Annotated in this window: 98 protein-coding genes, 2 tRNA genes, 2 rRNA genes, 1 pseudogene and 1 riboswitch (2 of these 104 only partly in view); of the genes and pseudogenes, 52 read left to right on the top strand and 51 right to left on the bottom strand. The window is 65.8% G+C overall.

The window, feature by feature from the left end; genetic code table 11:
* Positions 1-153: the end of a disulfide bond formation protein B gene (locus QX128_RS07865; RefSeq protein ID WP_315804559.1), read on the top strand. Its footprint begins 381 nt before the window's first position; 153 of the gene's 534 nt are visible here — the last part of the coding sequence; its start codon lies beyond the left edge, outside the window; its stop codon occupies positions 151-153.
* Here QX128_RS07865 and QX128_RS07860 read toward each other — a convergent pair.
* On the bottom strand, positions 150-1,235 hold the full coding sequence (locus QX128_RS07860) for an AbrB family transcriptional regulator (protein WP_316237132.1): 1,086 nt from the start codon (positions 1,233-1,235) through the stop codon (positions 150-152). The two genes, QX128_RS07865 and QX128_RS07860, sit on opposite strands and share 4 nt — an antisense overlap.
* Positions 1,236-1,318: 83 nt before the next feature.
* Positions 1,319-1,630 (bottom strand): PsiF family protein, encoded by a 312-nt coding sequence (locus tag QX128_RS07855; RefSeq protein ID WP_316237131.1) that lies wholly within the window; start codon positions 1,628-1,630, stop codon positions 1,319-1,321.
* Between the two features lie 190 nt (positions 1,631-1,820).
* On the opposite strand from QX128_RS07855, the gene QX128_RS07850 reads away from it, so the two are divergent.
* From QX128_RS07850 to QX128_RS07840, 3 genes are all read left to right on the top strand, one after another.
* Positions 1,821-2,315 (top strand): hypothetical protein, encoded by a 495-nt coding sequence (locus QX128_RS07850; protein ID WP_315804556.1) that lies wholly within the window; start codon positions 1,821-1,823, stop codon positions 2,313-2,315.
* Positions 2,316-2,516: 201 nt separating this feature from the next.
* Positions 2,517-3,302: a sulfite exporter TauE/SafE family protein gene (locus QX128_RS07845; protein WP_316218004.1), complete on the top strand. Its 786-nt coding sequence runs from the start codon at positions 2,517-2,519 to the stop codon at positions 3,300-3,302.
* Between the two features lie 5 nt (positions 3,303-3,307).
* Positions 3,308-3,970: a DsbA family protein gene (locus QX128_RS07840; protein ID WP_316237130.1), complete on the top strand. Its 663-nt coding sequence runs from the start codon at positions 3,308-3,310 to the stop codon at positions 3,968-3,970.
* A gap of 75 nt (positions 3,971-4,045) precedes the next feature.
* On the opposite strand, the gene QX128_RS07835 is transcribed toward QX128_RS07840, so the two are convergent.
* The 4 genes from QX128_RS07835 to QX128_RS07820 form a co-directional block, all read right to left on the bottom strand.
* Positions 4,046-4,252: a hypothetical protein gene (locus QX128_RS07835; protein WP_315804553.1), complete on the bottom strand. Its 207-nt coding sequence runs from the start codon at positions 4,250-4,252 to the stop codon at positions 4,046-4,048.
* Positions 4,253-4,343: 91 nt separating this feature from the next.
* Positions 4,344-5,165 (bottom strand): hypothetical protein, encoded by an 822-nt coding sequence (locus QX128_RS07830; RefSeq protein ID WP_316237129.1) that lies wholly within the window; start codon positions 5,163-5,165, stop codon positions 4,344-4,346.
* 4 nt (positions 5,166-5,169) lie between these two features.
* Entirely contained in the window at positions 5,170-6,534 is a 1,365-nt protein-coding gene (locus tag QX128_RS07825) for a hypothetical protein (RefSeq protein WP_410053133.1), read from the bottom strand.
* A gap of 138 nt (positions 6,535-6,672) precedes the next feature.
* Positions 6,673-7,740: a phospholipase gene (locus QX128_RS07820; protein ID WP_316237128.1), complete on the bottom strand. Its 1,068-nt coding sequence runs from the start codon at positions 7,738-7,740 to the stop codon at positions 6,673-6,675.
* A 352-nt stretch (positions 7,741-8,092) separates the two neighbouring features.
* Between QX128_RS07820 and QX128_RS07815 the strand changes: the two genes are divergently transcribed.
* Complete coding sequence (locus QX128_RS07815) at positions 8,093-10,024, top strand: calcium-binding protein (protein WP_316237127.1); 1,932 nt, start codon at positions 8,093-8,095, stop codon at positions 10,022-10,024.
* Between the two features lie 19 nt (positions 10,025-10,043).
* Here the strand turns inward: QX128_RS07815 and QX128_RS07810 are convergent, their stop codons facing one another.
* From QX128_RS07810 to QX128_RS07775, 8 genes are all read right to left on the bottom strand, one after another.
* Complete coding sequence (locus tag QX128_RS07810) at positions 10,044-11,015, bottom strand: S1C family serine protease (RefSeq protein WP_315804549.1); 972 nt, start codon at positions 11,013-11,015, stop codon at positions 10,044-10,046.
* 158 nt (positions 11,016-11,173) lie between these two features.
* Positions 11,174-11,479, bottom strand: a complete 306-nt coding sequence (locus QX128_RS07805) for a hypothetical protein (protein WP_315804548.1) — start codon at positions 11,477-11,479, stop codon at positions 11,174-11,176.
* On the bottom strand, positions 11,463-12,566 hold the full coding sequence (locus tag QX128_RS07800; RefSeq protein ID WP_316181214.1) for a hypothetical protein: 1,104 nt from the start codon (positions 12,564-12,566) through the stop codon (positions 11,463-11,465). The genes QX128_RS07805 and QX128_RS07800 overlap by 17 nt, the downstream gene beginning before the upstream one ends.
* Positions 12,563-13,006 carry a DUF4383 domain-containing protein gene (locus tag QX128_RS07795; RefSeq protein ID WP_316237126.1) on the bottom strand — a complete coding sequence of 148 codons (444 nt, stop codon included), beginning with the start codon at positions 13,004-13,006 and terminating at the stop codon, positions 12,563-12,565. Before QX128_RS07795 ends, QX128_RS07800 begins: the two co-directional genes overlap by 4 nt.
* Complete coding sequence (locus QX128_RS07790) at positions 13,003-14,448, bottom strand: FAD-binding oxidoreductase (protein ID WP_316237125.1); 1,446 nt, start codon at positions 14,446-14,448, stop codon at positions 13,003-13,005. Before QX128_RS07790 ends, QX128_RS07795 begins: the two co-directional genes overlap by 4 nt.
* Positions 14,449-14,517: 69 nt before the next feature.
* Positions 14,518-16,035: an AMP-binding protein gene (locus QX128_RS07785; protein WP_316237124.1), complete on the bottom strand. Its 1,518-nt coding sequence runs from the start codon at positions 16,033-16,035 to the stop codon at positions 14,518-14,520.
* A gap of 448 nt (positions 16,036-16,483) precedes the next feature.
* Entirely contained in the window at positions 16,484-16,654 is a 171-nt protein-coding gene (locus tag QX128_RS07780; RefSeq protein WP_315736183.1) for a Flp family type IVb pilin, read from the bottom strand.
* 160 nt (positions 16,655-16,814) lie between these two features.
* The gene (locus QX128_RS07775) at positions 16,815-18,362 is read right to left on the bottom strand and encodes a winged helix-turn-helix domain-containing protein (RefSeq protein ID WP_316237123.1); all 1,548 of its coding nucleotides are present in this window, start codon (positions 18,360-18,362) and stop codon (positions 16,815-16,817) included.
* Positions 18,363-18,508: 146 nt separating this feature from the next.
* Between QX128_RS07775 and QX128_RS07770 the strand changes: the two genes are divergently transcribed.
* Positions 18,509-19,558, top strand: coding sequence for an alpha/beta hydrolase (locus QX128_RS07770; RefSeq protein ID WP_316237122.1), 1,050 nt, complete (start codon positions 18,509-18,511; stop codon positions 19,556-19,558).
* Positions 19,559-19,569: 11 nt separating this feature from the next.
* Here the strand turns inward: QX128_RS07770 and QX128_RS07765 are convergent.
* Positions 19,570-20,141 (bottom strand): annotated as a pseudogene (locus QX128_RS07765) (GNAT family N-acetyltransferase).
* Between the two features lie 325 nt (positions 20,142-20,466).
* On the opposite strand from QX128_RS07765, the gene QX128_RS07760 reads away from it, so the two are divergent.
* Both QX128_RS07760 and QX128_RS07755 read left to right on the top strand, forming a co-directional pair.
* Positions 20,467-21,981, top strand: a complete 1,515-nt coding sequence (locus tag QX128_RS07760) for a hypothetical protein (protein ID WP_316237121.1) — start codon at positions 20,467-20,469, stop codon at positions 21,979-21,981.
* Positions 21,982-22,227: 246 nt separating this feature from the next.
* Positions 22,228-23,793, top strand: coding sequence for a hypothetical protein (locus QX128_RS07755; protein WP_316237120.1), 1,566 nt, complete (start codon positions 22,228-22,230; stop codon positions 23,791-23,793).
* A gap of 19 nt (positions 23,794-23,812) precedes the next feature.
* On the opposite strand, the gene QX128_RS07750 is transcribed toward QX128_RS07755, so the two are convergent.
* The 4 genes from QX128_RS07750 to QX128_RS07735 form a co-directional block, all read right to left on the bottom strand.
* Positions 23,813-25,072, bottom strand: coding sequence for an Hsp70 family protein (locus QX128_RS07750; RefSeq protein ID WP_316237119.1), 1,260 nt, complete (start codon positions 25,070-25,072; stop codon positions 23,813-23,815).
* Positions 25,073-25,243: 171 nt separating this feature from the next.
* Entirely contained in the window at positions 25,244-25,867 is a 624-nt protein-coding gene (gene prfH, locus QX128_RS07745) for a peptide chain release factor H (protein ID WP_316237118.1), read from the bottom strand.
* Positions 25,864-27,003 (bottom strand): RNA ligase RtcB family protein, encoded by a 1,140-nt coding sequence (locus QX128_RS07740; protein ID WP_316237117.1) that lies wholly within the window; start codon positions 27,001-27,003, stop codon positions 25,864-25,866. The genes prfH and QX128_RS07740 overlap by 4 nt, the downstream gene beginning before the upstream one ends.
* A 441-nt stretch (positions 27,004-27,444) precedes the next feature.
* Complete coding sequence (locus QX128_RS07735) at positions 27,445-28,464, bottom strand: phosphotransferase enzyme family protein (RefSeq protein WP_316237116.1); 1,020 nt, start codon at positions 28,462-28,464, stop codon at positions 27,445-27,447.
* Positions 28,465-29,310: 846 nt separating this feature from the next.
* On the opposite strand from QX128_RS07735, the gene QX128_RS07730 reads away from it, so the two are divergent.
* Both QX128_RS07730 and QX128_RS07725 read left to right on the top strand, forming a co-directional pair.
* Entirely contained in the window at positions 29,311-30,540 is a 1,230-nt protein-coding gene (locus QX128_RS07730; RefSeq protein ID WP_316237115.1) for an APC family permease, read from the top strand.
* Between the two features lie 25 nt (positions 30,541-30,565).
* Entirely contained in the window at positions 30,566-31,843 is a 1,278-nt protein-coding gene (locus QX128_RS07725) for an MgtC/SapB family protein (RefSeq protein WP_410053132.1), read from the top strand.
* 14 nt (positions 31,844-31,857) lie between these two features.
* Here QX128_RS07725 and QX128_RS07720 read toward each other — a convergent pair whose 3' ends face one another.
* From QX128_RS07720 to QX128_RS07700, 5 genes are all read right to left on the bottom strand, one after another.
* Positions 31,858-33,819 carry a putative bifunctional diguanylate cyclase/phosphodiesterase gene (locus QX128_RS07720; protein WP_316237113.1) on the bottom strand — a complete coding sequence of 654 codons (1,962 nt, stop codon included), beginning with the start codon at positions 33,817-33,819 and terminating at the stop codon, positions 31,858-31,860.
* A gap of 240 nt (positions 33,820-34,059) precedes the next feature.
* Complete coding sequence (locus QX128_RS07715) at positions 34,060-34,617, bottom strand: HNH endonuclease (RefSeq protein WP_042340571.1); 558 nt, start codon at positions 34,615-34,617, stop codon at positions 34,060-34,062.
* A 232-nt stretch (positions 34,618-34,849) separates the two neighbouring features.
* The gene (locus QX128_RS07710; protein WP_316237112.1) at positions 34,850-35,824 is read right to left on the bottom strand and encodes a peptidyl-alpha-hydroxyglycine alpha-amidating lyase family protein; all 975 of its coding nucleotides are present in this window, start codon (positions 35,822-35,824) and stop codon (positions 34,850-34,852) included.
* Between the two features lie 75 nt (positions 35,825-35,899).
* Entirely contained in the window at positions 35,900-36,991 is a 1,092-nt protein-coding gene (locus tag QX128_RS07705) for a DUF2855 family protein (protein WP_316237111.1), read from the bottom strand.
* Between the two features lie 108 nt (positions 36,992-37,099).
* Entirely contained in the window at positions 37,100-37,753 is a 654-nt protein-coding gene (locus QX128_RS07700; protein WP_316237110.1) for a DNA-3-methyladenine glycosylase 2 family protein, read from the bottom strand.
* Positions 37,754-37,874: 121 nt separating this feature from the next.
* Here QX128_RS07700 and gluQRS point away from each other — a divergent pair, with 121 nt between their 5' ends.
* Both gluQRS and QX128_RS07690 read left to right on the top strand, forming a co-directional pair.
* Positions 37,875-38,744 (top strand): tRNA glutamyl-Q(34) synthetase GluQRS, encoded by an 870-nt coding sequence (gluQRS, locus tag QX128_RS07695; RefSeq protein ID WP_316237109.1) that lies wholly within the window; start codon positions 37,875-37,877, stop codon positions 38,742-38,744.
* A gap of 572 nt (positions 38,745-39,316) precedes the next feature.
* On the top strand, positions 39,317-40,459 hold the full coding sequence (locus QX128_RS07690; protein WP_409998000.1) for an ATP-binding protein: 1,143 nt from the start codon (positions 39,317-39,319) through the stop codon (positions 40,457-40,459).
* Here the strand turns inward: QX128_RS07690 and QX128_RS07685 are convergent.
* Positions 40,386-41,279, bottom strand: coding sequence for a YihY/virulence factor BrkB family protein (locus QX128_RS07685; protein ID WP_316217986.1), 894 nt, complete (start codon positions 41,277-41,279; stop codon positions 40,386-40,388). The genes QX128_RS07690 and QX128_RS07685 overlap by 74 nt on opposite strands.
* A 130-nt stretch (positions 41,280-41,409) precedes the next feature.
* Here QX128_RS07685 and QX128_RS07680 point away from each other — a divergent pair, with 130 nt between their 5' ends.
* The 6 genes from QX128_RS07680 to QX128_RS07655 all read left to right on the top strand — a co-directional run bounded on the left by QX128_RS07680 (position 41,410) and on the right by QX128_RS07655 (position 45,289).
* The gene (locus QX128_RS07680; protein ID WP_015664263.1) at positions 41,410-41,604 is read left to right on the top strand and encodes a twin transmembrane helix small protein; all 195 of its coding nucleotides are present in this window, start codon (positions 41,410-41,412) and stop codon (positions 41,602-41,604) included.
* Between the two features lie 45 nt (positions 41,605-41,649).
* Complete coding sequence (locus QX128_RS07675) at positions 41,650-42,222, top strand: cob(I)yrinic acid a,c-diamide adenosyltransferase (RefSeq protein WP_315805679.1); 573 nt, start codon at positions 41,650-41,652, stop codon at positions 42,220-42,222.
* Positions 42,223-42,339: 117 nt separating this feature from the next.
* Entirely contained in the window at positions 42,340-43,089 is a 750-nt protein-coding gene (locus tag QX128_RS07670) for an electron transfer flavoprotein subunit beta/FixA family protein (RefSeq protein WP_316237108.1), read from the top strand.
* Complete coding sequence (locus QX128_RS07665; protein ID WP_316237107.1) at positions 43,089-44,033, top strand: electron transfer flavoprotein subunit alpha/FixB family protein; 945 nt, start codon at positions 43,089-43,091, stop codon at positions 44,031-44,033. Before QX128_RS07670 ends, QX128_RS07665 begins: the two co-directional genes overlap by 1 nt.
* Before the next feature lie 99 nt (positions 44,034-44,132).
* Complete coding sequence (locus tag QX128_RS07660; RefSeq protein ID WP_315718147.1) at positions 44,133-45,011, top strand: 3-hydroxybutyryl-CoA dehydrogenase; 879 nt, start codon at positions 44,133-44,135, stop codon at positions 45,009-45,011.
* An 80-nt stretch (positions 45,012-45,091) separates the two neighbouring features.
* Positions 45,092-45,289 carry a putative motility protein gene (locus QX128_RS07655; protein WP_315805682.1) on the top strand — a complete coding sequence of 66 codons (198 nt, stop codon included), beginning with the start codon at positions 45,092-45,094 and terminating at the stop codon, positions 45,287-45,289.
* Between the two features lie 189 nt (positions 45,290-45,478).
* Here the strand turns inward: QX128_RS07655 and tlpA are convergent, their stop codons facing one another.
* Positions 45,479-46,168 carry a thiol:disulfide interchange protein TlpA gene (gene tlpA, locus QX128_RS07650; RefSeq protein WP_316237106.1) on the bottom strand — a complete coding sequence of 230 codons (690 nt, stop codon included), beginning with the start codon at positions 46,166-46,168 and terminating at the stop codon, positions 45,479-45,481.
* Positions 46,169-46,266: 98 nt separating this feature from the next.
* Between tlpA and argH the strand changes: the two genes are divergently transcribed.
* The 4 genes from argH (at position 46,267) to lysA (ending at position 50,897) form a co-directional block, all read left to right on the top strand.
* Positions 46,267-47,658: an argininosuccinate lyase gene (gene argH, locus QX128_RS07645; protein WP_316237105.1), complete on the top strand. Its 1,392-nt coding sequence runs from the start codon at positions 46,267-46,269 to the stop codon at positions 47,656-47,658.
* A 96-nt stretch (positions 47,659-47,754) separates the two neighbouring features.
* On the top strand, positions 47,755-48,048 hold the full coding sequence (gene lptM, locus QX128_RS07640) for an LPS translocon maturation chaperone LptM (protein WP_316181243.1): 294 nt from the start codon (positions 47,755-47,757) through the stop codon (positions 48,046-48,048).
* Between the two features lie 239 nt (positions 48,049-48,287).
* On the top strand, positions 48,288-49,442 hold the full coding sequence (locus QX128_RS07635; RefSeq protein WP_315800429.1) for an IS4 family transposase: 1,155 nt from the start codon (positions 48,288-48,290) through the stop codon (positions 49,440-49,442).
* 189 nt (positions 49,443-49,631) lie between these two features.
* Positions 49,632-50,897, top strand: a complete 1,266-nt coding sequence (gene lysA / locus QX128_RS07630; protein ID WP_316237104.1) for a diaminopimelate decarboxylase — start codon at positions 49,632-49,634, stop codon at positions 50,895-50,897.
* Between the two features lie 253 nt (positions 50,898-51,150).
* Here lysA and QX128_RS07625 read toward each other — a convergent pair whose 3' ends face one another.
* Positions 51,151-51,360, bottom strand: coding sequence for a hypothetical protein (locus QX128_RS07625; RefSeq protein ID WP_316237103.1), 210 nt, complete (start codon positions 51,358-51,360; stop codon positions 51,151-51,153).
* A 152-nt stretch (positions 51,361-51,512) separates the two neighbouring features.
* Here QX128_RS07625 and QX128_RS07620 point away from each other — a divergent pair, with 152 nt between their 5' ends.
* From QX128_RS07620 to QX128_RS07610, 3 genes are all read left to right on the top strand, one after another.
* Entirely contained in the window at positions 51,513-51,782 is a 270-nt protein-coding gene (locus tag QX128_RS07620; protein ID WP_316237102.1) for a hypothetical protein, read from the top strand.
* Between the two features lie 107 nt (positions 51,783-51,889).
* Positions 51,890-52,864 (top strand): N-acetyl-gamma-glutamyl-phosphate reductase, encoded by a 975-nt coding sequence (argC, locus tag QX128_RS07615; protein WP_316237101.1) that lies wholly within the window; start codon positions 51,890-51,892, stop codon positions 52,862-52,864.
* A gap of 568 nt (positions 52,865-53,432) precedes the next feature.
* Positions 53,433-54,095: a hypothetical protein gene (locus QX128_RS07610; RefSeq protein WP_316237100.1), complete on the top strand. Its 663-nt coding sequence runs from the start codon at positions 53,433-53,435 to the stop codon at positions 54,093-54,095.
* A 370-nt stretch (positions 54,096-54,465) separates the two neighbouring features.
* On the opposite strand, the gene QX128_RS07605 is transcribed toward QX128_RS07610, so the two are convergent.
* Positions 54,466-55,890: a UvrD-helicase domain-containing protein gene (locus QX128_RS07605; protein WP_316237099.1), complete on the bottom strand. Its 1,425-nt coding sequence runs from the start codon at positions 55,888-55,890 to the stop codon at positions 54,466-54,468.
* Entirely contained in the window at positions 55,890-57,584 is a 1,695-nt protein-coding gene (locus tag QX128_RS07600; protein WP_316237098.1) for an ATP-dependent nuclease, read from the bottom strand. Before QX128_RS07600 ends, QX128_RS07605 begins: the two co-directional genes overlap by 1 nt.
* Positions 57,585-58,480: 896 nt before the next feature.
* Between QX128_RS07600 and QX128_RS07595 the strand changes: the two genes are divergently transcribed.
* Complete coding sequence (locus QX128_RS07595; RefSeq protein WP_316237097.1) at positions 58,481-61,102, top strand: TIGR02302 family protein; 2,622 nt, start codon at positions 58,481-58,483, stop codon at positions 61,100-61,102.
* Positions 61,103-61,121: 19 nt separating this feature from the next.
* Here the strand turns inward: QX128_RS07595 and QX128_RS07590 are convergent, their stop codons facing one another.
* On the bottom strand, positions 61,122-61,964 hold the full coding sequence (locus tag QX128_RS07590) for a MurR/RpiR family transcriptional regulator (RefSeq protein ID WP_316237096.1): 843 nt from the start codon (positions 61,962-61,964) through the stop codon (positions 61,122-61,124).
* A gap of 199 nt (positions 61,965-62,163) precedes the next feature.
* On the opposite strand from QX128_RS07590, the gene QX128_RS07585 reads away from it, so the two are divergent.
* Complete coding sequence (locus tag QX128_RS07585) at positions 62,164-64,512, top strand: phosphocholine-specific phospholipase C (RefSeq protein WP_316237095.1); 2,349 nt, start codon at positions 62,164-62,166, stop codon at positions 64,510-64,512.
* Between the two features lie 57 nt (positions 64,513-64,569).
* On the opposite strand, the gene QX128_RS07580 is transcribed toward QX128_RS07585, so the two are convergent.
* Positions 64,570-65,034 (bottom strand): metallophosphoesterase family protein, encoded by a 465-nt coding sequence (locus tag QX128_RS07580; protein WP_316237094.1) that lies wholly within the window; start codon positions 65,032-65,034, stop codon positions 64,570-64,572.
* 29 nt (positions 65,035-65,063) lie between these two features.
* Complete coding sequence (gene greA / locus QX128_RS07575) at positions 65,064-65,546, bottom strand: transcription elongation factor GreA (protein WP_316237093.1); 483 nt, start codon at positions 65,544-65,546, stop codon at positions 65,064-65,066.
* 219 nt (positions 65,547-65,765) lie between these two features.
* Here greA and QX128_RS07570 point away from each other — a divergent pair, with 219 nt between their 5' ends.
* The 7 genes from QX128_RS07570 (at position 65,766) to QX128_RS07540 (ending at position 72,282) form a co-directional block, all read left to right on the top strand.
* Entirely contained in the window at positions 65,766-66,581 is an 816-nt protein-coding gene (locus QX128_RS07570) for an IclR family transcriptional regulator (protein ID WP_315805698.1), read from the top strand.
* A 25-nt stretch (positions 66,582-66,606) separates the two neighbouring features.
* Positions 66,607-67,551 carry a dihydrodipicolinate synthase family protein gene (locus tag QX128_RS07565; protein ID WP_316237092.1) on the top strand — a complete coding sequence of 315 codons (945 nt, stop codon included), beginning with the start codon at positions 66,607-66,609 and terminating at the stop codon, positions 67,549-67,551.
* A 70-nt stretch (positions 67,552-67,621) separates the two neighbouring features.
* Positions 67,622-68,449 (top strand): ABC transporter ATP-binding protein, encoded by an 828-nt coding sequence (locus QX128_RS07560; protein ID WP_315805700.1) that lies wholly within the window; start codon positions 67,622-67,624, stop codon positions 68,447-68,449.
* Positions 68,442-69,281 (top strand): ABC transporter permease, encoded by an 840-nt coding sequence (locus QX128_RS07555; protein WP_316237091.1) that lies wholly within the window; start codon positions 68,442-68,444, stop codon positions 69,279-69,281. The genes QX128_RS07560 and QX128_RS07555 overlap by 8 nt, the downstream gene beginning before the upstream one ends.
* 22 nt (positions 69,282-69,303) lie before the next feature.
* Complete coding sequence (locus QX128_RS07550; protein ID WP_316237090.1) at positions 69,304-70,374, top strand: ABC transporter substrate-binding protein; 1,071 nt, start codon at positions 69,304-69,306, stop codon at positions 70,372-70,374.
* On the top strand, positions 70,371-71,078 hold the full coding sequence (locus QX128_RS07545) for an SDR family oxidoreductase (RefSeq protein WP_316237089.1): 708 nt from the start codon (positions 70,371-70,373) through the stop codon (positions 71,076-71,078). The genes QX128_RS07550 and QX128_RS07545 overlap by 4 nt, the downstream gene beginning before the upstream one ends.
* Before the next feature lie 34 nt (positions 71,079-71,112).
* On the top strand, positions 71,113-72,282 hold the full coding sequence (locus QX128_RS07540; protein WP_316237088.1) for a mandelate racemase/muconate lactonizing enzyme family protein: 1,170 nt from the start codon (positions 71,113-71,115) through the stop codon (positions 72,280-72,282).
* A 99-nt stretch (positions 72,283-72,381) separates the two neighbouring features.
* Here QX128_RS07540 and QX128_RS07535 read toward each other — a convergent pair whose 3' ends face one another.
* From QX128_RS07535 to QX128_RS07515, 5 genes are all read right to left on the bottom strand, one after another.
* Positions 72,382-73,719 (bottom strand): LLM class flavin-dependent oxidoreductase, encoded by a 1,338-nt coding sequence (locus QX128_RS07535; protein WP_316237087.1) that lies wholly within the window; start codon positions 73,717-73,719, stop codon positions 72,382-72,384.
* A gap of 61 nt (positions 73,720-73,780) precedes the next feature.
* The gene (locus QX128_RS07530) at positions 73,781-74,071 is read right to left on the bottom strand and encodes a hypothetical protein (protein WP_315805706.1); all 291 of its coding nucleotides are present in this window, start codon (positions 74,069-74,071) and stop codon (positions 73,781-73,783) included.
* Positions 74,072-74,132: 61 nt separating this feature from the next.
* Complete coding sequence (locus QX128_RS07525) at positions 74,133-75,623, bottom strand: sodium:solute symporter family transporter (protein WP_316181270.1); 1,491 nt, start codon at positions 75,621-75,623, stop codon at positions 74,133-74,135.
* 17 nt (positions 75,624-75,640) lie between these two features.
* Entirely contained in the window at positions 75,641-76,153 is a 513-nt protein-coding gene (locus QX128_RS07520; protein WP_315805708.1) for a flavin reductase family protein, read from the bottom strand.
* On the bottom strand, positions 76,150-77,226 hold the full coding sequence (locus QX128_RS07515) for an LLM class flavin-dependent oxidoreductase (RefSeq protein ID WP_315805709.1): 1,077 nt from the start codon (positions 77,224-77,226) through the stop codon (positions 76,150-76,152). The genes QX128_RS07520 and QX128_RS07515 overlap by 4 nt, the downstream gene beginning before the upstream one ends.
* A gap of 456 nt (positions 77,227-77,682) precedes the next feature.
* Here QX128_RS07515 and QX128_RS07510 point away from each other — a divergent pair, with 456 nt between their 5' ends.
* Positions 77,683-78,552, top strand: a complete 870-nt coding sequence (locus QX128_RS07510) for a LysR family transcriptional regulator (RefSeq protein ID WP_316237086.1) — start codon at positions 77,683-77,685, stop codon at positions 78,550-78,552.
* Positions 78,553-79,387: 835 nt separating this feature from the next.
* Here QX128_RS07510 and QX128_RS07505 read toward each other — a convergent pair.
* Both QX128_RS07505 and QX128_RS07500 read right to left on the bottom strand, forming a co-directional pair.
* Positions 79,388-79,768, bottom strand: a complete 381-nt coding sequence (locus QX128_RS07505) for a response regulator (RefSeq protein ID WP_315805711.1) — start codon at positions 79,766-79,768, stop codon at positions 79,388-79,390.
* Between the two features lie 54 nt (positions 79,769-79,822).
* On the bottom strand, positions 79,823-80,680 hold the full coding sequence (locus tag QX128_RS07500; RefSeq protein ID WP_316237085.1) for an MJ0042-type zinc finger domain-containing protein: 858 nt from the start codon (positions 80,678-80,680) through the stop codon (positions 79,823-79,825).
* 214 nt (positions 80,681-80,894) lie between these two features.
* Between QX128_RS07500 and ftsE the strand changes: the two genes are divergently transcribed.
* The 4 genes from ftsE to QX128_RS07480 all read left to right on the top strand — a co-directional run bounded on the left by ftsE (position 80,895) and on the right by QX128_RS07480 (position 84,264).
* Positions 80,895-81,554, top strand: coding sequence for a cell division ATP-binding protein FtsE (gene ftsE / locus QX128_RS07495; protein ID WP_315805713.1), 660 nt, complete (start codon positions 80,895-80,897; stop codon positions 81,552-81,554).
* Positions 81,547-82,515, top strand: a complete 969-nt coding sequence (locus QX128_RS07490) for an ABC transporter permease (protein WP_315805714.1) — start codon at positions 81,547-81,549, stop codon at positions 82,513-82,515. Before ftsE ends, QX128_RS07490 begins: the two co-directional genes overlap by 8 nt.
* Positions 82,516-82,770: 255 nt before the next feature.
* Complete coding sequence (locus QX128_RS07485; RefSeq protein ID WP_316237084.1) at positions 82,771-83,484, top strand: YdcF family protein; 714 nt, start codon at positions 82,771-82,773, stop codon at positions 83,482-83,484.
* A 12-nt stretch (positions 83,485-83,496) separates the two neighbouring features.
* On the top strand, positions 83,497-84,264 hold the full coding sequence (locus QX128_RS07480; protein ID WP_316237083.1) for a lysophospholipid acyltransferase family protein: 768 nt from the start codon (positions 83,497-83,499) through the stop codon (positions 84,262-84,264).
* Positions 84,265-84,267: 3 nt separating this feature from the next.
* On the opposite strand, the gene QX128_RS07475 is transcribed toward QX128_RS07480, so the two are convergent.
* Entirely contained in the window at positions 84,268-84,864 is a 597-nt protein-coding gene (locus QX128_RS07475) for a gamma-glutamylcyclotransferase (RefSeq protein ID WP_410052004.1), read from the bottom strand.
* Positions 84,865-84,963: 99 nt separating this feature from the next.
* Here QX128_RS07475 and QX128_RS07470 point away from each other — a divergent pair, with 99 nt between their 5' ends.
* Complete coding sequence (locus QX128_RS07470) at positions 84,964-86,148, top strand: DUF2125 domain-containing protein (RefSeq protein ID WP_316183687.1); 1,185 nt, start codon at positions 84,964-84,966, stop codon at positions 86,146-86,148.
* A 2-nt stretch (positions 86,149-86,150) separates the two neighbouring features.
* Here QX128_RS07470 and QX128_RS07465 read toward each other — a convergent pair whose 3' ends face one another.
* From QX128_RS07465 to QX128_RS07455, 3 genes are read right to left on the bottom strand one after another with little or no spacing between them, the layout of a single operon-like run.
* On the bottom strand, positions 86,151-87,086 hold the full coding sequence (locus QX128_RS07465; protein WP_316183686.1) for a prephenate/arogenate dehydrogenase family protein: 936 nt from the start codon (positions 87,084-87,086) through the stop codon (positions 86,151-86,153).
* Complete coding sequence (hisC, locus tag QX128_RS07460; protein WP_316237082.1) at positions 87,083-88,180, bottom strand: histidinol-phosphate transaminase; 1,098 nt, start codon at positions 88,178-88,180, stop codon at positions 87,083-87,085. Before hisC ends, QX128_RS07465 begins: the two co-directional genes overlap by 4 nt.
* Before the next feature lie 37 nt (positions 88,181-88,217).
* The gene (locus QX128_RS07455; protein ID WP_315805721.1) at positions 88,218-89,051 is read right to left on the bottom strand and encodes a chorismate mutase; all 834 of its coding nucleotides are present in this window, start codon (positions 89,049-89,051) and stop codon (positions 88,218-88,220) included.
* Positions 89,052-89,246: 195 nt separating this feature from the next.
* Positions 89,247-89,326: riboswitch (SAM riboswitch) on the top strand.
* Positions 89,327-89,408: 82 nt separating this feature from the next.
* Between QX128_RS07455 and QX128_RS07450 the strand changes: the two genes are divergently transcribed.
* The 4 genes from QX128_RS07450 (at position 89,409) to QX128_RS07435 (ending at position 93,783) form a co-directional block, all read left to right on the top strand.
* On the top strand, positions 89,409-90,662 hold the full coding sequence (locus tag QX128_RS07450) for a homoserine O-acetyltransferase (protein ID WP_316218865.1): 1,254 nt from the start codon (positions 89,409-89,411) through the stop codon (positions 90,660-90,662).
* Between the two features lie 3 nt (positions 90,663-90,665).
* The gene (metW, locus tag QX128_RS07445; RefSeq protein ID WP_316183684.1) at positions 90,666-91,328 is read left to right on the top strand and encodes a methionine biosynthesis protein MetW; all 663 of its coding nucleotides are present in this window, start codon (positions 90,666-90,668) and stop codon (positions 91,326-91,328) included.
* A gap of 104 nt (positions 91,329-91,432) precedes the next feature.
* Positions 91,433-91,723, top strand: coding sequence for a GIY-YIG nuclease family protein (locus QX128_RS07440; protein ID WP_316237081.1), 291 nt, complete (start codon positions 91,433-91,435; stop codon positions 91,721-91,723).
* Between the two features lie 854 nt (positions 91,724-92,577).
* Complete coding sequence (locus QX128_RS07435; protein WP_316237080.1) at positions 92,578-93,783, top strand: ATP-grasp domain-containing protein; 1,206 nt, start codon at positions 92,578-92,580, stop codon at positions 93,781-93,783.
* 190 nt (positions 93,784-93,973) lie between these two features.
* Here QX128_RS07435 and QX128_RS07430 read toward each other — a convergent pair whose 3' ends face one another.
* The 4 genes from QX128_RS07430 to QX128_RS07415 form a co-directional block, all read right to left on the bottom strand.
* Positions 93,974-96,016: a S8 family serine peptidase gene (locus QX128_RS07430; protein ID WP_316237079.1), complete on the bottom strand. Its 2,043-nt coding sequence runs from the start codon at positions 96,014-96,016 to the stop codon at positions 93,974-93,976.
* Positions 96,017-96,067: 51 nt separating this feature from the next.
* Positions 96,068-96,298 (bottom strand): hypothetical protein, encoded by a 231-nt coding sequence (locus QX128_RS07425; RefSeq protein ID WP_315802886.1) that lies wholly within the window; start codon positions 96,296-96,298, stop codon positions 96,068-96,070.
* Positions 96,299-96,412: 114 nt separating this feature from the next.
* Positions 96,413-97,543: a hypothetical protein gene (locus QX128_RS07420; RefSeq protein ID WP_316237078.1), complete on the bottom strand. Its 1,131-nt coding sequence runs from the start codon at positions 97,541-97,543 to the stop codon at positions 96,413-96,415.
* Between the two features lie 190 nt (positions 97,544-97,733).
* Complete coding sequence (locus tag QX128_RS07415) at positions 97,734-98,465, bottom strand: BTAD domain-containing putative transcriptional regulator (protein WP_316216126.1); 732 nt, start codon at positions 98,463-98,465, stop codon at positions 97,734-97,736.
* Between the two features lie 373 nt (positions 98,466-98,838).
* On the opposite strand from QX128_RS07415, the gene QX128_RS07410 reads away from it, so the two are divergent.
* Positions 98,839-99,258: a secondary thiamine-phosphate synthase enzyme YjbQ gene (locus QX128_RS07410; protein WP_316237077.1), complete on the top strand. Its 420-nt coding sequence runs from the start codon at positions 98,839-98,841 to the stop codon at positions 99,256-99,258.
* A 277-nt stretch (positions 99,259-99,535) separates the two neighbouring features.
* Here the strand turns inward: QX128_RS07410 and QX128_RS07405 are convergent, their stop codons facing one another.
* The gene (locus tag QX128_RS07405) at positions 99,536-100,423 is read right to left on the bottom strand and encodes an alpha/beta fold hydrolase (protein WP_316237076.1); all 888 of its coding nucleotides are present in this window, start codon (positions 100,421-100,423) and stop codon (positions 99,536-99,538) included.
* A gap of 126 nt (positions 100,424-100,549) precedes the next feature.
* On the opposite strand from QX128_RS07405, the gene QX128_RS07400 reads away from it, so the two are divergent.
* Positions 100,550-101,455 (top strand): LysR family transcriptional regulator, encoded by a 906-nt coding sequence (locus QX128_RS07400; protein WP_315802891.1) that lies wholly within the window; start codon positions 100,550-100,552, stop codon positions 101,453-101,455.
* A gap of 113 nt (positions 101,456-101,568) precedes the next feature.
* Here QX128_RS07400 and QX128_RS07395 read toward each other — a convergent pair whose 3' ends face one another.
* Positions 101,569-102,432 (bottom strand): alpha/beta hydrolase, encoded by an 864-nt coding sequence (locus QX128_RS07395; RefSeq protein ID WP_316237075.1) that lies wholly within the window; start codon positions 102,430-102,432, stop codon positions 101,569-101,571.
* A gap of 305 nt (positions 102,433-102,737) precedes the next feature.
* Between QX128_RS07395 and QX128_RS07390 the strand changes: the two genes are divergently transcribed.
* On the top strand, positions 102,738-103,346 hold the full coding sequence (locus QX128_RS07390; protein WP_316237074.1) for a TIGR02594 family protein: 609 nt from the start codon (positions 102,738-102,740) through the stop codon (positions 103,344-103,346).
* A gap of 205 nt (positions 103,347-103,551) precedes the next feature.
* Here the strand turns inward: QX128_RS07390 and QX128_RS07385 are convergent, their stop codons facing one another.
* Complete coding sequence (locus QX128_RS07385; RefSeq protein ID WP_316237073.1) at positions 103,552-104,337, bottom strand: MOSC domain-containing protein; 786 nt, start codon at positions 104,335-104,337, stop codon at positions 103,552-103,554.
* A 223-nt stretch (positions 104,338-104,560) separates the two neighbouring features.
* Between QX128_RS07385 and clpB the strand changes: the two genes are divergently transcribed.
* Positions 104,561-107,200: an ATP-dependent chaperone ClpB gene (gene clpB, locus QX128_RS07380; protein WP_316237072.1), complete on the top strand. Its 2,640-nt coding sequence runs from the start codon at positions 104,561-104,563 to the stop codon at positions 107,198-107,200.
* An 83-nt stretch (positions 107,201-107,283) separates the two neighbouring features.
* Here clpB and QX128_RS07375 read toward each other — a convergent pair whose 3' ends face one another.
* On the bottom strand, positions 107,284-109,347 hold the full coding sequence (locus tag QX128_RS07375) for a M23 family metallopeptidase (RefSeq protein WP_315802896.1): 2,064 nt from the start codon (positions 109,345-109,347) through the stop codon (positions 107,284-107,286).
* An 803-nt stretch (positions 109,348-110,150) separates the two neighbouring features.
* Between QX128_RS07375 and QX128_RS07370 the strand changes: the two genes are divergently transcribed.
* The 4 genes from QX128_RS07370 to QX128_RS07355 all read left to right on the top strand — a co-directional run.
* Positions 110,151-111,639, top strand: a 16S ribosomal RNA gene (locus QX128_RS07370).
* Between the two features lie 247 nt (positions 111,640-111,886).
* Positions 111,887-111,963: transfer RNA gene (locus QX128_RS07365), tRNA-Ile, on the top strand.
* 155 nt (positions 111,964-112,118) lie between these two features.
* Positions 112,119-112,194 (top strand) — tRNA-Ala (locus QX128_RS07360).
* Positions 112,195-112,679: 485 nt separating this feature from the next.
* Positions 112,680-113,667: ribosomal RNA gene (locus tag QX128_RS07355) — 23S ribosomal RNA — on the top strand (it continues 1,858 nt past the right edge of the window).
* The 16S and 23S rRNA genes sit together here with 2 tRNA genes alongside, the layout of an rRNA operon.

Here is a 113,667-nt window from a genome sequence, read left to right as displayed (position 1 = left end):
AGCCTCCTGGAGCGGCTCGACAGCGTCAAGGTCGTACGCTGCGACGAGGTGCAATTCCGCTTCCTCGGCCTGTCGCTTGCCGGCTACAGCGTGCTGATTTCGCTCGCCATCGCCGCCATCGCCGGCTGGGGCATCACCCGGAAGCGCGCCTAGTCGTCGACATCCTCCTGCGGCCGTCCGAACAGATGGACGATGCCGGGGGTGGCGATGGTGACGAACACGAAGCGCGACAGGTGATGCGCGCCGACGAAGATCGGGTCGATGTGCAAGGTCAGCGCCAGCGCCATCATCGCGTCCATGGCGCCGGGCGCGAACGCGACGATGGTGTCGGAGAAGCGCACATGCGTCACCAGCACGATCACGGTGACGAACAGCGCCGAGATCGCCACCGCGATCGCGAACGAGCCGAGCGCGGCCCTGATATGGCCGACCAGGGTCTTCACCCGCATCCGCGCGAAGCGGCTGCCGATCAGGGCGCCGATGCCGACCAGCGCCACGCCGCGCATCCATTCCGGCAGGCCGCCCTCGACCAGATCAGTGCCGTGCAGGACGCCGCTGGCGACCATCGCACCGAACAGCCAGCTCGCCGGAAACTTGATGAGCTGCATCAGCATCGCCGCGACCAGCGAGGCCACCAGCAGTGCGAGCAGGCCGAGCGGCGAGGCGACGCTCTGGCCGAGCGAGATCGGCGCGGCCGGTGCGACGCCGGCCACGGCCAGCACCAGCGGCAGCGCCGCCGTCAGGATGATCACCCGCAGCGTCTGCACCACGGCGATCGCCGGCAGGTCGGCGCCGCGCTCGACCGCGAGCATCGTGATCTGCGACAGCGCGCCGGGACTGCCGGCGAGCAGCGCCGAGGTGCGGTCCCAGCCATGGACGCGCTGCAGATAGAGGCTGGAGCCGAAGGTCGAGCAGAACGTCGCGAGCGCCAGCAGGCCGATGGTCACCGGATAGGCGCTGACATGGTTGATCAGCTCGCGCGAGACGACGGCGCCGATCGAGATGCCGAGCAGCAGCAGAACGGTTTGGGTCAGGATCGGCGGCATCGCCAGCGGGCGGCCGGCGATCGCGGCGATCGCGGTCGCGATCATCGCGCCGGAGATCAGCCCGCCGGGCAGATGGGCGACGAGGAAGATCAGGCCGCCGGCGGTGCCGAGCACGAGGGTCTCGATCGCGCTCAGGGTCTTGGCGCGGCTCGGCAGGTCGAAGGGGAGGGAGGAGATGATCTGGCGCACGCCGCCTTATGCCAAAAGCCGCCTGCGCGAACAATTCCCGCCGTTGCGCAGGCGCCATGCGCGCATGCGTCCGCGGGCGCCGGTCATTTCGGCTTGTCCGGCGTCGGCAAGGGAGCGGGCACGGGTGTCGTCGCGGCAGCCGCCGCCGCCTTGTCGCGCTTGCAGGCCGAGCGGAATTTGCCGCGTGCCTTGCCCTTCAGCCCCTGCTCGTCGGCCTCCTTGGAGCAGGCGATGGAAATCGTCCGGCGCGCAGCCTTGTCCAGGGTGGCGAACTTGTCGGTGGCGGCATCGGGCCGCGCCGGCAGCGTCAATCCGGGTTGCGCGCGGGCGGGGCCCGCGGCCGACAGGGTGGCCATTGCGATGGCCGCAATCGCCGCCCGGGCAGTTACTCTCATGCTGAAGTCCTCGAACGAAAGGCATGGTGCGATGTCCGGCGATGCTGAACCCGCAGTGAATGGAATGAGCCGGATCGCCGCGCGAGGCAAATTATATTTTCGCGCGGCCACGCTCCCGCCTGCTTTGTCGGTCGCAGGCGTCTCGCTAGAATTACCGTCCCATTCAACATGCTCCACAGGGAGATCTGGGATGAGTTTTCACGCAAAATCATTGGTTGCTTCATCACTCGCCACGCTGGCCGTGATCGGCCTCGCGACGTTCGCCGCGGCGCCGGCGCAGGCGCTCACCGCGCAGGAATGCAGCGCCAAGTACAAGCAGGCGAAGGAGGCCGGCACGCTGGGCGGCCAGAAGTGGAACGACTTCCGCAAGGCCCAGTGCGGCAGCGATGCCACCGCGGCCGCGGCACCGGCGGCTCCGGCCGCACCCGCGGCCGAGGCCAAGCCGGCCAAGGAGGCGAAATCCGACGCCAAGGAGGCCGCTCCCGCGCCGACCGGTCCCGCCGTGTTCCCCAACGCGGTGGACCCGAAATACGCCAAGGAGAAGCCCGGCAAGGCGCGGCTGCAGACCTGCGTCGATCAGTACAATGCCAACAAGGCGACCAACGCCAATGGCGGCCTGAAGTGGATCCAGAAGGGCGGCGGCTACTACAGCGAATGCACCAAGAAGCTGAAGGGCGCTGCCTGATCCGGATTGACGTGACGTTGCCGGCGGGCCGGGGGCATCATGCGGCCGGCCGCCGCTCTCGACGCCATGCATCGTCGCGAGACCGCCGGCCGGACCGGGCTCAACGCCGGTCGCGCGGCGGTCCTCGCCGGTGGCGGGGCATTGCTGCTCCGGTGATTTTGGGGCTTGCCTTCCGGTGCGGGAAATGACCCTGCTCTCGCCATGATCTCTGCTGTCCAAGGTATGCTCGGCCTGGTTTGCGGCGCGATGGTCGGGTTCTCGCTCGGCCTCGTCGGCGGCGGTGGCTCGGTGCTGGCGGTGCCGCTGATGGTCTATGTCGTCGGCGTGCCCGAGCCGCACATCGCGATCGGCTCGAGCGCGATCGCGGTCGCCACCAACGCGGCCATCAATCTCGCCAATCATGCGCGCGGCGGCACCGTGATCTGGCCGATCGCGGCGCTGTTCGCAACGGCGGGAATCGTCGGCGCCTTCACCGGCTCGCTGCTCGGCAAGATGGTCGACGGCCAGAAGCTGCTGGCGCTGTTCGCGCTGGTGATGATGGTCATCGCCATGCTGATGCTGAAGACGCGCGCCCGCATCGGCACCCCCGATGTGAAGATGAGCATGGCCAACATCCCGGCGATCGTCGGCTTCGGTCTCGCCACTGGCACGCTGTCCGGTTTCTTCGGCATCGGCGGCGGCTTCCTGATCGTGCCGGCGCTGATGGCTGCGACTGGCATGCCGATCATGAACGCGGTCAGCTCGTCGCTGGTCGCGGTGACGACCTTCGGGCTTACCACCGCGGCGAGCTATGCCTGGTCCGGGCTCGTCGCCTGGGATCTCGCCGGTCTGTTCATCGCCGGCGGGATCGCCGGAGGTCTTGCCGGCACGCGCCTGGCGCGCCATCTGTCCGAACGGCGCGGCGCATTGAACGTGGTGTTTTCGGTCGTGATCGCGGTGGTGGCGCTGTACATGCTGACACGCAGCCTGCTGCATATCTGGAGCTGACCTCAATGAAGCGCGTCCCCTCGACTGCGATCATCTCCGCCAGCAGCCGGCGTGACGTGTTGACGCTTCTTGGCGCAGCCGCGGCGCTGTCCTTGTGGCCCCGCGACAGTCGCGCCGAGGATGCCGATGAGCCCGACGAGGGCGCGGTGCTGCGCGATCCCGATGCGCCGGTGCTCGGCAATGCCGCGGGCGACATCACGATCGTCGAATGGTTCGACTACAATTGCCCGTATTGCCGCAAGCTCGATCCCGAACTGCAGCAGGTCATCCATGATGATGGCAAGGTGCGCTGGGTTCTCAAGGAGTGGCCGATCCTCGGGCCGACTTCGGTGGTTGCTGCGCGGATGGCGCTGGCCTGCAAATATCAGGACAAATACGCCAGGGCGCATGACGCGCTGATCGGCGTCAGTTCGAAGCTCACCGAGCCGCGCATCGACGAGCTGCTCGCTGAAGCCGGCGTTGATATCGACCGCGCCAAGCGCGACCTCGCAGCCAACGCGAAGGCCATCGACGCCATGCTGGCGCGCAACGACAAGCAGGCGCGGGGATTGCGTTTCCGCGGCACGCCGTCCTTCATCGTTGGCAAGTTCAGGGTGCCCGGCGTGCTGACCATGGCGCAGTTCGAGCAGGTCATCGCCGACGCGCGCAAGGCCAAGGCGGCCAACTAAGGCGGCCAACTAGCTGGCAAAGCAAAGGCGCCTCGACCGAAGCCGAGGCGCCCTGAAAACGAAGCGTCGTGCGCGTTACTTCGACGAGATGCGAACCCAGTCGTCATGCGCGCGGGTCTTGAGCGAATTCCAGCTGTCCGCCGCGACGTCCCAGTTCACGATGGTCCGGCGCGACTGCGCGCTCGGTCCGTTGGCGACCTCCGAGGTCTGCATCGAATCATGGATGTAGACGCCCAAACCCAGGATGAGGGCCCCCAGGATCATTCCCACGAATGTCCGCATGTCATGTTCTCCAGTGTGACGGCCAACAACGCCGCGGTCGAAACTTGGTTCCGCGCTCGCCGCGGTCCCGGTCCACCGCGATCAGAACATCCTAACTGCGCGATTTTTCAGGCCGCGATTCCGGCGGTGAGGTGACGAGATTGAGGGCTTTCATCTCGTCGGGCTTGAACGTGAACAGCTGGTCATGCGGCGTCTCCATCGCATGCACCCAGACCTTCAGATCGATGCCCATCGCGGCGAGGTGGCGCTGGCATCGCGCCGAGATGTTCTGCGCAAGGCTCATGTCGTCGCCGGACCTCACGGTGGTCCCGGACGTGGGGACTGCGGCGATCTGATGCACGCCGATGATTGCCCGCTCGCCGGCCCGGCGCTCGACACCGCAGGCGAACACCAGCGGGCACGACGACGCGCAATATTTTCCCGCCTCCACTTCGGTCGCGAATTTCCGCGCGCGGATCAGTCGCCCCATCGCCAGCGCGTCGGCGACGGAGCCGCCTGGCGAGTTCAGCACGACCGTCTTGATATATTCGCCGTGGCGTTCGACTGCGTCCGCGAAGCTGCGTGCGCTGCCGGGCGTGATCGTGCCGGTCGCGAACAGCCGGCCGCCGCTGCGCAGCTCGAACTGAACAGGCTGCTGCAAGGCACGATCCCCCTGGGGCAGCGGCATCAGCCGCTTCATCAGGGGCGCCAGCACCGATGGTGATTCGGCCGGCATGTCTGGCGCGTCGCGCCGAATGTCGAGCTGAGTCGGGGCTGCATCCGATGGCACCTGCGGAGCATTCAGCTCGAGCAGATCCGCCGCGAGAACTGCGGCGGTGACGACGAGGATGCTGCGGAAGACCCAACGCAGAATGCTCTCATCGGGATTGTCCGCGAGCCAGGCATGGACGCGTCGGTTCAGCGCCGAAGCCACGGGACTACTTTCCAAGCCGAGCCGACGACAGCGACGTCACGTTCTCATCCACCGCGGCCGGCGCCGGCTCGATGGCTAGCGCGGAAGGCTGCTCAGCAGGCGTTTCGGCAGGCCGTCGCTCGGCCGCCCGCCTGGCATCCTCGACCTCGCGCGCGATCTGCAATGCGGTGACCAGATCGCTGGCCGTCAGGCTGGAGGCGCTCACGGCGGGCAGGCCCTCACGGCGGATGGCGGCATGGACGACGCAGAGGATCAGCACCAGCACCGCCGGCATCAGGTCGATCGAGATCGCGCCCGCCCAGCTCGGGATGAAGTCGCCGGCGTAGCGCAGCACGGCTTCGGCGGGCGACAGCGTCTGGAACCGGGTCGGCTCGATCCGCGGCAGCGCCAGGATCTTGTCGGCGGCGTCGGCGAGCGAGGCGGCCTGCGTGGCGATCGCGCCCTCCACCTTGCCGACGACGGCGGTCTGGCGCTCGGCCAGGTCGCCGCTGCGTCCGCCCGGGGCAGGCGCGATGAATCCGGCCGACAGCGACGTCGCGGCGCGCTTCACCGCAGGGGCCACCGAGGTCTGCTGCAGATTGGCGATCACGCCCATCAGGTTGAGCGACTCCGTGGCGAAGGCATCGCTGCGCGTTGCGATCGGGCCGCGGTCGGAGATTAGCTCGCGCATCCTGGCGAGGCTCTTGCCGCCCTGCTCATAGAGAGCGGAGACGCGCTTGCCCGACTCCTGGACCTGCTGGCCCAGTCCGTCGAGCTGCGTCGACATCTGCGCGAGAAGCTGGACCACGGTGCCCGATCCGGAGGTGCCGGTGAGCGAGCCCGCGCGTTCGGCGTCCGCCAGCTTGGCGAAGCGGGAGGAGGCGAGCTGGATGTCCGGCAGCAGGCTTTGCGCAGCGATCGCCTGGCTGTTGGCCCGGTCGAGGTCGCGCGTGTAGTTCTGCACGGTGATCGCAAGATGCTGCTGGATTGCGGCGGCGCCGGCCAGCGCCGAGGCATTCAGCCAGGACGACATCGCGACGATCATCAGCGAGCCCAGCAACATGCAGCCGGCCATCATCAAGCGCCCGATCGTGCTGGTGACGTGCGGCATGAACTGCATCATGAACACCCAGAAGGCGTAGATGCCGACCGAGACCGCGACCGAGTAGATGACCGCCGCAAAGAACACCGTGGTCGGACTGCCGTTGAGCAATTCGCGGACGCCGAGATAGGTGTAGACGCCGGCGGCCAGCGCCAGGATCGCGGTCGTGAGCTTCAGCGTCACTTCGAGACGGCTGACGCCATTGGCGAGCACGACGGAGGTGGAGGAGCGGGCGGAGGAGACTTGCGCGACGGACGCAGGAGACGAGGGCATCAGCGGCGAGGGCATGAGCGGACCTTCGGCGGCCTCATGGCCGCCCGTATGCAGCGCCCCCGCTGTATGGCCGAGCAGAACCAGTGCGGACAAAATCCGCCGACATTGTGTCGGCGGCATTACCGATCAGCCATGTCGTCGGGAGACGCTGGCTCAGCGCATCAGCCAGCGCAGCAGCTCGACATTGGCCTCGCGCGGATAGCAATGGCTGAGATCATCGATCTCGCGATAGGCGACATCGGCGCCCGCCTTGGTCAGGGCGTCGGCGGTATGCCGCGCGATTTCGACCGGGAACATCCAGTCGAGCCGGCCGTGCACGATCTGGATCGGCAGCCCGCGCAGACGGTCGCGGTCGGCGATCTCAGCCATCAGCGGATGGAACGTCGCGGCCACCGGCGCAAGGTGCGTGAACGGCGAGCCTGCGGCCAGTCCGCTGACGTAGCAGAACGTGCCGCCGTCGCTCATCCCGGTCAGCAGCATGCGGGTGGAATCGATCGCGACGCGGCTGCGGACGAGGTCGAGAATGCGCAGCAGGTTCGGCGTATCGGCGTCTTCGCCCATCAGTGCCCAGGTCGGTCCGGCCGCGGTGGGGGCAACCAGGATGGCGCCGAGGCTGCGCGCGGCCCGCAGCCAGCTCCAGAGAAAGTCGCGGCCGTTGCCGCTGCCGCCATGCAGCGCCATGACCAGCGGCCAGGCCCGGTCCGCCGTGTAGTATTCCGGCACATACAGCGAAAAGCCGCCGCGATTGCCGATCTCGTTATGGTCGTGAAATACGGCGTCCTTGCCTGCAGAGGACGTGGCCAGCAACCGGCGCAGCCCGTCGTCGCCGTCGACGGCGGGATCGAGGAAGAATTCGCCCAGCGGCGGCAGCGTCGCGGCGAGCGGAAACAGCGCCTCGAGCGCGCGCGGCAATTGACGCAGGGCCCTGAACACGTCGACCAGGTCGCCCTCGCCGCGCTGAACGGCGCGCAGGCCGGCAAACGACATCAGCGCGGCGTCCGCTGCGGTGTCGAAGGCGATACGGATATGGGCGAAGTCCGCCGGCCACGACGTGAGATGAATCCGCGCCGTGTGCAGCGCCTGCTCCGGATCGCCGACATCAGCCATCACGCGATCGAAATCCGGCGGATTCAGGTAGCGCGCGACGTAGGACAGGGCTTCGAGCGTCTGCAGCAGTGGCGGCAACACGATGAGAATGTCATCCACCACGGCATCCGTCATGCAGGTCTCCTTGATACGCGAACCGCGGGTCTGGCCGTCTCGTCTGTTTGCCGGCGAGCGCTGTCATGCAACGCAAAATCGGCCGTCCGGGCAATGACCATTTTCCGAACGCGTGTTCGCTCCGCGAAGCCGCAATCTCGCGATGCGGCTCCCGCAAGTCAACATGGTGCGGACGTTGCCGTCGCGCGTGACAGGTGAGTCGCGCGCGAATACACGCGCAGACGATAGTTGATTGACAAAATTCGGGCGCGATGTCGCACTTGGTGAGAGCCGACGGCGCAGCGGAGGGTTCCTCATGGATCACCGCCCTGGGTCAAAACTGCCGATCGGTTGCCGAGGGGGGATTCGCATCATGACCAAGTCGCCGTCGGCCGCGTTGATCAACGCGGTGCTCGCCATGGACGTCTACAACAGAGGCGTCAACCCGACGCTCGTGGTCAATTTCAACCGTATCGGGAGCTATGAGCTGGTGGCGGCGAGCGTGACGTCGACCGCCGACAATTTCGAGGCCGCGACCTATCAGCTCGCGGGCGATCCATCGACACGGATCATTTCGTTTCGCGGCACCGACAGTCTCGCCGACGTGCCGTCGTGGCTCGGCGGCGCCGGTCTGGCTGGCTGGCCGACGCAGTTCCCGGATGCGGAGTCCTACTACAAGACATGGGCGACATCGAACGTCTCACTGACCGGACATTCGCTCGGTGGCGGACTTGCCGGCTACATCGCGGCGCTCAACGACAAGGTGGCCTATGCGTATGACGCGATGCCGTTCGAATTCGCGGCGGAAGTCCGCTACGACCAGTTGCACGGCTTCTGGGGCGCGCTGACGTCGCACCCGGTCGACCGCTATTCCGACATTCACATGGTCTCCCTTTCTGGCGAGATCCTGCAATATGTGCGGGCAGCGGCGCCGGTCCTGGAAGCGCCGCTGGCGCTGCTGCAGCTCGGACCGGTCGCCGGCGCGCTCGCCATCGCCCATGCTGCGATCGGCATCTCGTCCGAGCAGAAGACCGTGCTCGGCGCGGGCACAGATCTCGGTCTGGATCCGGTCAGCCTGCACTCGATCGCGCTGCTGACGATGATGCAGTGGGCGAGCGACAACGGTGCCCAGGATTGGAAGAAGGCGGCGGCTGTGCTGCTGGCGCCGCTGGAGAATGACGCGATTGCTTCGGCGGTCGGCATTCCCGCGGCCGGTGTGAGCGGCGAAGGCGCGCCGTCCGACAAGATGAAGGACATGATCGCCTATTCGACCGTCACCGATGCGAGCGGCTACGGCAACAGCGCCGTTCAGGCCCTGTTCAATGGCGGCGGCGTGCTCGGCAACAGCGTCAGCGCCGACACCGCGGCGACCTACCTGAAGAACGGCGGGGTCGAGAAGGCGCTGGCCGAGATCGTGGTGGAATATTCGGCGCTGCTGGCGCAGAACCACGACGAGGTCACGGCGACGCCCGGCGTGATCGGCCATGAGCACGGCATTTTCTATCAGGATACGGCCAACAACCTGCTGGTTGCGGATCTGTCGTCCGACCTGTGGTCGCACACCGACACCGGATCTACGGTGGACATCCTCGGCAAGCTCGCGCTGATCGATGCGGTTGCGAGCTTCGAGGGCGATGACGCCAACCTTATCGACATGGCGATCGGCGTGCTGTGGGGCGGCAAGACCGACAATCTCGACTGGCTCAGCGCGGCGCTGAGCGATGCCGCGACCTCGGTCGCGGTCGATCCGGTGCCCGGCGCGATCATTGCCGCCTCCGACGGTGCGCTGCTGATCGCCGGCGGCGGCAACGACACGCTGGCGGGTACCGCCAATGACGACCTGCTGATCGGCGGCGGCGGCAGCGACGTGCTCAAGGGCGGGGCCGGCGACAACATCCTGGTCGGCGGCGTCGGCGCCACCTACATCTATGCGCCAGGCGACGGCAATGACGTCATCATCAATGGTGTCGCCTCGCTGTCGAAGCCGACCGGCACGCTCGATTTCGGAACGGCCTACACGGCCGACAATTTCTGGTTCGTCAAATCGGGCAACGATCTCGAGATCGACATTCTCGGCACCCATCAGCAGGTCACCGTCGCCGACTGGTTCCTTGGCGGCTCCTATCAGCTGCAGGAGATCAAGGCCGGCGGTCTCGAGATCGATACCCAGGTGTCGCAGCTCGTGCAGGCGATGGCGACCTACGCCCAGGCGCATCCGGCCTTCGATCCCACGGTAGCATCACAGTTGCCGACGGATGCGCAACTGCACGACCAGATCGCCGCGGCCTGGCACGTCAACGCGTGAACGCAGGCCCGCGGCCGCCTCAGTGCAGCCGCGGCGCCTTGAGCAGCTTGGCGCGGTCGGTCGAGGCGATGGTGACGTCGAAGGTGACGCCCTCATGGTGCACCGTTAGCGGCACGTCGACTCCGGCTGCGCCGAGCGCCCAGAGCTTGCGATAGAACTCGCTCTGGCTCGTCACCTTGTCGCCGTTGATGCCGAGGATCACGTCGCCCGCCTTCAGCTCGGCGCGGGCGGCCGGGCCATTGTCGGAGACGCCGATCACGACGACGCGATCGTCGACCTCGGTCGCGTACATGCCGAGCCAGGGGCGTGCCGGCTTGTTGACGCGACCGAAGCGCCTGAGATCATCGATGATCGGCTTCAGCAGATCGATCGGCACGACCATGTTGACGTGCTCGTCCTTGCTGTCGCGCTCGCGCTCCAACTGGAGCGACCCGATGCCGATCAGCTCGCCCTTGGCCGAGAGCAGGCCGGTGCCGCCCCAATTCGGGTGGGCGGGGTGGGTGAAGATCGCCTCGTCCAGCAGATATTCCCAATAGCCGGCGAATTCCTGCTTGGCGATGATCTGGCTCGCGACCGATCGCGTCCGTCCGCCGGCGCCGCCGAGCACGACGTGATCGCCGACCTTGGTTGCCGCCGACGAGCCGAGCGGCAGCGCGGGCAGGTCGAGCGACCCGAGCGCCTGCACCAGGCCGAAGCCGGTGGTGAAGTCGAACCCGAGCACATGGCCCTCGACCACGCGTCCGTCATTGGGGTGCAGCCAGACGGATTCGGCCTCGGTGATTAGGTAGCCGATGGTCAGCACCAGCCCGTCGTCGATGACGACGGCATTGCCGGCACGCTCGGTCCCGAGCGTTTCCGCGCTGAAGGCGTCGGACGGAATGATGGCATGCAGGCCCACGATCGAGGACAGGGCTTGATCAAGATCGTATTGATAGTCTTCGGCGCGAGGCTGGAAGGCGGAGGGCACTTTCCATTCGGTCAAAGAAGGCATTTCGTTCTCCTGCTCTGTCGATACGCCCGGATGTATCGACCAAGCTTCTGCTTCGTGTCGCGTGACGGCCACAGCGTGAACGCGAGCTTAACATCTTTGGGCGGCTGCGCCAGTTCCGCGGGCCCCGCGCCGGCGCTGGGAGGAACTGCCCGTGCCGACTACCCGCGGCCGCAGCCCCTGCCGATCAGGGGCCAGACCAGCCACGCGCCGGCAGCATACAGGCTGCCGACAGTCGAGGCTCCGGTTCTGGCCGCGATGTGGAAACGTCCGGCATCGAGCAAGGCTCCATCGGAGGCGACGATCGCCGAGATCATACGGTCGGACGGGCCGAACACGACCACCGCATCCGGCTTGATCACCAGGGCCATGGCAGCCATGCCCGCAAACCAGGCGAGGGCAACGGCCAGCACGCCCTTCAAGGGAAGGGCGCGGGACGGGGGAGGCCGGTCAATAGTCGTAGGCATGCTCGAACGTATATCCCGCGGCTTCGAAACGGCCGATGTCCTGAACCAATGACCGCACCGGTACGTCGACGCCGATGCGGCGGGCACCGGGACGCGACTGGATCGGGACGCTGAATATAGGCAGCCCATCGAAAGCTGCCAGCCGTCCGTCGCCCGGCGGCACCATGATCGTGACCAGGATGCGATGGTTGCCCGCGACCTCGCCGAGCCCGGCGCCGTCATGACGGCCGAGCTCCTTGGCGAAAGCATCGAACTTGGCGTAGCGCTCGGTCTCCACCAGCACGCCCTTCATGCCCTTGGCGTCCGTGACCTCACGGATCACCTTCACGCCCGGCATGACTGCAAGCTCGGCGGCAGGCAGGCCGGTGACGACGCTCTGGATGGCCAGCACGGCCGGATCGTAGCCCGCCGCATAGCCGATGACGGCCGCATAGGCGGCGCGCCCGGCATATTGCAGGCTGAGCGAGACGCGCCGCTCCACGGCGCGGAACGACGGCACGAAGGGCGTCTCGCGCCAGAACTGATCGAGCTTGGCGACGAAGGGATAGCGATACCAGGGGGTCTGATACAGGAATGCCGCGTAATCCTTCAGCAGAGCGAGGTTGAAGACGTCCTCTGCCGTCTTGACGCCGTCCGTGGTCTCCCAGCTGATCGCCCCGATGCTCTTCTCGTAAGCGCCCTGCAACGCCATCTCGGCGGTGAAGCTGAAGCCGATGATGTAGTTCGTCAGCTTCTGCTCCGAGGTGGCGGGACCGGAGCCGGCCGCCTGGCGCGTGGCCCGGCACAGGCTGCGCCAGAAGCCGGAGACGCTCGATAGATAGTGGAAGTCGGACTCCGAGGCCTGCCCGGTCACCGCAGCGAGGTCGGCATAGGCGTGGACGATGTACCATTCAGGAAAGGTCAGGAAGCTGTCACCCTGCGACCTCGCATAGGCGGGATCGGTGATGCCGAAGTCGGAGTTCACCACCGGGGTCGGGACGTCGGCCACGCAGACCGTCTCGACGCTGATCACGGTGGTGGCAATGCCTATCGCCGTGGCTGCCAAGACGACGCCGAGAAGATACAGCGCTTTGCGACGCAGGCTCATGCGACGGCAGCCTGTCTACGCCACGGCGACCAGCCGACCGCGATGCCGATCGCGCCGAGCGCGAGATGCGGCAGGCTGGAGAGGACCTTCACCAGCCACGAGGTGTCGCGGATGCCGTCGATGACGATCGAGAGGTCGAGATAGCCCGAGCCGGTGAAGACGCCCATCACGCCGTCCAGGAAATACAGCGAGCCGAACACGCGCAGGAAGAACACCGCGCTGCGGCGGGTCAGCATCGCCGCCAGCGCCCACAGGCCGGAGACGACATGCAGCGCATCCTTGTAGATGTCGAGCTGGAACAGGCCGAACACGCGGCCCTGCGCATCGATGAGGGCAGGGATGTAGTCGGTCGCGGCCGCGAATAGCAGCGCCACGGCGAGCGCGAGCGCGGCGATGCGATAGCGGTCCAATGCGAAGCCGTCTGCTGCTGATGTATTCATGCGAAATAGGCGTCCCACATCGCGTTGCGGAACAGGAGGTTCGGATCATACTGCCGCTTGGCGGCGACGAAACGCGCGGCCGCCGGATAGGCCTTCTCGACCTGGTCGCGGCGGGCATGCAGACGATAGGGCAGATAGAACGCGCCGCCAATCGCGGTGATGCGGTCGATCAGCGCTTCGGTCGTCCGCAGCATGTCGATCTCGCCTTCGGGCGAGGTCGCCTGCGAGAACGACATGACGGCTGCGATCCGGCGCACCGGCGCGATCGTGAGCGCGGGTGTCTTGTCCTCGGCGACGTAGCGCAGGGTGACGTTGAGGAATTCGGCGCGCGCTTTGGGAATGATCTCGCGGCAGGCGGTGAGGAACTCGCCGAAGCGCTCCGGCGCCACGAAATATTCGTGCAGGATGTCGGTGCGGTGCATGTCCTTCTGCGCCAGATTGGCGACCGGCTCGGCCATCAGCGAGTTGCGGGTGTAGCGGCTGTCGGAAATGGCGGGGCCGAGCCGGGTCTCCATGAACCAGCGCAGGCCCTTGGCGACCTCCCATCCGGTCTGGGCGCGATAGATCGTGTTGGCGACGCCGGTGAGCTTGCCGGAGCTCACGGCCGCGGGCAGGGTTGCCGGAGCATCGGGGGCGGGGCGGAAGGTGACGAGCAGGGCGTCGTCGAAGAACGCCTTGCGCGACACTGACATCCGTCCATAGGCCATCTTCACATTGGCGTCGCCATCGATGTTGCGTGTGAACTGCTCGGCGAATTTCTCCGGCGCCATGCGCTCGAAGCGCGGCTCGAGCAGCAGGTTCGGCACCATCTCGACCTCGAGATCGACGATGAGGCCGAACAGGCCATAGCCGCCCATCGCGAGCCCGAACAGCTCGGCATTCTCCGTGCGCGAGCACTGCACCAAGGTGCCGTCGGCGAGCAGCATGCGGATCGATTTCACCGTCGAGCCGAACGGGCCGTACGGCACCGGCCAGCCATGGGCATTGACGCAGAACGTGCTGCCGACGCCGAAATCGCTGTTCGACTGCATCACGGCCGGCGAGAAGCCCTTGGGATCGAGCGCGGCGATCACGTCCCACCAGCGGTTGCCGGCCGCGGTCCGATAGGTCTTTGCCGCCGTGTCGAGCTCGATCGCGCCGCCGTCGAGCGTGATTGCCGTGCCGTCGCGCGGCAGGCTCTGGCCGCCCATCGAATGCCGGGCCACGGCCGCGGTCACCGGACGTTTCGCGGCCGCAGCCTCCTTCAGCTCGGCGCGCAGCCGCGCGATCAGATCGTCGGTGGCGGGCTTGCGGATCACCACATGCTTCGCAACCGGCGTCGGGTTGAGCCGGCTGGCGTCGGTGAGGATGGTGCGCAGCTCGGCCCGCGCCCGCGGCATCCGCGCCAGGGGCAGCGCCGCGGCCGTGGCTGCGGCGCCCAGAAACCGTCGTCTCGACATCATGGCGCGGACTCTCCTTCCCCTGACGGAGTCTACGCCGGCATCGTAAACGTTCGAAAAATTTCCGTGCGGTCAGTCTGCGGCCGGTCGTGCCCGGGTGGGTGCGAGACGGAAGTCGCGGCCATCCTTGATCCATTCCGCGCGCTCGTCGCGCAGCAGGGTGCGGCGCACCTTGCCGGAATCGTCGCGCAGCATGGTGTCGACCAGCTCGTAGCTCTCCGGGTGCTTGTAGCGGCTCAGCCGGTCGGCGAGGAACGCGCTCATGCCGTCGACAATAGCCTGTGCGTTCCTGGCCCGGTCGATCTCGACGATCGCATGCACGCGCTGGCCGAGTTCCCGGTCGGGCAGGCCGACCACGACGCAGGAGCGGATGTCGGGATGCGCCATCAGCGCCGCCTCGACCTCGGCCGGATAGATGTTGGCGCCGCCGCGCAGGATCATGTCGGCGAGGCGGTCGCCGAGATAGAGGTAGCCGTCGGCATCGAGCCGGCCGATGTCGCCGAGCGACTCCCAGCCGTCGGCGCGCCGCTTCGGCTCGGCGCCGAGGTAGTGATAGGTGCTGCCGGCGCCATCGGCCGGCAGGAAGTAGATCTCGCCGCTCTCGCCCGGCGGCACGTCGTTGCCTTGGGGATCGAGGATGCGCAGTTTGCAGGACTCGTCGATCTTGCCGACCGAGCCCTTGTGCTCAAGCCATTCGGTGCCGGAGATGACGGTGCGACCCTGGCGCTCGGTGCCGCCATAGAGCTCGTAGACGCGCTCCGGCCCGAGCCACTCGATCCATTTTTCCTTGAGCCATGGCGGCATCGGCGCGGCCATGTGGAACACCATCTTCAGGCTCGACATGTCGTAGCTGTTGCGGACCGCCTCCGGCAGCGCCCAGATCCGGTGCATCATCGTCGGCACGAAGTTGACCCACTGGATGCGCTGCGCCTGGATCAGCCGCAGCGTCTCCTCGGCATCGAACTTCACCATCCCGGTCAGGCTGCCGCCGGCGAACAGCGCGTAGTGCGACACGATGAACGGCGCGTTGTGATAGAGCGGACCGGGATTGAGCAGCGATGCGCCCCTGGGGATTCCGAGCGGCGGCTCGGCGGCGGTGTCGGTCACCGCCGGCTGGTGATCGAGGATCACCTTGGGACGTCCGGTCGAGCCGCCCGAGGTCATCGCCTTCCAGTAGCGCGACACCGGTGCGGTGAGCGGCGCGTCGGAAAAGCCCTCGGGCGTGAAATCGGCCGGCAGCGCGTTCGGCGCATTCCAGTCGGCCTCGCCGCCGACCACCAGTGACGGCCTGAGGATCTCGAGCACCGCGGCAGCCTCGCCGCGCGGCAGCCGCCACGACAGCGATGTCGGCGTCGCGCCGCATTTCCACACCGCGAAGCTGGTCTCGAACAGCGCATTGCCGTTGGGCAGGCCGATGGCGACGAAGTCGCCGGGCTTCACGCCCTTGGCCGCGAAGGCGCGCGCACGCGCATTGGCGCGGCGCTCGAGCTGCTCCCAGGTCAGCGTATCGGTGCCGTGCCGGACGGCGACGCTATCCCTGGGTTTGCGCTCCGCATACCAGCGCGGCACGTCGGCCATCGGAATCAGCATCCATTCCTCCACATCGTCGGCCGCCTCGCTCGGGCGCCCGTTCTTGGTCTGCGGCTCGGGCCGCCGACGTCAGTGACGAGAGGTGTTGTGCCTCAACCGAACCGGGTCGTCCATACGCGCGCGGCGCCAGGTTTCGGATGGCAGTTCTGCGAATGGTGGCCGTAAGTGCCGGGGATGACCGAAGTCGCAAATCCTCGATGCACGGCGAGGTGATAATTCCGTCACGCGGATCGTAGGACGATCGAGATCGCGCCGCGCGGCTGAACTTGAACGCCCAATCGGCGATGGATGCAGGCCGGAACGGGCCAGGCGTCAGCGCTTGTCGATACGTTGATGGCCGCGAAGTGGTCTTCGTCAAGAACAAAGGCCGGGCGCGAGGCCCGGCCAGTCCGACCATGGCGACCGGATTGCTCCGGTCCTGAGAACGCCATCGCAGACAATCGATCGGTCAGCCGCCGTTCAGCTTCGTGGTCAGGGTCGTGAAGATGCCTTCCAGGGTGAGTCCGAGCTTGTTGAGTATGGTGATGATCGCAAGGGCGATGCCGGCCGCAATCAGGCCGTACTCGATCGCGGTTGCGCCCGATTCATCCTCGTAAAATTTGAGAAGCAATTTCCTCATTAATTCCCTCCGCCGTCCAACGACAGGACCGCCGGACGATGTCCGCGAAACTACGGAATGGAACCTAAGGTAGTATGAACGAGGTCGAGCCAAGTTTCGCAGCTGTGCCGTTCATGTCGAAAATTCCAGTTGCAACATGGTCCACTGCACGCGAACGGGATCATGGCGGCACACCGGCTGCGCGCAGCGCCTCCGCATAGGTTGTGGCGAGCGTCCCGGCCGGAAATGGGATCCGTTCGAGGAACTCGGACACCGTGAGATGCGGTTCGAGGCTCAGAAGCTGACGGGCGACGTCGCCGGCGCGCGCCATCTCTCCGTTCCTGACCAGGGCGACGATCAGGACGCGAAGCGCGACGGCGAAACGCCGGTTCTGCGCCAGCGCGATCTCCGCCCATTGAATGGCGGCAGCGCGATCGTCCTCCGCCACCGCGCAGATCGCCAGCGCTCCGGCTGCGAACCATCCCCGCGGATCGCGCGGGTTCAGCCGCCGCGCCCGTTCGATCATCGCGCGTCCCGCAGCCGTGTGTCCGGCCATGATCTCGATCCAACCGCTCAAGGTCAGCGCCATCGCCGAGTTCGGGTTGATCACAAGCGAGCGGCGGAACAGCTCTCGTGCCGGGGCGATGTCCTCGGCCATGTTCCAGATCGCGAAGGCCGCCATCCACAGCACCTGCGCGTCACTGGGCGCATGCTCGCACGCCTGCCACGCCCGCGCCACGGCAGCCGTGCGATAGTTCTCGTCCGGCGCGCTCCAGCCCTGGAAGTGGCGCAGCGCCTGGCAATAGGCCCAAGCCGCCATCGCGGGTGCGCAGGCGGGATCGATCGCCAACGCCTGGTCCAGACAGACGATCGCCGCAGCGAGGCTGTCGGGCGTGAAGGCGTCACGCAGGCTGGCGGCGCGCAGCAGCAGGTCGTAGGCGTCGGGATGCAGCGGCGGCGTCGCCCGCCGCCGCTCGCCTTCCGCCAGTTCGAGCGTCGGTTCGATCGCGGCCACGATGCTTTCGGTGATGCGGTCCTGCAGCGCGAACACGTCGTCCAGCTGACCGTCGAAGCGCTCCGCCCATAGATGCGCGCCGGACGCCGCATCGATCAGCTGCCCGTTGATGCGCAGGCGGGACCCTGCGCGGCGCACGCTGCCTTCGAGAACGTAGCCGACGCCGAGCTCGCGTCCGACCGCCCGAATATCGACGGCCTTGCCCTTGTATATGAAGGAGGAGTTGCGGGCGATCACGGCGAGGCCGCTGCAGCGGGACAGCGCGGTGATGATGTCCTCGGCCATGCCATCGGCGAAATAGTCCTGCTCCGGATCGCCGCTCATGTTGGTGAACGGCAGCACGGCGATGGCGGGGCCGTCGAACGCGGGCGCGGCCGACACCGCCGGCGTCTGCACCGCTTCGGCCTGCTCACGGACCTCGCCGACGAAGCGGACACCCTTGCGAGGAATGGTGCGGATGAGGCTCTGCGCCTCGCCGCTGTCGCCGATCGCGCTGCGCGCCGCGCTGATGCGGCTCGCCAGCGTCGCCTCGGAGACGATGCGGCCGCCCCACACCTCGGCGAGGATGTCGTCTCGGCTGACAACGCGGTCCCGCGTCTTGATCAGGAACGCGAGCAGGTCGAACACCTGCGGTTCCATCGCGACCAGGCCGCCGCCGCGGCGCAGCTCGCGGCGGTCGGGATCGAGCACGAAATCGTCGAAGCAATATACCACATGCACCGTCCTGGCCGCCGGCTTCACCTTCGCGTCACGCGATCAGCAAAATCAAGCCGGCCTCAAGGAAAAATCAATGCCTCCTCCAAGCGCCGCGCGGGCGCAAGGCGCACAACAACGGCACATCGGAACCAGGAGCCTCTGCCATGCCGACCGTTCTTCGCCCCAGCCGCCGCTGCTTCCTCACCCTTGCCGGAACCGCCGTTGCGGCCCTTCAACTCGGCTCCAGCGCAGGGCAGGCGCAGGGCTTCAAGTCGGCGTCGAAGCTGCCGGAGATCCGCCCGGGGGCGGGGACGTCGCTCGGACCGATCAAGCAGGTCACGGCCGGCGAGGTCAGCATCGGCTATGTCGAGACAGGTCCAGCCGATGGGCCCGTAATCATCCTGCTGCACGGCTGGCCGTACGACATCCACAGCTTCGCCGACGTCGCGCCGGCGCTGGCCGCGTTCGGCCATCGCGTCATCATTCCGCATCTGCGCGGCTACGGCACGACGCGGCTGCTGTCGCCGTCCGCGTTGCGCAGCGGCCAGCCGGTCGCCGTCGCCGCCGACATCGTCGCGCTGATGGACGCGCTTGCGATCAGGATCGCAACCCTCGCCGGCTACGACTGGGGCGCGCGCACCGCCAACATCATCGCGGCGCTGTGGCCGGAGCGGTGCAAGGCGATGGTCTCGGTCAGCGGCTATCTGATCGGCAGCCAGCAGGCCGGCCGCATGCCGCTGCCGCCGGCCGCCGAGCTGCAATGGTGGTATCAGTTCTACTTCGCGACCGAGCGCGGCCGCGAGGGCTACGACAAGAACCGGCGCGACTTCGCCAGGCTGATCTGGCAGACGGCCTCGCCGAAATGGACGTTCGACGACGCCACGTTCGCGCGCAGCGCCGCCGCCTTCGATAATCCCGATCACGTCGACATCGTCGTGCACAATTATCGCTGGCGGCTCGGCCTCGCGCAGGGCGAGGCGAAATACGATGCGCTGGAGGCGAAGCTCGCGACCTTTCCTGACATCAGCGTCCCCACCATCACGATGGAGGGCGATGCCAACGGCGCGCCGCATCCGGCGCCAGAAGCCTATGCCAGGAAGTTCACCGGCCGCTACGAACACCGGCTGATCACTGGCGGCGTCGGCCACAACCTGCCGCAGGAGGCGCCGCAGGCGTTTGCGCAGGCGGTGCTTGACGTGACGGCGAGCGCGTAGCGCCGACGATCTCAGGCGGGAGCGCGTTGCTTTTCTTGGCGTTGCAGCCACGTCTCGCGCCGCACGATCCATGCTCGGAGCGGGTCTCGCCATTGTGGTGCGCGACCTCGATGAAGCCGACGAACTCGGCGCCCGTCTTCTGCTTGACCCGCCGTGACGCGATGTTGCTCGCGACATTGCAGACGGTGAACTGATCGAGGCCGAGCGGACCGAAGGCGAAGTCGTTCACGGCGGCGACCGCCTCGCTCATCAGCCCGCGATTCCAATAGGGCTCGGCGAGCCAGAAGCCGCGATGGCCCTTCGTCGAGTCCATGCGCGGCCGGAAGTGAATGTTGCCGATGGCCTCGCCGTCACCGTCGCGCAGCGCAAGCACCCATTGATACAGCTCCTCGCCGGCCGCGATCCTGTCGAGCTGCAGCCTCACGAAGGTCTCGGCGCCGTCGGGAGGATAGGGCCACGGAACGACGGCTGCGAGGTTGCGGATGACGTTCCAGTTGTTGAACCCACGCTGGATCGCTGGCGCATCGGCGAGCGACAGCGGCCGCAGGATCAGACGGGCGGTCTGCAACGTGGGCGTGAGCATGACGCCATGTTGTCGTTTACCAAGCTCGTCCGCAAGCCGGGGTTGCTCCGCCGCCCGACCCGCATGTCACTGATAATGCGCATCGGGCGTCGCCATTAAGGTTGCCAGGAACTTTCACGCCCGTGCTGGAGCCCGATACTTCCACAACGTTGCATTGCAGTGCATGAATTCGGGCACACGCAACCTGCGCGACTGCAGCGTGCGTACAACCGTCGCAGGAAACTGTGCCGGCTCGGGCTCAGGGTTGCGCCCGAACGTCAACCATTCGTCTGCCGCGAGATCATCACGCAGATCTTGGGCGGGCGCGATTCGGGGTGTCGTGGACATGAAGCGCAAAGCGGCGGATCGTCAGTTACGTCGTCTGCAGGCGGAGCAGAGCTTCGATCCACGCACATGGCGCGATCGGCAGCTCGGCCGTGCCGTTCCGTTCTACGGCTCGGAGCTGTTCCAGCTCGGCTGCCCGCCGCTGGCGTCGTTCATCGCCGCGTTCCTCGGCTGTCTGATGACCCTGCATCTGAGTGCAACCGGGCTGTCGCCGCTGATTGCCTCGGCGGCGGCGGCTTTGCTGCTGTGCGCCTCGCTGATCCTGACACGGACCGCGGATCTGGTGCCGAGCACGTTCTTCTCGTCGGCCTATGGCGGCAGCTTCGTCGGCATGACTCCGGTGGCGCTGTTGAACGCAAGCGTCATTCGCGCCGGCCTGCCGCTCGACGCCGCCTTCGTGCTGCTCTCGCTGTTCTGTGGACTGGTGTTCTGTCTGGGCTGTGCGCTCGACATGTGGCTGCGTGGCGGGCTCGCGCGCGGCTATGGCGGACGACTGGGCGCGCTGGCGGCGGTCGCTTCGTTCCTGTTCGTCGGTCTCGCGCCGCTGCTCGGCACCGAGGGCGAGCTGTTTCCGATCGCGCGCCGCGGCGTGCTGGAGCAGGGGCTCGGCAGCACCGCGCTCACCTTCGCGTTGTGCGCGGTCGGCATGCTGGCGACGATGGCCGCCTTGCGCTGGGCGCCCGTGGCAGGGGCGCGCCGCGCGGTACGCATCTTCGTCGCGGCGACGGTGGCCTTTGCCGGCCTCGTGGTGCTGCAGCTTCTGCCCAGCGGGGCCCCTGATCTCGACGCCTATTCTGCCGGCTGCTTCGTCGGCATGTCGTCGTCGCGGCGGCTGCGCAGCCTGCCGCAGGCGATGGCTGCGGCGGTGCTGCTGACGGGCCTGCTGATCCTCACCGGTCCCATCCTGCCGAGCGTCGGCGGCAGCCTCGGATACATCGCCTTCGTCTCGGTCATCTTCGTGGATGCCGCGGTTCGTCTGTTCGTCGAGGCAGGGGAATCGCCGTGGCAGACCGTCCTCGCCTGGACGCGGGGACTCGTCGCCACACTCGCCATCTTCGCGGTGCTGCTCGCCAGCGAGCTGATGTTTCAGCCGCCGGTGGCGGAGCCCAAGGGTCCCTTCGTGAACACGGACAAAGCCGCCGCGCCGGCGCGGACCGCGATGCCCTCGCGTGACGAGGATCGGCGCGATGGCGCGGCGTTTGGCGAGCCGGCCTCGGCCGCTGACACAGCGCCGGATCTGCCGCTTCAGATCCTGAATCCGGAGGGCGCCAATCCGCTCGCCCCGCGGCCCTCGAGTGAGCCGGCCCAGGAGGCCGCGTCGCCCGCGTCTGCAGAGCCGTCCCGGCGGATCGGTCGCGATGGTCGGGCGGCGGGCGTCCTGGCTGCGCGGCTGAAGCGCCAACAGACACGGGTGGTGCCGCACGCGACGACCCGACAGCGCATCATGGCCCGCCATGAGGTGCTGCAACCCGCGCCGGAGTGGCGACCTGATCCGTCGACGTTGGCAGGCCCCTGACGGACCGCGAGCATTTTTGCGGCCATAACCCGACTCGGCCATACCTCCGCACGCGTTTTGCCATGTTTTCACTGCATCGTGCACACAGCGGTGCTTAGCGGATGATGCAGGCCCCGTCCGGCTCTTGTCTTCTGCTCGTACGTCAGGACGCAAACGACGTGGGATCTTTCGCCCGCATCGCGGCTGTCGTTCGGCGTCGGGAGGAGGTGAGGGCCGAGCCGATCCACATTTGGGGGCGGTTCGCAGATGCAGCAGGCCCTTGATTGCGCGCCGTACCGGACGGGCCTGCCGGTCCTGTTCCAGCCGCGCCCTCAGCGGCGGCGTTCTGATCTCCCTGTTGCGCTTGTCGTGGCCTTCGCCGGCGCCTTTCTCGGTTGTCTCGCCACGCTGCATCTGAGCGCGCTGGGCCTGTCGCCCGCGCTCGCCTCGGCGGCGGTGACGGTCGTGCTGTGCGCAGGCCTGGTCGTCGCGTCGCCGGACAACCTCGCCGCGACCACGTTTTCGTCCTCGGTCTATGGCGGCAGCTTCAGCGGCATGACTCCGATCGCACAGCTCAGCGAAAGCGTCGCTCGTACGGGATTGCCACAGGAGGGATCGCTTTATCTGCTGTCGATATCCTGTGGCCTGCTGTTCTGCATCTTCACTGCGATCGAAACCCGGCGGCGCGTCGTGCTGTTGCAGGGCTATGGCGGTCGGCTCGGCCTGTTGGCCGCGATCGGATCGCTGCTGTTCGTCACGCTTGGGCCGTGGCTCGCCGGACAAGGCGGATCGCTCCGCCTGGGGCATCTGAATCAGTTCGACCAGGAGCTCGGTGGCTCGCTCGCAATCCTTGCGGCCTGTCTCGCCGGGACGTTCCTGACCATGGTCATGCAACGGCTTCCGCACGTTGCCGACGCGGGGCGGGCAGCCCGCACCTTCGTCTCGGCCACCCTGGCGTTTGCTGGAATGGCGACCATGCAGGCGGTGTGGCCCAACGAACGCTGTCTGGTGGATGCCTTTTATGCAGGATGCTTTCTCGGGATGTCTTCGCCGCAGCGGCTGTCCGGGCGACTGCAGCCGGTCGTGGCCGCGCTGGCCCTCACGGTGGTTCTGGTCCAGGCTTCGACGGTCCTGCCTCTGGTCGGAGGCAGTCTCGGTCTTGCAGCCTTCATTGCGGTGGCCGGCGTCGACCTGGCTTGGCGGACGGGTGGCGCGATGTCCGTTCCCCCATCCACGAAGCTCGCGCTTGGCCGAAGCCTGGCCGTCGCCGTGACGGCGGCGGGGTTTCTGCTGCCGAGCCATGTTTTTCACGGGCTGGCCGACGAGACGGCCGGCGTGGTCCTGTACGAGCCGGATCCGGCCGACACTCCTTCTGCTGCGGTCCAACCTGAAAGGCAGATCGTGGACGCCGTTCCGGACGCAGGCTCGCCGGCGCCGGTCGGGCCTGCCGTGGACCTCGATCCGGCCCCCGCCGCCGTCACCAAGGCCGAGGTCATTGCGATTGACGCCGCGCCCCTCGCAGTCGCTGCTCCCGCGGTCGGCGAGGCCCCGGCACCGCCGGTGCGCGCAGAACAGACTCGGACCCGGCGGACGAGTCGCACCGTGCCAGGCTATTCGCTGCCGCCTCGGGCGGATTCGGGACCCTGGGGCATCATCCGCAGCGGCGATCCCGGGCGGACCGGCGCGGCTGATGCCCGTCCGGTGCGCGCGAAACCCGCCGCTGTCCGTGCCGTCGTCCTGACATCGGCGGCGCCGCGCCCGGTGACGCGCGCTCCGCGTCAGAACGCGCCGAAGAAGCCGGCGCAGGCGGCCGCGACGGTCGCCCCCGAATGAGCCATTCCTGAAATGGGCGTCAGCCGAACTTGCGCCGCGCATCGAGCGCGAGCCCGATGCCGACGCTGCCGAGCAGGTCGGTCTCGGCGATGCGCGCTGCCGGAAACAGCGCCAGGACCGCCTGACGCAGCGCCGGCACCATGCTCGAGCCGCCGGTGAGGAAGATGGTGTTGATGGCAGCGGCCTCGACGCCGGCATCGTCGAGCAGCTTCGTCACCGTGCCGACGACGCGCTCGACGGAATCGGCGATGGCGCGGTCGAAATCCTTGCGCGTGAACTTGATGCGCGCCCAGTCGTCCTTCTCCGACAGCACCGAGGTCAGCGACTTCGCCGCCGTCAGCGCGATCTTGGCCTGCTCGACACCGATCGCGAGCGTATGGCCGCGATGCTCCTCCACCACCTTGATGAAGCGGTCGACCAGATCGCGCCGCTCGGCCTCGTAGCGGATCTGGCGCAGCTCGCCGATCACGCCTCTCTTGTAGAGCTGGTTGATGCGGTGCCAAGTGGCGAGCTCGTGGTAGTACAGCGTCGGCAAATTGCGCTTGCCGTCGGCGGTCAGGCTGCCATAGCCGAGATGCGGCATCACGCTCTTCAGACTGAGCAGCCGGTCGAAATCGGTGCCGCCGATATGGATGCCGCCATTGGCGAGGATGTCGTCCTCGCGATGCGCCTTGCTGCGCCGCTCAGGCGAGACGCGCACGATCGAGAAATCCGAGGTGCCGCCGCCGATGTCGACGATCAGCACCAGCTCTTCGTGCGCGACCTGCTGCTCGTAGTCGAGCGCGGCGGCGATCGGCTCATATTGGAACGCGATGTGCTTGAAGCCCTGGTCGCGCGCGATTCCCTCCAGCGCGCTCTGCGCTTCCGCGTCGGCCGCATCATCCTTGTCGACGAAGCGGACGGGACGGCCGAGCACGACCTGGTTGATCTCCCTGCCGAGCCTCTTCTCGATCTGCGTCTTCAGATGCGCGAAGAAGAAGCCGAGGATGCCGGCAAACGGCACCGCCTTCTGCCGGATATAGGTCTTCTCGTGAATCAGCGCGGTGCCGAGGATGCTCTTCAGCGCGCGCATGAAGCGGCCGTCGTGGCCGGTCAGATAGCGCTCGATCGCGTTGCGCCCGAACTGGATGCCGTGATCCTCGAAATCGAAGAACATCGCGCTCGGCAAGGTCCGCTGCTCGCCCTCCAGGGGGATGAGCTGGGCTGAGGCATGATCGCTGAGGCCGACGGTGGTGTTCGAAGTGCCGAAGTCGATGCCACAATGGGCCGCTGCCGCCATGCTCGTCTCGTTTCCGTCCGGGGGGCGGTCCGCTTAGCCGTTCGGCGGCGCGATGTCATCCGCCAATATGCGGAGCGGCGCGCATGGCGGTCGTCTGGCGGAGAGATGACTGTGCATCCCTGCCTGTCGAAGGTGCAGTCGGGGGCTCTCACGCCCCCGGCTGTCCGGTGATCATCCCGCCGGCCTGAACGCCGGTCCCTCGAAGCGCAGCCCGGCTGCGCCACGTTCGACGCTGTCATGCGCCGCGTGGATGAGGTGCGCCTCGCCGGCGTCCGCCAGGCGCGCGCGGCCGTCCAGCAGTGCAGCGAGACGCGCGAGCGCCAGCGCCTTGTTGCGATGCTGCGAGCGGCCGTCGCGCGCGATCGCGACCAGCCCCGTCGGCACGTGAACCGCGCGCACCGCGCTCTCGGTCTTGTTCTGGTGCTGGCCGCCGGGCCCGCCGGCACGAAAGCTTTCGAACCGGACGTCGGTGGCCGCCAACGCCGCCAGCCGCTCCGACAGGGGCAGATCGACGATGCCGACGAACCAGTTCTTGCGGCCGTGATGCGGCCGCAGCGGACTGCGGCACACCCAGAGCAGCGAGCCCTGCGTCCAGCGCCGCGCGAGGTCAGACGCCGTTGGCCCGTCCAGCACGACGATCGCGCTGGCCGGCCCATGCCGGTCGCTCTGCTCTCGCGCGATCGCGCATTCGCAGGCCGCCGCCTCGGCCTCGTCGGCGAGCCGCTGGAGCGCATGCGCCACCGCGAGCCGGCATTCGGCGGGACCGCGCCCGGCCGTGAGGAGCAGCCGTCTCATCGCCGGTCCTCCCTGCGCGGCCGCTCGACGGCGATCTTCTTCACCGTCACCAGCGGGCGGAAGCTGGCGACGACGCGCGCGAGCCCGAATGCTTCGAGATCGGCGATCACGCCGGCGATCGGCTTGTAGGCCTCCGGCGCCTCCTCGGTGAGCAGCGCGCGGTCTTCGCAGATCACGCGGCCGCCGAACGGATTGCGCGCGAGACGCTCGCGATCCGATCGCGTGGCGCCGACACGGCCGATCATCGATGACCGGTCGAACTTGCGACCGGCGCCATGGGCGATCGACCACAACGCCTCGTTTGGCGCTGACGCGAGCGGCGCGACCAGATAGGATAGCGCGCCGCGCGAGCCCGGCACGACGACGAGCCCCTGGTCGGACGGCGCCGCGCCTTTCCGGTGCAGCACGCCGTCTGCGCGGTGCTCGATGCAATTGTGCGAGCACGCGCAGACCGGATCGGCCTCACAGCGCAAGGCCGCTGCCGCCCGGCGAGCGATCACCTGGCGGTTCAACGACGCCCAGCGCAGCGCGTGGTCATGCGCGGCCAGATAGGCCTGACCGGCTTCGCTGTCGGGGGCGAGCGGCTTCAGCCCGTCCGCGACGTGCCGTTCGAGCAGCGCGTGGCCGAGGCCGCGCGAGCCCGAATGCACCAGCAGATGCGCGCGGTCGCGATCGATGCCGCAGGAGGGATCGAACACCTCCTCGACCGCCTGCAGCTCGCAGAAATGATTGCCGCCGCCGATCGTGCCGAGCGAGGCATCGAAGTCGGACGGTGCCAGCTCACATCTCGCGAGCTCGCTTGCGATGTCGCCGTCATAGGGTGTGGCGACGTCGCGCAGCCGGTCGGCCGCCTTGTCGACGCGGATGCGGCGCGACGCGAGGTCGAGCGCGAACAGCGCCATGCCGCAGCCCGCGTCGGAGCCGACGAAGGCCGGGTGGATATGGTCGGCGAGAATGGCGCAGCCGACCGGGCCGAACTTGCCGGGATGCAGGTCCGGCATGCCGGCGACGGCACGCACGCCGGAGATGGCAGCCACTGTTTCGAGCTGGCGCACGGCGGCGCCCTCGATCCAGGAGCTGGACGAGTAGTAACCGTGAATCGGCGCACGGCCGTCCACGCGATGGGAAATGCCCATGGGAGTACCTTGGAGACAGACAGGGAGATATGGTCAGGGATGATCAGCGCGCGCGAAGGCGCACGCAGGCCGCGCCACACCTCGCCTCACGCGAGGATCAGGCCCGGCGGCTCCTGGCGGAGCAACGGATGATCGCAGTCATCGTCTTTCTCCAATCGGCGGAGCGGAATGCTCGACGCCGGTGGCGTACTAATCACATCGTTCGTGGTTTGACAATGCGTCTGATGAGTTGATCTGCTGGCTGTGGCGGACGCGACACGGCAACCGCCGCAGCGATCAGAACAACGTCAGGAAATCGATGCGTCGATGATGACCTTGTCGAAGGACGGTGGCGGATCGATTACCGGGAGCACCCCATGCGACGGAAGCGCTGCGACCTAAGCGACATGTCCGCCACGCAGCCGATGATGCCGAGCCGGCGTACCCGAACGATCGTATCAGTCATGGTTCAAAGTCTCCCATGCTGCCGTCGGTCAAGCTCATAAGGCGTGCCCCCAGCTGCTGCGCCTCCCAGCCTTCAAGGAATTCACGCTGCTGCGTGATCCAGCGGACCGGCTCGCTGCCCCACTCGCGCGAGCGGCTGGCCTGTTCGCCCATCAGCCAGATGTGCCTGACGATCACGAAGGCATGCGCGGCCTCGAAATCCGCCGCCGAGATCGGGCGGACCGATCGATAGCCGTCGACGAAAGCATGCCACGCCGCGTGAAAGCGCCGACCGAACGACAGCTTGGCCCACAGGAACACAGCCAGGTCATAGGCCAGATAGCCGCGGCCGCTATCGTCGAAATCGAAGAAGACGGCCTCGCCAGCGGCGCCGATACGCGCATTGAAGCCATGGCAGTCGCCGTGACAATGCGTCCACGCCAGGCCTTGCATCGCCTCGATTCCGGCGGCTGTTCGCGCACAGACCTCCTGAAGAAAGCCGCCGTCGTCGGACCCGATGGTGCGACAGAGATTCTCAACGCGCGCGAGCGGCCGGTGCAACAGATGGTCGAGGTCCAGCCGGTAGAGCGGCGCTTCCGGCTGATAAGACATCGCCGCATCGTGGACTCTCGCAAGCGTGACGCCGTTGGCGTGAGCATCGGATTGCGAGGCGACGTCCGGCATTCGTCCATCGATTGCGGGAAACAGCACGCCTTCCCGTCGGCCTTCCGCCGCCTCGCCGCGCACGAACAGGTTGCCGTCGCGCGCCGGAACGGCCGCGGCTACGGGCACGCCGCAGCGCGCCAGATGCGCGAGAAAGTCGGTTTCGGTGCGGACATCGGCCGCGCCTCGGGCGCGGTGATGCGACAGCCGAAAGACGTAGCGGTCGCCGCTCGCGGTCGTGACAAGATAGACGTCGTTGAAACCGCGATTCACCATTCGGCACGCGAGCGGCTCTGATAGCACGTAGTGATGGGCCACGAAGCGTCCGATGCTCTCGGCGCTGGTTGTCGTGTAGAGCGGCTCGAATTCGGGCACAGTGCCTGTTCCGGAATGATGCGATGTTGTGGCATCCTAAGCCGCTGCGGCTCGCGGTGGAAGGCGGCGAACGCGCGTGTGATGGAGTCGCTCAGGCGTATTCAGGTCGTGCCGGGCTGCCCGCCGGCCAAATCAGTCAATGTTTCGCGCGCAATCGGCCGACATTGTCCAGAGCCTCGACGAATAAGATTCTTGTTTCTTGTTTTCGGAATTTGTGGTCATCTATCGCCATCCCGCCTCATGCAGAGGGGCGTACGCGTCGTCACGATACGCTGGGGTGGGGAGTGGTGGCCGTTGCGATGTCGGGCGCGTTCGCGCGCAGACGACTGACGCCGTGACGGACGGTCAAGCCGTGTGGTCCTGGCGCCCCGACGCTGGCGTCAAGTCTGCTGCGACATGACGTGTCGTGCGGACGACGGGGGCAAACAAGCCGGTCCCCGGGGAGAGCGCGGAGCAGCCGTGAAAACCATCGCGCGGGGAAGGCCGGGTCGATCCGGCTGTACCTGTGGTTCCTGCCCCGTGCATTTTCTCCGTACGGGGGCCACGGGCCTCAGCCGAGGCTCGGTCTTCCCTGCACCCTCTCGATTGCAGAGAGGGAGTTCTATCAACACGGCTCGGGCGGATTGCGCCGCGAGAGCGCAGACGCGTGTCTCGGCAGACGCATGTAGCACGAACGCGACTGGGCGCCGGTGCGTCGGCGACCCGCGTTGCGCTGACAGGCGGTCGAATGCCGCAGCCGAGCGGATCTTGCGCAGGTCCCGGTTGACCGAGATCAACAGGGCTCGCGCCTGCTCCCTTAAGCCCCTACAACTCGGTTGCTCGTCGTGATCAGGAATGGAATTCGTGGTGCCGCAAGATCCAATCGTGCCTGCGTCCGGCTTGCGGCGTCGGCTCGGACTGCCGTTGCTCGTGCTCTACGGCACGGGCGTGACCGTCGGAGCCGGCATCTACGTCCTGATCGGCGCGGTCGCCGGCCATGCCGGCATCCATTCCTCCTGGGCGTTTGCGCTGGCGGCGTTCGTGATGACGTTCACCGCCGCCTCCTATGCCGAGCTTGCGACCCGCTATCCCGTGAGCGCCGGCGAGGCCGCCTATGTCCGCGCGGCCTTCAAGTCGCGGCTGTTGTCGACCGCGGTCGGCACGCTGCGGCTCGCCACCGGCATCATTGCGGCGGCGGCGGTGACGCTCGGCGGCGCCGGCTACATCCGGCAGCTCATCGACCTGCCGACGCCGTTGATCGCGATGGCGATCGTGGTCGTGCTCGGCATGGTGGCGTCCTGGGGCATTCTCGAATCGGTGATGCTCGCCGGACTGCTGACCCTGATCGAGACCGGCGGCCTGCTGTGGATCATCGTCTCGGCCGTCCACTCCGGCGTCGCGTTCGGCCCGGCCTTGCTGATCCCGCCGCCGCTCGAGCTCGGCGTTCTCTCCGGCATTACCTTCGCCGGCCTGCTGGCGTTCTTCGCCTTCGTCGGCTTCGAGGACCTCGCCAACGTCGTGGAAGAGGCCAAGCGCCCGCAGCGCAACATTCCGTGGGCGATGGCGCTGACGCTGCTGATCACCTCCGCGCTCTATATGCTGATTGCCGCGATCGCGGTGACCGCGGTGCCGCCGGCCGTGCTGTCGGCCTCGCCGGCGCCGCTCAGCCTGGTGTTCAATGCCGTCGCCGGCATCAGTCCGGCGACGTTCAATGCGATCGCGATCGTGTCGACGCTCAACACCATTCTCGCCCAGATGACGATGACGGCCCGCGTCGTCTATGGCATGGCGGGGCAGGGCGACCTGCCGCGCATCGCCGGCCGGGTCGATCCCCGCACCGGAACGCCGCTGATCGCAACCGGCCTCGTCATGCTGGCGGTCGCGATCCTGGCGCTGGCCTTCCCGCTGGAGCGGCTGGCGGAAGGCACCTCGCTCGCGACGCTGACGATCTTTGCCATCGTCAATCTGTGCCTGCTCCGGATTCGCATCCGGCGCATCGGGTCGGATGCTCCGCATGTCAGGGTGCCGCTATGGATTCCCGCGCTTGGTCTCATCACATGTCTGTTGATGATCGTCAGCGCGTTCGTCGCGCCGTGAGCAGGTGTGATTCAGGACGATGGCGATGCCGGATGTCATGAGCCTCAGTCCCGAGATCGTCGCGATCGTGGTCGCACTCGGCATCGGATTGCTGATCGGTCTCGAGCGCGAGCGCCGCAAGGGCGAGGGACCCGCTCGCTCGCCCGCGGGGTTGCGCACCTTTGCGGTGGCGTCGCTGGCCGGCGCGATCGGCATGCTGATCGGCGGCAAGCTGCTCCTCGCCGTCGTCACCGCCGGAATCATGGTCCTCACCGCGATCGCCTACTGGCGCTCGCGCAGCGACGACCCGGGACTGACCTCGGAGACGGCGCTGATCCTGACCGTCCTGCTCGGCGGCCTCGCCACCGAGCAACCTGCTCTGGCGGCGGGCGTCGCCGTCGTGCTGGCGGTGCTGCTGGCGGCCCGGCCGATGCTGCACGACTTCGTCCGTTCCGTGCTCAGCGAGAGCGAGCTCAAGGACGGCCTGATCTTTGCCGCGGCGACGCTGGTGGTGCTGCCCCTGCTGCCCGACCAGCCGATCGGTCCGTTCGGGGCGCTCAACCTGCGCGGCATCTGGACGCTCGTGGTGCTGATGATGGCCATCGGCGCCGCCGGGCATATCTCGATGCGTCTGCTCGGCGCCCGCGGCGGGCTCGCGGTGTCCGGCTTCGCCTCGGGCTTCGTCTCCAGCACCGCTACGATCGGCGCGATGGGCGCGCGGGCGCGCAAGGCGCCGGAACTTGGCGGTGCCGCGGCCGCGGGCGCGGCGTTGTCGACGGTCGCGACCATCGCCCAGCTCGCCGCGGTGCTGGCCGTCACCAGCCTGCCGGCATTGCACGCGCTGCTGGTTCCGCTGCTCTGTGCCGGCGCGGCGGCGGCGATCTACGGTGGGATCTTCACGATCGTCGGGCTGCGCCAGAGCGGCGCCGCCGACCTGCCGACGGGGCGCGCCTTCAGCCTGCCGGGCGCGCTGCTGCTGGCGCTGACGATCTCGGCGGTGCTGGTGCTCTCGGCCGCGTTGCGCGAGGCGTTCGGCGAAGCCGGCCTGGTGGCGAGCGCCGCCGTCGCCGGTCTGGTCGACACCCATGCGCCGGCGGTGGCTGCGGCCACGCTTGCCGCGGCGGGCAAGATCGGCGCGGCCGATGCCGTGGCGCCGGTGCTGGCGGCGCTGTCGGCGAACACGATCAGCAAGATCGTGGTGGCGTGGACCAGCGGCGGATCGTCCTTCGCCCTTCGCCTCGTTCCCGGACTCATCCTCGTGATTGCCGCCGCGTGGGCCGGCGCCTTCGGTCCGGGCCTTGCGCAGATGCTGGTCCTTCCGTGAGACGAGCGCAGCGCCTACGCGCTGCGCGGCAAGGGCTCGACCGCGGCCGCAGCGCCGCTGCGATGCTGGACGAGCCACGCGATCGCGTCGTCCTCCTTCATCGGCTTGCCATACAGCCAGCCCTGTCCGTAGGAGCAGCCGAGCATGCGAAGGCACTCGGCATCCTGTTCGCTCTCGACGCCCTCGGCGATCATGCGGTGGCCGAGCGGCAGCGCCACCGCGGTGATCGCGGCGACGAGCTGCTGGTCCCGGCGGTTGCCGGCGATGCCGTGGATGAAGGAGCGGTCGATCTTGATGGTGTCGATCTCGACCGCCATCAGGTTGGCGATCGAGGAATGGCCGACGCCGAAATCGTCGATCGCAAGACCGAAGCCATATTGGTCGATCAGCTTCAATTCGTCGGCGCAGCGCCTGGGATCGAACATCGCCTCTTCGGTCACCTCGATCTCGATCCGGTGCGGATCGACGCCGTAGCGCTCGGAGACGGTCTTCAGGGTCTGCGCCGGCGAGTGAAGCGGGAATTCGCGCGGCGAGACGTTGATCGACACCCGGATGCCGTGCGCCTTCTTGCGGTCGAGCGCGCGCAGGAACGCGCAGACGCGCTCGCCCACGAACTCCGTGAGCTGGCCCGACAGGCGCAACCGGATCGCCGCGGACACGATGTCCGGCGGCGGGATCAATCCGGCGCTCGGATGCTTCCAGCGCAGCAGCGCCTCGAAGCCGATGACCTCCTGGGTCGCCATCGCCACCTGAGGCTGGAATTCGACGTGGAGCTCGCGGCGGGCCAGCGCCGCCGGCAGCTCGGCGTCGAGCCGGCGCTGCAGTGTCAGCTCGGACTGCATCTTGGCGTCGAACACGCGCATGCAGGCGCGGCCGTCGTCCTTGGCGCGGTAGAGCGCGACGTCGGCGCGGGCGGAGAGCTCTTCCAGATCGATCGGGCCTTCCGCATGCGTCGCGATGCCGATCGAGCAGCTGACGGGCAGCAACTGGCCCGCGATCGCGAGCGGCTGCGCGAGGGCGGCCATCAGCCATTCGGCAAGTGCGACGGATCGGCTCGCCACATCGTCGCCCTGCATGACGACGACGAACTCGTCGCCGCCCAGGCGGACCGGCAGATCCTCGCCGCGGCAGGCGGATTGCAGCAGCGCGGCGATGGCCTGAATGACCCGGTCGCCGGCATCGTGGCCGCGCGCGTCGTTGATGGTCTTGAAGTTGTCGACGTCGATCAGGAGGAATGCGACCCCGCGTCCGGAACGGCACGCCGCGGCGGCCACGGTGCGGAAGTGACTGCGATTGGCGAGCCCGGTGAGCGAGTCCGTGCGAACCAGACGCTCCAGGGCGTGATTGGCCTCGGCCACCGACTCCGCGAGAACCGTCGCCTCGATGGCGGTATTCTGGCTCGCGATGAAGTTGCGCTCGCCGAGCCGCGAGGCGCGGAACAGCATGAAGGTCAGGAACGCGACGTCGGCCGCGACGACGTAGTCGACGTCGCTGCCCGAGATCAGCATCCGCAGCACGGTCGCGCCCATCAGTGGCGCGCCGAAGGCGATCGCCATCGGCGAATAAGCGAGACTCTGGATGATGGCGCCGGTGGTGGTGCCGGCCATGATGAAGACGACGTCGTTGACGTTGTGCGCGCGGGAGAAGGCCGGCAGCGCGATCGGGACGATCGCCCACAGCACGCCGCTGGCGAAAGCCATGATGGTGAGATTGCGCAGCACGCGCTGGGCATCACGCTCGATCCGTCCGGATGCCTTCAGGTACGATACCCATCCGGCGCGGAATGCGGCGAAAACGATGGCGGCGCCCAGCCACCCGAAGATGAGGGTGCCGCCCTCCCTGAGATACAGCAGCAGCGCCAGCGAGGTTGCGATCGCCACGTTGGCAAACAGGGTCAGGGAAATGTTCTGCAGCGAGCTCGCCGCCTGGGCTTTCGCGAGCGCCGCCGCCTTGCACTCGGGGATTGCGGTCTGCATGCGCGGAACGGACAGCCTGCTCGAACAATGACGGAAGCGGGCAGCCATGATGGGGCCCACGCGGCAACGCGCGATCATGCTGAACAGGGGCCTAAGGCGGGGTTAATCCAGTCCATTATACCGCCGGACGGCCGCGCCATTCGGCCAGCGGATCGGGCGGCGGGGCATGCGCGGGCAACAGCCAAAGCGTCGCCGCGCCCAGGGCGACGTCCGCACCAGCTCCGACGACGTGCCGATCTGCTACGGATCGAGCTCGGTGTCCCAATAGAGATAGTCGAGCCAGCTATCATGCAGGTAGTTCGGCGGGAACAGCCGGCCGTTGCGATGGAGCTGGTGGACGGTCGGCGCATAGGGCGCCTGCTTGGGGAACATCTTGGCCTGCTGCGGCGTCAGATTGCCCTTGCGCAGATTGCAGGGCGAGCAGGCGGCGACGACGTTCTCCCAGGTGGTCTGGCCGCCCTTGCTGCGGGGAATGACGTGATCGAAGGTCAGGTCGTCGCCGGAGTGGCAGTACTGGCAGGCGAAACGGTCGCGGAGGAAGACGTTGAAGCGGGTGAAGGCCGGATGCGTCGACGGCTTCACGAAGGATTTCAGCGAAACCACGCTGGGCAGCTGGATCTCGAAGGATGGACTTCGGATCGCGCGGTCGTAGTACTCGACGATATTGACGCGATCGAGGAACACCGCCTTGATCGCGTCCTGCCACGACCAGAGAGACAGCGGGTAATAACTCAGCGGCCGGAAGTCCGCGTTCAGCACCAACACCGGCCAACCGCCTTGCGAGACATGTGCGTTCAAGTAACGCTCCTGGCCTCCATAACGGCTGCGAAGCAGCATGCCCTGACATACTACATGCAGCGTGACGGGATTGTGAAGCCCCAAGAATGGCTTGACACATGGTTTGACTTGGCTTCTCCCGCCTTTCGAGCTACGGTCAAAGCGCGTCAGAACCGTGGCAGAGCGCTCAGCCGCTGCACTGCAAATCAGTTGCATGTCCTCGGCCGGGGCCAGCATCCGCTGGTGGCCAAGGTCAGCCAGGGACGCGCTCCAGCTTCTGCAGACAGCGATGGATCCTGACCTCGTCCGGCATCGGCCGGTCCGGAAAGCTCGTGCTCCAATTGGTGACGCCGACCTCGCCGACATAGATGTCGCCGCGGCTGTCGATTGCGAGGCCATGCGGCGCCAGGAAACGGCCGGTTTCCAGCCCCGGGCCATGCTCGCCGCCGAGCCGCGCCAGTCGCTTGCCGCCGGCGTCCGTGATCGTGAGCCGGGGGCCGAGGTTGGGAACGTTGAGGTTGACCGGCATGCCCGGACCGAGCTCGCCGATGATGAAGGTCTTGCGCCCGGCGCCGCAGGCGCACAGCGCGCAGGGCCGATGCAGATTGTTCCACTGCGTCTCGTAGCGGCCGTCGCCGTCGAAGATCTGGATGCGGTGGTTCTCGCGGTCCGCGACATAGACGAAGCCGTCGGCATCGGTCGCAATGTTGTGAACGATGTTGAACTGGCCGGGATCGGAGCCGGGCTCGCCCCAACTGCGGATTAGCCGGCCGTCGGGTGTGTATTTGTGGACCCGTGCATTGCCGTAGCCGTCGGAGACGTAGATCTCGCCGGATGGCGAGAGCGCGGTGTGGGTGCAGCGGTTGAATGGTTCGCCGCTCATGAAGGGCGTCGGACGCTCCGGCAGGCCGATGGTCAGCAGCACCTTGCCCTCGGGCGTACATTTGCGCACGGTGTGATCACCATCGTCGGTGCAGTAGAGATTGTCGTCGGCGTCGATCGACAGGCCGTGGGCGCGGCTGAACAGCCCCTCGCCAAAACTCCTGATGAAATTGCCGTCGCGGTCGAACACGATCATCGGATGGGCGCCGCGATTGAAGGCGTAGACGCGGTCCTTGCTGTCGACGGCAACCGAGGCGACGTCGGTCAGCGCCCAGCCGTCGGGCAGCTTGGCCCAGCCCTTGACGACGCGATAGCTGTGCTCGCCGGAGCCGAGAGTGATGGACATGAAGCAGCCTCCGGGAATTCGCCTGATCTGAGCTGCCGCAAGGCTACACGCGACCGGCACCCGGCGGAAAGCGCCTCATGCCGTCATTGTCAGCATGTGCCCCTGATCCGGCGGAATGCGTCCTTGCAGCGTGTCGAGATAGACGCGCTGCACCGCGTCGGGACCGCGTCCATCCACGATCGTCAGCCAGCCGCCGAGCCGCGGGGAAAAGTCCTGCCACGCCGCGCCGAGCCGCTTTTCGATGCCGCCGGGTCCCCATTCCCTGGCGCGCTTCCTGATCTGGTCGGGCGCGAAGAACCAGGTGGGCCGGGCACCGGGAAGCGCGTCTGCGTCGTCGATGACGTCCTGATGCGTCAGGCCGATGCGGCCGGAATAGACCAGGTTGTCGCCGTAGCGTCGATGCAGCGCGGCGCGCAGACTGGCATTGCCGGCCATGTCGACGAAGGCCGCGCTCGTCCCCGCGTCGAGCCTGTCGATCGCATCGTAGGTCACCACCTCGTCATAGCAGCCGAGCGAGCGGACGAAGGTTGCATTCGATGGCGAGGTCAGCCCGATCACGCGGATGCCCTTGCGCTGCGTATGCAGGAGATGGGCGAGTCCGAACGCGGTCTTGCTCGAGGCCGAGGACAGGATCACGGTGGTGGCGCCGAAATGGGCATGTTCGGCGAGGAAGTCGTCGACCAGGAACGACAGCATGAACAGCGGGCGCAACAGCGCCTGGTAGTCGCCGTGCCGTCCGGCAAAGGCGGGATCGTCGCCCACCCGTGCATAGGCGTTGTAGACCGGCGCGACGCCCTGGCGGTGTGCGGCCGCGTCGCGCAGGCCGCGCTTGCCGACGTCGGCGGCCTCGATGACGAGATGCGTCGCCATCGGGAAGTAGCCGAACAGGCGCTCGCCTTCCGCCACGACAGGATGGCGAGAGGCGATCACGTCGCCGAAGCCCCACACGGGGATGATGCCGAAGCCGCCGGGCGCAGGAAACAGTTGCCAATATTTCAACTGCTCGCCGAGCAGGGCATAGGTGATGTTGTTGGCGGTGAAGGCGAAGCGGTCGACCTTGACCAGCAGCGCCTCGGCCGGAAGCGCGTCGCTGCCGGGAAGCTCGGTGACGATCGTCTGGCACTGCTGCAGATCGCTGCGTGCGACGATGAAATCGGACGATTGCATGATGAAGACCCCGGCCATGCGATGATGTGCGTCGTGGTGCGATCCTGGCCGACATCGATGACCGTTTTGCAACCCCAACTTTGTTTGAAACGGCGTTCGCCGAAGTTGTTAGTTCGCCGGCGTGATGACGCCCTCGCGTTTCTTGAGCACGCGGTAATAGCTCCACCACAGATGCGCGGCCGCGCCGCGCAGCGGCCGCCAGCCTTCTGCAAGCGGCATCATCTGCTTCGCTGTCGGCCGCGCCGCAAGGCCGAGCCCGACCTTGACGGCCTCCTGCACGGCGAGGTCGCCGGCCGGCCAGGCGTCGCCGTGACCCAGACAGAACAGCAGATAGACGTCCGCGGTCCACGGTCCGATGCCGGGCAGGGCCGTCAGCGTCGCGTGCGCGGCATCGGCATCCTCATTGGCCAGCACATCGAGGTTGAGCCGTTCCGCGGCAAGCTCGCGCGCGATGTGCTTCAGCGTCTTGATCTTGGCCGCTGAGAGCCCGAGCCGGCCCAGCCGGTCGGTACGGGCGCGGCGGATCGCGTCGGCATCGAACGGATCGAACGCCGCCTGCAGCCGGCCCCAGATCGCCGCCGCGCTCGCGGTCGACAATTGCTGGCCGCAGACGATGTGCGCGATCCCGGCAAAGCCCGGCTCCCGCCGCCGCAACGCCGGCATGCCGGTGGCGGCGAGGATCGGAGCGAGGCGGTTGTCCTGCTTCACCAGCTCGCGGACCGCGTCCTCGAGAATGTCCTGGCTGTCGAGATGGAGGGTCATGTGTCTAAAGCTTTCTGCGTCGTCATGCGCGGGCTTGACCCGCGCATCCATCTCGGATCGAACGTAATTGAAGGATGATTGTCGGATCGCGCCAGCTCAAGTCCGGCAATGACAAGATGTCATGCCACCCGTTTTCCGATTTGCCCCCAGTCCGAATGGCTATCTGCATCTCGGCCACGCTTATTCGGCGCTGTTGAACGTCCGATGCGCGCAGCAGAGCGGCGGCCGCTTGCTGCTGCGCATCGAGGACATTGACCCCACCCGGTGCCGGCCGGAGTTCGAGCAGGCGATCTATGAAGACCTCGCCTGGCTCGGCATCACCTGGGAGCAGCCGGTGCGGCGGCAATCGGAGCACCTTGCCGAGTACCGCGCTGCGCTGGAGCGGCTGCAGGGTATGGGGCTGGTCTATCCGAGCTTCGAGAGCCGGGCCGAGATCGCGCGGCTGGTCGCACAGCGGGATGCGGACGGAGCCTGGCCGCGCGACCCCGACGGGGCGCCGCTCTATCCGGGGACGGCGACCTCGCTTTCCGAAGCGCGACGTGCGGGGCTGATGGCCGGTGGCGTGCCCTATGCCTTGCGGCTGGACATGGCCGCGGCGATCGCGCGCGTGGGCCGGCTGGCCTGGGACGAGCACGGCGCCGGGCCTTCGGGCGAGAGCGGCAGGGTCGAAGCAAGGCCGGAGGCGTGGGGGGATGTGGTTCTGGCGCGCAAGGAGACGCCGACCAGCTATCACCTGTCCGTCGTGCTCGACGACGTCCTGCAGGGGGTGACCGAGGTGGTGCGCGGCCAGGACCTGTTTCATGCCACCAGCGTCCACCGGCTGCTGCAGGTCCTGCTCGGCCTGCCGGCGCCGGCCTATCGGCATCACCAACTGATTCGCGACGCACAGGGCCACAAGCTGTCCAAGTCCACCCAGGCGACGGGATTGCGCGCCTTGCGCGCGGAAGGCGTCTCGCCGGCGGAAATCCGACACAGGATCGGCATGGTCTAGCCGCGTCCTGCCGCAAGCCCGATGTCTTCCCACGTTTCCGGCGGGGACAACCTCCGGGGCATCGTGACACCCGGAAACGACCGTGCCATGCTGCTCGATGGCGCGGGTAATCGGGAGCTTCAATCGAAAGCGGCACGACGAGACATGACAGTAGAAGTGCCCCTTCGTTTTTCGGAGTTCATGTCACAGGGGCCATGATGAAGCGCGTTCGGAACATGAGTACGGGGCGCCGGGCCCGACCGGCCGAGCCGGCTGCGCCCAGGCCCGCCGCGGCGTCGAGGCCGGCCGGTGGAAAGACGCCCTCTGGAATGGCGCCGTCGAAGGTCTCGTCCAAAGCAGGGAAGCCGAAGACGCCCGCCGCGAAGGCGCCGCCGGTCAAGGAGCGCGCCAAGGCGCGACCGCTCAAGAAGCACGTTCCTCAGGTCACGGCGATGGCGGGGAGCCGGCGCAGCGCGGCCAAGGCCGGATCAGCAAAACCTGGATCAGCCAAGCCTGGATCAGCCAAGCCCGTCTCGGCGAAAGGGGCGGCGTTCGCGCCCGGCGGACCAGGTGCGGGAGTCGTCGAAGCCGCCTTGGCGGTGTTCGCCCACGAGGTCCGCACGCCGCTGACAGGCATTCTCGCCATCAGCGACCTGCTCGCCACATCCGAACTCGGCGAGCGCGAGCGGCGCTGGGTCGACACCATCAAGGCCGGCGCGGAGCATCTGTCGAGCCTGGCGACCCTGTTCGTCGATGCCGCCAAGCAGGAGACCGCGGGGACGCTGCTGCGCGAGGATCTGTTCGACCTGCGCGTGCTGGCGCGCGCCGCCGGGGACTCGCTGTCCGGCCGCGCCGCCGCCAAGGGGCTGGAGGCCAAGGTCCGTGTCTCCGACGATTTGCCGGGGCTCGTCGTCGGTGACCCCGTGCGGCTACGCGCCGCACTCGAAAATCTGATCGATAATGCGGTGAAGTTCACCGAGCAGGGGGGCGTGGCGCTGGACATCGCGCTGGCCGGCAAGGCCGGGCGCGGCAGGCCGATCAGGCGCGCCGCCAAGGGCAAGGTCGCGGTCGCCTTCCGTGTTTCCGATTCCGGCATCGGCCTGACCCTGCAGGAGATCAAGCGGCTGTTCCGCCCGTTCAGCCAGGCCAATGTCTCGATCGCCTCGCGCTTCGGGGGCGCCGGCCTCGGCCTGTCCTCGGTTCGGCAAATCGCGCGCGCCATGGGCGGCGACGTCGCGGTGGCGCCGCATGAAGGCGGCGGCACGACCTTCACGCTGACCGTGGCGCTGACCGTGGCGGCCGCGCCGCACACCACGGCGGGCGGCTCGGAAGATGGCGTCACCCTGGGGCCGACGCGGCCCTTGCGCATCCTCGGCGTCGAGGACAATCCGTTCGGCCGCGTGGTGCTCAACACGATCCTCAACGAGCTCGGCCACCAGGCGGAGTTCATCGGCCGCGGCGAGGCCGCACCGGAGCGGATCATGGCCGGCAGCTACGATGCGGTGCTGATGGACATGGTGCTGCCCGGCATCAATGGTGTCGAGGCGATTGCCCGTATCCGCAAGCTGGATGCGCCCCACGGCACGATCCCGATCATCGGCGTCTCCGGACGCGGCGAGGACGAGGCGGCCTCGCGCGCCGCCGGCGCCGACGCGTTCCTGCTCAAGCCCGTTTCGCCGCGGGCACTAGCGACTGCGCTTCTTGGAGCGACACGCCGCGCGGCAGCCGCGACTTGATGATCGAGGCGTTCAACTCGCCGCCATACACGAAGATCGCGGCGATGAAATACAGGAACACCAGCGCGATGATCACCGATGCGAGCCCCGCATACATCGTGACGTAGTTGTTGGCGAACCGCGCCAGATACTGGCCGAACACGATGCCCGACACCAGCGAGGCGACGAAGGTGAAGACGATGCCGGGCATGATCTGCATGAAGCTGCGCCGGCCCGCCGGCAGCCAGGCATGCAGGATGAACAGCGCCACGATCAGCGCGCTGATGGTGATGCCGTAGCGCGACAGGTTGACGAAGCGCTCGTTGGCTTCGACCGCAAGCGGCAGGTAGCGCCGGGCGGTGGCCAGCATCAGCGGCCCGAGCACGATCAGGAACGACATCGCCAGCGCCGTGATCGCGGCGACCAGGGTGTAGCCGATCGACTCCAGCCGCAGCCAGTACCAGCGGCGCTGCTCGATCACGCCATAGGCGCGGTTGAGCGCGACCCGCAGCGCCTCGACGCCGTTCGAGGCGAAATAGACCGCGAGCACGGCGCCGATGGTCAGCGCGTCGGTCCGGGTCGTGGTCAGCACGTCGTGGATCTCGCCGGTCAGCGCATCCGCGACCTGGGCCGGCCAGGTCTGCAGCATCAGGGTGGCAGCCTGGTCGGCCAGATCCTTGGAGCCGAGAAAGCCGGCGAGCGAGGTCAGGACGATCAGAAACGGAAACAGCGCCATCAGGGTTGACAGCGCGATATGGCTGGCGATCGCCCAGCCGTCGTCGGCGAGGAAGGTGTAGAACGCGTCCATGACGACGTGGAAGATGTAGCGAAGCGCCTTCACCTGTTCCTGCACTCCGCGAAACGATGTGATTTGTACAATCCGATATTACGGGCCCAAAAGCCAGAAGTTGCAGCCCCTGGCGGTCCGATCCGGCATGGCGCTCCTGCGTCTGCGGTGTTATCTAGCCCGAATGGCTTCACTTCTCGGTAAATTCATCCTTCCCATCGCCGTCGGCGCGGTCGCGCTGGTGCTGTTTCTCGGCCTCGTCAACATGACGCGGGGCGGCTCGCCCAACCTGTCGCAGAAGCTGATGCGCTGGCGGGTGATCCTGCAGTTCGTCGCGGTCGTCATTGCCATGGCGGCGATCTGGGCGATGGGGCGCTGAGACCGAGACGCCGAGGCGTCGAGAAACGGACGTTGAGAACGCAGCATGGTGGTCCTGAATCGCATCTACACGCGGACCGGTGACGACGGCACGACCGCGCTCGGCAATGGCGAGCGGCGTCCCAAATACGATCTGCGCGTCTCCGCCTATGGAACCGTGGACGAGACCAACGCCGCGATCGGCGTGGTCCGGCTGCATCTGGCTGATGCGCCCGAAATCGATGCGATGCTCGGCCTGATCCAGAACGATCTGTTCGACCTCGGCGCCGATCTCGCGGTGCCGCAGCGCGAGGGCAAGGCGGAGCGGCTGCGCGTGGTCGCGAGCCAGGTCGACCGTCTGGAGCGCGACATCGACACACTGAACGAGCGGCTCGCGCCATTGACCTCGTTCGTGCTGCCCGGAGGGACCGCGGCGGCGGCGCATCTGCATGTGGCGCGTACCATTTGCCGCAGGGCGGAACGGATCATGACGGAACTCGCCGGCAAGCCGGACGAGCCGGTCAGCGAGGCCGCCATTCGTTATATGAACCGGCTGTCGGATTTCCTGTTCGTCGCCAGCAGGGCGGCGAACCGGAACGGCGCCGGCGACGTGTTGTGGGTGCCGGGGCAAAACCGTTAACCCGGGGGCGTGCGGGCCTGCTTTTTTCGCCCGTCGCGCGTTGACCGGGGGGGATGGGCGCTTTAGGTTCCGCGCCCGAAAGGTCAACCCCGGACAATTTAGAGCGAAAGAGGATCGATGAAGGTTCTGGTGCCGGTCAAGCGGGTGGTCGATTACAACGTCAAGGTCCGCGTCAAGAGCGATGGATCGGGCGTTGAACTCGCCAACGTCAAGATGTCGATGAATCCGTTCGACGAGATCGCCGTCGAGGAAGCGCTGCGGCTGAAGGAAGCCGGCAAGGCGACCGAGGTGGTGGTGGTCTCGATCGGGCCCGCGCAGGCCTCGGAGACGATCCGCACCGCGCTCGCGATGGGCGCCGACCGCGGCATCCTGGTCAAGGCCGAAGGCAATGTCGAGCCGCTCGCAGTCGCCAAGATCCTCAAGGCCGTGGCGCAGGAAGAGCAGCCTGGCCTGATCATCCTCGGCAAGCAGGCGATCGACGACGATAGCAACCAGACTGGCCAGATGCTGGCGGCGCTGCTCGGCTGGGCGCAGGCGACCTTCGCCTCCAAGCTCGAGGTCGAAGGGTCCGACTTCAAGGTTACCCGCGAGGTCGATGGCGGCCTGCAGACCGTGAAGCTGAAGGGACCGGCGATCGTCACCACCGATCTCCGCCTCAACGAGCCGCGCTACGCGTCGCTGCCGAACATCATGAAGGCGAAGAAGAAGCCGATCGCCGAGAAGACCGCCGCCGACACCGGCGTCGATCTCACGCCGCGGCTCGAGGTGATCAAGACCGCTGAGCCCGCGGGCCGCAAGGCCGGCGTCAAGGTCAAGGACGTCGCCGAGCTCGTCAACAAACTCAAGACCGAGGCGGGGGTGCTCTGATGGCCACGCTGCTGATTGCCGAACACGACAATGCGTCCGTCAAGGACGCGACCAACAAGGCGCTGACGGCGGCTGCAGCCCTCGGCGCCGATGTCGACGTGCTGGTCGCGGGTCAGGGCGCCAAGGGCGCGGCCGACGCCGCCGCCAAGCTCGCCGGCGTCAAGAAGGTGCTGCTCGCCGACGATGCTGCCTATGCGCATGATCTCGCCGAGCCGCTCGCGGATCTCGTGGTCAAGCTCGCCGCGAACTACGACGCGATCGTCGCGCCGGCGACCTCGCGCTTCAAGAACGTGATGCCGCGCATCGCCGCTTTGCTCGACGTGATGCAGGTGTCGGAGATCATCAAGGTCGTGGCGCCCGACACGTTCGAGCGGCCGATCTATGCCGGCAACGCGATCCAGACCGTGAAGTCGAAGGACGCCAAGAAGGTCATCACCGTGCGCACCTCCACGTTCGCAGCCGCGGGCGAAGGTGGCAGCGCGTCGGTGGAGAGCGTGGCGGCCGCCGGTGATCCGGCGCTGTCGAGCTTCGTCGGCGAGGAGGTCGCCAAGAGCGACCGTCCCGAGCTGACCTCGGCCAAGATCATCGTCTCCGGCGGACGCGCGATGCAGAGCCGCGAGAACTTCGCCAAGTACATCGAGCCGCTCGCCGACAAGCTCGGCGCCGGTGTCGGCGCCTCGCGCGCCGCGGTCGATGCCGGCTATGCGCCGAACGACTGGCAGGTCGGCCAGACCGGCAAGGTCGTCGCGCCGGAACTGTATGTGGCGGTCGGCATTTCAGGCGCCATTCAGCATCTGGCCGGCATGAAGGACTCCAAGGTGATCGTCGCGATCAACAAGGACGAGGACGCGCCGATCTTCCAGGTGGCCGATTACGGCCTGGTGGCGGATCTCTACCAGGCGGTTCCCGAGCTGACCGACGCGCTCGCCAAGCTCGGCAAGTAACGCTCAAGACACCGGCCGCATGGGACCGCGGCGGCCGGTGTTCTCACTTCCAAGGGCATGGACGGGCGCAGCAGGCGTGCCGTTCGGGTGGATGACAACATGGCTCAGATCAACAAGCTCGGAGTGATCGGCGCAGGACAGATGGGCAACGGCATTGCGCACGTTGCCGCGCTGGCCGGGCTCGACGTGGTGCTCAACGACGTCACCGCCGATCGGTTGAAATCGGGCATGGCGACCATCAACGGCAATCTGACCCGCCAGGTCGCGAAGAAGGTGATCTCCGAGGACGCCCGCAACCAGGCGCTCGGCCATATCTCGATCAGCGAAACCCTCGATGGCCTCGCCGATTGCGATCTCGTCATCGAGACCGCGATCGAGAAGGAGGACGTCAAGCGCAAGATCTTCCACGATCTCTGCGCGGTGCTGAAGCCGGAGGCGATCATCGCCTCCAACACCTCGTCGATCTCCATCACCCGGCTCGCCGCCTGCACCGACCGGCCCGAGCGCTTCATCGGCATTCATTTCATGAATCCGGTGCCGCTGATGGAGCTGGTCGAGCTGATCCGCGGCATCGCCACCGACGACGCCACCTTCGAGGCGGCCAAGGAGTTCGTCGGCCGGCTCGGCAAGCAGGTCGCCGTCTCCGAGGATTTCCCGGCCTTCATCGTCAACCGCGTGCTGCTGCCGATGATCAACGAGGCGATCTACACGCTGTATGAGGGCGTGGGGAATGTCGAGGCGATCGACGCGGCGATGAAGCTCGGCGCGCACCACCCGATGGGCCCGCTGGAGCTGGCCGACTTCATCGGCCTCGATACCTGTCTGTCCATCATGCAGGTGCTGCACGAGGGGCTGGCGGATTCCAAATACCGGCCGTGCCCGCTGTTGGTGAAATATGTCGAGGCCGGCTGGCTCGGCCGCAAGACGCAGCGCGGCTTCTACGACTATCGCGGCCCCAAGCCGGTGCCGACCCGCTGATTTTACCGCCGCTGGGCGCCATCGATACGCTTCGTTAAGGGACACGGCTTAACCTCGCCGTAACGAGAGGTTGTACGCGTATGGACATGAGCTTGGTGGCTGCGGTCATGGCGCAGCAGGCGGGTGCGACACAGCAGCAGGTCGCCACGTCGGTGCTGAAGCAGAACCTGAATGCCCAGAAGGACGCGGTGCTGACGCTGCTCGGCGGCGCCCAGCAGACGCTGTCGCTCGCCAATGCCGGCCCCGGCGTCGGCGGCAATCTGAACATCGCCGCCTGAGCGGGACGGGCCGTCGGTCTGGTCCCCACCGGCCGGAAATGAAGGGCCCGCCTCCCGCCAATCGATCACTCGTCATGCCCGGGCTTGTCCCAGGCATCCACGCGGTTCTGCGCATGCCGGCCGACGTGGATGGCCGGGACAAGCCCGGCCATGACGGCCTGGAAATAGCCTCCTGCAAAACGCTGAGTGTCAGAGCCCCGCCGCTGTCTTCGTCGTCGCCGCCTGGATCAGCTTGACCGCGTCGGCGCTGTCCCACTCGGCAGGTCCCGCGATGGTCGCGATCTCGCAGCCCTGGGCATCGACCAGCACCGAGGTCGGCATGCCGAGCGCGCGGCCGACCGCCTTCAGATCCTGGAACACCTTGGCCTTCGGGTCGCTGAAATAGGCGAGCCGGGTCAGCTTGGCGTCGCTCAGGAACACCTTGGGCTTCTCCGGATCGCGGGTGTCGATGTTGACCGCGACCACCTGGAAGGCGTCGCTGCCGAGCTTGGCCTGCAGCCCGTCCAGCGCCGGCATCTCCTTGCGGCAGGGCACGCACCAGGTCGCCCACAGGTTCAATAGCACCGTCTTGCCGCGGAAATCCGACAGCTTCCTCGCTGCCCCCGTGCCGTCCTCGAAGGCGAGGTCCGGCAGTCGCAGCGGCACGGTGGCCGCCGTCAGCGCCGCCACCTCGCCCTTGATCAGCGGCGAGATCCGCTTGGCGGTGGCGACCGCCGCCTGACAGGCCTGGTCGCCCGCCGGCCGTCCCCTGAGCAATCCGCCAAAGGTCGCCGCGGCGATGCCGGCCACGGCGACCACCGCCACGGCACCGGCCGCGAGCAGCGTTCGCCGCGAGGAAGCGGGGCGGGCAGGGGACGTATCCGGCTTATCGTTTGTCATCTCGGGTCGGTTGCGGCTATCAGAGGCGCGAATGTCGGGAGTCCGGACGGTGTGTCCCATCCCGTGGCGATCAGCAAGGTCTTGGAAGCGGTTCAGGCATGAGCAACACGATGTGGGGCGGACGGTTCTCGGAGCGTCCCGACGAGATCATGGAGGACATCAACGTCTCGATCGACGTCGATCGCCACCTTTACGCGCAGGATATCGCCGCTTCCAAGGCGCACGCCGCCATGCTCGCCGCCCAGGGCATCATCACCGGGACTGATGCAAAAAACATCGGCAAGGGTCTAGACACGATTTTGTCAGAGATCACCGAGGGTTCGTTCGAGTTCAAGCGGGCGCTGGAAGACATTCACATGAATGTCGAGAGCCGGCTGTCCGAGCTGATCGGCCCCGCCGCCGGCCGGCTGCACACCGCGCGCTCGCGCAACGACCAGGTCGCGACCGACTTCCGCCTGTTCGTCCGCGACACGATCGACGACATCGACGCGGCGCTCGCCGCCTACCAGCACGCGCTCGCCTCCCGCGCGCTCGACCATGCCGGCACGGTGATGCCCGGCTTCACCCATCTGCAGACCGCCCAGCCGGTGACCTTCGGCCACCATCTGCTCGCCTATGTCGAGATGGCCGGGCGCGACCGCGGCCGCTTCCTCGACGCCCGCAAGCGCCTCAACGAATCCCCGCTGGGCGCTGCCGCGCTCGCCGGCACCTCGTTTCCGATCGACCGCCACGCCACGGCGGAAGCGCTCGGCTTCGAGCGCCCGATGGCCAATTCGCTCGACGCCGTCTCCGACCGCGACTTCGTGCTGGAGACCTTGTCGGCCGCCTCGATCTGCGCCGTGCACCTGTCGCGCTTCGCCGAGGAGATCGTGATCTGGACCTCGCCGCTGGTCGGCCTGATCAAGCTGTCGGACAAGTTCACCACCGGCTCCTCGATCATGCCGCAGAAGCGCAATCCGGACGCCGCCGAGCTCGTCCGCGCCAAGACCGGCCGCGTCATCGGCGCGCTGAACGCGCTCCTGATCGTCATGAAGGGCCTGCCGCTCGCCTATCAGAAGGACATGCAGGAGGATAAGCAGGGCGCGATGGAGGCGTTCGCCGCGCTGTCGCTCGCGATCCGCGCCATGACCGGCATGGCGCTCGACCTGGTGCCGGACGAGGCCCGCATGAAGGCCGCCGCCGGCGAGGGCTATGCGACGGCGACCGACCTCGCCGACTGGCTGGTGCGCACCCTGAAGATGCCGTTCCGCGAGGCCCATCACGTCACGGGGCGCATCGTCGCGCTCGCCGCCAGGCAGGGCGTGGCCCTGCACGAGCTGCCGCTGACGGCGATGCAGGAGGTCGAGCCCAAGATCACGGCCGACGTGCTCGGCGTGCTCTCGGTCGAGTCCTCGGTGAAGAGCCGCACCAGCTTCGGCGGCACCGCCCCGAAGAACGTGGCCTCCCAGGCCAAGGCCTGGCTGAAGCGGCTGGAAAAGCAGCGGAAGTAGGGCTCGGTCCGAAATTTGATCGCCGCAATTTGATCGTCCTGGCGTGGCACTCCCGCACTCGTCAGGCCGGTTCAATCTCTGTATGGTGCCGCCCGCATGGGGATTTCACACGTGAATCGCGCTCGCCGTCCAACCTCCGCCGCCCGGGTCGTCCTCGTCCTGGGCGCCACAGCCCTTCTGCTGGCCGCCTGCGGCCGCAAGGGCCCGTTGGACCTGCCGGCCAACTCCCCGCCGGCGCCGCAGATGTCCGCCGCGCCCACCGACACCGCGACGGACGCCGCCAACAAGCCCGGCCTGTTCAACTCCGGCTACGGCGCTGATGCCGCCCCCGCCGCCACCCGCGGCCAGAAAAAACCCTTCATTCTCGACCCGCTGCTCGACAGCAAATAGCGGCTGCGGCCTTCCTCAACTGACCAGCTGGGCATCCGAGATCGAGCCCGCCTAATTCCACCGTCATGGCCGGGCTTGACCCGGCCATCCACGTGGTGTGGCATCCTGGGACGGACGTGGATGCCCGGGTCAAGCCCACGGCTGTCCGGTTCAGACAGACTGGACATGGTGCATGGCGTGGATTCTTCTGCGGTCTTGAGCATCGCCAAATGTTCGAGACACACCAGGAAGGTCCCGCCATGCCGCATCAGAATACAGTATTCCGAGACATTCTGAAGTTGGTCCCCTGGCATCGCTTCGAGGCGCTTGTGGACGAGCATGGCACGGACGCGCGGATTCGACGGCTTTCCACCAAAGACCAATTTGTGGCGCTGCTGTACGGTCAGCTTTCGGGGGCTTCCAGTCTGCGTGAGATTGTCACCGGGCTGTCGAGCCACACCGCGCGGCTTTATCACCTGGGTGGGGGCCCTGTCCGCCGCTCGACTTTCGCGGACGCCAATATGAATCGGCCTGCGGAGATGTTTGCCGCCCTGTTGGCCATCATGATGAAGCAGGCCCATCGCCGGTTACGCCGCAAGCTTGCCGAGACGACGTATTTGATTGATTCGACCAGCGTACGGCTGACAGAAGCCAGCGCTGGCTGGGCACGGTTCTCTACCGGTGTCTGCGGTGCCAAGGTGCATGTGATCTATGATGCCGACGCCGACCGGCCGATTTATGCGGCAATCAGCGGAGCCAACGTCAACGACAATACTGCAGCGCATCAGATGCCCATCGAGCCGGGAGCAACCTACGTCTTCGATCTCGGCTATTATGAATATGCTTGGTGGGCTCAACTGGACGCCGCCGGTTGTCGAATCGTGACCCGGTTCAAATCCAATACGCCGCTGCGGGTCGTGGAGGAGTTGCCTGTCATCGCGGATGGCAACATCCTCTCCGACCGCATCGGCTTCCTTCCACAACGCCAAGCCTACAGCCGCCGCAATCCAATGCAGACTGCGGTGCGCGAAGTGCGCGTCACCTTGGAAACGGGAAAGATCCTGCGCATCCTGTCGAACGACCTCGATGCCAGCGCTCAAGAGATCGCCGACCTCTATCGTCGCCGCTGGGCCATCGAGTTGTTCTTTCGTTGGGTCAAGCAGACCCTCAAGATCACCAGGTTCCTCGGGACTTCTGAGAACGCCGTTCGTATCCAGATCGCCGTTGCCCTGATCGCCTTCCTCTTGCTTCGCCTCGCGCAAGACCTTCAGAAGGCAATCCAAAGCCCCTTGGTCTTTGCCAGATTGGTCCGCACCAACCTCATGCATCGCCGCCCCATCGATCAATTGCTCACGGGGCCACCCCAACTTGCCAAAAACCCACAACAGTTGAGCCTCGCAATATGCGGAAGCTGAACCGGACAGCCGTGGGTCAAGCCCGGGCATGACGCCGGAGAGATAGCCGGCCACAAGCGAACTCCGCGGGCGATCGCCCCTCCCCCTCCTCGAGGGGAGGGTGGCACCTCAATTGACAATCCCACCCATTTCCCGGCAATTCCCCGCCACAATCACCCCATCTCGCAGCCCCGCGCGCGGACCCGACCCATGAACCATTTCGACTACCGCGACGGCGTGCTGCACGCCGAGGACGTCAATCTCTCTGACCTCGCCGACCGCGTCGGCACGCCGTTCTACTGCTACTCCACCGCCACCCTGGAGCGGCACTACCGCGTGTTCGCCGACGCCTTTGCCGGCCAGGACGTGCTGATCTGCTACGCGATGAAGGCCAATTCCAACCAGTCGGTGCTGCGCACCCTCGCAAAGCTCGGCGCCGGCGCCGACGTCGTCTCCGGCGGCGAGCTGAAGCGCGCGCTTTCGGCCGGCATTCCCTCGCGCAAGATCGTGTTCTCCGGCGTCGGCAAGACCGAGGCCGAGCTGCGCGCCGCGCTCGCGGCCGACATCCACTGCCTCAACATCGAGTCCGAGCCCGAGCTCGACCTGCTGGCGCGTCTCGCCGTGGAGACCGGCCACACCGCCCGCATCTCCATCCGCGTCAACCCGGACGTCGATGCCGGCACGCATGCCAAGATCTCGACCGGCAAGTCGGAGAACAAGTTCGGCATTCCCTTGGACCACGCCCGCCGCGTCTACGCCCGCGCGGCCAAGATGCCGGGCATCAAGGTCACCGGCGTCGACGTCCATATCGGCAGCCAGATCACCGATCTCGGCCCGATGGAAACGGCGTTCCGCATCCTCACCGAGTTCGTGCAGACCCTGCGCGCCGACGGCCACGACATCTCCCATGTCGATTTCGGCGGCGGCCTCGGCATCCCCTATCACATGGACCGCGCCGTGCCGCCGGAGCCGGCCGCCTACGCCGCGATGGTCAAGCGCGTCAGCCACAATCTCGGCTGCACCCTGATGTTCGAGCCCGGCCGCATGATCGTCGGCAATGCCGGCATCCTCGTCGCCAAGGTAATCTACGTGAAGCACGGCGAGGCCAAGAACTTCGTCATCATCGACGCCGCGATGAACGATTTGATCCGCCCGACGCTCTACGAGGCGCATCACGACATCCTCCCGGTGCTTGAGCCCGCACCGAACGCGCCCGCCTTCGTGGCCGACGTCGTCGGCCCGGTCTGCGAAAGCGGCGACTACCTCGCGCTCGACCGCACGTTGCCCGAGCCCAAGCCGGGCGACCTCCTCGCCATCATGACCGCAGGCGCCTACGGCGCCGTGCAGGCCTGCACCTACAACACCCGCGCTTTGGTCCCCGAGGTGCTGGTCAGGGGCGACCAGTCCGCCGTGATCCGCCCGCGCATCGAGGTCGAGCAGCTGATCGCGATGGACACGCCGGCGCCGTGGCTGTGAGGGGGGGCCTGACGCGCACGCAGCTCGCGCGTCCACGCTCATCCGTCTCCACATCGTCATGGCCGGGCCTGTCCCGGCCATCCACGTCGTCCGGCATCCTGGGAACGACGTGGATGCCCGGGCCTTCGCCGCGCCGAAGCGGCTACGGCCGCGCAGGCGGGACAAGCCCGGGCATGACGGAGTAACTGATGAGCATATCGCTCGGCGGATCAGCCTGGATCGTCGCGACTGCCACGACTCGCCCGCTGAGCCATCACGACTCACGACGGCCTGCGGCCCGCTGCCGCGCCATCGCCAGGATATCGCTCATCGTCGCGTCGCTGATCCTGAGACTATCCGGATGCTCCAGCACCTCGCGATAGCGCGCGATCTGCTGCTCCCGGCTCAAGCGCTGCCATTCGGCGCGTTCGGTCTCGCTCGGGGGCAGGGCTGACGGCAGCAGCCTGGTTTGCTTATTGACCATGGTGATTTTAGTTTAGCCCGGATCAGGCGTTTCCGCGAAACCGTCTGTGCACGACCTATCCCGCAGTTGATTGGTCACACGGCCATTTCCACGGCGCGGCGAATTGGAAAGGCGCAGCCGGGCCTCAGCGAGGAGGGGAGCACGGCGTTCCAATGGAGTCCTTTGCAGCACAATGGCTGACGGCTTTCTTTCTGATCGGGCTCATGTTCGGAGTTCTCTTCTCCCCGGTCAGAGAGTTTTTCCGAAGGTTCGTCTTCAGCGCCGTGCTGTTCTTGATTGTCTACAAGGCGCTCGTCAATGCTTCAGGGCATGCCGGGCTGCAATGGGAGCACCTGCTCGCAATTGCTGGCGTGGTCGGCAGTCTTCTGGGGTGCCTGGTGCGACCGGGGGTCGTTCATATCAATCGTAGATTACGTCGATAAGGTTGTGTGCGACCTGGTCGTAGGGCCAGCCTTGTTCGTCGTGTAGCGAACCAGTATCACGTCTCGAAGTCACTGAACTATCCTCCCCCCACCATCAGGACCCCACCATGAGCATTCGCATCGGCATCGTCGGCATCTCCGGTTTTGGCGGCGGCGAGGCGATGCGCCTGGTCGCCGGGCATCCGGCGTTCGAGCTGGTCTACGCCGCGGGCGACGGCAGCGCCGGCCAGCGGCTGGCGGAGCGCTTCCCCGGCGTGCCGGCCAGGCTCGCCGATCTCGTGATCGAGAAGTGGGACCCCGCGCGCCTGCCGCAGCTCGACGTGCTGTTCGCCTCGCTTCCCACCGGCGCCTCGCGGGAGGCGCTGGCGCGCGTGCCAGGCAGCGTGAAGATCGTCGACATCGGCGGCGACCACCGCTACGCCGACGGCTGGACCTACGGCCTCGCCGACGTCTGGCCGAGCGAGATCGCGGGCAAGACCCGCATCGCCAATCCCGGCTGCTTCCCGGCGGCGGCGCTGACCCCGCTGGCGCCGCTGCTCGCCGCGCAACTGATCTCGCCCGACAACATCGTGATCGACGCCAAGACCGGCATCTCCGGCGCCGGCCGCGGCGGCGACAGCAAGTTCGGCTACGCCGAGAGCAACGAGAACCTGATCCCCTACGGCCTGCTCAGGCACGTCCACATGCCGGAGATCGAAAGCACGATCGCGCGCCTCGGCGGCGGCAGCGCCACCGGCCTCGTGTTCACGCCGCATCTGGTGCCGATGACCCGCGGCATCCTCGCCACCATCTACGCCCGCGGCCGCGCCACGACGGCGCAGTGCTTCGACGCCGCCCGCCGCTTCTACGCCGACAGCGCCTTCGTCCGCGTCACCGACACGCCGCCGCAGACCAAATGGGCCACCGGCTCCAACCTCGCCTTCGTCAGCTACGCCGCCGACCCCGACCGCAATCTGGTGATCGCGCTCGGCGTCGTCGACAATCTCGGCAAGGGCGCCGCCGGGCAGGCGGTGCAGAATGCGAATCTGATGTGCGGGCTGGAGGAGACTGCGGGACTGGAGGGGGCGCCGGTCTGGCCGTGAGGGCTGGCGAGGAAGCCTTCGACGCTGAAATAAGCGAGCCGACTACCCTTTGAGGCGCATTCGACTGAAATTGAGCCGTAGCCATCAACGCTCGGCTTCGTCTTGACGCCGCCCTGGTCTGCGAAAGCTGGCGGCGTAAGTCGAGAGACTTCGCGAGGACGATCGGGTTTCTTGAAGCGCGCTACACTTCCAAATGTAGTCGTTCCACATAGTTATTTGTAAGTATTTCCGTCGGTTTTAGGGACGTCAGGCTACTCAGTGTTGCACACGAAGATGCGTGGTCGTTCTTCGATTGTAATTGATTTCGCGTCCAACCTACTCCTGGCGCGGCCGTCGCCCCTGGGGGAGCAAACAAAAAGCGTGCCTGCCCGCGTAGCATCTTATTGGCAGGGGGAGGATCTCTCCGAAGCCGAAGCCGTTGGTTGTGGTTCTTAGTTGCTCATTAGATGGCAGAACGCCGATCTACTCACCGATCTTTTACATCTTTAGGTTATTCTTTTGCATCTTTTCAATCTTGATGACTTGTGATCTAATCTCGATGAATGATTTAAGGAGTGGAGGTCAGCTTATGCGTGCCATTTCTCTTGTCAGTGCTCTGGTTGTTTTCTTTGCTTCGAGTGAGGCTTTCGCTGAATCCGCATGCTACACTTTTACCAATAATGCTCCGCAAACAGTAAATCTTCGATATGAATATCTGAATGGCTTCGATGGCAGTTTCTCACCAACGGGCCAATACAGAACAGTTGCGATTCGAAGCGGAGAGACGACAAGAGAGAATTGCTTGGGATACAACACCTTTGCTCATTTTCTACTTATCAACGGTGCCTACAACGGTTGGAGCCCCTTTGATATTTTTGGGATCGGGCAGCGCGGCAGTGAGCACTTCACTATTGTTGCTAATCGCGCTTCTGCATTCTTTGAACCGGCGACTCCACCAGCTCTTAACTCTCCAAAGCAGACGAAACTGGCTGAAAGAAAAATGGTGTCGCAAATCGCGATCACGCTGAACGCAGGTTTTATAACGACCGGCGAGACACATCAGATAAGAATGATTGACCAGGTGTGCAATCAGGCATCGACGTTTAGTGTTGTTGGCGGGAATCAGTACGAAAGGTACATATGCGCTAATGAATCTGGATATGGTCACGTTTTGATGACCGATTTGACGACTCATAGCCAGGCCATTGGCTTTGGACAGGTGTACGAAAATGATTCTCTCAATGTTCCTTAGAGGAATTATGGATCCGGCAATCATGATAGTAGGCGGTCAGTCGCGCGAGTTTAAGAGCCTGAGCGAGGCGCGGTCGATATGCTGAACGCGCTTGAAGGTGCCATTGTCGCGCTGGTCGTTGACGGTCAATTCGGAGTCGAGATCGACCGTCCCGTGGGCCCGGAGTTCGAGTTCGCCGAACCATCGTGGCCGACTCCCAGGGTGTTGTGCGGGAGATTGCAGTCCAGCACTGTCACCGTAACTCCGCGGTTTGGCCGTGAGGTCCGGCGCCCGTAGAAGACGGAACGCTGGCAATCGACCGACATTTGCCAATACCGCGAAACGGACTCTGGAACTGCAAGGGCATGCATTCGGCTGCGAGGTGGGTGTCCTATTTGCGCTCGCAAGGCTTCAGCACATTGTCGTTCGAGCAGACCACGAGCCGACGAGAGCCGCGGGTCATTGCGACATATAAGTTTTGGCGATTCAACTCTGCCGCGTTGAGGATAACACAGACGTCTGCCTCAAGCCCTTTAAGCAATAAGGTGCTACCTACTGCCCTGCGAGGAAGTGGGCGGCCGAGGGCGCGCGATTGCTCCCTGACCGTGACTGCTGCTTCCTCAAAGCTCGGGCCGCCCTGAGCCTCTGCCATCTGCAGTGCTCTGATGCAGCCTCTTAGAATTCCTGGGCGGTGGTTTCTGACGCCAGCTTGTTCACCCATTGCACCCAGCAGTTCACGTACGCCCGCATACGTCGGGTTCTCGGAGAAGTGAATTGCGGTGGCTTCGAGCGCGGAAGCAGCCTTCCTATTCTTCTCGGCCTTAATGGTTTCCACTCGCCTGAGTAGCGTGGGTCCGCCCAAGTTGATCATAACATTTTCCGCAAACGAAACCACCCTACCAAGAGCATCCCTGGATTTCAGATCGAAAGTACGCGCGAATGACACAAGGTCTTTTAGGTCGACGCTTTCGACCGTCGTTGCTCCCGGTGTCTGACTTGCGAATTGGCGTTGTGCCTGAGGATTTTTACTATCTCCGATGATAAGAACTGATCCGTCCCTATTGGGAGGCTTAACCCGGCAAGCTTCTAGACGACGTTCATGGTCGTCTTTCCCGCCCGTTTTAATCCAGGATACGCTTGCGTGTGCCGTTTTGAGGTCGATCGTCTTTCCCGCGAGCAATTGCTTTCGAGCGTCAAGGAGCCATTGACCGAACGCTTCCTCATTTACGTTCTTCCAGCGCCATGGAGTCGATAGCTCGCCCGCAATTGGGAAATGCTTGCAAACCACCGAGTCCCAATTAGCCAGAGGCTCTTGGAAGTCGAATATTGCCTGCATGGGATCGCCCAATACGCAAGTAGGAAAAGCGGCGGCCATATAGTATACAATTGCATGTTGTGGAATGTTGCAGTCCTGATACTCATCGACGAGCATTCGACTGTAGGTCGCGGAAATGACGTCGAGGCCGTGACCTGCTCTGAGCATACGGGCAGCAGATTTGCGTATGTTTGGATAGTCTTCCCGAGGATTGTTGAGCTTGAGAATTTTAAGATCGCACTCTGCGCGTTTAGGAAACGTAGCGACAAGCCGCATGGCCCAGCCATCGATAGTCGATAGTCGATAGGCTGTAGCGGGAACTCCAGCCTTCTCTAGTCTGCCGCGTAGAGCAGCTACGCCAGCGTTGGTATGAGTTAGAACAAGGATCGGCTTGCTGGGTCCTGCTTTGGTTATCGCCTCTGCGATCAAGTGCGTTTTGCCGCAGCCCGCCGGAGCCGTCACCGTGCCGCGATTGATGTCGAGGAGGTCAATGCCGTTCATTAGGAGACTTTGATCCATTCAAATATATTGTTCAGGATGTCGAAAAATTCCTGATCTAGCCCCTTGTCCGTGGCGATCACTTCCTCTCCAACCCTCTCCATCCGGCTTACAGTCTTGAACCAGCCATTTTTCTTGTTTCGTGCAGCTCTAGCGAGGATGTCCCGCTTCTCTTTCGTTAAGTTCTTTTTGCAATCTTCTAACTTGAGCGTTCCTGCAGACTCCGAGGCTATGTGATCCCCAATGAGATCTGTGCCATGAATCTCCTCGGCGATGGATAAAAGCTTGCATACCCCTTCCTCTGAGATGCTGTGGAATATCTCATCCTCGAGCGCACGGCCCGCACGCCATTTGAATACATCGTCTATAACCATGAAGTCGTTTTCAGTTGCTTGGTCTGGTTGCTTGTCGTCATCGCGGAAAACGCAAACTCGATATCCAAGCTTCTGAAATGCGTTCGCTCGCTTATAAATGTGGTTACAGCCCCCCGCGTCCACGAGCGCTACGCCGCGCGCTGTCAAGGAGGGCTCCCCATCGGCTACCACGGTGTTATCCAGCCCTCGCAGTAGCCCGACCTCACTGGCTCCCTCGCATACGATGACGGACTTCGCCAGAAAAGCCTCGGGGAATGAGCGAATAGTGCCTTGAATTGCGTCCTCGTTGCCGAGCCCCGTCGCAGTACTCTTAGTGCTGGAAGCACGGACGACAAAAAGCTGCTCCCCGGATAGTTCTCGGACTGCAACGGGGGAATGGGTCGTCAGAAAAGCCTGAAGTGGCGGCGTTGGCTCCTTTGCACCGAGCGATGCTACAAATCGAATAATGCGGTGTGGCTCCAGACCGTGTTCAAGTTCGTCGACAAGGATGATTGTAGCGTCCTTGGCGGCCTTGCGCTGAAGTCCGGCGATCAACAAGCGCGTTGAGCCAAGGCCTAGGCTTCTGAGCGGAATCCCTTCTTCGCTATGTAGCGACACAGTTCCGCCACCGAAGGACACCGAGTGAGCGTCGAGCATCGCCTTTAGTGTATCGCCCACTGGGATGCCAAGTTCCTTAGCTGTCTTGGCAACAATTCCCAGCGTTTCGCCAAGTTGTGCGTCCGCTTGATCCCCAAAAGCTGACCTCGCCGCACGAGCCGCTTTTGCGAGAGCGGCAGATGTGTCGGCTCTTTCTTCTGAAAGACGGTTTAAGATAGAACCACGCCGCCAAGCCAAATTGGAGTCGGAGAGGCTGCCAATGCGAGTAGGGCTGAGGCGAACTCGGTCAGCCCAGTTGAGGTTGCGCGATTGCGCAGAAGCACGATCCGACACAAGCGTCCAAACCGGTTCTAAATCGCCGGCAATGGTCAACCGGACGGTAAGAACTGTTTCGCAGTTCTTCTCCGGCTCATCTTCAATGGTTTGAGTCTCGACGTTGCATCCCCTTAGGTAGTTGCCGTAAGCCTCCATATTCTTTAGTGCGTCGTCCAATTCACCGATCGTAATCGTGATGGTGATCGGTTTATCGACGTCAAGATTGTGAAAGTCGGCATCAGTGAATTGAGCGTTACGCCGAGCGCCGAGGCAAAGGTCGATCGCGTCAAGAATCGAAGACTTGCCGACGTCGCCCGGACCCATCAGGCAGTTGATGCCCGGCGATGGCCACCACGAAAAATCTCGGATGCGGCGGAAATTGCTGATCTCGATGTGACGAATCCGTGCCAATCGCTCCCCCTATTTGCGTAGCGTCCCACAACCGGAGATTTTGCGCTAGAGTTTTTCCCTTGGCGGGGCTGATTCAGACATTTCCTATTGCGCTTTATCCGAAATCATGCTCTACTCCGCGCATCCCGTCCCGCTGAGGGGGCGCTTCGCGGTCGTCACGGACGTCGGGTGCGGGATGCGGTGGGCGCATTGGGTCGCAGCGTGGGCTTGCTCGCGCGGACGAACGATCCCGGTGCGACGATGAAGTCGCGTGGTTCTGGCATCCCGGTGCTGATGCCAAGTGGGCGATGACGTGTCGTCCGCGACGGGGCCAACAAGCCGGTCCCCGGGAAGAGCGCGTATAAATCGTAACACCATCGCGCAGGGAAGGCCGGGTGATCTCGGCTGAGCCTGTGGTTCTGCCGCGTGCTTATTTGTTGCACGCGGACCGCAGGTGCCAGTCGGCACCTGGCCTTCCCTGCGCCCTCTGTTTGGAGAGGGTTGACGAAGTTCTGGATAACTCGGGTGCAAAGGCGCCGCGAGAACGGATTTGCATGAGATGCGTGTGGTCGGCAGCGGGGGCCTCGCCCTTCGAGACGCCCGCCTGCGGCGGGCCCTCAGGGTGAGGGGCGCGAGTTGTCTGCTGAGTGGCCGCTGAGTGCCAGCGCCGGGCTCGATGCCCGCTCCTCATGGTGAGGAGCGCCGCGCCGGATGAAATCTGATGTGCGCGATACTGTCTCGGGCGCGGCGCGTCTCGAACCATGAGGCCCCAGATGCCACGCCCGTAACTCCCCGGGAACCCGCCCCGGTCACACTCCCGTGTGGACCGGGTGCGCAGGTGGGAAAGTCTTGGCACGGCGCGTGCCTCATGGATGCCTTTGTGATAGGGTGAACATCCGGGCAACTTGGAGAAATCGTTGAGCGGCCTCAGCAACGAGCCGGCCCCGCCGGCAAGCAGCACTCCCGACGGCCTTGCGCGGCTCAAGCTGACGCAGGCGCTCAAGCGGGCGCAGTATGCCATCGCCTGGGAGCGCGGCTGGCCGCATCTGGCGCGGCTGTTGATGGTCGTCGGCCTGTTCCTGATCGTGTCGTGGGCCGGGCTGTGGCTCGGCCTGCCGTTCGCGGCGCGCATGATCGGCGTGTCGCTGTTTCTCCTGCTTTTGCTCGGCGCCGCCGTGCCGATGCTGCGCTACCGCTGGCCGAGCCGCGAGGAGGGCCTGTCGCGGCTCGACCGCGGCTCCGGCATCGCCCATCGCCCGGCCACCGCGCTGACCGATACGCTCACCACCAAGGATCCGATCGCGCAGGCGCTGTGGCAGGCGCAGCGCGAGCGCACGCTCGCCTCGGTCAAGCGCATCCGCGCCGGCACGCCGCGGCCGCGGCTGTTGCTGCACGATCCCTGGGCGGTGCGCGCGCTGGTCGTGGTGCTGCTGGTCGCGACCTATTTTGCCGCCGGCGACGAGCGGCCGATGCGCATTGCCTCCGCGTTCGACTGGAACGGCGTGCTGACGCCGGTTGCGATCCGCGTCGATGCCTGGATCAAGCCGCCGCTCTATACGGCGAAGCCGCCGATCATCCTGTCCGCCGCCAACAAGGAAGGCGCGGTGCCGGCGAGCGGTCCGATCGTGGTCCCCGCGGGCTCGACCCTGATCATCCGCTCCAGCGGCGGCAATCTCGATGTCATCACCGGTGGCGGCGTCGCCGAGGCCGCGGCGAGCGAGGTCGCCGCCGGCGACGCCGCGCCGAAGGGCACCACCGAGAAGCACTACACCATCAAGGCCGACGGCACCGTGCATGTGCGCGCGCCGTCGGGGCAGCCGCAATGGGTGTTTTCGGCGACGCCGGACAAGCCGCCGGTCATCAGCATGGCCAAGGACCCCGAGCGCCAGGCGCGCGGCTCGCTGAAACTGTCCTACAAGATCGAGGATGATTACGGCGTCACCGAAGCCCGCGCCAAGGTCGCCGCGCGTGCCGCCGAGGCCAAGTCGGACGCCAAGACGACTGATACGCCCGCGGCGCGGCCGCTGTTCCAGCCGCCGGAGTTTCCGCTGGTGCTGCCGAACGCGCGCACCCGCAACGGCGTCGGCCAGACCGTCAAGGACCTCAGCGAGGACCCCTATGCCGGCGCCGACGTCACGCTCACCTTGACCGCCAAGGACGAGGCCGGCAACGAGGGCACCAGCGAGCCGTTCGAGACCAGGCTGCCGGAGCGGCTGTTCACCAAGCCCTTGGCGCGGGCGCTGATCGAGCAGCGGCGGATTTTGGCGCTCGACGGCAACCGCAATGGCGAGGTGTTCACCGCGCTCGACGCGCTGGCGATCGCGCCTGAGCTGTTCACGCCGGAGCTCGGCCAGTATCTCGGCCTGCGCGCGGTGACGCGGCAGCTCGAGGCCGCCCGCACCGACGACGCGCTGCGCGAGGTCGTGGCGAGCCTGTGGGCGCTCGCGGTGACGATCGAGGACGGCAACATCAGTGACGTCGACAAGGCGTTGCGCGCGGCGCAGGACGCGCTGAAGCAGGCGCTGGAGCGCGGCGCCAGCGACGAGGAGATCAAGAAGCTCGCCGAGGATCTGCGCAAGGCGATGGACAACTACATGCGCCAGCTCGCCGAGCAGCTGCGCAACAATCCGCAGATGGCGCAGCGGCCGCTCGACCAGAACACCAAGGTGCTGCGCCAGCAGGACCTGCAGAACATGATCGACCGCATGGAGCGGTTGTCGCGCCAGGGCGACAAGGAGGGCGCGCGCGAGCTGCTCGAGCAGCTCCAGCAGATGCTGGAGAATTTGCAGATGGCGCAGCCCAACCAGGGCGGCGACCAGGACATGGAGCAGGCGCTCAACGAGCTCGGCGACATGATCCGCAAGCAGCAGCAGCTCCGCGACAAGACCTTCAAGCAGGGCCAGGACTCCCGCCGCAACCGCAACAGGCAGGGTCAGCAGGGCGACCAGGACCAGAGCATGAGCGACCTGCAGCAGGACCAGCAGGCGCTGCGCGACCGGCTTAAGCAGCTTCAGGAGCAGCTCGCCAAGCGCGGCATGGGCCAGAAGGGCGAAAAGGGACAGAAGGGTCAGAAAGGCCAGAAGGGCCAGCCCGGCCAGCAGGGCGAGCCCGGTGATCAAGGCGACCAGGGCGATTCTGGCGACGGGCTCGACGATGCCGACAGCGCGATGGGCGATGCCGGCAGCCAGCTCGGCGACAACAATGCCGACGGCGCGGTGGAGTCGCAGGGCAAGGCGCTCGATGCGCTGAAGAAGGGCGCGCAGAGCCTCGCCGAGGCGATGCAGCAGGGCGATGGCGACCAGCCCGGCGACGGCCCGGGCCAGCGCGCCGGCCGCCAGCAGGGCGCGCAGCAGACCGATCCGCTGGGACGTCCGATGCATCCCGGCCGCGACATCGACGATTTCTCGCAGAAGATTCCCGGCGAGATCGACGTGCAACGCGTCCGGCGCATTTTGGAAGAACTGCGCCGCCGGCTCGGCGATCAGTCGCGGCCGCAGCTCGAGCTCGACTACATCGAGCGACTGCTGAAGGACTACTGAGGCGCGCTCAGTGCCGCCGTCAGTAGCGCTTCTCGGACAGGATGCGCGCCGCATGCTGCAGCTTGTCGACCGAGCGCTCGGTGTCGGTCAGCGCGCAGCAGCTGACCAGCGTATCGATGATCGCAAGCTGCGCGACGCGGCTGCTCATCGCCTCCGGCCGGTAGCGCGTCTCGTTGGCGACGGTGTAGAGCAGCACCTCGCAATGCGCCGCCAGCGGCGACTTGCCGAGCCGGGTGATGCCGATGGTGCGCGCGCCCGCCGCCTGCGCCAGCCGGGTCGCCAGCACCGTCTCGACCGTGCTGCCGGAATGCGACACCGTGACGGTCGCGACCTCGGGCCCGGTCATCCCGGCGCTGACCGCCTGGACATGGGAGTCGACGATGGCATTGGCCGCCAGCCCGAGCTGCAGCAGCCGATACGACAGATCCTGCGCGATCGGCGCCGAGCTGCCGATGCCGTAGATCTCGACCCGCCGCGCCTGCCGCAGCAGCGTCGCCGCCTGCGCCAGCGCGTCCATCGACAACAGCCGCCGCGTCTCCTGCAGCGAGGCGGCATGCGCGGCGAAGATGTGGTCCGTGACCGTCGCCGGATCGTCGCCGCGATGCAGGTCTTCCTGGATCAGCCTGACAGGCTCGATCAGGTCCCGCGCCAGCATGATCTTGAGCTCCTGGAAGCCGCGCACCCCGACCCGCCGGCAGAACGAGACGATCGTCCCCTCGCTGACGCCGCAGGCTTCCGCGACCTCGGTGATCGACATGTGGATGAACGGCTCCGGCCGGGCGATGACCAGCTCCGCGATCTGCCTGGCCTTGGGCGGCAGCTCGTTCTGCAGCTCACGCACGCGGGCCAGGATGCCGTTCACGCCCGGTCCAGAACGAAAGGTCGATTCCGTCACGCTGCGCCCCGATACTGAGGAAATCTCATTCAGACTCATTTCGTAAATAAAAATTTCACAGCGCTGTCAAGCCGCGCTGATACGCCAGGGACGTTCGCAGGAGCTGGCCGGGCTCGCCCCGCCAATCCTGACGATGGTCTTCAGGATTTCAAAAGGTCGTATCAGCATGACAACACGTCGCGATTTCTTGGCAGGCGCCACGGCGGCGGCTGCCTTCGCCAGCATCCGCCAGGCGCTCGCCATTCCGGCACGGCGCCGGACCGGCACCATTCAGGACGTCAAGCACATCGTCATCCTGATGCAGGAGAACCGCTCGTTCGACCATTACTTCGGCACGCTGCGCGGCGTGCGCGGCTTCGGCGACCGCTTCCCGATCCCGCTCGAGAGCGGCAAGCCGGTCTGGTTCCAGTCCGACGGCAGCCGCGAGATTCCGCCCTATCACCGCGACTCCACGACCTCCAACGCGCTGGTCGGCTATGGCACGCCGCACTCCTTCGGCGACAGCCAGGCGGCGTGGAATCAGGGCAAGATGGGCTATTGGGCGAAGTACAAGACGCCCTATGCGATGGGCTATTTCGGCCGCGACGACATCCCGTTCCAGTTCGCCCTCGCCGAAGCGTTCACGATCTGCGACGCCTACCACGCTTCCATCACCACCGGCACCGATCCGAACCGCATCGTGTTCTGGTCCGGCTCCAACTTCAACCCGGCGCTGCGCGCCCAGGGCATCAACTCCACCACCAACGATTCCGAGCCCAACAACCTGCGCTGCTGGCCGAACCCGCACAATTGGGGCGCCGGCCAGCCGCAGCCGCAGGCCAACTACAAATATGTCGGCAGCGACTTCGCCTGGGATACGCTGCCCGATCTGCTCAACAAGGCCGGCGTGAGCTGGCACATCTATCAGGACATGAACGACAACTGGACCGGCGCAATGCACGGCTGTCTGGCGTTCTCCAGCTTCCGTCACGCCCAGCCGAACGATCCGAACTACGTGCACGGCCTGACCGGCGGCCCGGACTATCTCGACCGGCTGAAGGCCGACGTCATGGCCGGCACCCTGCCGCAGGTGTCGTGGATCCTGCCGACGCAGGCCAATTCCGAGCATCCCGGCGGCGGCAGCCCGACCCGTGCCGGCAATTTCACCGACCAGGTGCTGGAAGCGCTGACGGCCAATCCCGACGTCTGGAGCCAGACCGTCTTCTTCCTGACCTTCGACGAGAATGACGGCTTCTTCGATCATCTGCCGGCCCCCGCGGTGCCGTCCTACGACATCAACGGCAAGCTGATGGGCAAGGCGACCCTGCCGCTCGACGGCGAGTATTTCTCCAACACCGTCGGCAACGTGCTGACCGCGACCGACACGGTCAGCGGCAACATCCGCCCCTGGGGCCTTTCCGCGCGGGTGCCGATGTATGTGGTGTCGCCGTGGAGCAAGGGCGGCTGGGTCAACTCGCAGGTGTTCGACCACACCTCGGTCGGCCGCTTCCTGGAGAAGCGCTTCGGCATCAAGGTCGAGGCGATCAGCCCGTGGCACCGCGCCGTCTCCGGCGATCTCACCTCGGCGTTCGATTTCGCCAGCCCCAACGATCCGCGCTTCCCGGAGCTGCCCGACCAGAGCAACTGGCAGGCGTCGGACGCGCATCAGAAGACCTTGCCGGCGCCGGTTGCGCCCGCGACGCCGCAGCCGCTGTTCCAGGAGAGCGGCGCGCGCTATTCGCGCCCGCTGCCCTACATCCTGCACGCCACCGCGAAGGTCGACGCCGCCGCGGGCAAGGTGAAGCTCTTGTTCGCCAACACCGGCTTTGCCGGCGCCGTGTTCCACGTCTACGACAAGCAGCGTCTCGATCTCATTCCGCGCCGCTACACCGTCGAGGCCGGCAAGATGATCGACGACGAATGGAGCGTCGGCAGCGATGGCCTGTATGATCTCTGGGTGCTCGGCCCGAACGGCTTCCACCGTCACTTCAAGGGTGACCTCGACAAGGTCAGGCCGTCGAATGCCGCCAACCCCGAGATCTTCGTCGGTTACAACGTCTTCGAGGGCGGCCTGCACATGCAGCTGCGCAATGACGGCCATGCCCGCGTGAGCTTCACGGTGAAGTCGAACGAGATCTACGGGCCGTTGCAGGCCGTCACCGCCTCGGTCTCGGCCGCGCTGGAGCCGCAATGTCCGGGCTTCGGTCCGCTGCCCGGCTTCCATCCGGTGGGCTTCGGCGCGGTGCCCGGCTTCCGCTCGGCGCCCGACTTCGATGCTCCGGGCTTCGGCTTTGGCGCGCCGACGTTCTTCCCGGGGCCGAGCCATGGCGGTCCGTCGACCTCGTGGACCGTCAAGGTGTCGGCACCCGGACGCCACGGCGAGCTGTACTGGCACCTGCGCAAGTCCGGCCTGTGGTACGACTTCGTCGTCACCAGCGACACCGACGACAGCTTCTATCGCCGCGTCGCTGGCCACGTCGAGACCGGCCGTCCCTCGTTCAGCGATCCCGGCATGGCGCTGGCCGATCGCTTCTGATCGATGGATCTCATCTGAGTTCGGGGAGGGCGCCCATGGGCGCCCTTTCGCTTTGCGTCAGCTGCTGCCGAGGTCGTGGATCACGGGCGACAGGCTGGCTGAGGAGATATCCAGCGTCGCCAGCGTGATCGGCAGCCTGAAGCGGCGCGGCCCTGCGCTGCCCGGATTCAGGTAGAGCACGCCGTCGCGTGTCTCGACGCCCGCGCGATGCGAATGGCCGGACACGATGATGTCGATACACGCCGTTGCAGGATCGATCGCGAGATCGTGGACGTCATGCACGACATGGACGGCACGTGTGCCGAGCCTGATGGTCTCGGTCGCAGGATAGGCATTCGCCCAGTCTGCCGTGTCGATGTTGCCGCGGATCGCAGTCACCGGCGCGATCGAGCGAAGCTGCTCGACGATGTCGGGGCGGCCGATATCGCCGGCGTGGATGATGTGGTCGACGCCGGCCAGACGTCGCACGGCCTCCGGTCGTAGCAGCCCATGAGTGTCGGAGATGATTCCAACCTTGAGCATCGTTTCCCGCCGGGGTGATGGGCATCGCCTCAGGCGATCGTGAGAATCTCCAGCTCTTGTCCGGTCACCTCGACGACGTCGCCGACTGATTTGCCCATCAGCAGCCGCGCCACCGGTGAGACGTAGGAGATCATGCCGCGCTTCGGATCGGCCTCGTCCTCGCCGACGATAGTGTAGGTCTGCACGCGGCCGTCGCCGCGCTTGAACGTCACGGTGCTGCCGAACGCGATCTGATCGGTCGAGGCCGGTGCCGGCATCACCTGCGCGGTCCGCACACGCGCTGCAAAGTAGCGTGCGTCGCGCAGCGGCAGCGCCGACTCCCGCCGCCGTTCATTCACGTTCTCGATTTTCTGCGCCGCTTCATAGGCCGTCTGCGCCTGAAGCAGCTGCGCCTCCAGCGCCTTGAGGCCGGCGTCGGTGACGAGGTTCGGATGCGGCGAGACCGGCCGGTCGGGCAGCTGCGTCTCGGCCGCCGTCTCGGCGCTCTCTTCCTTGGTGAATGCGACGCTCACGCGGGACTCCTGAAAAAGGCCGCGAGATATCGCGGCCCTCAGGAGAGATCATGCCGGCTGTGCGGATTTCAAGCCGTGCGCATACGGCGTGCGAGCGCGCTTGACAGATGCGGCTGGGCGCGTTCTAATATTCGAACTATAGTTCGCAATCCGAACCATAGCAAGACAAGATGCGGGTCGTCAAGGCCCGGCGCCAAGCAGGAAACGCGGAGCTCCCCCGTGGACGAGGACAGCAAGGCTGGCAAAAGCGTCGTGCAGTCGCTGGCCAAGGGTTTTCAGGTGCTGAACGCCTTCACGAGCGACGCGCCCGAATTGGTGCTCGCCGACGTCGCGCGCCGCGCCACGCTCGACAAGGGCACCACCTTCCGCTTGCTCAACACCCTCGTGATGCTCGGCTATGTCGAGAAGGTCGGCGACACCAGGCGCTTCCGCCTGACGTTGAAATGCCTCGACCTCGGCTTCAACGCGATCGCTCGCTCGGAGTTGCGCGACCAGGCCCGCCCGATCCTGCGCAGCCTGGTCGGCGAGATGAACGAGGCCGCCTCGCTCGCGGTGCTCGACGGCAGCGACATCGTCTATGTCGAGCGCATCCAGGCGGGCCTCGTCCGGCTCGGCGTCGACGTCCGGATCGGCAGCCGCGCGCCGGTCTATTCCACCGCTGTCGGCCAGGCGATCCTGTCGCTGCTGCCGGTGCAGACGCAGATCGAGGTGCTCGAAGCGCAGCCGCGCATCAAGCGCACCGAAACCACGATCACGGATCTCGACGCGCTGCTGCAGCGCCTGCGCCAGGTGAAGGCCGCCGGCTACGCGCTCTCGAATCAGGAGAATGCACCGGGACTGTGCGTGCTCGCCGCACCGGTCGTCGATCGCGACGGCGTGCCGCTCGCAGCGATCAGCGTCGCCGCCCCGACCATGCGCGTGTCAGCCGATGAGTTCGAGCGCACCGGCGTCGCGCCGCTGCTGCGCGCCGCGGCGCAATTGTCGCGCGCGCTCGAAGCCATGGGCGGCGCCACCGCCACCGTTTCCAGCCGATGACACCAGAACTCATCAGGAGCCCGACATGAACGTCATGACCAACTTCAAGGGGATCATCCCGGCGATCGCCGTCCCCTTCAACGCCGATCACTCGATCGACGAGGCCGAGCTGACGCGCTATGCGGCGTGGCTCGGCAGGCGCCGCGGCATTGTCGGCATCATGACCAACGGCCACACCGGCGAGGTGTTCAGCCTCACCGCAAGAGAGCGCGCGGAGGTGACGCGCATCGTCGCCAGGGCGCTGACCGGCATCTGCCCGACGATCTCCTCCGTCGTCTGCGAAGGCATCAAGGACGGCATCGAGCATGCGCTGATGGCCAAGGAGGCCGGCGCCACCGCGCTCGACATCATGCCGCCGCATCACTGGCTGCGCTTCGGCTTCAAGCGCGAGCACTGCCTGGACTATTTCAACGCTATCGGCGAGGCGACCAGGCTGCCGCTGATCGTGCACGTCTATCCGGCCTGGACCCGCGCCTCGTTCTCCTCCGAGCTGCTCGCCGAGCTCGCCCGGCTCGACCACGTCCAGGCGTTCAAGATCGGCACCCGCGAGATGAACAAATATGCCCGCGACCTCAAGGCAATCCGCGCGGCGGCCCCGGACAAGGCGCTCTTGACCTGCCACGACGAATACCTGCTGGCGTCGATGGTGCAGGGCGTCGACGGCGCGTTGGTCGGCTTCGCGTCGCTGATTCCGGATCTCATCTACGATCTGTTCGCCGCGGTGACGGCCGGTGATCTCAAGCTGGCGATGAAGTTGCAGGCCATGATCGATCCGTTGAAGGACGCGGTGTATGGCGGCGGCGAGCCGACCGGAGAGGCGCATGGCCGCATGAAGGCGGCGATGCAGGTCGCCGGCGTGATCCGCGATGCCACCGTGCGGCCGCCGACGCATGCGCCGAGCGCCGAGGAGATGGCCGCGATCCGCGCCGCAGTGGCCGCGGCCGGGCTGACGGTGCAGGCTGCAGCCTGAGCAACGAGAGGCGACGGCCGGTGACGGCCGCTGCCTGTGATCATAAAAACAAGAGACCGGGTGGACGCTCATGCTGATGATGGATGTCGACGATGCGCAACGGCGCGCTGCTGACACGCCCGACGATGTGCTGATCGCGATCGACCAGGTCTCGAAGACCTATGTCTCGGCCTCCGGTGCGGCGGTGCATGCGTTGAGCCGCGTCTCGCTGGATATCAAGCCGGGCGAGTTCGTGTGCGTGGTCGGCCCGTCCGGCTGCGGCAAGAGCACGTTGTTGCGTCTGCTCGCCGGTCTCGACGGCTACAGCGATGGCCGGCTGCTGCTCGATGGCGAGCCCGTCGCCGGTCCCTCGCGCAAGGTCGGCGTCGTGTTCCAGGCCGCCAACCTGCTGCCGTGGATGACGGTGCGCGACAATGTCGGGCTGCCCTTGCGCGTCGGCGGCAAACATGCGCCGGCCGGCGATCGCATCGAACGTCTGCTCGCCGTCACCGGTCTCGGCGATTTCGGCGACAAATATCCCTATGAGCTGTCCGGCGGCATGCAGCAGCGCGCCGGGATCTGCCGCGCCCTGGCGCGCGATCCCGAGATCCTGCTGATGGACGAGCCGTTCGGCGCGCTCGACGCGCTGACCCGCGAGCGTCTGAACCTCGAGCTGCAGCGCATCTGGCAGGAGAACCGCAAGACCATCCTGCTGATCACCCACTCGATCTCGGAAGCCATCTTCCTCGCCGACCGCGTCATCGTGATGTCGGCGCGTCCCGGCCGCATCCTGGCCGATCTCGCCGTTCCCATTCCGCGGCCGCGGTCGTTCGACGACATCGTGCTGCATCCGGACTATGCGCGGCTCGCCAGGGAGGTCCGCGGGCTGCTCAATGCGCAGGAGCATGGCCATGACTGATCTTGCCAACGTCGCCGTGTCAGCCATGTCGCAGAAGCCAGCGAGTCCACGCCGCGGCATCAGCCTGGGATCGCCGATCGCCTGGACCGGTCTCGCGGTGCTGATCCTGAGCTGGATCGCCGCGGTCAACCTGCTGAACATCCCGTCCTACATCCTGCCGAAGCCCGAAGCGGTGGTCCGCGCGCTTTGGTCGGGGCTCGCGGTCAGCCCGGCCAGTCCGCTCGGCTACTACCTGCCGCTGTGGAGCACTCTCAGCAACGCCGCTGTCGGCTGCGCCATCGGCGTCGGGCTCGGCCTCGTCATCGGCTCGCTGATGGCCGAGGTCGAGGCCATCGAACGGCTGGTGATGCCCTATGCGTTCGCGCTGCAGAGCTTGCCGAAGGTGGCGATCGCACCGCTGATCGTGATCTGGTTCGGTTTCGGCGACGGCTCCAAGATCGCGATCTCGGCGCTGCTGTCGTTCTTCCCGGTGCTGATCAACAGCTTCACCGGGCTGCGCGCCGTAGAGCCGGAGCGCGTCGACCTGATGCGCTCGCTGTCGGCGTCGCGGCTCGAGACCTATCGCATCGTCAAGCTGCCGAATGCCGCCCCCTTCATCTTCGCTGGCCTCGACATGGCGGTGGTGTACGCGCTGCTCGGCGCGATCGTCGCCGAGTTCTTGGGCGCTCAGCGCGGCATGGGGGTGGTCATCACCCAGGCGCAAGCCGTCTCCGATGTCGCAGGCGTGTTCGCCGCGCTGATCATTCTCGGCGTGCTCGGCATCGTGCTGCACGGGATCGTGCGCTGGTGCGAGGCCAAGGTCGTGCACTGGGGCGCCAATCGGAGAAAATAGGACAACAGGGAGGGAACGTAGGATGGTTTCGCGCAGGTCATTCCTGAAGAGCAGCGCCAGCGCGGCGCTGCTGGTGAGCGGCGCCCCGGCCGGCCTGATGGCGGCGGACGCCAAGAAGATTCGCTTCGGTGTCGGGCTCAAGGCGCTCAACGCCACCATCATCAATTGCGTGATCGGCGAGGCGCTCGGCTACAACGCGCAGGAAGGGTTCTCGCTCGATGTCCAGGCGCTCGGCACCAATGCCAACGTCCAGGTCGCGACCGACCGCGGCTCCGTCACCATCGGCGTCGGCGTGCCGTCGACGGCGCTGCCGCTGCTCGCCAAGGGCGAATGGGGTGGCGCGAAACTGTTCTATCAATATACTTATCCGTACAAATGGGACATCGCCGTCCCGCCCGGCTCCGCGCTCAAGAGCTACACGGACCTCAAGGGCAAGAAGATCGGCGTGTCCGACTTCGGCGCCACCGAATATCCGGTGACCAAGAACGTGCTGAAGGCGCTCGGCCTCGATCCGGACAAGGATGTGAGCTGGGTCGCGGTCGGCAACGGCACGCCGGCGGGCGTCGCCCTGCAGCGCGGCGTGATCGATGCGCTCGCCTATTTCGATACGGGCTTCGGCCAGATCGAGGCGGCTGGCATCGAGCTGGCCTATCTGCCGCGTCCGACCACGATCCCGATGGTCGGCGGTCAGTTCTTGATGGCGATGCCGCAGACGTTCGAGAAGGACAGGGATCTCCTGGTTGGCTTTGGCCGCTCGGTGTGCAAGGCGTCGCAATTCCTGCTCGCCAATCCGACCGCCGGCGCCAGGGCCTTTCTCAAGATGTACCCGGAGACGGCGCCGCGCGGTGCCAGCGAGGACGCGGCGGTCAAGGCCGTGCTGCAGTCGATCAGCCGCCGGATCAAGCTCTACGCGCCGCCCTATGCCGATACGAAGATGGGCGCGATCAACGAGCAGGAGTTCCGCACCGAGGCCGCGATGAACGGGCTGGACATCAAGGACTACAATGCGCTCTACACCAACGAGCTGATCGACAAGATCAACAATTTCGACGCCGTGAAGGTGAAGGCCGAGGCGGCTGCGTACAAGGGATGACGGTGGAGAGCCACGACAGCAGCACCGATCGCGGCCATGCCGTGGTGACCGGAGCCAGCTCCGGCATCGGCCGCGCGGTTGCCGAGCGCCTGCTTGCCGGCGGCTGGCGCGTAACCGGCATCGACCGTGCAGCCTCGGCGCTGTCGCATCCGCGTTTTGCGAGCTTGCAGGCTGATCTGTCGGACACGCCTGTGCTCATCGAGGTCCTGGCTGAGGTTGGTACGGTCACCGCGCTCGTCCATGCCGCAGGCTACATGCGGGTCGGCCGGCTTGGCGAGCTCGCACCTGACGACAGTGAGGGCATGTGGCGCGTCCATGTTGGCGCGGCTGAAGCGTTGGCCAACGCGCTGGCGCCTGATATGCGCGAGGGCGGGCGGATCGTGCTGATCGGCAGCCGCACCGCCAACGGCGCGGCCGGCCGCAGCCAGTACGCCGCGACCAAGGCGGCACTCACCGGTCTCGCGCGCTCCTGGGCGATCGAGCTGGCGCCGCGCCAAGTCACCGTCAACGTCATCGCGCCAGCCGCCACGGACACGCCGTTCCTGCGCGACCCCAGCCGCGCCGGCACCGCGCCGGTGCTGCCGCCGATGGGCCGCTACGTCGATCCAGGCGAAGTGGCCGCGCTCACCGCCTTCCTGCTGTCGCCGGAAGCGGCTGCCATCACCGGACAGACCATCACCATCTGCGCCGGCGCCTCGCTCTGACGCGGCGCTCGCGACCACGATCAGGAGATTGACCATGACCGTTCGTATCGTCGACGTCCGCGAGGTGACGAAGCCGATCTCATCGCCGATCCGCAATGCCTATATCGATTTCACCAAGATGACGTCGAGCCTCGTTGCCGTCATCACCAATGTCGAGCGCAACGGGCGTCCTGTCGTCGGCTACGGCTTCAACTCCAACGGCCGCTACGGCCAGGGCGGCCTGATCCGCGAGCGTTTTCGCGCGCGACTCCTTGAAGCCGATCCCAAATCGCTGCTCGATGCCACGAAGGACAACATCGATCCCGACAAGGCCTGGGCGGCGATGATGATCAACGAGAAGCCCGGCGGTCACGGCGAGCGCTCGGTCGCGGTCGGCACGTTGGACATGGCGATCTGGGACGCGGTTGCCAAGATCGCCGACAAGCCGCTGTTCCGTCTGCTCGCGGAGCGCCACAACCGCAAGGCCGATCGGCGCGTGTTCGTCTACGCCGCCGGCGGCTATTACTATCCCGGCAAGGATCTCTCGGCGCTGCGCCGGGAGATGCGCGGCTATCTCGAGCGCGGCTACACCGTCGTGAAGATGAAGATCGGCGGCGCGCCGATCGATGAGGACCGCGAACGCATCGAGGCCGTGCTCGCCGAGATCGGCCCGAGCAACCAACTCGCCGTCGATGCCAATGGCCGCTTCGACCTGGAGACCGCTGTCGCCTACGCCAAGATGCTGCGCGACTATCCGCTGTTCTGGTACGAGGAGGCGGGCGATCCGCTCGACTATCATCTGCAGGCGACGCTCGCCGATTTCTATCCGGGCCCGATGGCGACCGGCGAGAACCTGTTCAGCCACCACGACGCCCGCAACCTGATCCGCTATGGCGGCATGCGCCCCGACCGCGACTGGCTGCAGTTCGACTGCGCGCTGTCCTACGGCCTGTGCGAATATCTGCGCACGCTCGACGTGCTCAGGACCTATGGCTGGTCGCCGTCGCGTTGCATCCCGCATGGCGGCCACCAGATGTCGCTCAACATCGCCGCCGGCCTCGGCCTCGGCGGCAATGAGAGCTACCCCGACCTGTTCCAGCCCTATGGCGGCTTCCCCGACGGCGTGAAGGTGATCGACGGCCACATCACCATGCCCGACCTCCCCGGCATCGGCTTCGAGGGCAAGTCGGATCTGCATGCGGAGATGCGCGCGCTGAGCGCTTGAGCCGCGCGCCGTTGAGCAGGGGCCTTCGAGACGCGCCGCAAGCCGCACTCTTCAGCATGACGGAAGCTGGCATCTCGAAGGGCGGCCCGGTGGCGGGGCTCACCAGACTCCATCTTCCAGCAGATTCTCCCGCAAGGTCGTACCCGTATATCGCGTCCTGAACCGGCCGCGCCGCTGCAACTCGGGAACGACGAGATCGGCGAACTCCTCGAAGCAGCCGGGCGTGTAGGTCGCCGCCAGCATGAAGCCGTCGGCGCCGCCGTCATCCATGTAGTGCTCGATCTGGTCGGCGATGTCCTTGGCGGTGCCGACCGCGACCGGCATGCCCATGCCCTGCGCGTAGATCATCGCCGCCTCCTTCACGGTCACCGGCGCGCCGCCCTTGGCGTAGATGATCGACTCGAACAGACCCTGAATGCCCGGCACCTCGATGTTCTGCACGATGGCATTGCCGTCGAACTTGGAGAAATCCAGCCCGAAATGGCCGGACATCCAGGCCAGCGCGCCCTCCGGCGGAATGCACTCCTTGATTCGCGCGTACTTCTCCTGCGCCTCCGAGCGTGTTTCCGCGACCACGGTCTGCAGGCCGTAGATCAGCTTCACCGAACCCGGCTTGCGATCGAACTTGCCGGCGAGCCGCTCGTTCAGATCGCCGGCATATTGCCTCATGCGGTCGACGTTCGGATGCACGGCGAAGATCGCCTCGGCATGCTTGGCGGCGAAGTCGCGGCCCTGGTTGGATGAGCCGGCCTGCCATAGCACCGGCCGTCCCTGCGGGGAGGGCGCGCAAAAATGCCGGCCATGGCACTTGTAGTACTTGCCCTCGTGGTTCACGACCTTGATCTTGGCGGGATCAGCATAGATGCCGGACACCTTGTCGGCGATGATCGCATCCGGCTCCCAGGAATCCCACAGCTGGTAGCAGACCTCCATGTATTCCTCGAGCCGGTCGTAGCGGCCGCTGCGCTCGGTCATGGTGTGACCATAGGCATCCCATTCGCTCTTGGAGTAGGACGACACGATGTTCCAGGCGACGCGGCCGCCCGAGAGGTGATCCAGGCTCGAGAGCCTGCGGCACATCGAATAGGGATGCTCGAACGCCGTCGACAGGGTGACGCCGACGCCGAGATGCTTGGTCGCGGTGGTGATGATCGGCACAATCGTCGACGGCTCGTGGGTCGGGCACTGCACAGCCCATTTCACGATCGCGTCGGAGCTGTCCTCGTGTGTGTTGTAGGGCGCGAGCTCATCGGCGATGAACATGGCATCGAACATCCCGCGTTCCATCGTGCGGGCCATGTGCTGCCAGTATTCCGGCCGGGCGAAATCCCAGCCGATCTTGTCCTTGACGTGGCGCCACATTCCGGTGGCGTGACTGTTCACGCCGTGCTGGATGAATCCCAGAAGATGAGCCTTCTTCCTCGTGGTCGTCGTCATGCAATGCTCTCCTTGCGTCCGAAACTCGTCCAGTCCGTCATGAACTTCGGGTGGTCGGTGATCAGGCGCTCTTCTGCTCGACGAAGAAGGCGAGCCCGCATCCAGCCGCCGTCACCAGCGCAAGCAGCGGGCCGGCATAGATCATCGCGGGGGTGAAGCCGACGCCGGCAATGATGACGGCGGACGCGATCACCGAGATCGCTGCCAGCCCGCCATAGCCATAGTCGGGCACGTCGGTCGGCTCGGCGGCGCCGCTGCGATATTCGGCGATGGCGTTCTGCAGGCCGCGCCAGAATCCAGCGAGGAAGAACAGGGTGACGAGAATGCCGACGATGGTGATCAGGACGTACATGGTTGGCTCCTTTGGGATGTCAGAGGGACGGGCGCGCCGAGGACCGGCGCGCCTCGCGCAGCTATTCGGCCGGGGCAGAGACCTCGTCGCCGATACGCTGCAGGCCGGTGAGGTCGAAGTTCTCGCCGCCGATCAGACCCGCGATGACGACGGTCAGCCCGCTGATCGCGACGATCGACAGCGTTCCGATCAGCTCGCCGGCCGTGGCGTAGATCGGCATGCCCACGCCGATCGCCAGCGCGATGCCGCCGACGAAGCCGATCATGTTGGTCTTCGGCCACAGGATGGACAGCACCAGCGGCAGCAGGATCGAGGTCTTCAGCGCATAGGTCGTCAGCACCAATGTCGTGAAGTCGAGGCCGGAGAGCACGATGAGGGTCGCGATGATGCCGCCGAGCAGGACCGAAAGTTTGGTGATCACGAACAGGCTGCTCTCGGAGGTCTGCGGGAAGTAGCGCTTGACGATGTCGACGGCGACGACCGAGGACAGCGCGGCACTGGCGCCGTCGATGGTCGAGTAGCAGGCGGCAAGGATGACGAGCACGTAAAGCAGGACCAGGGTCAGACCGAGGCCGATATGGGAGACGATGTAGGGGCCGACCGCGACGATGTCGCCGCCGAAATCGGCCGGCTTGAGGCCATAGGCGATGCCGACCAGGCCGAGCATGCCCAGGCAGATCGGGATCGGATAGAACAGCGCGCCCGACCAGAGGAACACGCGGCCGACGTCGCGGCTCTTGATGGCCCAGACCTTCTGCCAGAATGTCTGGTCCGAGACCGTTGCCGCGAGGAGGCCGAACGCAAGCGTGATGCCGAAGCCCGCGGCGGCATCGGGACGCAGCACCGACAGGTTGCGGGCATCGGCCGCGCCGGCGGCGTTGAAGACCGCTTCCGATCCGCCCGGGATCGCGGCATACACCGCGGCCACGACAATCGCCGCCGGCACGGTGATCATCAGCGTGTTGAGCGTTCCGGTCATCACGCTCGTCCACAAGCCTCCGAAGTATGAATAGGCGAGCACGCAGATGATGCCGACGACGGTCGCCACCTTCCAGTCGATCCCGAACACCGTCGAGACGACGACGGAGGTGCCCTTGAGATTGATCAGGATCTCCAGGATGATTCCGAAGATCATCGTCACGGTGACGATTGCGGTCGCGGCTTTCGACCTGCCGAACCGGTACTCGATGAACTCGGAGATCGTGTAGCCCTCCGGCATGTTCTTGCGCAGGATGCGGGCGAACGGGATCATCGCCATGACCGCGAAGCCGTTGGGCACCACGAACCAGAACAGGCCGGAGAGGCCCCATTGATACGTCATCGCCGAGCTCATCATCACCGCCATGGCCCAGGTCCAGACGGCGATCACCGAACCGACGCCGAAACCGAAGCCGACTCGGCGGTCGGCGATGATGAAGTCGTGAGTGTTTCGAACGAGGAGGGTCTTCACGGCATAGGACAGGGCGAGTGAGAACAGGCCTAGTCCGATCATCGACGCATACCCGAGGGTCGGCGTCAGGCTCGGCATCGCGGCAAAGATCGATTTGTCCATTGCGATTTCTCCGGGGTTCAGGAACTCTGGTGAAGCGTGTGATAGTTGCGGGCGTGGTAGAGCAGCGGCGCGCCGCCGCCCGCATGGGCGGAGGTCACATTGCAGAGCACGATGGCGTGGTCACCGGACGGGATCAGGTCGACGATGGCAGTGCCCAACTGTCCGAGAGCGCCCGCGATCAGCGGCGCCTGGCCGGCGCCTTCGATCGTCGCCACGTCATCATAGGAGCCGGGTGCGAGCTTGCTCGCGAAGCGATCGGACAATGCCCGTTGGCCGGCGCTGAGGACGGAAATCCCAACGCTCATACCGACGCCGAGGCAGGCGTAACTCTGGCTGTTCTGCGCGACGCAGAACAACACCCGTGGCGGCTGCAACGAGACCGACGTGACCGAGGTGGCTGTGAAGCCATGGAGCTGTCCGCCGCGCCGGAACGTCACGATGCAGACGCCGGATGCGAGCTGGCTGAACACGTCCTTGAAGCCCTGTCGTATGTCGCCGGCGGAAGTGATCGTGGCTTCGAGCGCGCTCATGACATCTGACCTTCGAAAGCGAGTGTGCGATTGTCCCTGAGCGGGCGGATCACCTGCTTCATGAACGGACCGGCGTCACGCATCGGGTCGTCGAACTGACAGACGATGCGATCGAGGCCCAAGGCCTGCAGCTGGGGGATGCGGTTGCGGATGTCCTCGAAGGAACCGATCAGGCCGAGCTCGAAGCCGGCGTTGGAATCGACCATCTGTTCCTCGCCGAGCGCGGCCCAGGCGGCGGCACCGGAGCTGCCGATCACCTTGCGGAAGAAGTCGATCGTCTGTGAATTGCGGCGACCTACGACCGTCTTCCAGCGCTGCCTTGCCTGCTCGGTCGTCTCGGTCGCGATGACGTAGGCATTCGCCGCGATCAGGATCGTCCGGCCCCAGCTGTTGGCCTCCTGACGCACCGCCTCGATGCGCCGTTTCAGCTCCTCGTCGCCCATGCCATTGAGGAACAGGCAATGGCCCCATTCCGCGGCCATCTGCATGGCGCGGCCGGAGTGGCCGGCGATCCACACCTCCGGCAGGGCGTTCTGGTCCAGGCCATAGGTCGGTGGCTGCTTGAGCTCGACCGGCTGCGCCTCTCCAGGCGGAGCGTCCGTCCCGGCAATTTCGGCAGGCGGCTGAAACAGGCCATAGAGCGTGCGCAGGAACTCGCCGGCGCGGTCGTAACGTCCGTCATGATCCAGCCAGTCGACGCCGGACAGGTCGAACTCCTCCTTCCACCAGCCGCAGACGATATTCATGCCGAGCCTGCGCTCCGCGATCTTCGACAGCGTGTCGAGCATCCGGGCGACGAGGAACGGCGAGCGGAAGCCGGGCTTGATGGCGCCGCAAAGCCCGACCTTGCTGGTGACGGCGGCGATCGCCGCCAGAATGCTCCAGGCGTCGGCGACGCTCTCGCTCGGGCCATGGATGCAGTTGAGCAGGTTCTCCGAGGCGTAAAGGAAGTCGAACCCGAGCGCTTCGGCCTGCTGGGCGATCGCGAGACAGGCGGCAACGTCAGGGCCGGTCGGTGCGTCCAGCGAACGCAGCCAGCCGCCATAGACGGGAAGCCAGATGCCGAACTCCATCACGCGACCCCGCATGCTGCGAAGGAGGCGCGCGGAGCACGATCATGGATCGGTGCCTCGTCGGTGGGTGTCGCAGAAGGTGCAGGCGGCATATCCTCGCTGTCCTCGCTCGAAAGCCTTCGTGCGAAGTAATTAGCAAGCGTCTTGCCAAACCGGGTCGCGTGCAGGCGTATGCGGTCGGTGCTGAAAATAGCGGCGTGATTGATCGATAAAACGTCCTGAAGTGCCTGCGGCGAAAGCAGATCGGAACTACTTATTCATTCAGTTCATGCGCACTGAAGTGTATGAATGATGCGGCGCCGCTTTTGATGCTGGTCCCTGCGAGGATGAAACGAATTCATCGAAAGCGATGGGAGTGACTGGTTTGACGGCAGGCCGGCTCGGGAACTGGTTCGAATTTGTCCGTGGGAGCGCATTCGGCGGCGAGCCGGACGTCGCCGAGGCCCAGGAGAGTCCATGACCTTCGAGCAAATGAGGATCTTCCTCGAAGCCGCTCATTTTGGCAGCTTCACCCATGCTGCCGAGCGGCTGGGCCTCACGCAATCGGCGGTCAGCGTCTCGATCAAGAAGCTGGAGGAGAAGCTCGACGTCCCGCTGTTCGACCGCTCCGGGCGCAGGCTGATGCTGACCGAGGCCGGACAGGTGCTGTTGAACGAGGCCGAGCGGATCCTGCGTGACATCGAGCTGACGATGCGCCGCGTCGAAGGCCGGCGTCCCGCCTCACCGTCCGCGCTGGTGGCATGCACCGCCAGCGCCTACGACTTCTGGATGCCGCATCTTCTGGCGCGGGACAATGGTCCCGGCGCATTCGGTGTCGATCTCGTCCGCGGCAGCGTCAACGAGGTAGCGGCTTATGTGATGCGGGGAACGGCGGATGCGGGGGTGACCAGCGCCATGCCGAGCCACCCGCAGTTCCGCCAGGTCGCCGTGTTCGCCGACCGACTGGTGCTATGCGCTCATCCCGAGCGGGCGCAGCAAGTGCCGGCCGATCTGAGCTGGAAGTCGCTGGCCGAGCAGGCGCCCTTGTTGTGGGAGCACGGCGAACTGACGCAGACGCTGACCGCGGCGCTCGTCTCTCACCGGGTCGAGCCCGAGCGTGTGGCGCATCCCGTCCTCAAGCTGTCGTCGAGCACGGCGGTGATCTCGGCGCTGCTTGGCGGCCGCCATATCGGCTTCGTGTCGGATCGCGCCGCGCAGCCGTGGCTGGCGTCGGGGCGGCTCGTGCGGATCGGAACGCCGGAGATTCCCGTGCGCTATTGGCTGTTCGGCCTGCGTGAGCACGACATCGACAGGTTCGTGGCGCTGTTCGGTGCGCGCGTGGAATAGCTCCGGCCGCGCGCCTGCGCGGTGAGGGGCGATGACTGCCCGACGGGCAATCTGCTCATGACAGCTCTGCGTGAACTGCCCGTCGAGCCAGTTTGCCGCACCGTTGCGGCCTTGTGTCGTCGGGCAAATCAGGACGATGTTCCCACGCATCCCGCCTCACTCGGAGGGGCGTTGCGCGCGATCGTCACGACACGCGAGGCGGGGAGGCGATGGCCGCGAGGTGCCGCAGCGTAGCTTGCTACGCGGACGAACGGCAGCTTGCGGACGTGAAGTCGTGTGGTCCTGACCTCCCGGTGCCGAGGTCAAGTCGACGCCAGCGCTTGACGCGCTGCGTTGATGACGGGGGCAATCAAGCCGGTCCCCGGGGAGAGCGCGAAGTAAGCGTAAGCCCGTCGCGCAGGGAATGCCGGATGTTCGGCTGAACCTGTGGTACCTGCCGCCTGCATTTTTTTCGCAGGCGGGCCATGGGTGAGGCCTTCACCCGGCATTCCCTGCGCCCTCCGACCTGATGAGGGCGACGACGACCGGCAGAGCTCGGGCGAGATACGCCGCGGGAATGCAGGCGTGCGCCAAAATGTAACTGTCGTCCCGGGCAAGCCACGACGGCGCGAAGCGACGGCGTGGTGCCGACCCGGGACCCATAGCCACAGGACGATGTCATTGCACACGATGGGGGGGGACCAGCGTCGTGTTTCAACAGCCGCTGGTGGTTATGGGGCCCTGCGTTCGCAGGGACGGCAGCGAAGGAATGCAGGAAGACCACGGATCGCAGCTAAGGGCAGATCCCAATGCGCGAGCCATCCGGCGTCTGGCAGGCGACGCTTCGCGCAGGCGCCTACGCCTTCGCCGCCTTCGACGCCAGCGCATCGGCCACCGCGGTGCGGATGTCGGCGACCGAGAACGGCTTGGTGATGACGTCGTGAGCGATTGCGCTGAGATTCGACGCCCGCTCGCGCTGATGGGCAAAGCCGGTCATCAGCAGGATGGTCAGGTCGGGAAAATCGCGCGCCGCCGACAGTGCCAGCGCGATGCCGTCCATGATGGGCATCTGGATGTCGGTCAGCAACAGGTCGAAGGCGCCGGCCTCGCGCGTCAGGATGTCGAGTGCCTCGGCACCGTCCTGCGCCGTCACGATCTCATGTCCATCCATGGCAATGGCGCGCGCGACCAAGGTCCGCATCGAATCTTCGTCGTCGGCGATCAGCACGCGCGACATGTCGTTTCGTCTCCGTGTCGTGGGCCCCGCGGGCGACCCACGAGACCGGAACCATCATGCACTGCCGGCGGCGAGATCGCGCCGGTTGAAGAACCGTATATTGATATTGCGGCCTTCGGGAGGGGGCGAGGCGAGCCGCGACTTGAACGTCGTGCGCTCACCGGGCTTGAGCGCGGTCTGCTCGAGCAGGGTGTTCCAGGCGTAGATCTCGGTGCCCTGCGCGTCACGGACGCTGAAGCGCAGCCGCGGCAGGTCGACCGGTTTCTTCGTCAGGCTGACGATCGTCCCCTCGATCACCAGCACCGGCTTGCCGTCGACGGTTTCGGTCGCGACCTTCACGTCCTTGAAGCTCAGGCCGCGCAGGTTCACCTCGAGCCCGACCAGCTTGTAGAACGACGCCGTCTGCGGCAGCAGCCTGACGACGTCGGCGCGCCACACCACCAGCGCAATCGTGAGCGCCGCCATGGCGGCCGTCAGCACCGGCAGGTTCAACAGCCTATTGCCTGGGACATCCGGCAATTTCGGGCGCCTGATGAGCGTGCGGAGACCGGCGAGGCGCGAAGCCCCGCTCTGCACCGGCTGCTCGGCCTCTTCGGTGTCGTCCTCGGGCTCGGCGAGCGCTTCCTCGGGCCAGCCGGCGGCCAGCGGCGGACTTTCCACCTCGGGCTGGCGTCCGTCGTCGTCGTCTTCCTGGCGGGCGAGGGCTTCCCACTCGTCGGCGGCGTCACGCGGCGCGGCGGCCGCGCCGGCCTCCGCCATGGCAGGTATGGGGGCGGGCGCCTCGACCGCATCCTCCGGTCGCGCCAGCCAGACCTCCTTGCAACGGGAACAGCGTACGCTGCGGCCGGCCATACCCAGGGTTGCCAAGTCGATGGCATAAGATGTCGTACAATGAGGGCAAACGATGAACATCGCGCCGGTTCTCCAACGGCCATTGCCGCTTTGTTTCCGACAGTTCGTGCTACAAGGACCGCCATGTCGACGAACTTCGGAACTCAATCGCGCCAATGGTACACGGCGACCGTTAACGAACCGGAAACCATAACGGGCGCTCAATCGGGCCATCGTACCGCTGAGCTTGGAGCGTGCGGGTCTGCCGCGCACGCGGTCGAACGGAGCTGACGCTTTGGTTCGGTTCGAAAATGTTGGGCTGCGCTATGGACTGGGGCCGGAGATCCTCCGCGACCTCAGTTTCCAGGTTCCGGCCCATTCCTTCCAGTTTCTCACCGGCCCGTCGGGCGCCGGCAAGACCTCGCTGCTGAAGCTGCTGTTCCTGTCGCTGCGGCCGACCCGCGGCCTGGTCAATCTGTTCGGCTACGACATCTCGCTGCTCAGCAAGGAGGAGATCGCCGATCTGCGCAAGCGCATCGGCATCGTGCTGCAGGATTTCCGGCTGCTCGACCACATGACGACCTACGAGAACGTGGCGCTGCCGTTTCGGGTCATGGGCCGCGACGAGTCGAGCTACCGCAAGGAGGTCATCGACCTCCTGAAATGGGTCGGCCTCGGCGAGCGCATGGATGCGCTGCCGCCGATCCTGTCGGGCGGCGAGAAGCAGCGCGCGGCGATCGCGCGCGCCGTGATCTCGCGGCCGCAACTGCTGCTCGCGGACGAGCCGACCGGCAACGTCGATCCGACACTGGGTCGCCGCCTTCTGCGGCTATTCATCGAGCTGAACCGCTCGGGCACGGCGGTGATCATCGCAACCCATGACATCACGCTGATGGACCAATACGAGGCCCGCCGGCTGGTGCTGCATCAGGGACGATTGCACATCTATGAGTAGCGTAGACGATCGCGGCCTTCTGGTCGATCTCGGCGACGACCGCCCGCAACTGCCGGCGCAGGCCCGCATCGTGTCGCCGATCGTGCCGCGCGCCTCGATCGCGGGCCGCGCGCTGGTCGCCGTGGTCGCGATCATGACCTTCCTGGCCTCGATCACGACCGGCGGCGTGCTGCTGGTCAGCGAGTCCGCGGCCGAGTGGCAGTCGGAGGTGGCGAGCGAGATCACGGTCCAGGTCCGTCCCAAGACCGGCCGCGACATCGAGCGTGACATTGCCCTGGTGACGGACGCGATGCGGGGGCAGTCGGGCATCGTCGAGGTCCGGCCCTTTACCAAGGAGGAATCCAGCAAGCTGCTGGAGCCGTGGCTCGGCAGCGGCCTGTCGTTCGACGAGCTTCCGGTGCCGCGCGTGATCATTGCGCGCGTCCAGCCCGGCACCAGCTTCGATCTCAACGCCCTGCGCACCCGCGTGACCCAGGTTGCGCCGACCGCCAGCGTGGACGACCATCGCGCCTGGATCGAGCGGATGCGCTCGATGACCGGCGCGACCCTGTTTGCAGGCTTCGGCATCCTCGTGCTGGTGATCGCGGCCACCATCATCTCGGTGTCGTTCGCGACCCGCGGCGCGATGGCCGCGAACCGGCCGATCGTCGAGGTGCTGCACTTCGTCGGCGCCGGTGACCGCTACATCGCCAATCACTTCCTGCGGCACTTCCTGCAGCTCGGACTGGAGGGGGGCGTGATCGGCGGCGGCCTTGCGATGCTCGGATTCGGGTTCTCGGAGTCGATCGCCAACTGGTTCTCCGGCACCCCCGTCGGCGATCAGTTCGCGGCGTTGCTGGGGACGTTCTCGCTGCGCCCGCTCGGCTATGTCGCGATCGCGCTGCAGGCCGTGGTGATCGCCGCGGTGACCGGCTGGGCCGCACGCCGGACCCTGTTCACGACGCTGGCGAGCATCGACTGATGGCGGCTTCTATCCCCAGCCGTCTCGTTGCGGATTTCACTTGGCCCGAAAACCGCCTAAAATCGTCTGCGCCGGGATGAGGCAGGACGGGGTGAGCTGGGTCACGAACACGGCGGAGGTCGCGCGCCAGGATCGGCGGCGAGCGAACGTGATCGGGAGGCCGGCGAAACCTGCCTGCGTTCCCGGACTTGAACGACGGGATCGCGCGACGGCATGGCGCCGCGCGCAGGCAGGCAAGGACAAGCCAGGCGTTGCATGGAGCCGGAGACCGACCATAGCAGGCGAAAGCTGCCGCTCACCGTGGCGGTGTGGCGGACGGTCGCGGGCGCCGTGGCGACGCTCGGGGTCGGTTTCTTCGTCGCGGCGGTCGGCTTCGTCGGCTTCCTCTCGCAATTACGGGGCGCCGAGATCCAGCCCGAGCGCAAGGCGGACGGAATCGTGGTCCTGACCGGCGGCTCGTCACGCGTATCGGACGCGGTGGAACTCCTGGCGGGAGGCTATGGCCGGCGGCTGCTGATCTCCGGCGTGCATCCGACCAACGAGGCCAGCGACATCACCCGGTCGCTGCCCGAGGCGCGATCATTCATCAACTGCTGCGTCGATCTGGATTATTCGGCGATCAACACCCGCAGCAACGCCGCGCAGACGCGGCGATGGGCCAGCGAGCGCGGCTTCAAGTCGCTGATCGTGGTGACGTCGAACTATCACATGCCCCGGGCCATCGTCGAACTCTCGCATGCGATGCCAAGCATGGATCTCATTCCCTATGCCGTTGTCGGCGAGAAATGGCGCGACGAGCCGTGGTGGACCAGCGCGCCGACGGTGCGACTTCTGCTGTCCGAATACGCCAAATATGTCGCCGCCGAGATGCGGCTGCGGCTGGCCGATCTCGGCCTCGATCTCGCGCCCGAGGTCGATCCGCCAACCGGCTCGGTGTCGCGCCGACCGACGACGGCGCAAGCCAATTGAACTGGGTTTCTGATGGTCTCGATCTTCCTGCGTTCGCTGCTGTTCAACATCCTTTTCTACCCGAACTTCGTGCTCTGGGCGCTGATCGCGTTGCCGACCCTGGCGATGCCCCGCAAGGCGCTGCTGCGCGTCGCCAACTGGTGGGCGCAGAGCAACATCGTGTTGATGCGCGTCGTCTGCAACATCCGCGTCGAATATCGCGGCGTCGAGAAGATCCCGAAGGGGCCGCTGATCGTCGCCGCCAAGCATCAGTCGATGTGGGAGACGATCTCGCTGCTGCATTTCTTCGATGCGCCATTCTTCGTTCTCAAGCGCGAGCTGCTGCGCATTCCCTTGTTCGGACAGTATCTCGTCAAGGCGGACATGATCGCGATCGACCGCAGCTCCGGCGCCCGCGCGTTGAAGCAGGTGATGCGGCGGGCGGCGGAGGAGGTGAAGCATGGCCGTCAGTTCGTGATCTTCCCGGAAGGCACCCGGCGCCCGGCGGGCGCACCGCCGGACTACAAGGGCGGCGTCGGTTTGATCTACACGGATTGCGGCGTACCCTGCCTGCCGGTGGCCCTGAATTCGGGTTTGTTTTGGCCACGCCGCACATTTCTGCGCTATCCGGGCACGCTCGTCGTGGAGTTTCTCGATCCGCTGCCGCCTGGCCTGCCGCGCGATGAGTTCATGGCGCGGATTCAGGGTGTCATCGAAGAGGCGACCGGCCGGCTCGTCGCCGCGGGGCAGGCGGAACAGGCGCAGTTGTTTGGCCGGGTGCGGGCGCCGGTGAAGGCTTGAGGGCTATGTCTTGCCTGGCGCAGGATGCAGCGAGTGGCCGTCATCGTGCAGCATCGTCGCCAGCCGATGCAACTGCGTATCGCGAAAGCCCTGCGCCTCGATCGCCTTCACGGTCGAGATCACGTAGTCGCGATTGGCGCCGGACTGGCCGTGACCCTGGCGCACATGGCGCAACTGCTCCTGCGGCGACAGCCGGCCTGCATATTGCACATGGCCGCGATCGACCACGTAGACCAATGCGCTCACCCGCTCGCGCGCTTCGTTTTCAAGCCAAACCGAGCGCGTCACTTCGCGATAGACCGAGGTCACCTGCTCACGCGCCCGCAAGTAGGCGATGGTCTCGTCGCGCTTGTCTGCTGCGACCCGAAACGCAATGCCGCGACACGCGCCGCCGCGATCGAGACCGAGGACGAGGCCCGGCTTCTCCGGCGTTCCGCGGTGGACGAACGAATACACACAGAGCGCGCGATGCTCGCCGATCAGCCGCGCCGGCACCTGCTCGAGAAAGGCGAATCCGGGCCGCCACATCAGCGAGCCATAGCCGAACACCCAGAGGTCGCCATCGGGAAGGTCGGGTTCGGAGAGGGTCATTGCGGACATCAATGCGGAAGCCTAAGTACGGTGCTCGCGAATTGTTAATTTAGATACACAATCCGTGATCGCCGAATTGCCAAAATTGCTGCCCAAAGGGTGTCCTGCATGTCTCGTTCGCCGCAACCGCCGCGCAGGCGCTCTCGCTGGGGGCTTTTCATCGCTCCCGTCCTGCTCCTGATCGCCGCTGTTGCGTGGAGCGCATTCTGGTTCTTCGCCGCTTCGCAAGTGGATGTCCAGGCCGACGCCTGGCGTGCGCGCGAAGCAAAATCGGGACGCGTCTATGACTGCGCGAAGCGCTCGGTCGCGGGCTTCCCGTTCCGGCTCGAGGTCCGCTGCACGGATCCAAGCGTGGCGCTGTTTTCGCAGGCGGCCGGTACGCCCTTGATGAATGCGAAGCTCGACGAGATCCTCGTCGTCGCCCAGGTTTGGGACCCGAAGCGGATCATCGCGGAGTTCAAGGGACCCGCGACGATTGCCGATGGTCGTGGACCGGCGTCGTTCTCCGTGAACTGGCGCGTCGGCGAGGCCAGCGTCCGCGGCCTCCCGGGGCCGCCGCAGCGCGCCGACCTCGTGTTCGAACAACCGACCATCGACCGCATCGAGGGCAACACCGCCGTGCCCGCAGCGCGCGCCGATCATGCCGAATTGCACGGCCGTCTCGCCGAGGGCACGCCGTCGGATCATCCGGTGCTGGAGACTGCGCTGCAGATCGAAAACGGCAGCATCCAGGGCGGTCATCCGCTGCTGGCCGAACCGTTCAATGCCGACATCCAGGCCCGCGTCACCGGTCTGAAGGACTTCCGGCCCAAACCCTGGCCGGAGCGGTTTCGCGAGATCCAGGCCGCCGGCGGTCATGTCGAGATCGTCCAATCGCGCATCCAGCAGGGCGAGTTGCTCGCCGTTGCCTCGGGCACGCTCAGCCTGACCGCCAACGGCAACATCGATGGCGAGGTGCAGATGACGGTCGCCGGGATCGAAAAGGTCATCCCGGCGCTCGGCCTCGACAAGATGCTCGAGAACGGCGTGCCGCAGGGAACGCTCGACCGCGTGGCGCCCGGTGTGAAGTCGCAGGACGTCAACAACCTGCTCGGTGCGCTCGACCGCGCCATTCCCGGCCTCGGCAAGGTCGTCAAGCAGAACGCCAATGTCGGCGTCGCACTTGGCATCAATGCGCTCGGCAAGGAGGCCACCCTCGAAGGCCGCAAGGCGCGGACCTTCCCGCTGCGGTTCTCCGACGGCGTCGTCGTGCTCGGTCCGTTCAAGGTCGCCCGTGTCCCGCCGCTGTTCTGACCTCAGCTCTTCTTCAACTGCGGCAGCGGCCGGCCGAAATCCGGCGCCGCCGAATCCTGGCCGATATCGACGATGCCGCGGCGGATCGCGCGCGTGCGGGTGAAGTGATCGAACAGCGCCTCGCCGTCGCCGCGCCGGATCGCCCGCGTCAGCTTCGACAGGTCCTCGGTGAAGGTGCCGAGCATGTCGAGCACGGCATCCTTGTTGCTCAGGAAGATGTCGCGCCACATCGTCGGATCGGAGGCGGCGATGCGGGTGAAGTCGCGGAAGCCGCCGGCGGAGAATTTGATCACCTCGGACTCGGTCACCTGCGCCAGCTCGTCGGCGGTGCCGACGATGGTGTAGGCGATCAGATGCGGTAGGTGGCTGGTGATCGCGAGCACGCGGTCGTGATGGTCCGGCGTCATGATCTCGACCTTGGCGCCGAGCGCCGTCCAGAATGCACGCAGACGATCGATCGCGCCGGCATCGACGCCGTCGGGCGGCGTCAGGATGCACCAGCGGTTGATGAACAGCTCGGCGAAGCCGGAATCGGGCCCGGAATTCTCGGTGCCGGCCACGGGATGGGCCGGCACGAAGTGGACGTTCGCCGGAAGATGCGGCGCCATGTCGCGCACGATCGCGCCTTTCACCGAGCCAACGTCGGAGACGACGGCGCCCGGCTTCAGATGCGGCGCGATCTCGGCCGCAACCGGACCGCAGGCGCCGACGGGAATGCAGAGGATGACGAGATCGGCGTCCTTGACCGCCTCTTCATTGCTCGCGACGACGCGGTCGACGACGCCGAGCTCGGCGACACGCGCGCGCGTCTTCTCCGAGCGCGCCGTGGTGACGATCTCGCCGGCCACGCCCTGCAGCCGCGCCGCGCGCGCGATCGAGCCGCCGATCAGGCCGAAGCCGATCAGCGCGACGCGTTCGAATCGCCCCGCGACGCTCATGTCGCCCTCATGAATTCGCTGAGAGCCTCCACGACCAGACGATTGGCCTCCTCGGTGCCGATCGTCATGCGCAACGCGTTCGGCAGCTTGTAGTTGGCGAGCGCGCGCAGCACGAGGCCGCGCCGGGTCAGGAATTCGTCGGCCTCGACCGCGGTCTTGCCCTTGTCGGTCGGGAAGTGGATCAGGATGAAATTGGTGACACTCGGCGTCACCTTCAGCCCAAGCTTGCCGATCTCCTCGGTCAGCCAGTTGCGCCACGTTTCCGTGTGCGTCTTCGACATCTGCTGATGCGCGGTGTCCTCGATCGCGGCGACCGCCGCGAGCATCGCCGGTGAGGAAACGTTGAACGGCCCGCGGATGCGGTTGATCGCATCGACGATATGCGCCGGGCCGAACATCCAGCCGACGCGGAGCGCCGCGAGCCCGTGGATCTTCGAGAACGTATGGGTGACCACGGTGTTCTCCGTCGTGGCGACCAGCTCGAGCCCGAACTCGTAGTCATTGCGCGAGACATAGTCTGCATAGGCGGCGTCGAGCACCAGCACGACATGGGAGGGCAGACCGGCGCGCAGCCGCTTGACCTCGTCGAACGGGATGTAGGTGCCGGTCGGGTTGTTCGGGTTGGCGAGCCAGACCAGCTTGGTGCGCGGCGTCACCGCGGCAAGGATGGCGTCGACGTCGGTGCGATATTCCGTCTCCGCGGCAACCACGTTCCTGGCGCCGCAGGCCATGGTCGCGATCGGATAGACCAGGAAGCCGTGGGCGGTGGAGATCGCCTCGTCGCCTTGGCCGAGAAAGGTGTGTGCCAGCAGATTGAGGATCTCGTCGGAGCCGGCGCCGCAGACGATGCGGTCGGGATCGAGGCCGTAGGCGCGGCCGATCGCCTGGCGCAGCACCCGTGAAGTCCCTTCCGGATAATCTTCCAGGTGAGTGGCCGCACTCTTGAATGCCTCGATCGCCCTCGGCGAGGGGCCGAACGGGGTCTCATTGGCCGACAGTTTGAAAACCTTGCGGCCCGGCTCCGGCTGGGGACTCTTGCCCGGTGTATAGGGCGCGATATCGAGGATGCCGGGGTTCGGCACGGGGCGGTTCATCGTCAACTCCGGAAAATCATCACTGGCGCGGGGCGTCTCAGCTCGGAACCGTATAGCGTTTCGCATGGCCGCCGACGAGGGCGGCGGAGCGTACCGAGGCGCCCGCCGCGATCAGGGCAGCCCTGATCTTGTCGAGGTTCGACGGCGACTCGATCGATACCAGCAGTGCGGCGCCGTCGAAGGCGGTATCGGGCACCGCGATGACGTCGGCGAGCGGCGACAGCGCCCGCGACACCTGCGCATTCCAGCCGGAGACGCGGATGCTCCAGGTCTCGACCTCGAGCACCAGCGCATCGTCGGCGACGCGCGACACCGCGAACACCGGCAGCGCGGCGGGATGGTCGGCGCGCTCGATGAACGGCATCCGCGCGATGATCTTTGGCGCGCCCACGGGCTCGAGCGTGATCCACCACGGCGTATGGCCGGAGGTCGTCGACACCAGCGCGAGATCGCCCTTCGAGCGCGCCACAGCCTCGACCGCGGCTTGCGCGCTGAAATGCGGCACGTAGGGCACCACGAATCCGAAATGGAACCTGGCGGAATCGCGCATCGCGGATTCGCCGACCGACACGTCGGCATGAACCGAGAACGGCGCCTGCACATAGGTGAAGGTCGAGACGATCACGCGCCAGATCCCCTCGACGGTGTCGAGCGGCAGGATGCCGCGATGGCGCTGCACCAGGCGGCGCATCATGTCGGCCTCGCGCGCGGGCCTGAACGCCGAGCCGACCTCCTGGGTCTTCTTGACCTTGATCAGCCGGTCGATGATGTCGGCCCTGTTCATCAGCAACTGATGGACCTGCTCATCGATGGCATCGATCTCCTTGCGCAGATCGGCGAGCGAGGGCGGGGCGGGCGGCGGGTTCGACATGGTCCGTGTCACTCTTCGCGAGGCCACGGGAAAACCTGCGGCCAAAGGAACGGATGCCGTTCTCTCCGATGCCGCGGACCTGCGCAACAGCAAGTTTACCTTGCGCCATCCAGGCTTGGCTGACCTGCGGCAGAGCGCCCGACCAACGGTCAACCCCAGCTTGCCTTGACGAATAGCGCCCGCGGGACTAGTTTCTGCCCGTTCCGTGGTCATTTGAGCCGGCCGGCTTGCAGCCACGTTAAAAAACTCGCTAAACAGGCCGGGGACGTTATCGATCCCGGCCGAACCCCAGTTCAGGCCGGGTTTTTCATGGCCTGATGTGTCACGTGGTTCGGGAGCCCTGGCCGGATGGCTGGGGTGAGAGACATGACAGGTCTGACGCCGAAGTCCAAATCTGCGACGTCCAAATCCGCGACGCCTACATCCGCGTTGCGCACGGTCGCGCCCGACGAGCGCTCGCACGAGGTCGATCATCCGAGCTCGCCGGTGGCGCAGTTCGGCGCCGACAAGCCGCTCAGGCTCGATTGCGGCGTCGACCTGTCGCCGTTCCAGATCGCCTACCAGACCTACGGCGAGCTCAATGCCGACCGGTCGAACGCGGTGCTGGTCTGCCACGCGCTGACCGGCGACCAGCACGTCGCCAACCGCCATCCCGTCACCGGCAAGCCCGGCTGGTGGGAGACGCTGGTCGGTCCCGGCCGCCCGCTCGATCCCAGTCGCTATTTCATCATCTGCTCCAACGTGATCGGCGGCTGCATGGGCTCGACCGGGCCGGCCTCGCTGAACCCCGCCACCGGCAAGGTGTGGGGGCTCGATTTCCCGATCATCACCATCCCCGACATGGTGCGGGCGCAGGCGATGCTGATCGATCATCTCGGCATCGACACGCTGTTCGCCGTGGTCGGCGGCTCGATGGGCGGCATGCAGGCGCTGCAATGGACGGTGGCCTATCCGCAGCGCGTGTTCGCCAATCTCGCGATCGCCTGCGCGACGCGCCACTCGGCGCAGAACATCGCCTTCCACGAGCTTGGCCGCCAGGCCGTGATGGCCGATCCCGACTGGGATCACGGCCGTTACGCCGACAAGGGCACGCATCCGCATCGCGGCCTGGCTGTGGCGCGCATGGCTGCGCACATCACCTACCTCTCCGACGCCGCCTTGCATCGCAAGTTCGGCCGCCGCATGCAGGACCGCGAGCTGCCGACGTTCTCCTTCGACGCCGATTTCCAGGTCGAGAGCTACCTGCGCTACCAGGGATCGTCCTTCGTCGAGCGCTTCGACGCCAACTCCTATCTCTATCTGACGCGGGCGATGGATTATTTCGACATCGCCGGCGACCATGACGGCGTGCTGGCGGCGGCGTTTCGCGGCATCAAGACCCGTTTTTGCGTGGTGTCGTTCACCAGCGACTGGCTGTTTCCGACTGCGGAGTCGCGCGCGCTGGTGCATGCGCTCAACGCCTCCAGCGCGCGGGTGTCGTTCGCCGAGATCGAGACCGACCGGGGCCACGACGCGTTCCTGCTCGATGTCCCCGAGTTCTTCGAGATCGCCAGCGCGTTTCTCGATTCCGCCGGCAAGGCGCGCGGGCTTGCCCATGCGAAGGGAGACTGAGCCATGAGCATGCAGGGTGTGCTGCCGCTGAACGGCTTCACTGGCGGCGAGGTGCTGGCCTATCGGCCTGATCATCTGCTGGTCGCCGGCATGGTCGAGCGCGGCTCCAAGGTGCTCGACATCGGCTGCGGCGATGGCGATCTGCTGCAACTGCTGGAAAGCCGCGGCATCGACGGCCGCGGCATCGAGCTGTCCCGCGAGGGCGTCAACCATTGCGTCGCCAAGGGGCTCGCGGTGGTGCAGGGCGACGCCGATACGGATCTCGTCGATTATCCGGACGACGCGTTCGACTACGTGATCCTGTCGCAGACCCTGCAGGCGACGCGGCAGCCCAAGGTCGTGCTGGAGAACCTGCTGCGCATCGGCCGTCGCGCCATCGTCACCTTCCCGAATTTCGGCTTCTGGCGGCTGCGGCTGCAACTGCTGGTCGGCGGCCACATGCCACGCACCGACAATCTGCCCTTCACCTGGTACGACACGCCGAACATTCATTTCTGCACCATCAAGGACTTCGTGCAGCTCTGCGACGAGATCGGCGTCAAGATGGAGCGCGCCGTCGCCCTCGATAGTTACGGCCGTCCCCTGCGCGTCGCCATGCCTTGGTGGTTCTGGAACATGTTCGGCGAGCAGGGGGTGTTTCTGCTGAGCAGGGGTGAGCGGCGGTAGGGAACCGAGTGCAGCCCCGGGGTGCTGCCGAAGTTTGGTCCTCGCTCTCTCCCCACGTCATGGCCGGGCTTGTCCCGGCCATTCACGTCTTGCAGTATGACGACATGGCGAGCGGCTACGTGTATTTCATGACCAATCGTCCGAATGGCACGCTGTACGTCGGTGTGACCAGTGATCTCGTGCGCCGGGTGTATCAGCACCGATCTGGCCTCGTCGACGGCGTCACTAAGCGATATGGTTTGAAGCGGCTCGTTTACTTCGAAGTCTTCGACGACATTCAGAGCGCGATCCAGCGCGAGCACAACATCAAGCATTGGTCACGTGCCTGGAAGGTCGGGCTGATCATTGCAACTAATCCAGATTGGGACGATCTCTTCGATACGATCACAATGTAAATCGTATTTGCGGAGCGACGTGGATGGCCGGGACAAGCCCGGCCATGACGAGCTTGGGGTTGGCGGTTTCCACTTTTCAAAGAGCGGTTAGTCTGAGACATGCTGCCTTATCCTCGCGGCGCATCCGCGCCCGAGCTTTGCGTCACGCGTCGCCTCCGGATAACGCAGAGGCGCAGGGAAGGCCGGATGCTGGCCGCACCCATGGCCCGCCTGCGAAAAAAATGCAGGCGGCAGGAACCACAGGTTCAGCCGAGATCACCCGGCCCTCCCTGCGCGATGGTCTGACGGCTGCTTCGCGTTCTCCCTGGTGCGCCGGGCTTTCTGGCCACCATCGTCCGCGTGATGCAGAGCACCACAACGAACTTGACATCAGCGTCGGGATGCCAGGACCGCGCGACTTGACCGTGCGCATCGGAATTGTTCGTCCGCGCGGGCAATCCCACGCGCAATCCGACACGCCCATCGCATCCCACACTCAGCGTTCGTGACGACCGCGATACGCCCCTCTTGCTGTGAGGCGGGACGCGCGGAAATCTGCGCCTGATTTGCCCGACGGCGCAAGGACTTTCGTGCGACGAACTAACATGACGGGTAATTCGTGCATGAGCGTCATGCGCGATCTGCCCGTCGTGCGGACATCACGTGCATTCTCCCTGTCACCAACATCACGCGGCGTTGGCAGGTCGATCCCGGACTCTCCGAACCGATGCGCCGCGATTAATCATCGCTGATGGACGCGGCTCAAGGCTCGCCGAGACCGCGAGCCAAGCACAAACATTGATTTGGCCGCGGTTCGATGCCACCTTTCGCGATCTCCGACACTTCTTCTCTTCAGGAACGTGAGGCGATCTGGGATGCGCGTCCTGCTGTCGGAAGGATCAGGCCTCACGTCGCGTCAGGTCGCCGGGCGCCTCGGCGCGCTCGGACATGAGGTCGAGATCCTGTCCTCGACGCGGATCTGCCTGTCGCGCTTCACCCGGCATGTGCGGGCTGTTCACGCCGTGCCGCGGTTCGGACGCGATCCGTTCGGATGGCTCGCCGCGGCAGAACGCATTGCAGCCGAGCGAAAGGTCGATCTGCTGTTTCCCACGCAGGAACAGGTGACGGTGCTCTCGGCAAGATTGCCGCAGCTCCGGGTCGCGACGATCGTGCCGCCGTTCAAAAGTCTCGCGCGGGTTCAGGACAAGATATCGGCCTTTCATACGCTCGAAGCCGCAAGCGTGCCACAGCCGCCTACGACGATGGTCTCGCGGATCGAGGATCTCCGTGACGTCGCAGCCTATCCCGTTTTTCTGAAGCGCCCCGTCAGCACGGCAAGCTCGGGCGTCCGCAGGGCGCGAAACGCCGCCGAGCTCAATGCAGCCGCGCGCGAGCTTGGACTTGGTGACGGCTCGGCGTTGATTGCCCAGGCTCAGGTGGCAGGGCCGCTCGCAATGGTGCAGGCCGTTGCCAACCGCGGCCGGCTGGTTGCGCATCATGCCTGCCTTCGCGTGCGCGAGGGCGTCGGTGGCGGAGCGTCGCTGAAGCAGAGCATCGTGCTGCCCGGTCTGGCGGTCATGCTGTCGCGGCTGGTCGCGTTGCTGGATTGGCACGGTGGGCTGTCGATGGATGTGATCATCGCCGATGGCGGACCGGTCATCATTGATGTCAATCCCCGGCTGGTCGAACCTGCCAACGCCTTCGCTGCGGGTGTGGATCTCGTTGCGGCGATGATCGATGCGGCCATTGGTGCTGCGACTGGGGAATGTCCGGCCGGGGCCGCCGGCGTGCGGACCCGTCAGACGCTGCTGGCGATCCTTGGCGCCGCCGAGCAGACGGGGGCGCGGATCGCGGTGTTGCGCGAAGCGATCGATGCGATTGCGGCACGCGGCGACTACGCCGGATCAACCGAGGAACTGACGCCAGTCGCGGGCGATCCGCTTGCGCTCGTTCCCGTCATCGCTGCGCTCGGCGCGTCGCTGATCCGCCCGTCGCTATGGCGCAAATTCCATAGCGGCGCCGTTGGTCCCTACGCAGTCACGCCGGAGGCGTGGGCAGAGATTCTGGCTGCGGCGGCTTGATAGCGCAGACCGCCGCGGTGATCCGGCGAGGATTGCGCGCCTTCAATCCCTCTGGACTTAACTCATTCACACGGTGGTCGCATATCTAATGACAACTAACATGACGGGCAGTTCGTGCATGAAGCTCATGCGCAAACTGCCCGTCGTACAACGTCTGATGCGGCTTGGTCGCTGCTGCCTCGTCGGCAATCTACAGCAAGCCGACCTTGTGCATCATGTCGCGGATCTGCGCCGGACTGGGATCACCGGCGGCCGGGCTCGACCACTCGCCGGTCGTCGTTGCCGGGCCCCTGGCAACCGAGCCGGATCCGTTGGGCTTGCCATTGGGCGCCTGCGGCGCCAGCGTCGGAGACGTCGCGGCGTTCTGCGCTTCGCCGCGCGCCAGTCCCAGCAGACGACGAAGGACGTCGAGCGAGGGATCGGCCGCGGGCGCGGAGGCGACGGCCGCTTCCAGGCCGAGGGCGCGCATCGCGTTCGGCAGCCCGGCTCCCGCACGATTGGGGTCGCCGAACTGCAGCGGCGTCGACGTCTCCTTCAGGATCTGGAACAGCCGCTCCACGCGTCGCGCGTCGCGCGTCGCGAACGGGCCCTTGAAGTCGGGATGATGCGCCAGCACCAGCGCAGCGAGGCCGGTGACATGCGGCGTCGCCATCGAGGTGCCGTCCCACGCCCCGAATCCATCGGCCGGCAGCGAGGACACGATGCCGACGCCGGGCGCGCAGACGTCGATCTCCGGCCCGAAGCAGCTGAACTTCGCCGGAAAATATCCGTCGCTGCTGCGGAAGCCGTCCAGCGCCTGCTGGGCGTGGAAGCTGTCCTCGGGAAACTCGCCCCATTTGCCCATCGCGGCGACCGACAGGCAATGCGGCGTCGAGCCAGGAAACTGGACCGGCCCCGACGAATTTCCCGCAGCGACGATACAGGCGAGGCCCATCTGCTTGGCCCGCAGGATCCGCTCCTCGATGATCTGCGACGGCTCGCCGCCGCCCAGGCTCATATTGGCGACGTCGATGCCGTTCTCCATGCAGTAGTCGAGCGCCGAGACGAGATCGCTGAACCGGCCGCCCGGGAAGATCCGGCAGACATGGATTTCGGCCGCCGGAGCGAAGCCGCGAATGCCGCCGCCGCTGCCGACCGGGCCGCCGGCGATGATCCCGGCGCAATGCGAGCCGTGACCGATGGTATCGATGGTCCAGCTCGCGGGATCATTGCCGACGATGCTCTTACCGATCGTGACGCCGTGCAGATTGCGATGCGTTGGTGCTGCGCCGGAATCGATCACCGCGATCTTCACGCCCGCGCCATTGTAGGCGAGGGGAACACGATCGAGGCCCATCGCGCGCTGGCCCCATCCCAGCAATTGCTGGCCGGGAAAGCCGCGCAGGTAGGCGCCCAGCGTCTTCGCGGCAATGCGATTTACGCTGTCGGGGGTCAGTTGCGGACGGTCGAGCCAGAAGGTCCAGTAATCGACCCGCGGCTTGATCAGGATCGAGCGGATGGTGTCGGGCGTTTCGCCCTGAATCTTGAGCGTGACACGGCCGCTGGCGTCGGTGACGCCCTGAACCGGCCACACGCTGCCGAACACGTAGACTTCCGTCTCGGGCAACGGTCCGCTCTCGCCGACCACTTCGATCGTCGTCGAGAAGCCGTCGGCCATGGGAATGAGAACGCCGGGATTGGGAAGCTGGTGCGGCGCCGGAGTCTGCGGAACGGTCGGATCGAGCATGTAGGTGAGCGGCGCATCGTGCTCGACCGCGAGCCGCGCTCCGGCCTGGGCCTTGAGCAATTCGGCCTTGTCGGGCGTCATGCGGGCCAGCACCATGGGGCCGAGCGGCGCCTGTCCCGGGTCGGCGCTCTGGAATCCGAGCAGCCGCGGCGGCTGAATCGTCTTCACCACGTCGATGTCGGGAGTGTTTGTCAGTTGCTGGACGATGAAGTCGGCGCTGAAGGTCGCAAGCCCCGTCTGCTGGCGCGGGGCCAGGATGTACTGCGCCCGTCGCTGCGAGATCGTTGCGCCGGGTTGCCTCGTCGCTGGCGCCGCCTTGCCGCCGTCGCTGCGACCGGTCCCTTGCGCGGCAGGGGCTGATGCGGCGGTCGCCGCTGCCGCGGCCTGCGGTGCGGCAGCGGCCTCGGCCGAGGGCTGCTCCGCTCCCGGCTGCGCTCCGGTGCCGTTGACGGCCGTGCCGGCCGCATCCTTCTGATCAGAGATTTCGGGTTTGCTTCGTGCGGCCATCTGCGGGCTCCTTCATCCTCGCTCGTGACATCGTCGGGGGCGCGGCTGGAGTCAGCCGGCGCCAAAGGGTTTCAGTGGAGCGTTCGGCTCGACCACGATCGTGCTGAAAGTCGATCGGAGGCGATCGGCCTGGCTCTTCGTCATCGACAGGATGACGACGTCGGGGGCGACCTGACCGATGCGCTTCACGCCGGGCTCACGGCTCAGATGATCAGCAAGCTGGCCGGACTTGACCGGCTCGCCCTGCACGATGAATTCCTGCTCCGAGTTCGGATCCGCCATGCCTCGCTCCCTCCATGTCAGGTCGGCGGTGGGCGGACCTTCGGTGCGCCCACCGTCTCACTCGCTTGCATCCGCGTTGCGAATGTCGCGGATCGTTGCTTCCAATCGGTCGTCCTAGTGCATCGTGCCGGTGGGCTGGCCGGTGGCGAAGATGCCGAGCGTATGCCCGATGTTGAGGCCGGTCTGCGCGCCCTGTCCGATCTTCTTGAGCACGCTCCAGAAGCCCTGCAGCTCCATGTCGGTCGGCTGCGCCGCCGCGGCGGCCTGCGGGCCGGCGCTGAAGATGCCGAGGTTGTGGCCGACATCGAGGCCGGTCTGGACGCCCTGGCCGATCTTCTTGAGCACGCTCCAGAAGCTCTGCAGCTCCATGTCGGTCGGCTGCGCCGCCGCGGCGGCCTGCGGGCCGGCGCTGAAGATGCCGAGGTTGTGGCCGACATCGAGGCCGGTCTGGACGCCCTGGCCGATCTTCTTGAGCACGCTCCAGAAGCTCTGCAGCTCCATGTCGGTCGGCTGCGCCGCCGCGGCGGCCTGCGGGCCGGCGCTGAAGATGCCGAGGTTGTGGCCGACATCGAGGCCGGTCTGGACGCCCTGGCCGATCTTCTTGAGCACGCTCCAGAAGCCCTGCAGCTCCATGTCGGTCGGCTGCGCCGTGGCGGCCGCGGCCTGCGGATCGACGTTGAAGATGCCGAGGTTGTGGCCGACATTGATACCGGTCTGGACGCCCTGACCGATCTTCTTGAGCACGCTCCAGAAGCCCTGCAGCTCCATGTCGGTCGGCTGCGCCGCGGCGGGGGCTGCCTGCGGGCCGGCGCTGAAGATGCCGAGGTTGTGGCCGACATTGAGGCCGGTCTGGACGCCCTGACCGATCTTCTTGAGCACGCTCCAGAAGCCCTGCAGCTCCATGTCGGTCGGCTGTGCGGCGGCGGGTGCGGCCTGCGGGCCGGCGCTGAAGATGCCGAGGTTGTGGCCGACGTTGAGTCCGGTCTGGACGCCCTGTCCGATCTTCTTGAGCACGCTCCAGAAGCCCTGCAGCTCCATCTCCGACGGCTGCTCGGTGCCGGGGCCGGCCGAGAACGGCGCGAACCCGCCGGCGATTCCGCCGATGGCGCCGCCAAAGTCGCGGCCGGTCTTGCCGCCGATCAGGCGTCCGATCGCTTGTCCGGCAAACCTGCCGAGAACGGAGCCGAAGATCCCTTCGGGATTCAATTGACCATAGTCTTCAGTCGACTGCTGCATGCCACTCATGTTGAGTCTCCTCGCTCGTTGTCTGATCTTCGAGCGGCGCGCCGCTTGACCTCATCAGGAGTAGTTGCTGCGCGACGTCGATCGAGGGCGATGTTGCGCGTGTGGCCGTGATGCAAGTGTCAAGCAGGGCGTGAAAGTGCCGTCAAAATCGATCATGTGTGGAACGCATGGAGCAAGGTCGCGCCGATCGTCAGACGCGGAGCATGCGCCTGATCTCACGCTGCAGGGATTCGGTTTCGCTCTCCGGCGTGGCGCCGACCTGCTTGCGCAGGATGGTGCGGCAGAAGTCATATTGACGCAGGGCGTCGGCACGGCGGCCCTGCTGCGCGTAGCAGCGCATCAAGGTGCGGTGGACGTCCTCCTGCAGCGGATCGGCGGCCAGCACACGCAATGAGAACGTCGTGGCGATCTCCACATGTTCCCGGCCGCCGACGTCGAGCAGACCCGCGATCGCCCGGATCGCTCGCGTCTTCAAGCGTTGACGCTCGGCGGAGAGCCACGCCTCGAACGCGCAGGACGTCGAGCTGATGCCGTCGAGCAATTCGCCGCGGAACAGCGCGGCGGCGCGGGCCATGGTCTCCAGATCGCCGAGTTGCAGCAGCAGCTCGAACTCCTGCACGTCGGTGGTGACGGCGTTCGGATGGATGCGGATGTCGTCGCGCTCCGCCGAGATGACGTCGGCGCATTGCGGCAGCACCCGGCGCAGCGTCAACAGCGCCTGGCGCAGGTTTGCGCGCGCATTGTCGCCGAAGCGGCCTTCCCACAGGAGCGCGGCCAGCTTGCTGCGTGAAATGCCGTGCGGAGAGGTGAGGGCGAGATAGCCCAGGAGCGTTGCCGCCTTGCGGCTTGGGATGACGACCTGCTCGCCCGAGACCCGTCTGATTTCAAGACCGCCAAACAGATTGATACGCAGCAAACTCATTGTCTCTCTCCTCTGGATGGCGACTCGCTGCGATCGGCGCCGGGCCTGCAGAAGTCGAGCTTCTCGTGCGATGAGATTGAGCGGCTGCAGCCGGATCAGGTCTGCACGGTCGTCGCCCAAAGGCGAGCCGCCACGCTGTCGTTGTCATCGTCGAAATGAGATCGGCAATGCAGTTAAGTCTGTCCGCGCAACGTTCGGTTCAATCTTGGATTGTATGACGGAGCGAGACTGTGCCTCGTGGCTTGCAGTATGCACCCCATCGTGTCCAGTGTGGGCGAAGTCGGAACTGCGCGCTGTGAGCTGCGGCACACTCGAGGACCGACACGATCATGCTGTATCAGCAGCCATGGCAAACGAGATTGGAATTGTTCCGATGAAATCGTTCCGCAAGGAACTTTGGTTCCAGACGCCGGGCCGGCGGGCCTTCATCAACATCACGGGTGAGGTCGAGGCGGCGCTGAAGGAGAGCGGCGTGCGCGAGGGCCTCGTGCTCGTCAACGCCATGCACATCACGGCGTCGGTCTTCATCAATGACGACGAGAGCGGGCTGCATCACGACTATGAGCAATGGCTGGAGGAACTCGCCCCGCACGAGCCGGTGGCGGGCTATCGCCACAACCGCACCGGCGAGGACAATGCCGACGCCCACATGAAGCGCCAGATCATGGGCCGCGAGGTCGTGGTCGCGATCACGCAAGCCAAGCTCGACTTTGGCCCGTGGGAGCAGATCTTCTACGGCGAGTTCGACGGCGGGCGGCGCAAGCGCGTGCTGATCAAGATCATCGGCGAGTAGGAGGACGCCGGAGCTTTCGGGCGTCATTGCGAGGAGCGCAAGCGACGAAGCAATCCAGGGGCCACGCGTGACGCCGTTCCGTATGGCCCCTGGATCGCTTCGCTGGTGCTCGCGATGACGGAGGAGGGTGGGGAGCCTCGGCTGTCATGCCCGCGCAAGCGGGCATCCAGTACGCCGCGGCCTCTCGGAGGACACAGCGACCGGCGTGGCGAGAGCGCGACTCGAGCCTCGGCTGTCGCGCTTGCCAGCACTCCGTGGTGTGACGATCCCTGTTGGATTAGGCCGCAGATGATGCGCGCGCTCTCTCGCCCGCGAACACCGCCTTGATCTCGGCTGCGACCTTCGGCGTGTTCTCGTCGAGCACGAAGTGTCCCGCGTCGAGCCACACCAGCTTTACGTCGGCTAGGTCGTTGAGATAGGCGCGGGCGCCGGGCGGGATGAAGAACGGATCGTGCTGGCCCCAGACGATCAGCGTCTTCGGGCTGTGGGCGCGGAAGGCCGCCTGCCACTCCGGATAGCGCGCGACGTTGGTCTTGTAGTTCTCCAGCAGATCGAGCTGGTAGTCCTGCGTGCCCGGACGGTCGAGCAGCGCCTGGTCGAGAGTCCAGTTGTCGGGATTGACGGCCTCGGGATCCTTGGCGCCGACCAGCCATTGGAACTTGGTGCCGTCGAGGCTCAGCAGCTCGCGAGCAAGCGCCTCGGTCTCCGGCGTGCGCGTCTCCCACAACGGCAGCAGCACCTTCTTCGGCGCCTCGCCGACCCCCTCTATATAGGCATTGGTATTCTGGAGGATGAAGCCTCTCACGCGCTCCGGCCGCTGCGTGAACAGGCGGAAGCCGACCGGCCCGCCATAGTCCTGCATGTAGAGAATGTAGGACTCGAGCCCGAGCACGTCGACGAGACCCGCGACATGCCGGGCGAGGTTGTCGAAGGTGTAGTCGAACTCTGCACGCGACGGCGCGTCGGAATGGCCGAATCCGATGTAGTCGGGCGCTACCAGATGGAAGCGATCGGCGAGCGCGGGGATCAGGTCGCGGAACATCTGGCTGCTGGTCGGCAGGCCATGCAGCAGCAGGATCGTCGGCGCCGTCGGGTCGCCGGCCTCGCGGTAGAAGACGTTGCGGCCGTGGACGGTCGCGGTTCGGAAGCGGGTCTGGGTGGTCATGGGGAAGCTCCTGGTCTCGGGCGGTCGGGACTCGTTGGCCGCCCGTCACCCTGGTTCTATGCCTTCCAAAATCGGGCGCGAGTCGCTAGATTCGAGAAGAGGCCTCCCATTTTTTGGAAAGATACGTTGGATCGTCTGGACGCCATGGCGGTGCTGTTGGCCGCAGCCGAGGCCGGGAGTCTGTCGAAGGCCAGCCGGACGCTCGGGCTGCCGCTCGCGACGGTCAGCCGCAAGGTGGCCGAGCTCGAAGCGCATCTGAAGGCTTCGCTTCTGATCCGCTCGGCGAAGGGCCTGGAGCTGACGCCGGCGGGTCGGTCCTATGTCGCAGCGGCGCGCGCGATCCTGGAACAGGTCGCCGAGGCCGAGCGTGTCGCCAGCGGCGAATACTCCGAGCCCAAGGGCGATCTCGTGGTGACGGCGCCGATCATGTTCGGCCGGCTGCATGCGCTGCCTGTGGTGACGCGCTTCCTTGGCGCCTTTCCGGACGTGGCGGTCGATCTCGTGATGACCGATCGTGTCGCGCACTTTCTCGACGACCAGGTCGACGTCGCCCTGCGCATCGGCCAGTTGCCGGATTCGAGTTTGATCGCCACCCGGCTCGGCAGCGTCCGCCACGTCATCTGCGCCAGCCCGGATTATCTCGCCGCCAATGGCTGCCCGGCGCGGCCGGAGGATCTGGCACGGCACGGCGTGATCTCGTTCCAGAGCGTGTCGGTGCCCGGCACCTGGCCGTTCGAAGTCGACGGCGCCGAGATCCCCGCCAGCTTCCGCGCGCGCCTCGGCGTCAACACGATCGATGCGGCGATCGAAGCCGGCCTGTCGGGAGCGGGCTTGGTGCGGGCGTTGTCCTATCAAGTCGTCGATCATGTCCGCAGCGGCCGACTTCAGCTCGTGCTCGAAGCCTTCGAGCCGGCGCCGCGCCCGGTGCATCTCGTCTATGACGGCCAGACCCGGCTGCCGCTGAAGCTGCGCGCCTTCGTCGACTTCGCCGTGCCGCTGCTGCGGCAGCGGCTGGAGGAGGCGGCGATTTGAGGGACGTTTGGACGCAAAGTGGCTGCTGCAAAACACGCTGTCATCGCCCGGCTTGACCGTGCGATCCAGTGCGCGGGCAATGACAGATGTAGTCGGAGCAGCAGCATGCCTCCTTATCCTGCCATCGACCTTGGATCGCGCGGTCCCCAGCGGCCGGCCTCGACCAGGGCGATAAAGCGCTCGACGGATGCGTTGAACAGCGCCGGCTCCTCCAGGTTCAACACATGTCCGGACTTCGGGAAGAACGTTAGCCCGGACGCCGGCAGATGCTGCTTGAGAAACAAACTCGGCGCGATGCAGGCGTCGTCCTCGTCGCCGCAGATGATCAGGGCCGGGGTTGTAACGCGGCGGATGGCGTCCGTCATGGTGTAGATCGATGGCCTGCTGCCCTGGAAGCCGCGCATGGTGTTGGCCGAGCCGCGCGCGTCGTGGCGGGCGAGCGCGGCGTAGAAGTCGGCATGGCCGCGCGGGTCCTTGATGAGGAAAGGAATGCGGCCGGGGGCCTCGCGGGTGACCTTGGCGGTCTCGGCCGAGCCGAGTGTCTCGAACTGCTCGGCGGTGGCGCGGCACTGGGCGCGGAAGGCCTCGAGATGCTCGAGGCTGGAGCCCGAGCCGACGCCGGCCAGCACCATCGAGCGGATGCGATCCGGTGCGTTCAGCGCCACCTGCAGCGCGGAGTACGAGCCCATCGACAGGCCGACGAAATGGGCGCTGTCGATGCCGAGGTGGTCGAGCACGGCGATCGCGTCGGTGTAGAAATGCACGTGGCTATAGGCGTCGGGCGCGGCCGGCACGTCCGAGGGCGTGTAGCCGCGCGCGGAGTAGGCGATGCAGCGGTGGCGCCGCGCGAAGTAGCGCAGTTGCGGCTCCCAATTGGTGTGGTCGGCGGCGAACTCGTGCAGGAAGATCAGCGGCGTGCCCACGCCGGCCTCTTCAAAATAGAGGCGAACGCCATCTTTGGCCGTTGCATGGGGCATCGTCAGCTCCTCCCGTGTCGCGTGCCTGATGATGACGAGTCGCGCGATACGCGACAACGTCCCGATCGACGGCCTTGTTTTCGCCGTAACATAGACTCGGAATCACCCTCTCGTCGCCAGGCTTTTGCCGTCGATGGTCATGGTTTCGTCACAGCGCAACATTTTACGGACCTCCGCTGGCGGCTTGCAGAGGGGCCGCGCTGAGGACCAGGGGGTGCCAAGTCAGGGTACTGGGGGAAGTAACAGAAGGATTGAGTATGGTTGTGTCTACCCTTCGCCGGTCGCTTCACATCGTTGCGCTGACCATGGGTGCGGCAGTCGTCGCCGTCACCGCAACACCGGCATCGGCCCGTCCGCATCACGGCTCGGGGCATCATGCCCACCGCAGCCACGGCGGCCATCACTACGCAAGGCATCATCACCACCGGCGTTCCGTCGCCCGGCTGTCGCGCTGGGAGCGCGGCGTGGCGCGGGTGCAGGTGAGCGGCGTTGCCGATGCGCAGGCCAGCGTCATGATGCCGGGCACGGCGTCCGACGGCATGGCCTCGTCCGGCGGCTTCGGTGGCGGCAGCAGCGTCGTCTCCGCGGCGCGCAGCTACATCGGCAGCGGCAATCCGACCGGCCGGCGCAGCCTGTGGTGCGCGCGCTTCATGAACATGGTGCTGGAGCGCACCGGCCATCGCGGCACCGGCTCCGACATGGCGCGCTCGTTTGCGAGCTATGGCCAGCGCGTCTCCGGCCCGCAGGTCGGCGCGATCGCGGTGATGAGCCGCCGCGGCGGCGGTCATGTCGGCGTGGTCTCGGGCGTCGATGCCCAGGGCAATCCGATCGTCATCTCCGGCAACAACGGCAACCGCGTCCGCGAGAGCGCGGTGTCGCGCGGCCGCGTGTATGCCTATGTGATGCCGAACTGAGAGCTCGCGAACTTGAACTGATGAGGTGAGCCCTCGCGGCTCGCGCGCTCTGCGCCTCCCCCGCTTGCGGGGGAGGTCGCATCGGAGAGGCGATGCGGGTCGGGGAAGTCTGTCCTCACGAAGATTTTCGCGTGTGGCGCCCCCACCCCGGCCCTCCCCCGCAAGCGGGAGAGGGGGCGCACCGTCGATGCAGTGAGTGCTCGAACTACACCAGCCGCAGCTGCTCGACCGCGAGTTCGTCGCCGACCGCGATGTCGCCGGCTGCGATCACCTCGGCGTAGATGCCGCATTCATTGTTGCCGCGCCGGGCCATGAGCGCCGGCGGGATGTCGAGGTCGCGGGCGGCGGTGTCCGGGTCGACGTTGACGGCGGCGCAGCGGGTGGTGGTCTTGACGACCTTGAGCCGCGCCGAACCGATCCGCAGCGTTTCGCCCATCAGCGAGGTCTCGTGCCAGGCCGGCCAGCCGGCGACGTAGACATTGGCGCGGAAGCGCAGCGGATGCACGGTCGCGCCGACCAAGGTCTCGATCTCCGCGATCGAGGCGAGGTTGATGATTGAGACCACCTTGCGCGCCAGATCCGTAAAGGCGTAGCCACCGCCCGACAGCAGCCTGACCGGGCCGCGCAGCTCGTCGGCAAACTCGCGCGCGAAGAACGCCTCGATGGCGGCGCGGCCGTCGGCGCTTTCGAGGTCGCCTTGGGCGACGATCGCGCCGTCCTTGCGGATGGTGAGGATGTTGGTCGCGTCGCCGAAGTGCGTCTTGAACCCGGCCAGGCGCTCATTGCGCATCAGCATCAGATACGCCGTTTTCGGCTTCCACACCGGCGCCGCCGGATCGAAGCCGGTTGGGCCGTTTTCCAGCGCGTAGCGGCGATCGGCCGGCAGCGTTTCGCCGACCCGTAACGGGGCCGTTTGCAGTGGTTCCGGGGTAAGGCCCTTGACCGGATAGCGGCACAGGCCGGCGATGCGCGCGGGAGGGGTCTGGCTCATGCCGCCTCATAGGAGATTCCCATGGTCGCGGCCAGGGCACACGAATTTGTGAAGCGGCCCCTTCCGTTTTCGCACCGCCTTCCCACATTTCCACTCAAGCCGGGCGCAAGCCGGCGACGTCAATGGTTGCGGCGTTGATGGACGTCAACGTGCGCGGTCCGAAACCCAATGAAGATGCTGAAGCCGTGCCTTCGGGGCGTCACAGCAGGCTGAGGGAAACATCATGAATATCGACAAATATACCGAGCGCGCGCGGGGCTTCATCCAATCGGCGCAATCGCTGGCGATGCGCGACGGCCATCAGCAGTTTTCGCCGCTGCATCTGCTGAAGGTTCTGCTCGACGATAGCGAAGGCCTCGCGGGCGGTCTGATCGATCGCGCCGGCGGCAATTCGCGCGCGATTTTGAAGGCGACCGAGGACGCACTGGGCAAGCTGCCGAAAGTGTCGGGCAGCGGCGCCGGGCAGATCTATCTGTCGCCCGAGCTGGCGCGCGCCTTCGACGCGGCGGAAAAGGCGGCCGAGAAGGCCGGCGACAGTTTCGTCACGGTGGAGCGCCTGCTGCTCGGGCTGACGCTGGAGAAGAACAGCGAGACCGGCGGCATCCTCGCCAAGGGCGGCGTCACCGCGCAGAATCTCAACGCGGCGATCGAGAGCCTGCGCAAGGGGCGCACGGCCGACTCGGCGACCGCCGAGAACGCCTATGATGCCTTGAAGAAATATGCCCGCGACCTGACCCAGGCGGCGCGCGACGGCAAGCTCGATCCGGTGATCGGCCGCGACGAGGAGATCCGCCGTACGATTCAAGTGCTGTCACGGCGCACCAAGAACAATCCCGTGCTGATCGGCGAGCCCGGCGTCGGCAAGACCGCGATCGTCGAGGGCCTCGCGCTGCGCATCGTCAATGGCGACGTGCCGGAGAGCCTGAAGGACAAGCGGCTGCTGTCGCTCGATCTGGGCGCACTGATTGCGGGCGCGAAATATCGCGGCGAGTTCGAGGAGCGGCTGAAATCCGTGCTGCAGGAGGTCACGGCCGCTGAAGGCACCTTCGTGCTGTTCATCGACGAGATGCACACCCTGATCGGCGCCGGCAAGGCCGACGGTGCCATGGATGCGTCGAACCTGCTGAAGCCCGCGCTCGCCCGCGGTGAGCTGCACTGCATCGGCGCGACCACGCTCGACGAGTATCAGAAGCATGTCGAGAAGGACGCGGCGCTCGCGCGCAGGTTCCAACCGGTCTACGTCACCGAGCCCACGGTCGAGGACACCATCTCGATCCTGCGCGGCCTGAAGGACAAATACGAGCAGCATCACGGCGTGCGCATCACCGACTCCGCGCTGGTGGCGTCCGCGACCTTGTCGAACCGCTACATCACCGACCGCTTCCTGCCGGACAAGGCCATCGACCTGATGGACGAGGCGGCGGCGCGGCTGAAGATGCAGGTCGACAGCAAGCCCGAGGAGCTGGACTCGCTCGACCGCGAGATCATCCGGCTCAAGATCGAGCAGGAGGCCTTGAAGAAGGAGAGCGATCTCGGCTCCAAGACGCGGCTGCAGGCGCTGGAGAAGGAGCTCGCCGATCTCGAGGAGAAGTCGGCGGCGCTGACGTCGAAATGGAGCGCCGAGAAGGACAAGCTGTCGAACGCGCAGAAGCTCAAGAGCGAGCTGGACGGCCTGCGCATCGAGCTTGCCAACGCGCAGCGCCGCGGCGAGTACCAGAAGGCGGGCGAGCTGGCCTATGGCCGCATCCCCGAGCTGGAGAAGCAGCTCGCCGACATCGAGGCCAAGGAGAATGCCGGCGAGATGATGGAGGAGGCGGTCACCGCCAACCACATCGCGCAGGTGGTCTCGCGCTGGACCGGCGTGCCGGTCGACAAGATGCTCGAGGGCGAGAAGGACAAGCTGCTGCGCATGGAGGACTCGCTCGGCAAGCGCGTCGTCGGCCAGTTCGAGGCCGTGCATGCGGTTGCGACCGCCGTGCGGCGCTCGCGCGCCGGCCTGCAGGACCCGCACCGGCCGATGGGCTCGTTCATGTTCTTAGGCCCCACCGGCGTCGGCAAGACCGAGCTGACCAAGGCGCTCGCCGAGTATCTGTTCAACGACGAGACCGCGATGGTCCGGCTCGACATGTCCGAGTACATGGAGAAGCATTCGGTGTCGCGGCTGATCGGCGCGCCTCCCGGCTATGTCGGCTATGATGAGGGCGGGGCGCTGACCGAGGCCGTGCGCCGCCGGCCGTACCAGGTCGTCCTGTTCGACGAGATCGAGAAGGCGCATCCGGATGTCTTCAACGTGCTGCTTCAGGTGCTCGACGACGGCCGTCTGACCGACGGCCAGGGCCGCACCGTCGACTTCCGCAACACGCTGATCATCATGACGTCGAATCTCGGCTCCGAGTTCCTGGTCAACCAGCCGGAGGGCGAGGATACGTCCGAGGTCCGCGAATTGGTGATGGGTACGGTGCGGAGCCATTTCCGACCCGAGTTCCTCAACCGCGTCGACGAGATCATCCTGTTCCATCGCCTGCAGAAGAGCGAGATGGGCCGGATCGTCGAGATCCAGTTCGCCCGGCTCCAGAAGCTCCTTGAGGAGCGCAAGATCACGCTGTCGCTCGATGGCGACGCGCGCGACTGGCTCGCCGCCAAGGGCTGGGATCCGGCCTACGGTGCCCGTCCCTTGAAGCGGGTGATACAGCGCAGCGTGCAGGATCCGCTCGCCGAGATGATTCTCGCCGGCGACATCAAGGATGGCGACAACGTCGCCATCTCGTCGGAAGGCAATGTGCTGACCTTCAACGGCAAGGCGCATCGTACGGCGGAGATCGCGACGTTCGAGGCGCCGATCCCGAAGCGCAAGCTGAACTGATCTCGAACATCCGCAGCACTCAAACGGCAACGGCCCGCGCCAAGCGCGGGCCGTTTGCGTTTGGAGCATGCTGAGGGGCAGGGCTACCGATTCACCTGGATCGGGCCGGCATCGGAGATGCGCGACGCACCGGGGCCGCGGCTGGTCATCATCTGGTCGACGCGGTCGCGCTCCTTCTCGAAGCTCGCCATGATCGGGCCTTCCAGCGACCGGCCGCGCGGCAGCTTCACGCGCATCGGGTCGACGAAGCGGCCGTTGACCAGGATCTCGTAATGGACGTGCGGGCCGGTCGACATGCCGGTCGAGCCGACGAAACCGATGACCTGGCCCTGGCGCACGCGCTTGCCGGGCTCCATGCCCTTGGCAAAGGCCGACATGTGGCCGTAGGCGGTCTCGTAGCCGTTGTTGTGCTTGATGCGGATGTATTTGCCGTAGCCGCCTTCCTGGCCGACCTTCTCGAGCACGCCGTTGCCGGACGCGAAAATGGGGGTGCCATAGGCGGTGGCCCAGTCGACGCCGGTGTGCATCTTGACGAAGCCGAGGATCGGATGGCGGCGGCCGCCGAAGCCGGAGCGCATGATCGCGTTGTTGACCGGCTTGCGCACCAGGAACTTCTTCGCGCTCTTGCCGGTCTCGTCGTAATAGTCGACGACGCTGTCGTCGGGGGTCTGGAACCGGTAGTATTTCTTGGTCTCGCCGCCGACCGTCAGGGAGGTGAACAGCACCTCGGTCTTGTCGTTGTTGCCGGGTTTGTCGTCGTCGTCGCCGGCATAGAAGACGTCGAACGAATCCCCGGGCTGCACCTTGCGCTGGAAATCGACGTCGTAGGAGTAGATGCGGATCATGTCCTCGATGACCGGCGTGGGCACCTTGTTGCGCATCGCCGTCTCGTAGATGCTCTGATAGAGGCGGACACCGGTGCCGTCATCCTCCTCGTCGTTGGTGTTGTCGGCGGTCTCGGTGACCGTGTTCATGCTCTGCGCGTCGACGGCGACGTATCGTCCGAGGTCCGAAAGCGCGGCGACCGCCTCGATCATGGTGTCGTTGGCGACGATGACGCGGAACGGCTGCAGCCGGGCGCCGGGGGCAGGGCTGGATGGCGCCATCAGGATGCGCAGTTTCTCGCCTTCCTTCAGGCCGCCGTCACGGCCGCGCGGGCCGAGCTGGGCGGCGATCGCCTTGGCTTCGTCGGGCGTCGCGCCCTGGTCGCGCAGGATCGAGGCGACGGTATCGCCCTTCTTGACCAGGTGAACCCGCTCGCCGAGCGGATTGCCGCCGGTGATCTGGTCCTTGGTCTTGGGCAGCAAGGTGACATTTTCCGGCACCACCCGGGTCTCGAAGCCGGCGTAAGGATCGGGCGAGGTGCCGTCATTGGCATAGGACAGTTTCAGGTCGCCGCCTTGGACGGCCTGCGCGCCGGCCGCGTCGGCGGCGGCATTGGCAAGTGAGGCGTAGCGCACGCCGCCATTGTTGCCGCGCCAGTTCGCCGCATCACGGACCCGCATGACGATTTCGTCGAGCGCCACCGAGGTCGCGATCTTCGCCTTGGGGAGCACGGCGGCGAGATCCTTGGTCACGAATGAGACCTCGGCGTCGGGCTCGACGGCCTCGGGATTGTTCGGATCCTCGCCGGACCCCGTCTTGTCGTTGTCGGTGTCGCTCAGCAGGCGCTGGGCGTTGAAGGGCGGGATCTTGGCGGACAGATCGCTGGTCGCCATCGACAGGTTGCCCGAGATCCGGACGTAGGGACGGACCCGGATCAGCTCGCGCGAACCCGCGCGGGTCACGGTCGATATGCGCACCACGTTGCGCGCTGCGGCGGCTTCGCTCGGCGGGGGCAGGCGGTCGCTCTTGCGCAAGGTGGCGACGCGGTCGTTGGCGCCGAAGGCGCCGCGCAGCGCGCTTTCCATCCGCTCCGGCATGCGCGCGAAGGTCATTTCGCCATCGAGCGACGCAAAAACGGCGCCGCCGATGAGGGCTGCGCCGCACAGACCAGTCAGAATCGTACCGGAGAACCATTGCACGGAGACGCGGCGGCGATCGATCACCGCGGCTTCGGAGCCATCGACCGATAGCGGCGGCTCATGACCGAGATCGATCATGCCGATCTCGCGTCCGTACCCCCCGCGTGACGTCCGATGGCTCAACCTTCGTCCCCCAAGTTCAAAGTCAGCACCGAGATCACTCAGCTGCCGGTTGGCTTAACGTCCAAGACAAACGGCTCGGAATGATGGCGCGCTTCTGTCGGTTCGAGACTCTCTGGCCCGAAAGCCGGACTCCACGAACCGCTATTGTTCTTCAGGATCTCTCGATGTCGTCTCGGCCGTATCAGGCGAAGGGCTCGCCGCTTCCTTGATCTGGATCATCCTTGAATCGATGGCAGTCCCCGCTGGACCCAAATCAACCCAGGTCGATGCTTAACAAATCGTCGCAGGATTGTGGCCCAAGTGGGGCACGAAGTCCGCAAGAAATCGGGGTTCTCCTGCTGTCCGGAAAAAAATGATTCGATGCGACGATTTGTTGACATTGGGCGTTGACACCCCGATCGGCCCCCCCTATAAACCCGATCACTGAGCGCGGCGCCGCTTCGGGACACACCGAGGCGAGCATTCGCGCCAATATTGCTCCTCACTTTCGTTGAGTGATGCACAACCGGTAAAACCCGGTTGCTCATCGACGTCGAAAAAGGGTGGGCGACCCCTCCACATGAGGGTGGGACCGAGGTCCCGGGCTGTTTGACAAGTGAAGATGAAGAAAGAGAAACGTGGACGGCGGAGTCCTTGCGGGTCTCGGGATTGAGGGCTTCGGCTTTTGGTTCTGAGATCGGACGAGAAGACTTCGGCGGACAATGTTTCAAAGGTAACACCATGGTTTTCGCGCTGTGAAGCGTGGAGATCGATTGGTGGGACCTCGTCAAACGTTGTGATCAGCCGGTTCAAAGCTTCAAGTTCAACTTGAGAGTTTGATCCTGGCTCAGAGCGAACGCTGGCGGCAGGCTTAACACATGCAAGTCGAGCGGGCGTAGCAATACGTCAGCGGCAGACGGGTGAGTAACGCGTGGGAACGTACCTTTTGGTTCGGAACAACACAGGGAAACTTGTGCTAATACCGGATAAGCCCTTACGGGGAAAGATTTATCGCCGAAAGATCGGCCCGCGTCTGATTAGCTAGTTGGTGGGGTAATGGCCCACCAAGGCGACGATCAGTAGCTGGTCTGAGAGGATGATCAGCCACATTGGGACTGAGACACGGCCCAAACTCCTACGGGAGGCAGCAGTGGGGAATATTGGACAATGGGGGCAACCCTGATCCAGCCATGCCGCGTGAGTGATGAAGGCCCTAGGGTTGTAAAGCTCTTTTGTGCGGGAAGATAATGACGGTACCGCAAGAATAAGCCCCGGCTAACTTCGTGCCAGCAGCCGCGGTAATACGAAGGGGGCTAGCGTTGCTCGGAATCACTGGGCGTAAAGGGTGCGTAGGCGGGTCTTTAAGTCAGGGGTGAAATCCTGGAGCTCAACTCCAGAACTGCCTTTGATACTGAAGATCTTGAGTTCGGGAGAGGTGAGTGGAACTGCGAGTGTAGAGGTGAAATTCGTAGATATTCGCAAGAACACCAGTGGCGAAGGCGGCTCACTGGCCCGATACTGACGCTGAGGCACGAAAGCGTGGGGAGCAAACAGGATTAGATACCCTGGTAGTCCACGCCGTAAACGATGAATGCCAGCCGTTAGTGGGTTTACTCACTAGTGGCGCAGCTAACGCTTTAAGCATTCCGCCTGGGGAGTACGGTCGCAAGATTAAAACTCAAAGGAATTGACGGGGGCCCGCACAAGCGGTGGAGCATGTGGTTTAATTCGACGCAACGCGCAGAACCTTACCAGCCCTTGACATGTTTGGGACCGGTCGCAGAGACGTGACCTTCTCTTCGGAGCCCGAAACACAGGTGCTGCATGGCTGTCGTCAGCTCGTGTCGTGAGATGTTGGGTTAAGTCCCGCAACGAGCGCAACCCCCGTCCTTAGTTGCTACCATTTAGTTGAGCACTCTAAGGAGACTGCCGGTGATAAGCCGCGAGGAAGGTGGGGATGACGTCAAGTCCTCATGGCCCTTACGGGCTGGGCTACACACGTGCTACAATGGCGGTGACAGTGGGAAGCTAAGGGGCAACCCTTCGCAAATCTCAAAAAGCCGTCTCAGTTCGGATTGGGCTCTGCAACTCGAGCCCATGAAGTTGGAATCGCTAGTAATCGTGGATCAGCACGCCACGGTGAATACGTTCCCGGGCCTTGTACACACCGCCCGTCACACCATGGGAGTTGGCTTTACCTGAAGGCGGTGCGCTAACCAGCAATGGAGGCAGCCGACCACGGTAGGGTCAGCGACTGGGGTGAAGTCGTAACAAGGTAGCCGTAGGGGAACCTGCGGCTGGATCACCTCCTTTCTAAGGATGGCTCTTCAGCATGATCTTCGGATCGACTGGTCTTCGGACCTGTCAGCTATCGAGCTGTTTTAGAAACATCAGGGGCCATCAAGATCGCCAGATCTTGCTTGAGCTCCATTGGCGGGATTTCGCCGTCTTCGTTTCTCTTTCTTCGCGGACGAACACGCTGCCTGGGGCTGCGCGGTTGCTGCTTTTGCTCTGTAGGCTTGGCCTCTAGGGGTAGGGCAGTGACGAGCTTCGAGCGTTAGGGCTTGTAGCTCAGTTGGTTAGAGCGCGCGCTTGATAAGCGTGAGGTCGGAAGTTCAAGTCTTCCCAGGCCCACCAGCCTTCGCGCCTCACGGCGCTTCGGCTCGGCAAGCCAGAAGATGCGCGAAGGCTGTCGCGCCGTAGCCCAGTTGGGCGAAGGCGGACTGGTCAACGCGAGCTTCGGCTAGTTATCGTCTCGACGATCGCGCTGCTGCATTCGTCTTTCCGAGTATGGGGCCTTAGCTCAGCTGGGAGAGCGCGTGCTTTGCAAGCATGAGGTCGTCGGTTCGATCCCGACAGGCTCCACCAGCCTTCGCAGGCTACGCCTGCTTCGGCTCGGCAAGCCAGAGTGCAGCGAAGGCTGCCGCGCCGGAGCCCACTTGGGCGGAGGCGGGCTATCGTTAGCGTGTTCAAATTCGTCCGCGAGACAACATTTCGCATTGTCTGGTCCTCACCGGGACTACAGGCAACTGCGGGTTATCTGACATCGTGAAGAGGAGATCGATCCGAGTTGGGTCGTGCAATGAGCGCCACCGCGCAAGCGGTCAGCGTTCGACTTTGCACCGACGCCTTCACTATCTCCGGGTCATTTCGGCGCAGGCTGGAAGCTGTGAAGCATCCTGTCTGTTGTAAATGACTCTGTTCGCTGCGCTTGACCGCACGGCGATCGGTTCGATCTTAAGAAGCAAGCTGGTCTTTCTAATCAGTGTCCTCGCTGTCTCTAACGCCGGTCCTTCGGGGCAGGTGAGAGCAGTGAACATTCTGCCGAGTGTGTGGGCATTGATAATGAGAGCAATCAAGTGCCTTAAGGGTGTTCGGTGGATGCCTTGGCGCTGAGAGGCGATGAAGGACGTGCTACGCTGCGATAAGCCGTGGGGAGCTGCGAAGAAGCTTTGATCCGCGGATTTCCGAATGGGGAAACCCACCTTCGATAGCCGGAACTCCAAGACCTCGAGTCTTGGTGTTCGATTGGGAGACCGAGAGAATTCAAGGCCGTGAGGTTTTGGATTTCCGGTTATCAAGAGAAGGTATGAGACTTCTGAATACATAGGAGGTTTCAAGCAAACCCAGGGAACTGAAACATCTAAGTACCTGGAGGAAAGGACATCAACCGAGACTCCGCTAGTAGTGGCGAGCGAACGCGGACCAGGCCAGTCATGAATGTAAGCCAACCAGAACCTGTCAGGAAAGCAGGGCCTCAGAGGGTGATAGCCCCGTATGGGTAATGCGAACATTCATGCTCGAGTAAGGCGGGACACGTGCAATCCTGTCTGAACATGGGGGGACCACCCTCCAAGCCTAAGTACTCCTCAGCGACCGATAGTGAACCAGTACCGTGAGGGAAAGGTGAAAAGCACCCCGACGAGGGGAGTGAAATAGACCTGAAACCGGACACCTACAAACAGACGGAGCCCAAGATGCGTTCTGGGTGACGTCGTACCTTTTGTATTATGGGCCAGCGACTTAATTTAACGAGCAAGCTTAAGCCGATAGGCGTAGGCGTAGCGAAAGCGAGTCTGAATAGGGCGTCAAGTTCGTTGTATTAGACCCGAAACCTAGTGATCTAGCCATGAGCAGGTTGAAGGTGAGGTAACACTCACTGGAGGACCGAACGGGTGCCTGTTGAAAAAGGCTCCGATGACTTGTGGTTAGGGGTGAAAGGCCAATCAAACTGGGAAATAGCTGGTTCTCCGCGAAAGATATTTAGGTATCGCCTCGGACGAATACCTCAGGGGGTAGAGCACTGGATGGGCTAGGGGGACTTACCGTCTTACCAAACCC

It is taken from the genome of Bradyrhizobium sp. SZCCHNR1015, from assembly GCF_032489875.1.
Lineage (GTDB): Bacteria > Pseudomonadota > Alphaproteobacteria > Rhizobiales > Xanthobacteraceae > Bradyrhizobium.
Note: the sequence above shows the minus strand (reverse complement) of the source record. Positions and strands in the feature narration are given on the sequence as shown.

What these genes read in the sequence shown, in the direction of transcription:
- QX128_RS07855 (WP_316237131.1), bottom strand. Translation starts at nt 1,630, where the DNA reads ATGAGAGTAACTGCCCGGGCGGCGATTGCGGCCATCGCAATGGCCACC.
- QX128_RS07850 (WP_315804556.1), top strand. Translation starts at nt 1,821, where the DNA reads ATGAGTTTTCACGCAAAATCATTGGTTGCTTCATCACTCGCCACGCTG.
- QX128_RS07845 (WP_316218004.1), top strand. Translation starts at nt 2,517, where the DNA reads ATGATCTCTGCTGTCCAAGGTATGCTCGGCCTGGTTTGCGGCGCGATG.
- QX128_RS07840 (WP_316237130.1), top strand. Translation starts at nt 3,308, where the DNA reads ATGAAGCGCGTCCCCTCGACTGCGATCATCTCCGCCAGCAGCCGGCGT.
- QX128_RS07835 (WP_315804553.1), bottom strand. Translation starts at nt 4,252, where the DNA reads ATGCGGACATTCGTGGGAATGATCCTGGGGGCCCTCATCCTGGGTTTG.
- QX128_RS07825 (WP_410053133.1), bottom strand. Translation starts at nt 6,534, where the DNA reads ATGCCCTCGCCGCTGATGCCCTCGTCTCCTGCGTCCGTCGCGCAAGTC.
- QX128_RS07820 (WP_316237128.1), bottom strand. Translation starts at nt 7,740, where the DNA reads ATGACGGATGCCGTGGTGGATGACATTCTCATCGTGTTGCCGCCACTG.
- QX128_RS07815 (WP_316237127.1), top strand. Translation starts at nt 8,093, where the DNA reads ATGACCAAGTCGCCGTCGGCCGCGTTGATCAACGCGGTGCTCGCCATG.
- QX128_RS07810 (WP_315804549.1), bottom strand. Translation starts at nt 11,015, where the DNA reads ATGCCTTCTTTGACCGAATGGAAAGTGCCCTCCGCCTTCCAGCCTCGC.
- QX128_RS07805 (WP_315804548.1), bottom strand. Translation starts at nt 11,479, where the DNA reads ATGCCTACGACTATTGACCGGCCTCCCCCGTCCCGCGCCCTTCCCTTG.
- QX128_RS07800 (WP_316181214.1), bottom strand. Translation starts at nt 12,566, where the DNA reads ATGAGCCTGCGTCGCAAAGCGCTGTATCTTCTCGGCGTCGTCTTGGCA.
- QX128_RS07795 (WP_316237126.1), bottom strand. Translation starts at nt 13,006, where the DNA reads ATGAATACATCAGCAGCAGACGGCTTCGCATTGGACCGCTATCGCATC.
- QX128_RS07790 (WP_316237125.1), bottom strand. Translation starts at nt 14,448, where the DNA reads ATGATGTCGAGACGACGGTTTCTGGGCGCCGCAGCCACGGCCGCGGCG.
- QX128_RS07785 (WP_316237124.1), bottom strand. Translation starts at nt 16,035, where the DNA reads ATGCTGATTCCGATGGCCGACGTGCCGCGCTGGTATGCGGAGCGCAAA.
- QX128_RS07780 (WP_315736183.1), bottom strand. Translation starts at nt 16,654, where the DNA reads ATGAGGAAATTGCTTCTCAAATTTTACGAGGATGAATCGGGCGCAACC.
- QX128_RS07770 (WP_316237122.1), top strand. Translation starts at nt 18,509, where the DNA reads ATGCCGACCGTTCTTCGCCCCAGCCGCCGCTGCTTCCTCACCCTTGCC.
- QX128_RS07760 (WP_316237121.1), top strand. Translation starts at nt 20,467, where the DNA reads ATGAAGCGCAAAGCGGCGGATCGTCAGTTACGTCGTCTGCAGGCGGAG.
- QX128_RS07755 (WP_316237120.1), top strand. Translation starts at nt 22,228, where the DNA reads ATGCAGCAGGCCCTTGATTGCGCGCCGTACCGGACGGGCCTGCCGGTC.
- QX128_RS07750 (WP_316237119.1), bottom strand. Translation starts at nt 25,072, where the DNA reads ATGGCGGCAGCGGCCCATTGTGGCATCGACTTCGGCACTTCGAACACC.
- prfH (WP_316237118.1), bottom strand. Translation starts at nt 25,867, where the DNA reads ATGAGACGGCTGCTCCTCACGGCCGGGCGCGGTCCCGCCGAATGCCGG.
- QX128_RS07740 (WP_316237117.1), bottom strand. Translation starts at nt 27,003, where the DNA reads ATGGGCATTTCCCATCGCGTGGACGGCCGTGCGCCGATTCACGGTTAC.
- QX128_RS07725 (WP_410053132.1), top strand. Translation starts at nt 30,566, where the DNA reads ATGCCGGATGTCATGAGCCTCAGTCCCGAGATCGTCGCGATCGTGGTC.
- QX128_RS07720 (WP_316237113.1), bottom strand. Translation starts at nt 33,819, where the DNA reads ATGCAGACCGCAATCCCCGAGTGCAAGGCGGCGGCGCTCGCGAAAGCC.
- QX128_RS07710 (WP_316237112.1), bottom strand. Translation starts at nt 35,824, where the DNA reads ATGTCCATCACTCTCGGCTCCGGCGAGCACAGCTATCGCGTCGTCAAG.
- QX128_RS07705 (WP_316237111.1), bottom strand. Translation starts at nt 36,991, where the DNA reads ATGCAATCGTCCGATTTCATCGTCGCACGCAGCGATCTGCAGCAGTGC.
- QX128_RS07700 (WP_316237110.1), bottom strand. Translation starts at nt 37,753, where the DNA reads ATGACCCTCCATCTCGACAGCCAGGACATTCTCGAGGACGCGGTCCGC.
- gluQRS (WP_316237109.1), top strand. Translation starts at nt 37,875, where the DNA reads ATGCCACCCGTTTTCCGATTTGCCCCCAGTCCGAATGGCTATCTGCAT.
- QX128_RS07680 (WP_015664263.1), top strand. Translation starts at nt 41,410, where the DNA reads ATGGCTTCACTTCTCGGTAAATTCATCCTTCCCATCGCCGTCGGCGCG.
- QX128_RS07675 (WP_315805679.1), top strand. Translation starts at nt 41,650, where the DNA reads ATGGTGGTCCTGAATCGCATCTACACGCGGACCGGTGACGACGGCACG.
- QX128_RS07670 (WP_316237108.1), top strand. Translation starts at nt 42,340, where the DNA reads ATGAAGGTTCTGGTGCCGGTCAAGCGGGTGGTCGATTACAACGTCAAG.
- QX128_RS07665 (WP_316237107.1), top strand. Translation starts at nt 43,089, where the DNA reads ATGGCCACGCTGCTGATTGCCGAACACGACAATGCGTCCGTCAAGGAC.
- QX128_RS07660 (WP_315718147.1), top strand. Translation starts at nt 44,133, where the DNA reads ATGGCTCAGATCAACAAGCTCGGAGTGATCGGCGCAGGACAGATGGGC.
- QX128_RS07655 (WP_315805682.1), top strand. Translation starts at nt 45,092, where the DNA reads ATGGACATGAGCTTGGTGGCTGCGGTCATGGCGCAGCAGGCGGGTGCG.
- tlpA (WP_316237106.1), bottom strand. Translation starts at nt 46,168, where the DNA reads ATGACAAACGATAAGCCGGATACGTCCCCTGCCCGCCCCGCTTCCTCG.
- argH (WP_316237105.1), top strand. Translation starts at nt 46,267, where the DNA reads ATGAGCAACACGATGTGGGGCGGACGGTTCTCGGAGCGTCCCGACGAG.
- lptM (WP_316181243.1), top strand. Translation starts at nt 47,755, where the DNA reads ATGGGGATTTCACACGTGAATCGCGCTCGCCGTCCAACCTCCGCCGCC.
- QX128_RS07635 (WP_315800429.1), top strand. Translation starts at nt 48,288, where the DNA reads ATGCCGCATCAGAATACAGTATTCCGAGACATTCTGAAGTTGGTCCCC.
- lysA (WP_316237104.1), top strand. Translation starts at nt 49,632, where the DNA reads ATGAACCATTTCGACTACCGCGACGGCGTGCTGCACGCCGAGGACGTC.
- QX128_RS07625 (WP_316237103.1), bottom strand. Translation starts at nt 51,360, where the DNA reads ATGGTCAATAAGCAAACCAGGCTGCTGCCGTCAGCCCTGCCCCCGAGC.
- QX128_RS07620 (WP_316237102.1), top strand. Translation starts at nt 51,513, where the DNA reads ATGGAGTCCTTTGCAGCACAATGGCTGACGGCTTTCTTTCTGATCGGG.
- argC (WP_316237101.1), top strand. Translation starts at nt 51,890, where the DNA reads ATGAGCATTCGCATCGGCATCGTCGGCATCTCCGGTTTTGGCGGCGGC.
- QX128_RS07610 (WP_316237100.1), top strand. Translation starts at nt 53,433, where the DNA reads ATGCGTGCCATTTCTCTTGTCAGTGCTCTGGTTGTTTTCTTTGCTTCG.
- QX128_RS07605 (WP_316237099.1), bottom strand. Translation starts at nt 55,890, where the DNA reads ATGAACGGCATTGACCTCCTCGACATCAATCGCGGCACGGTGACGGCT.
- QX128_RS07585 (WP_316237095.1), top strand. Translation starts at nt 62,164, where the DNA reads ATGACAACACGTCGCGATTTCTTGGCAGGCGCCACGGCGGCGGCTGCC.
- QX128_RS07580 (WP_316237094.1), bottom strand. Translation starts at nt 65,034, where the DNA reads ATGCTCAAGGTTGGAATCATCTCCGACACTCATGGGCTGCTACGACCG.
- QX128_RS07565 (WP_316237092.1), top strand. Translation starts at nt 66,607, where the DNA reads ATGAACGTCATGACCAACTTCAAGGGGATCATCCCGGCGATCGCCGTC.
- QX128_RS07560 (WP_315805700.1), top strand. Translation starts at nt 67,622, where the DNA reads ATGCTGATGATGGATGTCGACGATGCGCAACGGCGCGCTGCTGACACG.
- QX128_RS07555 (WP_316237091.1), top strand. Translation starts at nt 68,442, where the DNA reads ATGACTGATCTTGCCAACGTCGCCGTGTCAGCCATGTCGCAGAAGCCA.
- QX128_RS07550 (WP_316237090.1), top strand. Translation starts at nt 69,304, where the DNA reads ATGGTTTCGCGCAGGTCATTCCTGAAGAGCAGCGCCAGCGCGGCGCTG.
- QX128_RS07545 (WP_316237089.1), top strand. Translation starts at nt 70,371, where the DNA reads ATGACGGTGGAGAGCCACGACAGCAGCACCGATCGCGGCCATGCCGTG.
- QX128_RS07540 (WP_316237088.1), top strand. Translation starts at nt 71,113, where the DNA reads ATGACCGTTCGTATCGTCGACGTCCGCGAGGTGACGAAGCCGATCTCA.
- QX128_RS07535 (WP_316237087.1), bottom strand. Translation starts at nt 73,719, where the DNA reads ATGACGACGACCACGAGGAAGAAGGCTCATCTTCTGGGATTCATCCAG.
- QX128_RS07530 (WP_315805706.1), bottom strand. Translation starts at nt 74,071, where the DNA reads ATGTACGTCCTGATCACCATCGTCGGCATTCTCGTCACCCTGTTCTTC.
- QX128_RS07525 (WP_316181270.1), bottom strand. Translation starts at nt 75,623, where the DNA reads ATGGACAAATCGATCTTTGCCGCGATGCCGAGCCTGACGCCGACCCTC.
- QX128_RS07520 (WP_315805708.1), bottom strand. Translation starts at nt 76,153, where the DNA reads ATGAGCGCGCTCGAAGCCACGATCACTTCCGCCGGCGACATACGACAG.
- QX128_RS07515 (WP_315805709.1), bottom strand. Translation starts at nt 77,226, where the DNA reads ATGGAGTTCGGCATCTGGCTTCCCGTCTATGGCGGCTGGCTGCGTTCG.
- QX128_RS07510 (WP_316237086.1), top strand. Translation starts at nt 77,683, where the DNA reads ATGACCTTCGAGCAAATGAGGATCTTCCTCGAAGCCGCTCATTTTGGC.
- QX128_RS07505 (WP_315805711.1), bottom strand. Translation starts at nt 79,768, where the DNA reads ATGTCGCGCGTGCTGATCGCCGACGACGAAGATTCGATGCGGACCTTG.
- QX128_RS07500 (WP_316237085.1), bottom strand. Translation starts at nt 80,680, where the DNA reads ATGTTCATCGTTTGCCCTCATTGTACGACATCTTATGCCATCGACTTG.
- QX128_RS07490 (WP_315805714.1), top strand. Translation starts at nt 81,547, where the DNA reads ATGAGTAGCGTAGACGATCGCGGCCTTCTGGTCGATCTCGGCGACGAC.
- QX128_RS07485 (WP_316237084.1), top strand. Translation starts at nt 82,771, where the DNA reads ATGGAGCCGGAGACCGACCATAGCAGGCGAAAGCTGCCGCTCACCGTG.
- QX128_RS07480 (WP_316237083.1), top strand. Translation starts at nt 83,497, where the DNA reads ATGGTCTCGATCTTCCTGCGTTCGCTGCTGTTCAACATCCTTTTCTAC.
- QX128_RS07475 (WP_410052004.1), bottom strand. Translation starts at nt 84,864, where the DNA reads ATGTCCGCAATGACCCTCTCCGAACCCGACCTTCCCGATGGCGACCTC.
- QX128_RS07470 (WP_316183687.1), top strand. Translation starts at nt 84,964, where the DNA reads ATGTCTCGTTCGCCGCAACCGCCGCGCAGGCGCTCTCGCTGGGGGCTT.
- QX128_RS07465 (WP_316183686.1), bottom strand. Translation starts at nt 87,086, where the DNA reads ATGAGCGTCGCGGGGCGATTCGAACGCGTCGCGCTGATCGGCTTCGGC.
- hisC (WP_316237082.1), bottom strand. Translation starts at nt 88,180, where the DNA reads ATGAACCGCCCCGTGCCGAACCCCGGCATCCTCGATATCGCGCCCTAT.
- QX128_RS07455 (WP_315805721.1), bottom strand. Translation starts at nt 89,051, where the DNA reads ATGTCGAACCCGCCGCCCGCCCCGCCCTCGCTCGCCGATCTGCGCAAG.
- metW (WP_316183684.1), top strand. Translation starts at nt 90,666, where the DNA reads ATGAGCATGCAGGGTGTGCTGCCGCTGAACGGCTTCACTGGCGGCGAG.
- QX128_RS07440 (WP_316237081.1), top strand. Translation starts at nt 91,433, where the DNA reads ATGGCGAGCGGCTACGTGTATTTCATGACCAATCGTCCGAATGGCACG.
- QX128_RS07435 (WP_316237080.1), top strand. Translation starts at nt 92,578, where the DNA reads ATGCGCGTCCTGCTGTCGGAAGGATCAGGCCTCACGTCGCGTCAGGTC.
- QX128_RS07430 (WP_316237079.1), bottom strand. Translation starts at nt 96,016, where the DNA reads ATGGCCGCACGAAGCAAACCCGAAATCTCTGATCAGAAGGATGCGGCC.
- QX128_RS07425 (WP_315802886.1), bottom strand. Translation starts at nt 96,298, where the DNA reads ATGGCGGATCCGAACTCGGAGCAGGAATTCATCGTGCAGGGCGAGCCG.
- QX128_RS07420 (WP_316237078.1), bottom strand. Translation starts at nt 97,543, where the DNA reads ATGAGTGGCATGCAGCAGTCGACTGAAGACTATGGTCAATTGAATCCC.
- QX128_RS07415 (WP_316216126.1), bottom strand. Translation starts at nt 98,465, where the DNA reads ATGAGTTTGCTGCGTATCAATCTGTTTGGCGGTCTTGAAATCAGACGG.
- QX128_RS07410 (WP_316237077.1), top strand. Translation starts at nt 98,839, where the DNA reads ATGAAATCGTTCCGCAAGGAACTTTGGTTCCAGACGCCGGGCCGGCGG.
- QX128_RS07405 (WP_316237076.1), bottom strand. Translation starts at nt 100,423, where the DNA reads ATGACCACCCAGACCCGCTTCCGAACCGCGACCGTCCACGGCCGCAAC.
- QX128_RS07395 (WP_316237075.1), bottom strand. Translation starts at nt 102,432, where the DNA reads ATGCCCCATGCAACGGCCAAAGATGGCGTTCGCCTCTATTTTGAAGAG.
- QX128_RS07390 (WP_316237074.1), top strand. Translation starts at nt 102,738, where the DNA reads ATGGGTGCGGCAGTCGTCGCCGTCACCGCAACACCGGCATCGGCCCGT.
- QX128_RS07385 (WP_316237073.1), bottom strand. Translation starts at nt 104,337, where the DNA reads ATGAGCCAGACCCCTCCCGCGCGCATCGCCGGCCTGTGCCGCTATCCG.
- clpB (WP_316237072.1), top strand. Translation starts at nt 104,561, where the DNA reads ATGAATATCGACAAATATACCGAGCGCGCGCGGGGCTTCATCCAATCG.